This is a genomic window from Rahnella sp. R3(2024) (assembly GCF_042920125.1).
Taxonomy (GTDB): domain Bacteria; phylum Pseudomonadota; class Gammaproteobacteria; order Enterobacterales; family Enterobacteriaceae; genus Rahnella; species Rahnella rivi.
Genome location: NZ_JBHGBU010000001.1, coordinates 2,363,018 through 2,478,360 on the forward strand (window position 1 = coordinate 2,363,018; position 115,343 = coordinate 2,478,360).

Annotated in this window: 91 protein-coding genes, 6 tRNA genes, 6 rRNA genes, 1 pseudogene and 1 riboswitch (2 of these 105 running past the window's edge); of the genes and pseudogenes, 77 read left to right on the forward strand and 27 right to left on the reverse strand. The window is 52.7% G+C overall.

Annotated features, from left to right (window positions below; translation table 11 throughout):
• Window positions 1-629, forward strand: the 3' portion of a protein-coding gene (locus tag ABSH60_RS10725) for a LysR family transcriptional regulator (protein ID WP_390973886.1). It extends 289 nt beyond the left edge of the window; 629 of the gene's 918 nt are visible here — the last part of the coding sequence; its start codon lies beyond the left edge, outside the window; its stop codon occupies window positions 627-629.
• Between the two features lie 44 nt (window positions 630-673).
• Here ABSH60_RS10725 and panM read toward each other — a convergent pair whose 3' ends face one another.
• Window positions 674-1,075 (reverse strand): aspartate 1-decarboxylase autocleavage activator PanM, encoded by a 402-nt coding sequence (gene panM / locus ABSH60_RS10730; RefSeq protein ID WP_390973888.1) that lies wholly within the window; start codon window positions 1,073-1,075, stop codon window positions 674-676.
• 404 nt (window positions 1,076-1,479) lie between these two features.
• Here panM and ABSH60_RS10735 point away from each other — a divergent pair, with 404 nt between their 5' ends.
• From ABSH60_RS10735 to ugpQ, 14 genes and pseudogenes are all read left to right on the forward strand, one after another.
• Window positions 1,480-2,592, forward strand: a complete 1,113-nt coding sequence (locus tag ABSH60_RS10735; protein ID WP_056772160.1) for a branched-chain amino acid ABC transporter substrate-binding protein — start codon at window positions 1,480-1,482, stop codon at window positions 2,590-2,592.
• Between the two features lie 240 nt (window positions 2,593-2,832).
• Window positions 2,833-3,759 carry a high-affinity branched-chain amino acid ABC transporter permease LivH gene (livH, locus tag ABSH60_RS10740; protein ID WP_056772157.1) on the forward strand — a complete coding sequence of 309 codons (927 nt, stop codon included), beginning with the start codon at window positions 2,833-2,835 and terminating at the stop codon, window positions 3,757-3,759.
• A complete protein-coding gene (locus ABSH60_RS10745; RefSeq protein ID WP_056772153.1) occupies window positions 3,756-5,045 on the forward strand; it encodes a high-affinity branched-chain amino acid ABC transporter permease LivM in 1,290 nt (429 codons plus the stop codon). Before livH ends, ABSH60_RS10745 begins: the two co-directional genes overlap by 4 nt.
• Complete coding sequence (gene livG / locus ABSH60_RS10750; RefSeq protein ID WP_013577465.1) at window positions 5,042-5,812, forward strand: high-affinity branched-chain amino acid ABC transporter ATP-binding protein LivG; 771 nt, start codon at window positions 5,042-5,044, stop codon at window positions 5,810-5,812. Before ABSH60_RS10745 ends, livG begins: the two co-directional genes overlap by 4 nt.
• A gap of 13 nt (window positions 5,813-5,825) precedes the next feature.
• The gene (gene livF, locus ABSH60_RS10755) at window positions 5,826-6,527 is read left to right on the forward strand and encodes a high-affinity branched-chain amino acid ABC transporter ATP-binding protein LivF (RefSeq protein WP_136376388.1); all 702 of its coding nucleotides are present in this window, start codon (window positions 5,826-5,828) and stop codon (window positions 6,525-6,527) included.
• Between the two features lie 131 nt (window positions 6,528-6,658).
• Complete coding sequence (locus ABSH60_RS10760) at window positions 6,659-7,846, forward strand: PLP-dependent aminotransferase family protein (protein WP_122096541.1); 1,188 nt, start codon at window positions 6,659-6,661, stop codon at window positions 7,844-7,846.
• A gap of 339 nt (window positions 7,847-8,185) precedes the next feature.
• Window positions 8,186-8,800, forward strand: a complete 615-nt coding sequence (locus ABSH60_RS10765; RefSeq protein ID WP_390975736.1) for a hypothetical protein — start codon at window positions 8,186-8,188, stop codon at window positions 8,798-8,800.
• The gene (locus ABSH60_RS10770) at window positions 8,787-9,044 is read left to right on the forward strand and encodes a hypothetical protein (protein ID WP_390973892.1); all 258 of its coding nucleotides are present in this window, start codon (window positions 8,787-8,789) and stop codon (window positions 9,042-9,044) included. The genes ABSH60_RS10765 and ABSH60_RS10770 overlap by 14 nt, the downstream gene beginning before the upstream one ends.
• A 3-nt stretch (window positions 9,045-9,047) precedes the next feature.
• Window positions 9,048-9,517: pseudogene (locus ABSH60_RS10775) on the forward strand (Hcp family type VI secretion system effector).
• A 202-nt stretch (window positions 9,518-9,719) separates the two neighbouring features.
• Window positions 9,720-11,033 carry a sn-glycerol-3-phosphate ABC transporter substrate-binding protein UgpB gene (gene ugpB / locus ABSH60_RS10780; protein ID WP_183850407.1) on the forward strand — a complete coding sequence of 438 codons (1,314 nt, stop codon included), beginning with the start codon at window positions 9,720-9,722 and terminating at the stop codon, window positions 11,031-11,033.
• Window positions 11,034-11,199: 166 nt separating this feature from the next.
• Entirely contained in the window at window positions 11,200-12,087 is an 888-nt protein-coding gene (gene ugpA, locus ABSH60_RS10785) for a sn-glycerol-3-phosphate ABC transporter permease UgpA (protein ID WP_056772129.1), read from the forward strand.
• On the forward strand, window positions 12,084-12,929 hold the full coding sequence (gene ugpE, locus ABSH60_RS10790) for a sn-glycerol-3-phosphate ABC transporter permease UgpE (protein WP_122096543.1): 846 nt from the start codon (window positions 12,084-12,086) through the stop codon (window positions 12,927-12,929). Before ugpA ends, ugpE begins: the two co-directional genes overlap by 4 nt.
• 6 nt (window positions 12,930-12,935) lie before the next feature.
• Window positions 12,936-14,009 carry a sn-glycerol-3-phosphate import ATP-binding protein UgpC gene (locus tag ABSH60_RS10795; RefSeq protein ID WP_056772125.1) on the forward strand — a complete coding sequence of 358 codons (1,074 nt, stop codon included), beginning with the start codon at window positions 12,936-12,938 and terminating at the stop codon, window positions 14,007-14,009.
• A 2-nt stretch (window positions 14,010-14,011) separates the two neighbouring features.
• Entirely contained in the window at window positions 14,012-14,752 is a 741-nt protein-coding gene (gene ugpQ, locus ABSH60_RS10800) for a glycerophosphodiester phosphodiesterase (RefSeq protein ID WP_390973895.1), read from the forward strand.
• 54 nt (window positions 14,753-14,806) lie between these two features.
• Here ugpQ and ABSH60_RS10805 read toward each other — a convergent pair whose 3' ends face one another.
• Window positions 14,807-15,481 carry a hypothetical protein gene (locus ABSH60_RS10805; protein ID WP_136375142.1) on the reverse strand — a complete coding sequence of 225 codons (675 nt, stop codon included), beginning with the start codon at window positions 15,479-15,481 and terminating at the stop codon, window positions 14,807-14,809.
• 246 nt (window positions 15,482-15,727) lie between these two features.
• Window positions 15,728-16,030 carry a DUF2756 domain-containing protein gene (locus ABSH60_RS10810; RefSeq protein ID WP_390973897.1) on the reverse strand — a complete coding sequence of 101 codons (303 nt, stop codon included), beginning with the start codon at window positions 16,028-16,030 and terminating at the stop codon, window positions 15,728-15,730.
• 202 nt (window positions 16,031-16,232) lie between these two features.
• On the opposite strand from ABSH60_RS10810, the gene ABSH60_RS10815 reads away from it, so the two are divergent.
• Window positions 16,233-17,132 carry a carboxylate/amino acid/amine transporter gene (locus tag ABSH60_RS10815; protein WP_136375144.1) on the forward strand — a complete coding sequence of 300 codons (900 nt, stop codon included), beginning with the start codon at window positions 16,233-16,235 and terminating at the stop codon, window positions 17,130-17,132.
• Here the strand turns inward: ABSH60_RS10815 and metR are convergent.
• Window positions 17,038-17,973, reverse strand: coding sequence for an HTH-type transcriptional regulator MetR (metR, locus tag ABSH60_RS10820; RefSeq protein ID WP_056772115.1), 936 nt, complete (start codon window positions 17,971-17,973; stop codon window positions 17,038-17,040). The two genes, ABSH60_RS10815 and metR, sit on opposite strands and share 95 nt — an antisense overlap.
• A gap of 104 nt (window positions 17,974-18,077) precedes the next feature.
• On the opposite strand from metR, the gene metE reads away from it, so the two are divergent.
• The 3 genes from metE (at window position 18,078) to ABSH60_RS10835 (ending at window position 22,367) form a co-directional block, all read left to right on the forward strand.
• Window positions 18,078-20,357, forward strand: a complete 2,280-nt coding sequence (metE, locus tag ABSH60_RS10825; protein WP_390973900.1) for a 5-methyltetrahydropteroyltriglutamate--homocysteine S-methyltransferase — start codon at window positions 18,078-18,080, stop codon at window positions 20,355-20,357.
• Window positions 20,358-20,580: 223 nt separating this feature from the next.
• Window positions 20,581-21,345, forward strand: coding sequence for a glucose 1-dehydrogenase (locus ABSH60_RS10830; RefSeq protein WP_390973901.1), 765 nt, complete (start codon window positions 20,581-20,583; stop codon window positions 21,343-21,345).
• Window positions 21,346-21,503: 158 nt separating this feature from the next.
• Entirely contained in the window at window positions 21,504-22,367 is an 864-nt protein-coding gene (locus ABSH60_RS10835; protein WP_390973903.1) for a helix-turn-helix domain-containing protein, read from the forward strand.
• Window positions 22,368-22,406: 39 nt separating this feature from the next.
• Here the strand turns inward: ABSH60_RS10835 and ABSH60_RS10840 are convergent, their stop codons facing one another.
• Genes ABSH60_RS10840 through ABSH60_RS10860 form a run of 5 tightly spaced genes read right to left on the reverse strand, consistent with a single transcriptional unit; the run spans window position 22,407 to window position 27,367 of the window.
• Window positions 22,407-22,751 (reverse strand): PTS fructose-like transporter subunit IIB, encoded by a 345-nt coding sequence (locus ABSH60_RS10840; RefSeq protein WP_390973905.1) that lies wholly within the window; start codon window positions 22,749-22,751, stop codon window positions 22,407-22,409.
• Window positions 22,752-22,774: 23 nt separating this feature from the next.
• A complete protein-coding gene (locus ABSH60_RS10845) occupies window positions 22,775-23,662 on the reverse strand; it encodes a [formate-C-acetyltransferase]-activating enzyme (RefSeq protein WP_390973907.1) in 888 nt (295 codons plus the stop codon).
• Entirely contained in the window at window positions 23,628-25,925 is a 2,298-nt protein-coding gene (locus ABSH60_RS10850) for a formate C-acetyltransferase (protein WP_390975738.1), read from the reverse strand. Before ABSH60_RS10850 ends, ABSH60_RS10845 begins: the two co-directional genes overlap by 35 nt.
• A gap of 16 nt (window positions 25,926-25,941) precedes the next feature.
• Window positions 25,942-26,271: a PTS fructose-like transporter subunit IIB gene (locus tag ABSH60_RS10855; RefSeq protein WP_122096552.1), complete on the reverse strand. Its 330-nt coding sequence runs from the start codon at window positions 26,269-26,271 to the stop codon at window positions 25,942-25,944.
• Between the two features lie 16 nt (window positions 26,272-26,287).
• Window positions 26,288-27,367, reverse strand: a complete 1,080-nt coding sequence (locus ABSH60_RS10860; RefSeq protein ID WP_390973908.1) for a PTS fructose transporter subunit EIIC — start codon at window positions 27,365-27,367, stop codon at window positions 26,288-26,290.
• 369 nt (window positions 27,368-27,736) lie between these two features.
• On the opposite strand from ABSH60_RS10860, the gene ptsP reads away from it, so the two are divergent.
• Window positions 27,737-30,241, forward strand: coding sequence for a phosphoenolpyruvate--protein phosphotransferase (gene ptsP, locus ABSH60_RS10865; protein WP_390973910.1), 2,505 nt, complete (start codon window positions 27,737-27,739; stop codon window positions 30,239-30,241).
• Between the two features lie 11 nt (window positions 30,242-30,252).
• Window positions 30,253-30,918: a fructose-6-phosphate aldolase gene (gene fsa, locus ABSH60_RS10870; RefSeq protein ID WP_390973912.1), complete on the forward strand. Its 666-nt coding sequence runs from the start codon at window positions 30,253-30,255 to the stop codon at window positions 30,916-30,918.
• A gap of 105 nt (window positions 30,919-31,023) precedes the next feature.
• On the opposite strand, the gene ABSH60_RS10875 is transcribed toward fsa, so the two are convergent.
• The gene (locus ABSH60_RS10875; RefSeq protein ID WP_390973914.1) at window positions 31,024-31,851 is read right to left on the reverse strand and encodes a dienelactone hydrolase family protein; all 828 of its coding nucleotides are present in this window, start codon (window positions 31,849-31,851) and stop codon (window positions 31,024-31,026) included.
• A 159-nt stretch (window positions 31,852-32,010) separates the two neighbouring features.
• Here ABSH60_RS10875 and katE point away from each other — a divergent pair, with 159 nt between their 5' ends.
• The 11 genes from katE to tatD all read left to right on the forward strand — a co-directional run bounded on the left by katE (window position 32,011) and on the right by tatD (window position 43,468).
• Window positions 32,011-34,293 carry a catalase HPII gene (gene katE / locus ABSH60_RS10880; RefSeq protein WP_390973916.1) on the forward strand — a complete coding sequence of 761 codons (2,283 nt, stop codon included), beginning with the start codon at window positions 32,011-32,013 and terminating at the stop codon, window positions 34,291-34,293.
• A gap of 256 nt (window positions 34,294-34,549) precedes the next feature.
• Complete coding sequence (udp, locus tag ABSH60_RS10885; RefSeq protein ID WP_056772087.1) at window positions 34,550-35,311, forward strand: uridine phosphorylase; 762 nt, start codon at window positions 34,550-34,552, stop codon at window positions 35,309-35,311.
• Between the two features lie 136 nt (window positions 35,312-35,447).
• Window positions 35,448-35,996: a VTT domain-containing protein gene (locus tag ABSH60_RS10890; RefSeq protein ID WP_390973918.1), complete on the forward strand. Its 549-nt coding sequence runs from the start codon at window positions 35,448-35,450 to the stop codon at window positions 35,994-35,996.
• Window positions 35,997-36,153: 157 nt separating this feature from the next.
• Complete coding sequence (gene rmuC, locus ABSH60_RS10895) at window positions 36,154-37,674, forward strand: DNA recombination protein RmuC (RefSeq protein WP_122096556.1); 1,521 nt, start codon at window positions 36,154-36,156, stop codon at window positions 37,672-37,674.
• A 153-nt stretch (window positions 37,675-37,827) separates the two neighbouring features.
• Window positions 37,828-38,583, forward strand: coding sequence for a bifunctional demethylmenaquinone methyltransferase/2-methoxy-6-polyprenyl-1,4-benzoquinol methylase UbiE (gene ubiE / locus ABSH60_RS10900; protein ID WP_056772081.1), 756 nt, complete (start codon window positions 37,828-37,830; stop codon window positions 38,581-38,583).
• A 13-nt stretch (window positions 38,584-38,596) separates the two neighbouring features.
• On the forward strand, window positions 38,597-39,205 hold the full coding sequence (locus tag ABSH60_RS10905; RefSeq protein WP_056772390.1) for an SCP2 domain-containing protein: 609 nt from the start codon (window positions 38,597-38,599) through the stop codon (window positions 39,203-39,205).
• Entirely contained in the window at window positions 39,202-40,833 is a 1,632-nt protein-coding gene (gene ubiB / locus ABSH60_RS10910; protein WP_056772077.1) for a ubiquinone biosynthesis regulatory protein kinase UbiB, read from the forward strand. The genes ABSH60_RS10905 and ubiB overlap by 4 nt, the downstream gene beginning before the upstream one ends.
• Before the next feature lie 72 nt (window positions 40,834-40,905).
• Window positions 40,906-41,175 carry a twin-arginine translocase TatA/TatE family subunit gene (tatA, locus tag ABSH60_RS10915; RefSeq protein ID WP_056772075.1) on the forward strand — a complete coding sequence of 90 codons (270 nt, stop codon included), beginning with the start codon at window positions 40,906-40,908 and terminating at the stop codon, window positions 41,173-41,175.
• A 3-nt stretch (window positions 41,176-41,178) separates the two neighbouring features.
• Window positions 41,179-41,841, forward strand: coding sequence for a Sec-independent protein translocase protein TatB (tatB, locus tag ABSH60_RS10920; protein ID WP_390973921.1), 663 nt, complete (start codon window positions 41,179-41,181; stop codon window positions 41,839-41,841).
• A 2-nt stretch (window positions 41,842-41,843) separates the two neighbouring features.
• Window positions 41,844-42,611, forward strand: coding sequence for a Sec-independent protein translocase subunit TatC (tatC, locus tag ABSH60_RS10925; RefSeq protein ID WP_056772070.1), 768 nt, complete (start codon window positions 41,844-41,846; stop codon window positions 42,609-42,611).
• Window positions 42,612-42,679: 68 nt separating this feature from the next.
• Window positions 42,680-43,468, forward strand: coding sequence for a 3'-5' ssDNA/RNA exonuclease TatD (gene tatD / locus ABSH60_RS10930; protein WP_390973923.1), 789 nt, complete (start codon window positions 42,680-42,682; stop codon window positions 43,466-43,468).
• Between the two features lie 66 nt (window positions 43,469-43,534).
• Here tatD and rfaH read toward each other — a convergent pair whose 3' ends face one another.
• A complete protein-coding gene (rfaH, locus tag ABSH60_RS10935) occupies window positions 43,535-44,023 on the reverse strand; it encodes a transcription/translation regulatory transformer protein RfaH (RefSeq protein ID WP_122096578.1) in 489 nt (162 codons plus the stop codon).
• Window positions 44,024-44,197: 174 nt separating this feature from the next.
• On the opposite strand from rfaH, the gene pepE reads away from it, so the two are divergent.
• The 3 genes from pepE (at window position 44,198) to fre (ending at window position 47,331) form a co-directional block, all read left to right on the forward strand.
• On the forward strand, window positions 44,198-44,923 hold the full coding sequence (gene pepE, locus ABSH60_RS10940) for a dipeptidase PepE (RefSeq protein ID WP_390973925.1): 726 nt from the start codon (window positions 44,198-44,200) through the stop codon (window positions 44,921-44,923).
• 167 nt (window positions 44,924-45,090) lie between these two features.
• A complete protein-coding gene (gene ubiD, locus ABSH60_RS10945; protein WP_056772062.1) occupies window positions 45,091-46,581 on the forward strand; it encodes a 4-hydroxy-3-polyprenylbenzoate decarboxylase in 1,491 nt (496 codons plus the stop codon).
• A 48-nt stretch (window positions 46,582-46,629) separates the two neighbouring features.
• The gene (gene fre, locus ABSH60_RS10950) at window positions 46,630-47,331 is read left to right on the forward strand and encodes an NAD(P)H-flavin reductase (protein ID WP_217202709.1); all 702 of its coding nucleotides are present in this window, start codon (window positions 46,630-46,632) and stop codon (window positions 47,329-47,331) included.
• 126 nt (window positions 47,332-47,457) lie between these two features.
• Here fre and fadA read toward each other — a convergent pair whose 3' ends face one another.
• On the reverse strand, window positions 47,458-48,621 hold the full coding sequence (gene fadA / locus ABSH60_RS10955; RefSeq protein ID WP_056772057.1) for an acetyl-CoA C-acyltransferase FadA: 1,164 nt from the start codon (window positions 48,619-48,621) through the stop codon (window positions 47,458-47,460).
• 11 nt (window positions 48,622-48,632) lie between these two features.
• Complete coding sequence (gene fadB, locus ABSH60_RS10960; RefSeq protein ID WP_390973928.1) at window positions 48,633-50,825, reverse strand: fatty acid oxidation complex subunit alpha FadB; 2,193 nt, start codon at window positions 50,823-50,825, stop codon at window positions 48,633-48,635.
• Between the two features lie 189 nt (window positions 50,826-51,014).
• Between fadB and pepQ the strand changes: the two genes are divergently transcribed.
• From pepQ to birA, 10 genes are all read left to right on the forward strand, one after another.
• Window positions 51,015-52,346: a Xaa-Pro dipeptidase gene (gene pepQ, locus ABSH60_RS10965; RefSeq protein WP_390973930.1), complete on the forward strand. Its 1,332-nt coding sequence runs from the start codon at window positions 51,015-51,017 to the stop codon at window positions 52,344-52,346.
• The gene (locus ABSH60_RS10970; protein WP_390973932.1) at window positions 52,346-52,957 is read left to right on the forward strand and encodes an IMPACT family protein; all 612 of its coding nucleotides are present in this window, start codon (window positions 52,346-52,348) and stop codon (window positions 52,955-52,957) included. Before pepQ ends, ABSH60_RS10970 begins: the two co-directional genes overlap by 1 nt.
• A gap of 37 nt (window positions 52,958-52,994) precedes the next feature.
• The gene (gene trkH / locus ABSH60_RS10975) at window positions 52,995-54,446 is read left to right on the forward strand and encodes a Trk system potassium transporter TrkH (protein WP_056772045.1); all 1,452 of its coding nucleotides are present in this window, start codon (window positions 52,995-52,997) and stop codon (window positions 54,444-54,446) included.
• Between the two features lie 21 nt (window positions 54,447-54,467).
• On the forward strand, window positions 54,468-55,007 hold the full coding sequence (hemG, locus tag ABSH60_RS10980) for a menaquinone-dependent protoporphyrinogen IX dehydrogenase (protein WP_056772043.1): 540 nt from the start codon (window positions 54,468-54,470) through the stop codon (window positions 55,005-55,007).
• Between the two features lie 435 nt (window positions 55,008-55,442).
• A 16S ribosomal RNA gene (locus ABSH60_RS10985) occupies window positions 55,443-56,985 on the forward strand.
• A gap of 142 nt (window positions 56,986-57,127) precedes the next feature.
• A tRNA-Glu gene (locus ABSH60_RS10990) sits at window positions 57,128-57,203 on the forward strand.
• A gap of 224 nt (window positions 57,204-57,427) precedes the next feature.
• Window positions 57,428-60,336: ribosomal RNA gene (locus ABSH60_RS10995) — 23S ribosomal RNA — on the forward strand.
• A 116-nt stretch (window positions 60,337-60,452) separates the two neighbouring features.
• Window positions 60,453-60,568 (forward strand): 5S ribosomal RNA (rrf, locus tag ABSH60_RS11000).
• The 16S, 23S and 5S rRNA genes sit together here with 1 tRNA gene alongside, the layout of an rRNA operon.
• A gap of 185 nt (window positions 60,569-60,753) precedes the next feature.
• The gene (gene murB, locus ABSH60_RS11005) at window positions 60,754-61,791 is read left to right on the forward strand and encodes a UDP-N-acetylmuramate dehydrogenase (protein ID WP_390973935.1); all 1,038 of its coding nucleotides are present in this window, start codon (window positions 60,754-60,756) and stop codon (window positions 61,789-61,791) included.
• The gene (gene birA / locus ABSH60_RS11010; protein ID WP_217202589.1) at window positions 61,788-62,747 is read left to right on the forward strand and encodes a bifunctional biotin--[acetyl-CoA-carboxylase] ligase/biotin operon repressor BirA; all 960 of its coding nucleotides are present in this window, start codon (window positions 61,788-61,790) and stop codon (window positions 62,745-62,747) included. The genes murB and birA overlap by 4 nt, the downstream gene beginning before the upstream one ends.
• Window positions 62,748-62,790: 43 nt before the next feature.
• On the opposite strand, the gene coaA is transcribed toward birA, so the two are convergent.
• Together coaA and ABSH60_RS11020 are read right to left on the reverse strand one after the other, a co-directional pair.
• Complete coding sequence (gene coaA / locus ABSH60_RS11015; RefSeq protein WP_056780224.1) at window positions 62,791-63,741, reverse strand: type I pantothenate kinase; 951 nt, start codon at window positions 63,739-63,741, stop codon at window positions 62,791-62,793.
• A gap of 236 nt (window positions 63,742-63,977) precedes the next feature.
• Window positions 63,978-64,484 (reverse strand): GNAT family N-acetyltransferase, encoded by a 507-nt coding sequence (locus tag ABSH60_RS11020; protein ID WP_390973937.1) that lies wholly within the window; start codon window positions 64,482-64,484, stop codon window positions 63,978-63,980.
• A 384-nt stretch (window positions 64,485-64,868) separates the two neighbouring features.
• Here ABSH60_RS11020 and ABSH60_RS11025 point away from each other — a divergent pair.
• The 13 genes from ABSH60_RS11025 (at window position 64,869) to rpoC (ending at window position 79,056) form a co-directional block, all read left to right on the forward strand.
• Window positions 64,869-64,944, forward strand: a tRNA-Thr gene (locus tag ABSH60_RS11025).
• A 19-nt stretch (window positions 64,945-64,963) separates the two neighbouring features.
• Window positions 64,964-65,048: transfer RNA gene (locus ABSH60_RS11030), tRNA-Tyr, on the forward strand.
• Between the two features lie 130 nt (window positions 65,049-65,178).
• A tRNA-Gly gene (locus ABSH60_RS11035) sits at window positions 65,179-65,253 on the forward strand.
• A 7-nt stretch (window positions 65,254-65,260) separates the two neighbouring features.
• Window positions 65,261-65,336 (forward strand) — tRNA-Thr (locus ABSH60_RS11040).
• A gap of 108 nt (window positions 65,337-65,444) precedes the next feature.
• Window positions 65,445-66,629: an elongation factor Tu gene (gene tuf / locus ABSH60_RS11045; protein WP_122097336.1), complete on the forward strand. Its 1,185-nt coding sequence runs from the start codon at window positions 65,445-65,447 to the stop codon at window positions 66,627-66,629.
• Between the two features lie 255 nt (window positions 66,630-66,884).
• Entirely contained in the window at window positions 66,885-67,268 is a 384-nt protein-coding gene (gene secE, locus ABSH60_RS11050; RefSeq protein ID WP_034794996.1) for a preprotein translocase subunit SecE, read from the forward strand.
• Window positions 67,269-67,814 (forward strand): transcription termination/antitermination protein NusG, encoded by a 546-nt coding sequence (nusG, locus tag ABSH60_RS11055; protein ID WP_056777953.1) that lies wholly within the window; start codon window positions 67,269-67,271, stop codon window positions 67,812-67,814. It begins immediately after the preceding gene.
• A 170-nt stretch (window positions 67,815-67,984) separates the two neighbouring features.
• Window positions 67,985-68,413 carry a 50S ribosomal protein L11 gene (gene rplK, locus ABSH60_RS11060; RefSeq protein WP_013577413.1) on the forward strand — a complete coding sequence of 143 codons (429 nt, stop codon included), beginning with the start codon at window positions 67,985-67,987 and terminating at the stop codon, window positions 68,411-68,413.
• A gap of 3 nt (window positions 68,414-68,416) precedes the next feature.
• Complete coding sequence (rplA, locus tag ABSH60_RS11065) at window positions 68,417-69,121, forward strand: 50S ribosomal protein L1 (RefSeq protein WP_122097337.1); 705 nt, start codon at window positions 68,417-68,419, stop codon at window positions 69,119-69,121.
• Between the two features lie 331 nt (window positions 69,122-69,452).
• Window positions 69,453-69,950 carry a 50S ribosomal protein L10 gene (gene rplJ / locus ABSH60_RS11070; RefSeq protein ID WP_390973940.1) on the forward strand — a complete coding sequence of 166 codons (498 nt, stop codon included), beginning with the start codon at window positions 69,453-69,455 and terminating at the stop codon, window positions 69,948-69,950.
• 66 nt (window positions 69,951-70,016) lie between these two features.
• Window positions 70,017-70,382: a 50S ribosomal protein L7/L12 gene (rplL, locus tag ABSH60_RS11075; protein WP_013577410.1), complete on the forward strand. Its 366-nt coding sequence runs from the start codon at window positions 70,017-70,019 to the stop codon at window positions 70,380-70,382.
• Between the two features lie 330 nt (window positions 70,383-70,712).
• On the forward strand, window positions 70,713-74,741 hold the full coding sequence (rpoB, locus tag ABSH60_RS11080; RefSeq protein ID WP_056777959.1) for a DNA-directed RNA polymerase subunit beta: 4,029 nt from the start codon (window positions 70,713-70,715) through the stop codon (window positions 74,739-74,741).
• Between the two features lie 91 nt (window positions 74,742-74,832).
• Window positions 74,833-79,056, forward strand: coding sequence for a DNA-directed RNA polymerase subunit beta' (gene rpoC, locus ABSH60_RS11085; protein WP_056777962.1), 4,224 nt, complete (start codon window positions 74,833-74,835; stop codon window positions 79,054-79,056).
• A 237-nt stretch (window positions 79,057-79,293) separates the two neighbouring features.
• Here the strand turns inward: rpoC and thiH are convergent, their stop codons facing one another.
• The 7 genes from thiH to ABSH60_RS11120 all read right to left on the reverse strand — a co-directional run bounded on the left by thiH (window position 79,294) and on the right by ABSH60_RS11120 (window position 85,617).
• Window positions 79,294-80,472, reverse strand: coding sequence for a 2-iminoacetate synthase ThiH (thiH, locus tag ABSH60_RS11090; protein WP_390973943.1), 1,179 nt, complete (start codon window positions 80,470-80,472; stop codon window positions 79,294-79,296).
• On the reverse strand, window positions 80,469-81,248 hold the full coding sequence (locus ABSH60_RS11095) for a thiazole synthase (protein ID WP_390973945.1): 780 nt from the start codon (window positions 81,246-81,248) through the stop codon (window positions 80,469-80,471). The genes thiH and ABSH60_RS11095 overlap by 4 nt, the downstream gene beginning before the upstream one ends.
• 1 nt (window position 81,249) lies before the next feature.
• Window positions 81,250-81,450 carry a sulfur carrier protein ThiS gene (gene thiS, locus ABSH60_RS11100; RefSeq protein ID WP_390973947.1) on the reverse strand — a complete coding sequence of 67 codons (201 nt, stop codon included), beginning with the start codon at window positions 81,448-81,450 and terminating at the stop codon, window positions 81,250-81,252.
• Complete coding sequence (locus ABSH60_RS11105) at window positions 81,447-82,196, reverse strand: molybdopterin-synthase adenylyltransferase MoeB (RefSeq protein ID WP_390973949.1); 750 nt, start codon at window positions 82,194-82,196, stop codon at window positions 81,447-81,449. The genes thiS and ABSH60_RS11105 overlap by 4 nt, the downstream gene beginning before the upstream one ends.
• A complete protein-coding gene (gene thiE / locus ABSH60_RS11110; RefSeq protein ID WP_390973951.1) occupies window positions 82,189-82,842 on the reverse strand; it encodes a thiamine phosphate synthase in 654 nt (217 codons plus the stop codon). Before thiE ends, ABSH60_RS11105 begins: the two co-directional genes overlap by 8 nt.
• Window positions 82,839-84,791 carry a phosphomethylpyrimidine synthase ThiC gene (thiC, locus tag ABSH60_RS11115; RefSeq protein WP_390973953.1) on the reverse strand — a complete coding sequence of 651 codons (1,953 nt, stop codon included), beginning with the start codon at window positions 84,789-84,791 and terminating at the stop codon, window positions 82,839-82,841. The genes thiE and thiC overlap by 4 nt, the downstream gene beginning before the upstream one ends.
• A 122-nt stretch (window positions 84,792-84,913) precedes the next feature.
• Window positions 84,914-85,041, reverse strand: a riboswitch (TPP riboswitch).
• A gap of 60 nt (window positions 85,042-85,101) precedes the next feature.
• Window positions 85,102-85,617: an Rsd/AlgQ family anti-sigma factor gene (locus ABSH60_RS11120; protein WP_056777988.1), complete on the reverse strand. Its 516-nt coding sequence runs from the start codon at window positions 85,615-85,617 to the stop codon at window positions 85,102-85,104.
• Window positions 85,618-85,721: 104 nt separating this feature from the next.
• Between ABSH60_RS11120 and nudC the strand changes: the two genes are divergently transcribed.
• The 6 genes from nudC to ABSH60_RS11150 all read left to right on the forward strand — a co-directional run bounded on the left by nudC (window position 85,722) and on the right by ABSH60_RS11150 (window position 90,161).
• Window positions 85,722-86,507 carry an NAD(+) diphosphatase gene (gene nudC, locus ABSH60_RS11125; RefSeq protein ID WP_056777993.1) on the forward strand — a complete coding sequence of 262 codons (786 nt, stop codon included), beginning with the start codon at window positions 85,722-85,724 and terminating at the stop codon, window positions 86,505-86,507.
• Between the two features lie 71 nt (window positions 86,508-86,578).
• Window positions 86,579-87,643: a uroporphyrinogen decarboxylase gene (gene hemE, locus ABSH60_RS11130; RefSeq protein WP_122096977.1), complete on the forward strand. Its 1,065-nt coding sequence runs from the start codon at window positions 86,579-86,581 to the stop codon at window positions 87,641-87,643.
• A gap of 8 nt (window positions 87,644-87,651) precedes the next feature.
• Window positions 87,652-88,332, forward strand: coding sequence for a deoxyribonuclease V (gene nfi / locus ABSH60_RS11135; RefSeq protein WP_056777999.1), 681 nt, complete (start codon window positions 87,652-87,654; stop codon window positions 88,330-88,332).
• 70 nt (window positions 88,333-88,402) lie between these two features.
• A complete protein-coding gene (locus ABSH60_RS11140) occupies window positions 88,403-88,993 on the forward strand; it encodes a YjaG family protein (protein WP_056778003.1) in 591 nt (196 codons plus the stop codon).
• 190 nt (window positions 88,994-89,183) lie between these two features.
• The gene (hupA, locus tag ABSH60_RS11145) at window positions 89,184-89,456 is read left to right on the forward strand and encodes a nucleoid-associated protein HU-alpha (RefSeq protein ID WP_013577396.1); all 273 of its coding nucleotides are present in this window, start codon (window positions 89,184-89,186) and stop codon (window positions 89,454-89,456) included.
• 18 nt (window positions 89,457-89,474) lie between these two features.
• Entirely contained in the window at window positions 89,475-90,161 is a 687-nt protein-coding gene (locus tag ABSH60_RS11150) for a DUF1481 domain-containing protein (protein ID WP_390975741.1), read from the forward strand.
• A 69-nt stretch (window positions 90,162-90,230) separates the two neighbouring features.
• Here the strand turns inward: ABSH60_RS11150 and purD are convergent, their stop codons facing one another.
• Entirely contained in the window at window positions 90,231-91,520 is a 1,290-nt protein-coding gene (gene purD, locus ABSH60_RS11155) for a phosphoribosylamine--glycine ligase (RefSeq protein ID WP_390973957.1), read from the reverse strand.
• A gap of 46 nt (window positions 91,521-91,566) precedes the next feature.
• The gene (gene purH, locus ABSH60_RS11160) at window positions 91,567-93,156 is read right to left on the reverse strand and encodes a bifunctional phosphoribosylaminoimidazolecarboxamide formyltransferase/IMP cyclohydrolase (protein ID WP_390973959.1); all 1,590 of its coding nucleotides are present in this window, start codon (window positions 93,154-93,156) and stop codon (window positions 91,567-91,569) included.
• 683 nt (window positions 93,157-93,839) lie between these two features.
• Between purH and ABSH60_RS11165 the strand changes: the two genes are divergently transcribed.
• The 8 genes from ABSH60_RS11165 (at window position 93,840) to aceK (ending at window position 105,294) form a co-directional block, all read left to right on the forward strand.
• Window positions 93,840-95,382: ribosomal RNA gene (locus tag ABSH60_RS11165) — 16S ribosomal RNA — on the forward strand.
• 142 nt (window positions 95,383-95,524) lie between these two features.
• A tRNA-Glu gene (locus tag ABSH60_RS11170) sits at window positions 95,525-95,600 on the forward strand.
• Window positions 95,601-95,823: 223 nt separating this feature from the next.
• Window positions 95,824-98,732 (forward strand): 23S ribosomal RNA (locus ABSH60_RS11175).
• 116 nt (window positions 98,733-98,848) lie between these two features.
• Window positions 98,849-98,964, forward strand: a 5S ribosomal RNA gene (gene rrf / locus ABSH60_RS11180).
• A gap of 292 nt (window positions 98,965-99,256) precedes the next feature.
• Window positions 99,257-100,186 (forward strand): homoserine O-succinyltransferase, encoded by a 930-nt coding sequence (gene metA, locus ABSH60_RS11185; RefSeq protein ID WP_056775984.1) that lies wholly within the window; start codon window positions 99,257-99,259, stop codon window positions 100,184-100,186.
• A 372-nt stretch (window positions 100,187-100,558) separates the two neighbouring features.
• Complete coding sequence (gene aceB, locus ABSH60_RS11190; RefSeq protein ID WP_390973962.1) at window positions 100,559-102,157, forward strand: malate synthase A; 1,599 nt, start codon at window positions 100,559-100,561, stop codon at window positions 102,155-102,157.
• Between the two features lie 40 nt (window positions 102,158-102,197).
• Complete coding sequence (aceA, locus tag ABSH60_RS11195; protein ID WP_217204522.1) at window positions 102,198-103,520, forward strand: isocitrate lyase; 1,323 nt, start codon at window positions 102,198-102,200, stop codon at window positions 103,518-103,520.
• A 52-nt stretch (window positions 103,521-103,572) separates the two neighbouring features.
• Window positions 103,573-105,294 carry a bifunctional isocitrate dehydrogenase kinase/phosphatase gene (gene aceK, locus ABSH60_RS11200; protein ID WP_390973964.1) on the forward strand — a complete coding sequence of 574 codons (1,722 nt, stop codon included), beginning with the start codon at window positions 103,573-103,575 and terminating at the stop codon, window positions 105,292-105,294.
• 35 nt (window positions 105,295-105,329) lie between these two features.
• Here the strand turns inward: aceK and ABSH60_RS11205 are convergent, their stop codons facing one another.
• Together ABSH60_RS11205 and iclR are read right to left on the reverse strand one after the other, a co-directional pair.
• Window positions 105,330-106,079: a hypothetical protein gene (locus ABSH60_RS11205; protein ID WP_217204520.1), complete on the reverse strand. Its 750-nt coding sequence runs from the start codon at window positions 106,077-106,079 to the stop codon at window positions 105,330-105,332.
• A gap of 117 nt (window positions 106,080-106,196) precedes the next feature.
• Window positions 106,197-107,039, reverse strand: coding sequence for a glyoxylate bypass operon transcriptional repressor IclR (gene iclR, locus ABSH60_RS11210; protein ID WP_056775992.1), 843 nt, complete (start codon window positions 107,037-107,039; stop codon window positions 106,197-106,199).
• A 248-nt stretch (window positions 107,040-107,287) separates the two neighbouring features.
• Here iclR and metH point away from each other — a divergent pair, with 248 nt between their 5' ends.
• Window positions 107,288-110,989, forward strand: coding sequence for a methionine synthase (gene metH / locus ABSH60_RS11215; protein WP_390973967.1), 3,702 nt, complete (start codon window positions 107,288-107,290; stop codon window positions 110,987-110,989).
• A 149-nt stretch (window positions 110,990-111,138) separates the two neighbouring features.
• Here metH and ABSH60_RS11220 read toward each other — a convergent pair whose 3' ends face one another.
• Window positions 111,139-111,849 carry a UTRA domain-containing protein gene (locus ABSH60_RS11220; protein ID WP_056775995.1) on the reverse strand — a complete coding sequence of 237 codons (711 nt, stop codon included), beginning with the start codon at window positions 111,847-111,849 and terminating at the stop codon, window positions 111,139-111,141.
• Window positions 111,850-112,051: 202 nt separating this feature from the next.
• On the opposite strand from ABSH60_RS11220, the gene ABSH60_RS11225 reads away from it, so the two are divergent.
• From ABSH60_RS11225 to ABSH60_RS11240, 4 genes are all read left to right on the forward strand, one after another.
• Complete coding sequence (locus tag ABSH60_RS11225; RefSeq protein WP_390973969.1) at window positions 112,052-113,110, forward strand: ABC transporter substrate-binding protein; 1,059 nt, start codon at window positions 112,052-112,054, stop codon at window positions 113,108-113,110.
• 78 nt (window positions 113,111-113,188) lie between these two features.
• Window positions 113,189-113,986: an alkaline phosphatase family protein gene (locus ABSH60_RS11230; RefSeq protein ID WP_183848295.1), complete on the forward strand. Its 798-nt coding sequence runs from the start codon at window positions 113,189-113,191 to the stop codon at window positions 113,984-113,986.
• Window positions 113,987-114,012: 26 nt separating this feature from the next.
• Window positions 114,013-114,855 (forward strand): ABC transporter permease subunit, encoded by an 843-nt coding sequence (locus ABSH60_RS11235; protein WP_056776004.1) that lies wholly within the window; start codon window positions 114,013-114,015, stop codon window positions 114,853-114,855.
• 22 nt (window positions 114,856-114,877) lie between these two features.
• Window positions 114,878-115,343 carry the 5' portion of an ABC transporter permease gene (locus ABSH60_RS11240; RefSeq protein ID WP_056776006.1) on the forward strand. The gene runs 320 nt beyond the window's last position, so 466 of the gene's 786 nt are visible here — the first part of the coding sequence; the start codon lies at window positions 114,878-114,880; its stop codon lies off the right edge, out of view.

Here is a 115,343-nt window from a genome sequence, read left to right on the forward strand (position 1 = left end):
CCAACGCTATAAAGAAACTGGTGATCCGCTGTTCAGATTATCTTTGTGTCAGATTATTTTCCGATATCTCAGACGTGGTGATGTCGCAACACCCTAAATATCAGGTCATTCACGATTCGGCCTTTGAGAGGCCAGAGTCTACAATGTCTTTTTCTGGCATGACTGAAATCATTCTTGGTTTCACACCCTGTCAGGACAGTTCTTACGAAAATGTAAAAATAATGGATGAAGAGCTGTGTTACATCTGCTCAGATAATCATCCACGCGTGAAAGATGTGCTGACAGAGGAGAACTTTCAGAATGAAGAATATATTGTATTTTACCGGATGAAGAATAAAGAAGATGAAATTGAAGGGTTCATTCCTAAGTCGAGATTCTTCAGTCTGCTGGAATATAATTCATTTATCACCTTGCTGAAAACGGTAGAAAACAGCGAATGTATTTGCATCATACCAAAATGGGTTTTAGACCATTTTAAAGAGATATTCAGTATTAAATGTATTGATTCCGTCCAAAAACTCCTGCCTTTACCCGTCTATCTGAGTTATCAGAAATCGATGGCGTCAGACCAAACGATTAAAGATATTCTCCGGCATTTTTCAACGCAGGCATTTGCAGGCGTGCTCTGACCCACCTTTCATTCCCTTACCAGGGAAAGTGCCTGTACCGGGCTTCAGTGTTTGCTGGGCCCCTGCAGGTTTTTTATCCAGCGGCCATTTTCATGGTGAAAACCACACGCCGTCATAAAGGCATCCAGCACGGGTTCCGGCTCGGCTTTCATTGTCCAGCTTTTCACCTGCGGCAATTGCGCCTGCAAATCTTCCATCAGATATAACCCGACACCGCGACGTCGCGTCACTTCGCGCACCAGCAGATCGCTGAGTTCACCCTGACTGCCGTTGAGCCGGATTTTCACGGCACCCAGAATGCGTTCATTAAACACCGCCGCAAACAGCGCACGATCATTTTGCAGGCTGGCTTGCCAGTCGTTTTGCGTTTGCTCAGGCCAGATTTTTGCCAGATCGATCAGGTCTTGTGCGCTGAGGGAGGTGAGTCTTTGAATCGTTAATTTCATGATGCGGAAGGTCTGAAAAAAGGAGGCGTGTAGTGTAGCGGATCCTGCTAAAAACCGGGCGTAACTTTTTTTGTACAGTAACAGCGCGAAAACTTTTTTGGCGATCCCTGTATAAGCGATAAATGTTGGCTTTAATCAATAATGCCAGCGTTTACCACTGATTGTCTGACAGGGAACCGATTTAATGCCCAGATAAAATTCTGTTTACACCTCATATTTCTGATTGTGCTATTTGATTTGCAGAAGAAAATTCCTGTTTAATGATATGAATTATAAAGTCTTATTCGAAAATAAGACGAAATAAGCCGGTAACTCGTTATTACTTATACTAAATTTCTTAAGTGATGACGTTTTGAACAGGCAAAGAAAGCGCAAACCACAACACACATCAACGGGGTAATCGGATGAAAGTAACAAAGGGTAAGATCTGGCTGGCAGGGTGTATTGCATTGGCAATGAGTCAGGCCGCGTTTGCAAAAGATATTAAAGTCGCCATCGTGGGCGCGATGTCCGGTCCGGTTGCCCAGTATGGCGATATGGAATTTACTGGCGCGAAACAAGCCATCGCTGACATCAACGCCAAAGGCGGCGTAAAAGGCGACAAACTGGTTGGCGTCGAATATGACGATGCCTGTGACCCGAAACAAGCGGTCGCCGTGGCTAACAAAGTGATCAACGACGGTATCCGTTACGTGATCGGCCACCTGTGTTCCTCTTCCACTCAGCCCGCTTCCGACATCTATGAAGATGAAGGCGTGTTAATGATCACACCGGCTGCGACCAACGCAGACCTGACCACCCGTGGTTACAAAATGGTGATGCGCACCACCGGCCTGGATTCCGATCAGGGCCCGACCGCTGCGAAATACATCCTCGACACCATCAAACCAAAACGTATCGCCGTGGTGCATGACAAACAGCAATACGGCGAAGGCCTGGCCCGTTCCGTACAGGACGCGCTGAAAAAAGGCGGCGGCAACGTGGTGCTGTTTGAAGGCGTCACCGCAGGCGATAAAGACTTCTCCACCCTGGTGGCGCGTCTGAAGAAAGAAAACGTCGATTTCGTTTATTTCGGCGGTTACTACCCGGAAATGGGCCAGATCCTGCGTCAGTCAAAACAGGCCGGTCTGAACGCGAAATTCATGGGTCCGGAAGGCGTGGGCAACTCCTCACTGTCTAACATTGCCGGTGATGCTTCTGAAGGCATGCTGGTGACGCTGCCAAAACGTTATGACCAGGTTCCGGCGAACCAGCCAATCGTTGACGAACTGAAAGCCAAAAAACTGGATCCAACCGGTCCGTTCGTCTGGACGACTTACGCCGCATTGCAGGCGCTGACCACCGGTATGGAACGCAGCGGCAGCATGGAACCGGCTGATATTGCTAAAAACCTGAAATCAGCGTCAGTGGATACCGTCATGGGCCCGCTGAGCTGGGATGATAAAGGTGACCTGAAAGGATTCGAATTCGGTATTTTCGAATGGCATAAAGACGGCACGTCTACCCCAATCAAATAAATGCCCGGCATCCTTCAGGTTGCAGGGGGGTTGGCTGCACTCGCTCACCCGAATCACTGACTCATGTCAGCGCATCGGGATCCGTTCGATTGCCGCCTGCCTGCAACCAGAATGATTTTGGCATTGCTATGCAGTAGTAGCAGAACAGCGCATTACTCTGCCCGGCGTCTGGTGTTATATGAGGCGCCGGGTTGCAGTCTCAGCACAAGTTTTCAAACCCTTGATTAATAAGGATAGGGTATGTCAGAGCAGTTCCTCTATTTCACTCAGCAAATGTTCAACGGCGTCACGTTGGGCAGCACCTATGCGCTGATCGCCATTGGTTACACCATGGTTTACGGCATTATCGGCATGATCAACTTCGCCCACGGCGAGGTGTATATGATCGGCAGTTATGTCTCCTTTATCGTAATCGCCGCCCTGATGATGATGGGTATCGACGCCAGCTGGTTGCTGATCGGTGCCGGTTTTATCGCCGCGATTGTGATTTCCAGTGCCTACGGCTGGAGTATTGAACGCGTGGCGTATAAGCCGGTGCGTAACTCCAAGCGTCTTATTGCACTGATTTCTGCCATCGGGATGTCTATTTTTCTGCAAAACTACGTCAGCCTGACCCAGGGCTCGCGTGATCTCGCCTTACCGAGTCTGGTGACCGGCCAGTGGACACTGGGCGAAGCTAACGGCTTTGCGGCGACCATCAGCACCATGCAGCTGATCATCTGGATAGTGACTTTTGTTGCCATGCTGGCGCTGACGCTGTTCATCCGTTATTCACGCATGGGCCGCGCCTGTCGCGCCTGCGCGGAAGATCTCAAAATGGCCAGCCTGCTGGGGATCAGCACTGACCGCGTGATCTCACTGACTTTCGTCATCGGCGCATTAATGGCGGCGGTGGCGGGCGTTCTCCTCGGTCAGTTCTACGGCGTCATCAACCCGTACATCGGCTTTATGGCCGGGATGAAAGCCTTCACCGCGGCGGTTCTCGGCGGTATCGGCAGCATTCCGGGGGCGATGATCGGCGGCCTGATTTTAGGCGTGGCCGAAGCGCTGACCTCGGCGTATCTGAGCACCGAATACAAAGACGTGGTCTCCTTCGCGCTGCTGATCGTGGTGCTGCTGGTACTGCCGACCGGTATTCTAGGACGTCCGGAGGTTGAGAAAGTATGAAGCGCCTGAATCTGTTAAATGCGCTGGTTTCCGCTTTCGTCCTGCTGGTGCTGGCCGCATTCATCATGGGATTACAGCTGAGCCTCGATGGCACAAAACTGGTGGTCAACGGGGCCGGTGAAGTGCGCTGGACGTGGATTGCCATCGGTTGTGCGATTGTTTTTGTGTTCCAGCTGTTCCGCCCGATGGTCAGCAGCAGCCTGAAAAAAATCTCCGGGCCGGGCTGGGTGTTGCCGAGCTTTGACGGCTCGACGCCGAAACAAAAACTGCTGGCGCTGGTGCTGATTATCGCCGCCATCGCCTGGCCGTTTATCGTCTCACGCGGCACGGTGGATATCGCCACGCTGACGCTCATCTACATCATGCTCGGCCTCGGCCTGAACGTGGTGGTCGGGCTGTCCGGCCTGCTGGTGCTGGGTTACGGCGGCTTTTACGCCATCGGCGCTTACACCTACGCGCTGCTCAATCACTATTACGGCATCGGGTTCTGGGAAGCGTTACCGCTGGCTGGTCTGGTGTCGGCGGCATTTGGTTTCCTGCTCGGATTCCCGGTTCTGCGATTGCGGGGCGACTATCTGGCGATTGTGACGCTCGGCTTCGGTGAAATCGTTCGTATCCTGCTGCTCAACAATACCGAACTGACCGGCGGGCCGAACGGCATCAGCCAGATCCCCAAACCGACGCTGTTCGGGCTGGAATTCAGCCGCACGCCGCGCGACGGCGGCTGGGACACCTTCAGCAACTTCTTTGGCGTGGCCTACGACCCGAGCGACCGCATCATCTTCCTGTACATGGTGGCGCTGCTGCTGGTGATCGCCACCTTGTTCATCATCAACCGTTTGCTGCGTATGCCGCTGGGCCGTGCGTGGGAAGCGTTGCGTGAAGATGAAATTGCCTGCCGGTCACTCGGGCTGAACCCGACCCGCATCAAACTGACCGCGTTTACCATCAGCGCCGCGTTTGCCGGTTTTGCCGGTACGCTGTTCGCCGCGCGTCAGGGCTTTGTCAGCCCGGAATCCTTCACCTTTGCGGAATCCGCTTTCGTGCTGGCTATCGTGGTGCTCGGCGGCATGGGCTCGCAGTTCGCGGTGATTCTGGCGGCGATTCTGCTGGTGGTTTCCCGTGAGCTGATGCGCGACCTGAACGAATACAGCATGTTACTGCTCGGTGCGTTAATGGTGCTGATGATGATCTGGCGTCCGCAGGGCTTGCTGCCGATGAAACGTGTCCATCTCAAACTGAAGCTTTCTAAGAAACAAATCGCGGATCAGGGGGAACAGGCATGAGCACGCAACCTCTGTTAGCGGTTGAAGGTCTGATGATGCGTTTTGGCGGCCTGCTGGCGGTCAACAACGTGGCGCTGAACCTCAACCAGGGCGAAATTGTTTCGCTGATCGGCCCGAACGGCGCCGGTAAAACCACGGTGTTTAACTGCCTGACCGGTTTCTACAAGCCGAGCGGCGGCACCATTAAACTGCGCGACCAGCATCTTGAAGGGTTACCGGGGCAGAAAATCGCCCGCATGGGCGTGGTGCGGACTTTCCAGCACGTGCGTCTGTTCCGCGAAATGACCGTGATTGAAAACCTGCTGGTTGCCCAGCATCAGCACCTGAAAAGCGGCGTGCTGGCGGGCTTGTTCAAAACGCCGGGATTCCGTCGCGCTGAAGCGGATGCGCTGGACCGCGCTGCCGACTGGCTGGAACGTGTCGGGCTGCTCGAACTGGCCAACCGTCAGGCGGGGAATCTGGCGTACGGCCAGCAACGCCGTCTCGAGATTGTGCGCTGCATGGTGACGCGTCCGGAAATCCTGATGCTCGACGAACCGGCAGCCGGCCTGAACCCGCGGGAAACCGAAGAGCTGAACCAGCTGATTGCCGAGCTGCGTAACCAGCACAACGTGTCGGTGCTGCTGATTGAGCACGACATGAAACTGGTGATGGGCATTTCTGACCGCATCTACGTGGTGAATCAGGGCACGCCGCTGGCGCAGGGCACACCGGCTGAAATTCGAAACAATCCGGATGTGATCCGTGCGTATCTTGGCGAAGGGTAAGGGACAGAACACGATGTTGTCATTCAATCAGGTATCCGCCCATTACGGCAAAATTCAGGCGCTGCATGAAGTCAGTCTGAGTATTAATAAAGGGGAAATCGTCACGCTGATCGGCGCGAACGGTGCGGGTAAAACCACGCTGCTCGGCAGTTTGTGTGGCGAACCGCGTGCGACGAACGGCTCGATCATTTTCGAAGGGCAGGACATCACCCGGTGGCAGACCGCCAAAATCATGCGTGGCGATATCGCGATTGTGCCGGAAGGCCGCCGCGTGTTCTCCCGCATGACGGTGGAAGAGAATCTGGCGATGGGCGGTTTCTTTGCCACACGTGACCAGTTTCATGCCCGTCTGGAGCGCGTATTTACGCTGTTTCCGCGCCTGAAAGAGCGCCGTGTGCAGCGCTCCGGCACCATGTCCGGCGGTGAACAACAGATGCTGGCGATTGGCCGTGCGCTGATGAGCCAGCCGCGTTTGCTGCTGCTCGATGAACCGTCGCTGGGGCTGGCGCCGATCATCATCCAGCAGATTTTTGACACCATCCAGCAACTGCGCGAAGAGGGGATGACCATCTTCCTGGTCGAGCAAAACGCCAATCAGGCGCTCAAACTCGCCGACCGCGGTTATGTGCTGGAGAACGGCCATGTGGTACTGGAAGATACCGGTGCGGCATTGCTGGCGAACGAAGCGGTGCGTGCGGCCTATCTCGGCGCATAAATTGGCTTCGGATTTCAAAAATCTGTGATAAATCTATAAAACCGCACGGCTGGCGCTTTGCGGTTTTTATTTTGTCGATAAATTAACAACTCTTACATTCTTATAACTTGGCTACTCATCAGGAACATTTCATGAACACAGAAGGTTTACTCGCCGCCCGCATGGTCAGGCTCAAAAGCTCAGCCATCCGGGAACTGCTTAAACACAGCAAAATGGAAGGCGTTATTTCACTGGCGGGCGGTATTCCTTCTTCGGCGCTGTTCGATTTCGACGGCCTGCGCGAAGCCACGCAGCAGGCGATCACTGAACAGCCTGAGCACGCTTTCCAGTACGGTCTGACGGAAGGCAGCCATACGCTGCGTGAGCGTATTGCTGAGCTTTGTGAAGAGCGTGGTGTGGTTGCCGGTGCCGACGACATCGTGGTCACCGCCGGTTCCCAGCAGGCGCTGGATCTGGTGATGCGTGCGGTGGTGAACCCGGATGATATTTTCGTGGTGGAACGGCCGACCTATCTGGCGGCGTTACAGACGCTGGAACTGGCCGAAGCGCAGATCCTCTCCGTCGGCTCCGACGGCGACGGCATGATTGTCGATGAACTGGCTGAACTGCTGAAAACCCGCAAAATTAAAGGCGTCTATCTGGTGCCGACATTCGGCAACCCGAGCGGTGTAACCCTGAGCCGCGCCCGTCGTGAACAACTGGTGAAACTGGCGGCACAGCACGAATTCCTGATTGTAGAAGATGACCCGTATGGCGAACTGCGTTTCACCGATGAACGCCAGCCGACGTTGTTTGAGCTGTCAAAAGCGTTGTTCGGCCACGCCGAGAACATCATCTATACCTCGACCTTCTCTAAAATTCTGGCGCCGGGTCTGCGTCTGGGCTGGGTGATCATGCCAGACTGGTTGCTGCACAAAGTTGCCATCATTAAACAAGCGGCGGATCTGCACGCCAGCGCGCTGTCACAGTCAATTGCCGAATGCTATCTCGGCCTGGGGCGTTTGCCTGCACAAATCGAAACCATCCGTGCGGCGTACAAAAAGAAATGTCAGGTCATGGCTGAGCTGCTCGAGCGTGAACTGGGCGACGTGCTGACCTTCGAATATCCGAAAGGCGGTATGTTCCTGTGGGCGCGTTTCCGCGAGCCGCGCAACTGCGCTGAATGGATGAAAAAGACGCTGGAGCAGGGCGTGGTGTTTGTGCCGGGCGAATTCTTCTATGCCGATAATCCGGATCACTCGACCTTCCGCCTGTCGTTCGCAACGGCGACCGAAGAACAAATGCACGAAGCGGTGGCCCGCCTGAAACGCGCGCTGTAATTTCTCTTTATCGTATTCCCTGAGGCGCATCAGTAACCTGATGCGCCTTATTTTTTTGCTTCATCGCGTGGGTGTCCGGAAAAGTGGGATAATCTAAGGGTAACCCCCCATCGGCATAGACTGCCAAAGTCAGTGGCTACTGGTTCATATCTCTCCCTAATATTCAGCGATATAACACACGTTTAATGAAGAAAGTTGGAATTTAGAATATCTTGTCATTAAACCATTTATGTATTAAGGTTTTTTTTCAACACGAAATCAGGGAAGTATATCGTGGCAGACACCGATAATATTTCAAGTGATATAGAAGATATTGCGTGTAGAATTTCAGACATCATCATGTCCCCCGCCACAATTACCGGATTAATTAATGGCGCGCTTACCGTTCCTTTGGATATAGGGTATCTGGCCCTGGGGTATTTTGATACAGACTCCCGCTTTGCACATCAGACACAGCGTTTCCGAATGGCTGAAGCAATACATAATGACATATTGAATTACAAACATATAACACATGCGGTAGGGATTATATTTAACGAATTCGATAAATATACCTCAGTAAACAAACAAAATAATGCCTATCGTGGTGTCGTATCTTCAGTGGCAGGGCGTTTAATTACCGCGAAACTGATTGCGGTAATCGGTGCTGCTGTGCTTGCGAGAGTGTCATTTATCGGCGCCCAAAGTGCCAAAAACTGGATTGGCAGGGTGACGATGATTTTACTGATAGGGGGAATGAGTGAGCGCTCAATAAGAAAGTCAGAAAGCCTTGCCATCGAAGCCCCGGAGATTTACAGACTCCTTCGTCCACAGGATTATGACCTTACTTACTTTCTTTTTGAACCTGCGGTTAAACCGTTCATTGATGCGGTGCACATAGGTGCGACGCGCGGGCAGCCTGAATTTGACAGGATAATCGATGCTGTGGGGCGAAAACTGCATGTCACACAATAAACCGCTTCTTGTTGTCGCAAAAGGCGCCGCGAAAGGGGTGATATTTGCCGTCGTCAAAGTATGGGATTTTTTTGAATCTGTGCTTTTTGTTGGCGGGTTAATCGGATGCCTGATGCTGCCAGTTGTATGGCCTATGAAATTTGTTTATGTCGCAGGATGGCTGGTTTTTTTCTTCTGTGTATCAAAGTACATCGGAAAAATAGAAGGCCATAGGAAAAAAAGAAACGTTAAATTAAGGAAATAAAAAATGTCTAATCCTGCTTATTTGTGGTTAACGGATGAAAATGGTTCTCCTATTATCGGAAGCTGTAATGTTCACGGGCGTATTGGCTCTATTGAAGTGAAATCACTTTCACATCATCTGACAGTTCCGACGGACAGGAATACAGGAAAATTAACAGGCACGCGTATTCATACGCCGATCCTATTCCAAAAGGAATTTGATCGCACAACACCCATACTTTACCGTGCGATTAGTCAGGGACATCCGCTGAATTAAAAATGTATCACACAGCAGATGCTGGTGTAGAAGCGGAGTATTTCAACATTCGCATGGAAAATGTGAAAATCACCGGCATTACTCCGAGCCTTCATCCCGATTCGGGAACAGGAACGCATCTGGAAAATATTGAAATTCGCTATGAGTCAATTCAATGGAAATATGTCGACGGAAACATAATATTTAAAGACAGCTGGAATGAACGCACCGTTGCATAACGCTAATAAGATAAGCCGTCCTGAGGACGGTTTATCATTACGCTTAACCGCCATGAACCTCATTTTTTGCCATCTGCCTGTCATCACCGCTTAACTTCATCGTAACCTTATTGTCATTTTTCCGTGTCATTTTACCTCCCGACTCTACCCGGCATATTTCAGGCTGCACTTGCAGCACACCAGCAGAATTCAGGAGACAGGCATGTTCATCAACCTCAAAAAAACGGTTATCGGCACCGCGCTGGCGCTGGCTTTCAGCGCCAATGCTTTCGCTGTGACAGAAATTCCTTTCTGGCATTCAATGGATGGCGAGTTAGGCAAAGAAGTGAACTCACTGGCTGACCGTTTTAACCAGACGCACCCTGATGTCAAAATCGTGCCTGTTTACAAAGGCAAATATGACGAAAGCCTGGCTGCGGGTATCGCCGCGTACCGTACCGGTAATGCACCGGCGATTTTGCAGGTGTACGAAGTGGGTACCGCGACCATGATGGCCAGCAAAGCCATCAAGCCAGTCTACGAAGTGTTCAGCGATGCCGGTCTTAAGCAGGATGTGTCTCAGTTCGTGCCGACCGTTTCCGGTTACTACTCCGATTCCAAAGGCCGCCTGCTGTCCCAGCCTTTCAACAGCTCCACGCCGGTGCTGTATTACAACAAAGATGCGTTCAAGAAAGCCGGTCTGAACCCGGATCAGCCACCAAAAACCTGGCAGGACATGGCCGCCTACACCGAGAAATTGCGTGAAGCGGGCATGAAATGCGGATATGCCAGCGGCTGGCAGGGTTGGATCCAGATTGAAAACTTCAGCGCCTGGCACGGCCTGCCGATCGCCACCAAAAACAACGGTTTCGATGGCACTGATGCAGTTCTGGAATTCAACAAACCTGAACAAATCAAACATATCCAGATGCTGGAAGACATGAACAAAAAAGGTGATTTCACCTATTTTGGTCGTAAAGATGAATCCACCGCCAAGTTCTACAACGGCGATTGTGCGATGACCACCGCGTCTTCCGGTTCACTGGCTGACATCCGTCAGTATTCTAAATTCAACTACGGCGTAGGCATGATGCCTTACGACGCAGACATCAAAGGCGCACCACAAAACGCCATCATCGGCGGCGCAAGCCTGTGGGTGATGAACGGCAAAGACAAAGACACCTACAAAGGCGTCGCCGAATTCCTGCAATTCCTGACCACGCCGGCCATCGCTGCCGAATGGCATCAGAAAACCGGTTATCTGCCGGTGACCACCGCCGCGTATGAGCTGACCAAAAAAGAAGGCTTCTACGAGAAGAATCCAGGTTCTGACGTCGCTACCCGCCAGATGCTGAACAAACCACCGTTACCGTTCACCAAAGGCCTGCGTCTGGGCAACATGCCGCAGATCCGTACCATTGTGGATGAAGAACTGGAAAGCGTGTGGAGCGGTAAGAAAACGGCGAAAGAAGCACTGGATACCGCAGTACAGCGCGGGAACTTACTGCTGCGTCGCTTCGAAGCTTCTACTAAGTAAGTCGGCTACTGTGCATTGCCCGTCTGGATTGGGCAGTGCCTGCTCTCGTCATGGACGTTGTGTCCGCGCCGGGAGCTGTGCGCTGTCCGCACCCGGTCTGGCTTCGCTCGCTACGCCTCCTCCGGCGTAGCCTGCCTTTTGTCATCGCATTAACGAGTAAACCATCATGAGTTCACACCGTCCCGGTTTTGGTTGCAGCTGGTTGCCTTACGCACTGGTGCTGCCGCAGCTGTTAATCACCGCGATATTCTTCCTGTGGCCTGCCGGTCAGGCGCTGTGGTATTCGGTGCAGACGCTGGATCCTTTCGGCTTATCCAGTACCTTCGCCGGTCTGACAAACTTCACGCAGCTTTTTCAGGATCCGTACTATCTCGAATCTTTCTACACCACGCTGAAATTCAGCTTTATGGTGGCCTTTATCGGACTGGCCGTTTCGCTGTTTTTCGCGGCGCTGGTCGATCACGTGGTGCGCGGCAGCCGGATTTATCAGACGCTGATGATCCTGCCTTACGCCGTGGCGCCTGCCGTGGCCGCCGTCTTGTGGATGTTTTTGTTCAGCCCCGGTCTGGGCCTGATCACCCATTTTTTAGGCTCGATTGGCTACAACTGGAACCACGCACAAAACAGCGGTCAGGCGATGTTCCTGGTGGTGCTGGCGTCGGTCTGGAAGCAAATCAGCTACAACTTCCTGTTCTTCCTGGCGGCGTTGCAGTCGATCCCTAAATCGCTGGTGGAAGCGGCGGCGATCGACGGCGCAGGCCCGGTAAGACGTTTCTTCAATCTGGTGCTGCCGCTGATTTCGCCGGTGAGTTTCTTCCTGCTGGTGGTCAATCTGGTGTACGCCTTCTTCGATACCTTCCCGGTCATTGATGCCGCGACGGCCGGTGGCCCGGTGCAGGCGACCACCACGCTGATTTATAAAGTCTATCGCGAAGGTTTCTCCGGCCTGGATCTGTCCAGCTCTGCCGCGCAGTCCGTGATTCTGATGCTGCTGGTTTGCGGCCTGACGTTCATTCAGTTCCGCTTTGTCGAGCGTAAGGTGCGTTACCAATGATTGAAAACCGCAGAGGGCTGGATATCTTCAGCCACATCATGCTGCTGCTCGGCGTGCTGGTGATTTTGTTTCCGCTGTATGTCGCCTTTGTGGCGGCGTCGCTGGATAACAAACAGATTTTTGAGGTGCCGATGACGCTGATCCCAGGCAGTCATTTATGGGAAAACATCAGCACCATCTGGACGCAGGGCGTCGGCAATAACAGTCCGGCGTTTGGCCGTTTGCTGGTCAACAGTTTTGTGATGGCAATCGTTATCACCGTCGGCAAGATTTCCGTCTCGATGCTGTCGGCGTTCGCCATTGTCTACTTCCGTTTTCCACTGCGTAACCTGTTCTTCTGGCTGATTTTCATGACGCTGATGCTGCCGGTGGAAGTGCGTATTTTCCCGACCGTGCAGGTGATCGCCAATCTGCATATGCTCGACAGCTACACCGGCCTGACACTGCCGCTGATGGCGTCGGCGACCGCCACCTTCCTGTTCCGTCAGTTCTTTATGACCTTGCCGGATGAGCTGCTGGAAGCCGCGCGCATCGACGGCGCAGGCGCCATGCGCTTTTTCTGGGACATCGTTTTGCCGCTGTCGAAAACCAATCTCGCGGCGCTGTTCGTTATCACCTTCATTTATGGCTGGAACCAGTATCTGTGGCCGATCCTGATCACCAGCGATGCCTCGATGGGCACGGCGGTGGCGGGGATCAAAAGCATGATCTCCTCCGGCGACGGCTCGACCCAATGGAATCAGGTGATGGCGGCCATGATCCTGACCTTATTACCACCGCTGGCGGTGGTGCTCCTGATGCAGCGCTGGTTTGTGCGCGGCCTGGTAGACAGTGAGAAGTAAACCGAAATGGCAAATTTGAAATTACAGGCAGTGACCAAGTCTTACGACGGCAAAAACCAGATCATCCAGAGTATCGATCTGGACGTCGCCGACGGCGAATTTATCGTGATGGTCGGCCCTTCCGGCTGCGGAAAATCGACGCTGCTGCGTATGGTGGCGGGACTTGAGCGCACGACGTCCGGCGATATCTACATTAACGACCAGCGCGTCACCGAGCTGGAACCGAAAGATCGCGGTATCGCGATGGTGTTCCAGAACTACGCGTTGTATCCGCACATGACCGTGTTCGACAACATGGCGTATGGCCTGAAAATTCGCGGATTCGGCAAAGCGCAGATCCTTGCCCGCGTTGAAGAAGCCGCACGCATCCTCGAGCTCGGCCCGCTGCTTAAACGCAAGCCGCGTGAGCTTTCCGGCGGCCAGCGTCAGCGTGTGGCGATGGGGCGCGCTATCGTGCGCGAACCGGCAGTATTCCTGTTCGACGAACCCCTCTCCAACCTCGACGCCAAACTGCGCGTGCAGATGCGCCTTGAACTACAACAGCTTCACCGCCGTCTGCGCACCACCAGTTTGTACGTCACCCACGATCAGGTCGAAGCCATGACGCTGGCGGAACGCGTGATCGTGATGAACAAAGGCATTGCGGAACAAATCGGTACGCCGTCGGAAGTGTATCGCCGTCCGGCCAGCCTGTTTGTCGCCAGCTTTATCGGCTCACCGGCCATGAATCTGCTGCCCGGCCAGCTGACCAGCGACGGCACGTCGCTGGTGATGGAAGACGGTTTTGAGTTACCGCTGCCGGTTCCGCGCCCGGAATGGGGTGGCCGGGAGCTGACCGTTGGTGTTCGTCCAGAACACATTCAGCTGACCGACGATCAGCAAAAAGGGATCCCGATGGTGCTTAACACGCTGGAACTGCTGGGCGCCGATAATCTGGCGCACGGCAAACTGGCGGGCAGCGGCGTTGTGGTGCGTTTATCGCATGAAGTGTTTCCGACGGCAGGCTCGCTGTTGCGCTTGGATTTCCCGGCGAAAGCGTTACACTTTTTCGATACTCAAACCGGATTACGGATGGAATGAACATGAAAGCCTGGCCTTACCCTCGCATTGTGGCGCACCGTGGCGGCGGCGCACTGGCACCGGAAAATACGCTGGCAGCCATCGACGTTGGCGCAAAATACGGCCACACCATGATCGAGTTTGACGCCAAACTGGCGCAGGGCGGGGAAATCTTCCTGCTGCACGACGATACGCTCAACCGCACCAGCAACGGCTGGGGCGTGGCGGGGGAACTGCCGTGGGAAAAACTGCAACAGCTCGACGCGGGCGACTGGTACGGTGCCGCGTTTAAAGGCGAGAAATTGCCGTTGCTGGCCGAGGTGGCCGAACGCTGTGCGCGCCACAATATGATGGTGAATATCGAGATCAAACCGACCACCGGAACCGATGAGAAAACCGGTACCGGGGTGGCGCTGGCCGCCCGCGAACTGTGGAAAGATCAGGCCGTTGCGCCGCTGCTTTCTTCGTTCGAATTCGACGCGCTGGTCGCGGCCAAAAAAGCCGCACCGGAATTGCCGCGGGGTTTGCTGATTGATGAATGGCACGAAAACTGGAAAGCGCTGACCGATGAACTGGAATGCGTTTCCCTGCATCTCAACCATAAATTGCTTAACGAAGAGCGGGTCAGGGCGATCAAAGACGCCGGGCTGCATATTCTGGTTTACACCGTGAATAACCCGGAGCGCGCCCGCGAATTATTGCGCTGGGGCGTGGATTGCATCTGCACGGATAAGATTGATGTGATCGGGCCGGATTTTGTCTGATAACAAAAAATAAGGCGCGGTCATCGCGCCTTATTCATTTCACCGCAATAATCCTCAGTGCTTCAGCAGGCGTGGAAGTTGGTTATCCAGTTCCAGCAGGCAGGAATCCATATATTTTTCGGTGGTTTTGGTGACCAGCGCATAGTTATTTGCCTGCCAGTCTGTGAGCGGAGCGGTCACGACAGTCGGCGTACATTCTGCAATAACCCAGGCGGAGAACATATTCGCATCTTCAGGTTTCTTGTAGAACTTAATGGTATAGCGCAGTTCATAATCAGAGTTAGCGCTGGAGAGATCTTTATAAACCAGCAACCACTGTGCAGCCACAATATTCAGATTGTTTTTATACTGATAGCCGTTGCCGTTTTTTTCCAGCCAGTTTGCGATGAGAGGCTTGGCTCTTGGCGTGAGGTAGTTTTTCGTGGGTTCTGGCAGGGCTTTGATCTCCGATCCTTTCAGGTTTTCCTTACTGAAGGAATTTACGGCAATTCCTCCGGCAAGCACGGATGTCAGAACATTCAGCCCCACGCCTGCCGCCGTGTAAGAGGGCGTCACTTCACGTAAATAGATATCAGGCGAGCGGTTGTTATTCATATCTGCTGAAGCAAAACCAGAGTACAAGCCAACACTGCTGCCATTAGCGGCAGTGATTTTTTCAGATTGAGTCGTGGCACACGCGGATAATAATAAGCTTGCAGCGACGACGACAATCCCTGTTGAAACTTTCATGCAACAATTTCCCTTTTAGCTTTATAAAAATCTATCAATGCGTCTTCAGGTATTAACCCTGTTTTATTCATTGTGTTGTTTCTGGGGCAGAACGACGTTATTCCTGTCGGCCAGGAAGATTAAAGCATTAATAAAAATATTAGGGAAGGCGTGATTTATTTAGTGCGAAATATTACCGGAGGTAAATAGTCGGGGAAGGAGAACGGCTTTTAAAAAACCAAGAGGCACTGAGTGCCTCCGGTCATATTACGGTGTCTGATTTAACTTCTGGTTTAACGTCTGGTTATTCTGCTGGATCTGCAACCGTTGCTGATTGCTCTGGATTTGCGATTTCAGCTTAAGCTGTTGCTGCTGCTGACTGTTGCGTAAATCCTGCTCCTGCTGGCGTTTCTGCATTTGCTGATTGTTCTGCTGCTGTTGTTGCATACGCTGTTGCGACGGGTTGGTCAGCAGGGGATCGTTAGCGTTGGGCACTTTGTCGGCGGCGCCCGCAGTGTGAACGGCAAGCAGCAATGGCAGTACGGCAATAATTCCATATAAGCGTTTCATCGGTTCATCCTCCATTTCCAGTCATCCGTTAAGTGTATGCCATCACACCCGACAGCGTGTCATTTGAGGGCACGTTTCCCTCAAAGCGTGGCATGCGTCTCGTTTGCTCTATAATTGAACAGACGTCAACCACCTTCACGCTTCGCGGTTTCCTTCATTCCGCTACAATCATCCATCTTTATCATTTTAGGGCTCAACTGCCGTGCCTTTACTCATTATCACCACCATTTTGTGGGCCTTTTCCTTCAGCCTGATTGGCGTCTATCTCGCCGGACAGGTCGACAGCGTATTCGCCGTGCTGGTCCGTTTAGGGCTGGCGGCGCTGGTTTTCCTGCCGTTTTTACGCTGGAAAGGCCATCAGCTCACCACCATCTTGCTGTACATGGCCGTGGGCGCGATGCAGCTTGGCATCATGTATCTCATCAGCTTTGAGGCGTATCTGTACCTTTCGGTGCCGGAATTCCTGCTGTTTACCGTGATGACGCCGCTGTACGTCACGCTGATTTATGACCTCATCAGCGGGCGCAAAATCCGCATCGGCTATGCGCTCAGCGCGCTGCTGGCGGTGGCGGGTGCAGCGATCATCCGTTACGACCACATCAGTGAACATTTCATCATCGGCCTGCTGCTGGTGCAGGCGGCGAACATTTGTTTTGCCATCGGGCAGGTAGGCTATAAACGTCTGATGGAAACCCGCCCGGTGCCGCAGCACACGGCGTTTTCCTGGTTCTATATCGGTGCGCTGTTGTGCGCCGTTGTGGCATGGTTCCTGTGGGGCAATCCGCAAAAACTGCCGACCACGGATCTGCAATGGGGCATTCTGGTGTGGCTGGGGATCGGCGCATCGGGGCTTGGGTATTTCATGTGGAACTACGGTGCGACGCAGGTTGATGCGGGAACACTTGGGATTATGAACAACTTTCACGTCCCGGCCGGGCTGCTGGTTAATCTGGCGATCTGGCAGCAGCAGCCGCACTGGCCGAGCTTTATCGTGGGAGCCGCAGTGATTATGTCCTCACTGTGGGTACACCGGCGTTGGGTCGTGCCGCGTCGCGAACAAACGGCAGATGATCGCACGCGTGCTGCCGCGCCGAACGAATAAAGGCTTCGGTCACCGGCTGGCGCTGTTCGCCGTCACGCACGGCAGCGTACAGCCGGCTCCATAAGCCATCGCCCAGGGTTTTGGTCACGACCAGACCCTGGCGCTCAAAACTTTCCACCACCCAGTGGGGCAGCGCCGCAATCCCCATTCTCGCCGACACCATCTGAATCAATAACAATGTGTTATCGACATTTTTCAGCGCCGGACTGACGCCCGCCGGTTGCAGGAAATGCCGCCAGATATCCAGACGCTGCCGCTGCACGGGATAAATCATCAGCGTTTCACTGCTGAGGTCTTCCGGTGTGATGACCGGTTTCGCCGCCAGCGGATGATCCGGTGCCAGCACCAGACGCACTTCAAAATCAAACATCGGGGAATAATGCAGACCGCTGCGCGGCAGGATGTCGGAGGTTAAGACGATATCCAGCTCGCCCTGTTGCAGCGCGGGCTGCGGGTCGAATGTCACACCGGATTTGAAATCCATCATCACCTGCGGCCAGTTCTGATGGAAGTTATCCAGCGCGGGAGTCAGCCACTGAATACAGCTGTGACACTCAATCGCAATGCGTAACGACGCCTGATGCGGTTCATTGCATGCCTGCAACGCCTGCTGGATTTGCGGCAGCACCTGTTCCGCCAGATTCAGCATGATTTCGCCCTGCGGCGTGAACCGTAAAGGCTGACTTTTTCGCACGAACAACCTGAAACCGAGACGTTGCTCAAGGTCACTGAACTGGTGCGACAGGGCCGATTGGGTCTGATGAAGCTGTGAGGCGGCGGCGGCCAGTGACCCGGTGTTGCGCAGTGCTTGCAACGTTCGCAGGTGTTTCAGTTCGATCATGAGAGTCCTTCACTGTGTCATGAATAATTTGCGCTTGTGGAATATACACTACCTGCGGATTATGGATGTGTAAACATCTGGATGGCTAAACAGGAATTAAAAAGATGACGATACTGAATCACACTCTGGGTTTTCCACGCGTTGGTCTGCGTCGTGAACTTAAAAAAGCACAAGAAAGCTACTGGGCAGGCAATTCCACTCAGGAAGAACTGCTGGCCACCGGCCGCGAACTGCGCGCCCGTCACTGGAAACAACAAACTGAAGCTGGCGTGGATGTGGTGCCGGTGGGCGATTTCGCCTGGTACGATCACGTTCTGACCACCAGCCTGCTGCTGGGTAACGTGCCGGCACGTCACCAGAACGCCGACGGCTCTGTTGACCTCGATACTTTATTCCGTCTTGGCCGTGGCCGCGCACCGACCGGTAAACCGGCTGCCGCTGCGGAAATGACCAAATGGTTTAACACCAACTATCACTACATGGTGCCGGAGTTTGTGAAAGGGCAGAAATTCAAACTGACCTGGACACAACTGCTGGAAGAAGTGGACGAAGCGCTGGCGCTCGGCCACAAAGTGAAACCTGTTCTGCTGGGGCCGCTGACCTATCTGTGGCTCGGCAAAGTGAAGGGCGAACAGTTCGACCGCCTTTCCCTGCTCAACGACATTCTGCCGGTGTACCAGAAGGTGCTGGCGGAGCTGGCAAAACGCGATATCGAATGGGTGCAGATCGACGAACCGGCGCTGGTGCTGGAACTGCCGCAGGAATGGCTGGATGCCTGCAAACCGGCCTACACCGCGCTGGAACAGAGCAAAATCAAACTGCTGCTGACCACTTATTTCGACAGCGTCGGGCATAACCTCGACACCATCCGCCAGTTGCCGGTACAGGGTCTGCACATTGACGCCGTTGCCGGTCGCGATGACCTGCACACTGTGTTCAACGCGCTGCCTGAAGACTGGCTGATTTCTCTGGGGGTGATCAATGGCCGTAACGTCTGGCGTGCGGATCTGAGCACCTGGTTTGACCGTCTGAAACCGCTGGTGGCAGGCCGTAATGTCTGGATCGGCAGCTCCTGTTCACTGCTGCACAGCCCGATCGATTTAAGTGTCGAAAGCCGTCTGGATGAGGAAGTGAAAAGCTGGTTCGCGTTTGCCCTGCAAAAATGTGCCGAGCTGGCGTTGCTGACCTCCGCGCTGAACAATCCCACTGAGGAAGCGCAGCAGAAACTGGCTCAATACAGCGCACCCATCCGCGCCCGCCGTGAGTCCGCCCGTGTGAACAATGCGGCAGTCACTCAGCGCGTGGCCGCGATCACCGGCGCCGATATTGAGCGGCAGAACGTTTATACCCAACGTGCCAAAGCCCAGCGTGCCCGTTTCAATTTGCCTGCATGGCCGACCACCACCATCGGTTCTTTCCCGCAAACCACCGAAATCCGCGGCCTGCGTCTGGACTTCAAACAAGGCCGTCTGGATAACACCAAATACCGCACCGGCATCAGCGAGCACATTAAGCAGGCCATCAAAGAGCAGGAGCGTCTGGATATCGACGTGCTGGTTCACGGTGAAGCTGAACGTAATGACATGGTTGAATACTTCGGTGAGCATCTGGACGGCTTTGTGTTCACGCAAAACGGCTGGGTACAGAGCTACGGTTCCCGCTGCGTGAAACCGCCGGTGATTATCGGCGATGTCAGCCGTCCCGAAGCCATCACCGTTGAGTGGGCGAAGTACGCCCAGTCCCTGACCGAAAAACCGGTCAAAGGCATGCTCACCGGCCCGCTCACTATTCTCTGCTGGTCCTTCCCGCGTGAAGATATCAGCCGTGAAACCATCGCCAAACAAATCGCGCTGGCGCTGCGTGACGAAGTGGAAGATTTGGAAAAAGCCGGTATCGGCATCATTCAGATTGATGAACCGGCGCTGCGCGAAGGCCTGCCATTGCGTCAGTCCGAGTGGAAGGCGTACCTGCGCTGGGCGGTGGATGCGTTCAAACTCAATGCCGCGGTTGCCCGTGATGACACCCAGATCCACACCCACATGTGTTACTGCGAATTCAACGACATCATGGATTCCATCGCTGCGCTGGATGCTGACGTGATCACTATCGAAACCTCGCGTTCTGATATGGATTTGCTGGAATCATTCAAAGACTTCGAATACCCGAACGAAATCGGGCCGGGCGTCTATGACATTCACTCGCCGAATGTCCCAAGCGTGGAATGGATTGAAGATCTGCTGCGAAAAGCTGCGGACCGCATTCCGGCAGAGCGTCTGTGGGTCAACCCGGATTGCGGGCTGAAAACCCGGGGCTGGCCTGAAACCCGCGAATCGCTGGAAAACATGGTCAAAGCCGCCAAACGTCTGCGCGCTGAGAAAGCCTGAAATTAAGAGTTGTTGTGTTGTTGCTGAAACATTTGGGGCACTCCGGTGCCCCTTTTTTTTGGCGCTCATTCGTACTTTGTTACGACTCTCTAAGGCGGCGTCATACGGTGGCTGCGGGCTGATTAGCGGCCATTTTGGCGGCTCGTTTCCGCACGAGGTGGCGTTGTCCGCTAGGCTTAATGGACGTTTCATTCATTTCAAACATTTCAAACAGGGAGAGAACATGAACCGATTTACAGACAAAGTGGTTGTCGTGACCGGCGCGGGTTCAGGTATGGGGGCGGCAACGGCCCGGCGTTTTGCTGATGAAGGCGCGATAGTCGTGCTGGTTGGCCGAACCAAAGAGAAACTGGAGAAAGTCGCGAGCACGCTGAGCAGCACGCAATATTATATTCATCTGGCAGATGTTTCTTCGGCACAGGACGTCGAGCGAATGGCGGCGGTCATCGGGGATAAATTTGGCCGCGTGGATGTGCTGGTGAATGGCGCAGGCGTGGTCGTCCAGGGGAAAGTGACCGAGGCAAGTCTCGAGGACTGGCAAAAAATTCTGGCCATCGACCTGAGCGGTGTTTTCTACTGCACGCGTTTCTTTATGCCCGCGCTGATAAAAAGCAAAGGCAACATCGTGAACATCTCATCCGTGTCTGGCATGGGCGGCGACTGGGGCATGAGCTTCTACAACGCGGCCAAAGGCGGCGTGACCAACTTCTCCCGTTCGGTTGCTATGGATCACGGCAAAGACGGTGTGCGTGTCAACGCGGTTTGCCCATCGCTGACCTTTACCGAGATGGCGGCAGGGATAAAAGACAATCAGCCTCTGCTGGATAAATTTGCAGAACGCATCCCGCTTGGCCGTGGCGCTGAGCCGGAAGAAATCGCTGACGTGATCGCGTTTCTCGCCAGCCACGATGCCCGGTTTGTGACCGGCGTAAATCTGCCGGTGGATGGCGGGCTCAGTGCCTCTAACGGCCAGCCTCCGCAGGCATAACCGGCTGTGTCCGGTTCACCGGCGTGCGTCGACAGCCGCCGGTGAACCCTTTTCCCGTCAATGTTTTCCCGTCATTGTTCGCAAATCTGTGACTTCTTTTTCTTCCTTCCACGCAGGTTGGTTATCATGGTGTGATTCTGCAAACAGGTAGCACGACCATGACTCATCCTCTTTTTTCTGTTTTATCTCCAGTACTTGAAGCCACCAATGGCATCCGCCAGGTTTATTATGCGGGCAACCAGCATCCGGTTCCTGCGCTGGCCTATCAGGTCGATTTTCCGCGTCTCGAGCTGATTCTGGACGGTGAACAGGTAATGGAATGGGAGGACGAACAGGGGATGACACAGGCGACGCTCCTGCAGGCGGGCGATGTGTTATATGTTCCGGCGAAAGGCTGGAACAGCCCCCGGTGGCAGATGCCGGTGCGCACGCTGAGTATTTTATTTGGCAAACAGCAACTGGGTTTTAGCCTGCTCCACTGGAACGGCGCAGGTTTTGATTCCAGCGAAAAGGGCAATATCGGCAGACGCGGCCCGCGCGTCGGGGCATTTATGTTGCAGGCGCTGAACGAGCTGGCGTGGCACAGAAGCGATCAGCAAACCGCGAAATTTTTAGTGAAAGGGCTGCTGAGCCATGCGTTAGATCTGTTCAGCTCTTCGGTACAAACGGCATCGCGCAGCCAGGCTCTGTTCAGTGCCATCCGCCAGCATATCGAAGTCTATTTTCGCGAGCCGCTGACCCGCGATTCTGTCGCTAAATCTTTCTACATCTCGCCCAATTATTTATCGCACTTATTCCAAAAAAGCGGCGGCATCGGGCTGAATGAATATCTGAATTATGTCCGGCTGGAACAGGCGAAAAATCTGCTGAAAGGCTACGACATGAAGGTGAAAGAAGTGGCGCATGCCTGCGGATTTACCGACAGTAACTACTTTTGCCGTCAGTTTAAGAAAAGCACCGAACGTTCCCCGTCGGAATACCGTCGGCAATATCGCAGCCAGTTTGAGCAGGAACAGGCGTGAGGTGTTTTGCAGTTTGCGGGCACCCTGGCGAAGGCAAGGTTACGGCAGGATGATGTGTGTACCCTGTGGCGAGGTGGCAATTTTCTTTACGGCAGTCATCACTTTTTCGGGCGTGCGTAAAAAGGTATGCATGCCTGTCTGAACGCAGCGGCTGTGGGCAAAGCGCTCGCGGTTTTCCAGTTGGATCTCGGTGATTAACAGAACAATATCGGCCTGAGCGATATCATTTTCTGACAGCATATTTTCAATGCCCAGTGCGCCCTGTGTTTCCACTTTCACCTGCCATTTTTCCTGTGCGCTGAGCTTTTCAAGACGCTCTGCCGCCATATAAGTGTGCGCCACACCGCTGATACAAGCGGTTACTGCAACCAGTTTGAGCGACATCGTATTTCCTCTGATCAAAAGTTTTACCCACCGAGCGTCACGTTATAACCGTATTTTTCGGCCATCGCATAAAACGGCGCAATAGTTGCGGCATCCGGCACCTTTGTTTGATGCATTGAATAGGGTTTATCCAGTAAGGGATATTTCGCTTCACCGTATTTGTGGAAGGGTAAAAGGTGGATTTCAGTTAATTTAAAAGGCTTCAGGAAATCCAATATGTGTCGCATATTTTCAGGCGTTAACGTGAAGCCTGGGATCAGCGGAATCCGTGGAAGCAGCTTCACGCCGCGTTGTGTCAGCGCGGTGAAATTCTGCAACACTCTTGGCTGGTTCATATTGAGCACTGATCTTGCCAGCGCGGGATCCATCATTTTGAAATCATACAACACCTGATCGCAGTGATCGGTAAGCGCAAGCAGATGATCCAGCGGCGCATCGCCCGCCGTTTCGATCGCCGTCGAAATGCCCAAAGCCTGCAACTGCCGGAGTAACTGGCCGGCAAAAGCATATTGCATCAACACCTCGCCACCTGACAGCGTGACACCGCCGCCCGACGAACGGAAAAAAATCTCATCTTTGAGCAGGCGCGTCATTAACGCCGGCAGCGTAATGTCTTCGCCGACATATTCCATTGCGCCACTCGGGCATTCGTTCGGATCCTGCAAACAGGTGCGGCAGTTCAGGCATTTCGCCTGCCGTTTGATGACCTGAATACGTGGCGACATCGATTCAGGGTTGGCGCACCACGGGCAGCGGTGCGGGCAGCCTTTGAAGAAAACCAGGGTACGAATACCCTGGCCGTCATTGAGCGAAAAGCGCTGAATATTGAAAATGCGCCCGCGCCTTTCCGGCTCATTCAACACAGGGATCTGCATATCATAACTGGTGTGCGGTACGGCCGATAATGTCATCCTGAATCTCCCTCGACAGTTCGACAAAGAACGCGCTGTAACCCGCCACCCTGACGACCAGCCCGGCAAAATCCTGCGGACGCTTTTGCGCTTCACGCAGTTGTTCAGCGTTCACTACGTTGAACTGTATATGCTGTAGTTTCAGTCGGGTAAAGGCGCCGAGGAAATCCGCCAGTTTGTTCAGCCCCTGCTGGCCTTCCAGCGTGGATGGCGTGAATTTCACATTCAGCAACGTCCCGTTAGACAGCAGAGTATTGTCGAGTTTACTGACCGATTTCAGGACGGCGGTCGGCCCTTGGTGATCTTGTCCCAGCATCGGGGAAAGGCCGCCGTCGGCAAGCTGCTCACCGGCGAACCGTCCATCGGGCGTTGCACCGACCACGGCGCCCAGCGGCACATGTGCTGACACCGTGTAAGAACCCGGAGTGAACTGGCCGCCACGCGGGTTGCGGTATTGTTCGACCTCTTTGCAGTAATAACGCAGTAAGTCGGCACTGATTAAATCCACTTCATCAACGTCGTTGCCATATTTCTCGAAGCGGTTGATGAGCCGGGCGCGGATGGCGCGGCCCTCTTCACTGGCAAAGTTCTCTTTCAGCGAAGCCAGTAGCTCATCAAACGTCAGACGTTGCTGGTCAAACACCATGCCTTTGAGCGCGTGCAGGGAATCGCTGAGATTCGCGATACCAATGCCCTGAACCCCCGAGAAGTTGTAGCGCGCACCGCCCTCAGTAATGTCTTTGCCGCTGTTCAGACAGCCTTCGATAAACGAAGACAGCAGGGGAACCGGTGCCCAGTCACGGTGGCCGATGTCACAGATATTGCTGCCCTGCGCCATCAGCCTGACGTAATGGCTGATTTTCTGGCGGATCTGCTCCACCAGTTCGGGATAAGTCATTGCCGCGTTGCCTTCATTTTCGTGCAGCGTCAGTTCCATGACTTTCAGCAGGTTAAACATCGCGATGTCATGCAGGCCGTATGTTTTTCCCGGAATCGATAATTCGACGCAGCCCACCACGGCGTAATCCCGCGCGTCTTCAAGCGAAACACCGCGGTTAAGGAAGGCAGGCACCACGACTTCATCATTAAAAATTTGCGGAATACCGGTCCCCATTCGGATGGTTTCGGCGGTTTTCAGCAGGAACGGGCGGTCAATCAGTTCATTGACCCGCACCCCGAGATTCGGCTGTGGCAGGCAAACATTCTGGTAGGCATCCAGACAGAGGAACGACAATACATTGACGGCGCTGCGACCGGTTTCTGTCAGGCCGCCCAGTAAAATGGTGTAACCGGTCGGGAAACCGGCGAAGTAACGGGCGCTGGAGGCGGAGCGTAACAGCACGATGTCATTGCATTTCACCCACAGACTTTCCAGCAACTCTTTAAGAAACGCCGGGGATTCGCCGTGTGAAAGGGAATGCTGGTAGAACGGCAGCATGTACTGATCGAAGCGGCCAAGTGACAATGAACTGGCGTTGGATTCGTACTGCAAAATGATATTCATGTACCAGAACAGCTGGCAGGCCTGATAGAAATCCTGCGGCTTATTGCCGGAAATATGGCGCGAGACGTGAGCGATACGTACCAGTTCCTGTTTTCTTGTGTCGTCCTGACAGCTTTGCGCCATTTTTTCAGCCAGTGCGGCGTAGCGCAAAATATGCCGTTGTGCGGCCTTAAGCAGAATCAGCGCCGCCTGATAAAAAGCGTTATCCGGCGCCTGTTCATTCAGTTGCACAAGTTCAGCCACTAAATTGTCCAGACCCAAATTAAGCAGGCGCGGGTAATCAATAATGATGTGCCCCTGGCCTTTATCGGTCTGATTAATACTGAAAATCTGGGTCCGGGTGGCCGCCGTGACCTCTTCCGGCATCTGGCTGTTGATGAAGTCTTTCATTGAGCGCGATTCCCAGTAAGGGAAAAGCTGCCCGCGATAGATCTGTTTATCTTCCCCGGAAATCGTGAAACGGTCCTGCGGACGGGTGGAAAACGCGTCCAGCTCTTTGAGCAGCCAGTAAGGGTCCATTTCAGGAGAGATGATCCCCGCACGCGGTTTGACCGTTCGGTTACCGGCAATCAGCTCGTCTTCACGCAGGGCAATCTCAACGTTATCCATAATGTATGCCGTGGCTTTAGCACGGCGCACAAGAGTCAGTTCGCCCTCCGTGCTGCGGTGGCTTTCGGTATACAGCAGGGCACGTTCCAGCGAGATTTCACGCGGGCTGGCGAACAGTGCGGCTTTCAGTCGTTCGGTGCGGGACGTCATCATATTCTCCTTGTGATCAATCCGTGACGGCAGCTTTAGTCAGGTGTGCTGCGATTTTTTCCATAATGGCGTCAGCGCGTTTTACTGCGTCACTGATACCTACGCGAACGGTGACTTTGCCTTTGAAGCGCTCTTCAAATTTGATGCCAATATCTTTGGTCAGGATCACGATGTCGGCGGCAGCGACGTCTTCGGCGGTCAGTTCGTTCTCCAGACCGATTGAGCCCTGAGTTTCCACTTTGCATTCCCAGCCTTTGGCTTTCGCTGCGCGTTCGATGGCCTCTGCTGCCATGTAGGTATGGGCAACGCCGGAAGGGCAGGCGGTAACAGCAATAATTTTGGTCATAGTTAATTCCCTGATGTCAGTTAATTTCGAAGTCTAAGTCCAGGTCAGATTCCTGATGTGTCTTGTTGGATTGCTTTTTGGCCGCCAGATATTTCAGCAGATTGAGACAAAGGGCGGTGACGACCATGCCGACCAGCAGCGCGCCGATGTAAGCAAATTTGCCCTGAACGACAGGCAGCACGATCAGCCCGCCCCATCCCGCGTAGCACTCTGCGCCGAGCAGGGCGGCAGTCACCGCGGCACAGGCAGAACCGAACATGATGGAAGGAATAACGCGCAGCGGGTCGGCAGCGGCGAAAGGGATCGCGCCTTCAGTGATGCCGACGCAACCCATCAGCATGGCCGCTTTGCCGGCTTCACGCTCCTCGGTGGAGTAATATTTACGGCCAATCAGCGTTGCGAAACCTACACCGAGCGGAGGTGTGGCGATGGCAACCGCCGCAATGGCAACTACCGTATACACACCCTGCGCCACGCAAATCAGCATAAAGGCGTAGGCAACTTTGTTGACCGGCCCGCCCATATCCAAAGCCAGCATCAGGCCCATAATGATGGCGAGTACCACAATGCTGCCCTGCTGCATGCCTTGCAGCCAGTGGGTGAGCGAGGTGGTCAGCAGCCCGACAGGTTCGCCCAGCCCCCACATCATGATCCCCGCCGTCAGCAACGTACCGACGATCGGGATCACGAAGATCGGCATCACTGAGCGCAGGATCTTAGGAACCGGGATCTTCTTGAGATAGAAAACAATGATGCCGCCCAGCAGGCCCGCAATGATCGCGCCGAAAAAACCGGCACCAAAAGAGGCGCCAACCCAGGCACCGATGGCGGCAGGAGCCAGTGCAGAGCGATCGGCAATGGAATACCCGATGTAGGCAGCCAGAAAGGGCACCATCAGGGTTAAACCAGCGACGCCAATATCAAACAGCTTTTTGAGATTGGGATCGGTCAGAGGGTCCGGAACGGCGCCTTTACCGTACAGCATGACGGAGATGGCCAGTAAAATGCCCCCCGCGACAACAAAGGGGATCATGTGGGAGACGCCAGTCATCAGGTGCTGACGGGTATTTTTTAGAATATTGAGCAAGTCTTTCATGATTGGCTCCGGGAACGGCTGGTGTCGGGCTTAACGATCGCAAATATCAGGGCTGATTAACGAAAAAAGCCCAGATACTGAAAGGGTATCGACGACAACAATAGGCTGACGACCGTGGCGCTAATAGTGGACAAAATTGTGTTTTACTGGACTTTTGTAATGTTCGATTGAAAATGCGAGCAGGTTCAAATAACCCGAATAAACCGCAGAATCCTCAACCCCTGTTCACTGTGAGCTGCCTCGCAAAAAAGCTCATACATTACATTTATCCAGTGTTTGCCATTTTTGTCTGGTAGCCAGCGGGCGCTTGCGGCTCTTATTCTGCAACAGCCGGTAAATTTCACCGGAATCTGGGATGAGGATTCAGAAATGACCAAGAAGTTGAGCTTCACCTGTGTACTGGTAAATGGGGTTCACGCCCGTCCGGCGAGCCATATAGAAACGTTGTGCAATGGATTTACCGCAGCGTTTCAGTGGCATAACACCCGTACCGGCCGCACCGCTGACGGTAAAAGCGTGCTGTCGTTGATCGGCGCAGATATTTTGCTCGGTGATGAATGCCACATCACGGTCGAGGGAGCGGATGAAGACGCCGCCCTGGCCGCTCTCACGCATTTTATTGAACACACATTTCCACTGTGCGATGAAGCCCTTCCTGAACACCCAGAAAATGCAGAGCTCGAACCGCTTCCTGAATCCTTAGCGCATCTCTCGCCGGTGGTTTACCGCGCCCGTTCGGTCAGTGAAGGCTGTGCATCGGGCAGGCTGATTACCCTCTCAAACGTGAATCTGACGGCGCTTACCGATTTGCCTGAGTCACAGGGCAAGGATAAAGAACAAAGTCTGCTTTCCGCCGGGCTGGCGCAGCTTGAAAAATCCATTGAATTACAGCTGATGGAAGGCAGCGGCACCCTCACCGCCGTGCTGGAGGCTCACCGCTCTCTGCTGCGTGATAACAGCCTGCGTGATGCGCTGCTGGGCCACGTCATGGAAGGGAAGAGCTGCGCGCAAAGTATTGTGGATACCGCCGCACACTTCAGTGCGCAACTGGCACAATCTTCCAGCGCCTACTTACGTGAGCGCGAACTGGATATTCGTGATGTCAGTTTCCAGTTGCTGCAACACATTTACGGAGAAGCGCGTTTCGCTCCCCAGCAAACCCTCAGCGAAGCCAGCATTTGTCTGGCCGACGAACTGACGCCAAGTCAGTTTCTCGAACTGGATAAAAAATATCTCAAAGGCCTGCTGCTCGGCAGCGGCGGCAGCACGTCTCACACCGTCATTCTGGCGCGGTCGTTCAATATCCCTGCGCTGGTGGGCGTCGATCCCGAGCCTTTGCAGGCGTATCTGGGACAGGAAGTGCAGATCGACGGCGATCTGGGGTTGATCGCCTGTGCGCTGACGGAACCGGTGCAGCGCTACTATCGTCAGGAGCGGGCGGTGCATCAGGCACTGCGCCAGCAGCAGAGTGAGTATCTCGATAAGCCGGGTTACACCGCTGACGGCGTTCGTCTGGAAGTGGCGGCAAATATTGCGCACTCGGTTGAAGCCAGCGCGGCCTTTGGCAACGGCGCCGAAGCCGTCGGGCTGTTCCGTACAGAAATGCTGTATATGGATCGCGCCAGTGCGCCCTCTGAAGATGAGTTGTACAACATATACTGTCAGGCGACGGAAGCGGCTAACGGCAAAACCATTATCGTGCGTACGATGGATATCGGCGGTGATAAGCCGGTTAATTACCTGAACATTCCCGCTGAAAACAACCCCTTCCTTGGCTATCGCGCCGTGCGTATCTATCAGGAATTTTTACCGCTGTTTCACACGCAACTGCGCTCGATCCTGCGTGCTTCGGCGCACGGATCGTTGAAAATCATGATCCCGATGATCTCATCAATGGAAGAGATTTTGTGGATCAAAGATCGTCTGGCGGAAGCCAAACAGTCGCTGCGCAGCGAGCAAATCCCGTTTGATGAAAAAATTCAGCTGGGGATCATGCTGGAAGTCCCTTCGGTGATGTTCATCATCGATCAGTGCTGCGAAGAGATTGATTTCTTTAGTATCGGCAGTAACGACCTGACGCAATATCTGCTGGCGGTTGACCGCGACAATGCCAAAGTGACCCGCCATTACAACAGTCTGAATCCGGCGTTCCTGCGTGGCCTTGATCATGTGGTGCGTGAAGTCCATCGCCACGGTAAATGGATTGGCCTGTGCGGTGAACTGGGCGCAAAAGGCTCTGTGCTGCCGTTACTGGTCGGCCTGGGGCTGGATGAAATCAGTATGAACGCGCCGTCAGTTCCGGTGACCAAAGCGCGGCTGGCAAAACTCGACAGCCGCGAATGCCGCCTGCTGCTTAACCGCGCCATGCAGTGCCGCACCTCGCTGGAGGTTGAACACCTGCTGGCGCAGTTCCGCATGACCGCGAACGACGCGCCGCTTATCACGACAGAATGTGTGGCGCTGAACAGCGACTGGCGCAGCAAGGAAGAAGTGATCAAAGGCATGGTTGATAACCTGATGCTGGCAGGCCGGTGCCGCTACCCGCGCAAGCTTGCCGCAGACGTCTGGGCCCGTGAAGCGGTATTTTCGACAGGACTCGGTTTTGGTTTTGCTATCCCGCACACCAAATCTGAGCACATCGAACAGTCGACCATCAGCGTGGCAAAACTTAAGGCACCGGTGCAGTGGGGCGATGAAGAAGCGCAGTTTGTGATCATGCTGACGCTGAATAAACACGCTGCCGGTGACCAGCACATGCGGATTTTCTCTAAACTGGCGCGCCGGATTATGCATGACAGTTTCCGGGATGCGTTGATGCATTCGACCACGGCCGCGCACATTGAAGCGTTGCTCAAACAAGAGCTTGAACTCTGACAGGAGATGGCATGGAACTCTATCTGGATACCGCGGATATAAGCGCAGTCAAACGTTTATCCCGTATTTTACCGCTGCAGGGCGTCACCACTAACCCGAGCATAATCGCTAAAGCGCGCACCTCCTTGTGGGAGGTCTTACCGGCGCTGCGTGACGCGCTCGGTGGCGAAGGAAAACTGTTCGCTCAGGTACTGTCGAATCAGGCCGACCGAATGGTGGAAGAGGCGGAGTTACTGCATTCCCGCGTGCCGGGGCTGATTGTGAAGGTGCCGGTCACTGCCGAAGGGCTGGCGGCGATTAAAATTCTGCGCACCCGTAAAATCCCGACGCTGGGAACGGCCGTGTACGGCGCAGGGCAGGGGCTGCTTTCCGCCCTCGCCGGTGCAGAATATGTCGCCCCCTATGTCAACCGGCTGGACGCTCAGGGCGGTGATGGCATTGCGATGGTGAAGGAGTTGCAGCAATTACTGACGCTTCATGCGCCGCAGGCCAAAGTGCTGGCGGCCAGCTTCAAAACGCCGCGTCAGGCGCTGGCGTGTCTGCTGGCGGGCTGCCAGTCGATCACCCTTCCGGTGGATGTGGCGGAGCAGTTTATCAGCGCACCGGCGGTTCAGGCGGCAGTTGTGGCGTTTGAAGAAGACTGGCAGGGCGCGTTCGGTGTGAAAACGTTAAGCTGAGTTGCTCAGCATCTGAGACAGCATTTCGCGTAAAAAAGCCCGACAGGTCAACCTGCCGGGCTTTTTATCATTTTTAACGGCTGAGAATTCTACTTCACACCGGTCTTATTTCACGCCGTACTGTGCAAAGAAATCCAGCATCCGCTTCCAGCCATCGGCGGCGGCTTCAGCGTTGTAGCTCGGGCGGTAATCGGCGTTAAACGCGTGTCCGGCGTCCGGATAGACAACGATTTCCGCATTGGCATTGGCTGCGCGGATGGCCTGACGCATGGTTTCAATCGTCTCCAGAGGAATGCTGGAGTCTTCCCCGCCATATAACCCCAGAACCGGTGCATCCAGCGCCGCAGCGCGATCTACCGGCTGCATCGGGCTGGTCAGCGTTTTGTCACCGACCAGTTTGCCGTACCACGCCACACCCGCTTTCAGCTGCGGATTATGCGCCGCGTACAACCAGGTAATACGGCCGCCCCAGCAGAAACCGGTAATGCCTAATTTTGTGATATCTCCGCCGTGCTGAGAGGCCCAGTGTGCCGCGTGGTCGAGATCGGAAAGCACTTGCTGATCAGGCACTTTGCTCACCAGTTTGGCAAACAACTCGCTGATTTCAGTGTAATCACGCGGATCGCCCTGGCGGAAATAGAGCTCCGGCGCGATAGCCAGATAGCCCTGTTTCGCCAGCCGGCGGCAGACATCCTGAATATGCTCGTGCACACCAAAAATCTCCTGCACCACCAGAACGATAGGCAGCTTACCGGTGAAATGTTCCGGACGGGCGAGATAGGCGGGCAGGTCTTCTCCCTGCGAGGGAATGGTGGTCTGGCCGGCGTGCAGGCCATCGGTATCAGTGTGAAGGGTGGTTTCAGCCACCGGCGTTACGGCCGGTGCAAAGCTGGTCGGAGCCTGTTTCAGGGGGAGGATTTCGTCGTTTTTCATTGGAGTCTCCATACAGAAAATGTGCGCGATGGATTAAAACTATAGCCGGAAAGCCGCAACAGCAAGGCAGATGAGATGTTCTATAGTTAAAAGTTAGTGAGGAAAAATGTCACGGAAGACCTAAAGAACGCCTTAAACGTCTAGCTGGAGTCTTGTTCAATGTCGAAATTACCTTCAAAAGTGTCCAAAAAGAGTGAGTCAAAACCGGTAAGCCGCGCCCCCGCCACGGGCATTAAATCCACACAACCCGGCCTGGGTGATCTGGCACCTGCCGACAGTGCTTATCAGCCATCGCCACAACCGACGCCGCCGGGCAAAGAGCCCACGGCCTCCGGTAGCGCGAAAAGCCCGCAAAACACCAATGCCAAACTCGATGCGCTGGAGCGGCATCGTAAAAATGGTGAGAAGCAGCCGCTGACCACCAATCAGGGGACGAAAATCTCTGATGATCAAAACTCGCTGAAAGCCGGAAGCCGTGGTCCGACGCTGCTGGAAGATTTTATTCTTCGCGAGAAAATCACGCATTTTGACCACGAGCGCATTCCCGAACGTATCGTTCATGCCCGTGGCGCTGCGGCACATGGCTATTTTCAGCCGTACCGCAGTATGAAATCTGTCACCAAAGCCAGTTTCCTGTCTGATCCGAAAAAACAAACCCCCGTGTTTGTGCGTTTTTCTACCGTGCAGGGATCACGCGGCTCTGCGGATTCTGTCCGCGATATTCGCGGCTGGGCCACCAAGTTTTATACCGATGAAGGCATTTACGATCTGGTCGGCAATAACACGCCGGTATTCTTCATTCAGGATGCCCACAAGTTTCCGGACTTTGTGCATGCGGTGAAACCTGAACCCCACAACGAAATCCCGCAGGGGGCCAGCGCGCACGATTCCTTCTGGGATTACGTCTCGCTGCAACCTGAAACGCTGCATAACGTATTCTGGGCAATGTCCGATCGGGGGATCCCGCGCAGCTATCGCACGATGGAAGGCTTCGGGATCCACACTTTCCGTTTTGTGAATGCGAAGGGAAAATCCACGTTTGTCCGTTTCCACTGGAAGCCACTGGCAGGTAAAGCGTCGTTGCTGTGGGATGAAGCGCAGAAACTGGCCGGTAAAGATGCGGATTTCCATCGCCGTGACTTATGGGAAGCCATTGAAGCCGGTGATTATCCTGAGTATGAGTTGGGTGTTCAGCTGATCCCGGAAGAAGACGAATTCAAATATGATTTTGATTTGCTCGACCCGACCAAACTGATCCCGGAAAAACTGGTGCCGGTGCAGCTTATTGGCAAGATGGTGCTAAACCGTAACCCGGACAATTACTTTGCCGAAACCGAGCAGGTCGCCTTCCACCCCGGCCACGTCGTACCGGGCATTGATTTCACTAATGATCCGTTGTTGCAAGGGCGGCTTTTCTCGTATACCGATACGCAAATCAGCCGTCTGGGCGGGCCAAATTTCCACGAAATTCCGATTAACCGGCCAACCTGCCCGTACCACAATTTCCAGCGTGACGGCATGCACCGCCAGGATGTTGATACCAATCCGGCGAACTATGAGCCGAATTCCATTAACAATAACTGGCCGAGAGAAACCCCTCCGGCAGCATCGGGCGGCGGGTTTGAAAGCTATCCTGAACGCATTGATGCGGAAAAAGTCCGCCAGCGCAGTGAATCGTTTGCCGAGTTTTATGCGCAGCCGCGCCTGTTCTGGCTAAGTCAGACGCCGGTGGAGCAGGAGCATATCGCAGGCGCTTTCTCGTTTGAGTTATCCAAAGTTGTGCGGCCTTACATCCGCGAACGTGTTGTTGATTTGCTGGCCCGCGTCGATCAGTCTCTGGCCCAACAAGTGGCGAAAAATGTCGGCATTACGCTTTCGCCGGACACGCTGAAAATCAAACCGCCAAAACCGGTAAATGGTCTGGAAAGCGATCCTTCTCTCAGCCTGTATGCCAGTGGCAAAGGCGTGATTAAAGGGCGTCAGGTTGCGCTGTTATTAGGTGACGGTGTCAATGCAGCGGATGTGCTGGAAACCTTGCAGGCGCTTCAGGCCGTTGGCGTTCACCCTAAACTGCTGGCCAGCCATTTAGGCACGGTCACGGCCGATGATGGTTCGACATTGCCGATTGATGCCACGTTTGCCGGTTCGCCGTCCATCACGGTTGACGCAGTGATTGTGCCGCACGGGCATATCGACGCATTGTTGATGAGCGGAGATGCGCGGCATTACGTCCTTGAAGCCTATAAACATCTGAAAGTTATTGGCCTGAGCGGTGATGCGCGACGCTTCAAATCATTGCTGGGGCTTAAAGATGATGTGGCGGAAGAGGGGGTCATCGAAGGCGAAAAAGCGGAAGGTGCCTTGCTGAAAGCCTTTGTGAAAATCTTAGCGAAACACCGGATCTGGTCACGCAGCGCTGCGGCAGATGCTGTTCCTGCCTGACAGGTTAACCCGCACCCGGCAGGCAGAGACTTGTTATAAGGCAATGCCTGCTTTTTTATGCCTGCCACGAAAACAGACCGTTTAAAAATTCGTCTTTTGCGCTGTTATTTGTGATTGGCATCACAAATTAAATGTATGCGTTATTCTTGTTGTTACATCATAGTGACGGCCATCACGAAATAACGTCACAATGTTCAGTACAGTTGCCGGGTGTTCCTCCTGCCAATTTATGACCTTACACACAGAGGAGTTTGTTATGTCTCAGCCTGAAGTTTTCCATCTTGGCCTGGCCAAAAAAGATTTAAACGGCGCGACGCTGGCGATTGTACCCGGCGACCCAGAGCGCGTTGAGAAGATTGCCAAACTGATGGAGAACCCGGTTCGCCTGGCTTCCCACCGCGAATTTACCTCATGGCGCGCTGAGCTTGACGGCAAATCTGTGATTGTATGCTCAACCGGTATCGGGGGTCCTTCCACCTCTATCGCGGTTGAGGAGCTGGCACAGCTCGGCATCCGTACCTTCCTGCGCGTCGGTACTACCGGTGCCATCCAGCCACACATCAGTGTGGGCGATGTGCTGGTCACCACCGCCGCCGTTCGCCTTGATGGCGCGAGCCTGCACTTTGCACCGATGGAATTCCCGGCAGTGGCCGATTTCGCCTGTACCACTGCGCTGGTTGCTGCGGCTGAATCCGTGGGTGCACAAACTCACATCGGCGTGACCGCGTCTTCTGACACCTTCTACCCAGGCCAGGAGCGTTATGATACTTACTCTGGCCGCGTGGTTCGTCGCTTTAAAGAATCGATGAAAGAGTGGCAGGAAATGGGCGTCATGAACTATGAAATGGAATCTGCCACCCTGCTGACCATGTGTGCAAGCCAGGGCCTGCGTGCAGGTATGGTTGCCGGTGTCATTGTGAACCGTACGCAGCAGGAAATTCCTGATGCAGAAACCATGAAAAAGACAGAAAGCCACGCGGTTAAGATCGTGGTAGAAGCCGCCCGCCGCCTGGTCTGATTTTACCGTTCTCAAACAAGATATCACCCCGATGGGCTGCCTCTGGCGGCCCATTTTTTTGCCCATTGCCGGTGATCTGTTAAGGTCATGTTAATAGTGAATCTGGAATACTGTCTTTCATTCCGCCTCCGCTTTCATGAAAAAAGGAACTGCATTTTTGACTGTTAACGACATTCTTGATTACACCACCACGTTCATCCGCGCTCATCAGGTATGGGCTGCGCCGATTGTTTTCTTTCTCGCGTTCGGTGAGTCGCTCGCTTTCCTGTCATTGCTGCTTCCGGCAACCTTCATTTTGCTCGGGCTCGGCGCACTGATTGGCGAAACCGGCATTCCTTTCTGGCCCATTTGGGCGGCAGCGGCAGCCGGGGCGTTCTTCGGCGACTGGCTCTCCTATTGGGTCGGTGCCCATTACCAGGATCGCGTTGGTAATTTCTGGCCATTCTCCCGCCATCCGCAAATGTTAGTTCGCGGCCATGCCTTTTTTGATAAATGGGGCATGCCGGGTGCATTCATCGGCCGTTTCTTTGGCCCGCTTCGCGCCGTGGTTCCACTGGTCGCCGGAATTTGCGGTATGCCACAAAAGTATTTCCAGATTGCCAACGTCAGCTCGGCGTTGATCTGGGCCTTCGGCATTCTTGCGCCGGGTGCGTTTGGTATCCAATGGCTGAGCCGCTGGTTGTGAATCCTGCGCTCTGCCTTTGGCCGTCGCAAGGAGGGAAATGCAGAGAAATTCCATTCTGGAAGGCATCCCGCAAAGGCACGATGCAACAGAAAATAGACTGGACATCCATACAGCCTGCTATTACCGTGACCGCAGGTGATTTGAAGAGGGAAAACGTGTGGATATCAGCATTCTGACTGCCCTGGGCGCGGGGTTAATCGGCTTAGTTGTGGGCTGGCTGGTGGCCAGTTTACGTCAGCAACAACAGCAAACTGAGTTCGAGACTCAGCGCCGTCTTCTGGAGCAATCGCTGGAACAGGTGAGAGCAGAAAACGAAACGGTTAAAAGTGACCGGCAGTTCTCATTGCAGCAAATCCGGGAAGCAGAGCTGGAACTGCGCAAGCTTCATAGCCTGCAGGCGGCCAGTCAGGAAAAATTGCAGTTGCTGGCGCACTGGCAAAACGAGTGCGAGCAATTGAATCAGGAGCTGCGCGCGCAGCGTGAAATCAACAGCGCGCAGGAAGCCGAGTTGCGTGAGGTTTCCACCCGTCTGGATGAAACCCGCATGGCCGCCGAAGATAAACAGCGCCTGCTGATCAACAGCGAGCAGCGTCTGAGCAGCCAGTTCGAAAATCTCGCGAACCGCATCTTCGAGCAGAACGGCCGCCGCGCTGATGAACAGAACAAACAGAGCCTCGATAAACTTTTGCTGCCGTTGCGCGAGCAGCTGGATGGTTTCCGCCGTCAGGTGCAGGACAGCTTTGGTCAGGAAGCGCGAGAACGGCATACGCTGGCGCACGAAATCCGTAATCTGCAGCAGCTGAATGTTGAGATGGCGCGTGAGGCCGTCAACCTGACCAAAGCGTTGAAAGGCGATAACAAAACCCAGGGCAACTGGGGCGAAGTGGTACTCAGCCGTGTGCTTGAAGCTTCCGGGTTGCGTGAGGGGCATGAATATCAGACGCAGGTCAGCGTGCAGGTAGACAGTAACAGCCGGATGCAACCTGACGTTGTGGTGCGTTTGCCGCAGAACAAAGACGTCGTGATTGACGCCAAAATGACGCTGGTGGCTTATGAGCGTTACTTCAACAGTGAAGATGATGGCGAACGGGAAGTGGCGCTTAACGAGCATATCGCGTCGGTTCGCGGGCATATCCGTTTGCTGGGGCGCAAAGATTATCAGCAGCTTCCCGGCTTGCGCAGCCTCGATTATGTCCTGATGTTTATCCCCGTCGAACCTGCGTTTCTGCTGGCCATCGACAGGGAGCCCGAATTGATCAGCGAAGCACTCCGGCACAACATTATGCTTGTCAGCCCGACGACGCTGCTGGTGGCATTACGTACCATCAGCAATTTGTGGCGCTACGAGCATCAAAGCCAGAACGCAAAACGTATCGCCGATCGCGCGGCGCGCCTGTATGACAAACTGCGCCTTTTCGTCGACGATATGGAATCGATGGGGCAAAGTCTGGACAAAGCGCAGGGCAGTTATCGCTCTGCGATGAATAAACTCTCGCAAGGGCGTGGTAATCTCATCGGGCAGGTGGAAAGTTTTCGCGCGCTGGGCGTTGAAGTTAAACGGCCTATTAGCCCCTCTCTGGCTGAGATAGCCAGAGCGGAAAACGAGCCTGAGGATACCGCATCTCTGCCCGAGACTTCTGATGCGCAAGAAGAACAGACGTTGAACCCGCATGAGTGATCATGCTTAGCCACCGGGCACTCGTTTTGACCGATTTTATGATTCAAATGATGAATCTTTGCAATATGTTGAATCAGCATCGGTGATGGGGCTTTCTAACGGGTTCTGATACACTTCTCCCCAAGAGTTCGACTGAAAAAGCAGGCAAATAAAATGGAAAAGCAGACGCAGGAAACTACGCATTTCGGTTTTCGCACGGTAGCTAAAGATGACAAGCAGGGAATGGTGGCAGATGTCTTCCATTCCGTTGCGGCAAAATATGACCTGATGAATGACCTGATGTCTTTCGGTATTCATCGTATCTGGAAACGCTTCACCATTGATTGCAGCGGTGTCCGCCGTGGTCAGCGCGTACTGGATCTGGCGGGCGGTACCGGTGATCTGACCGCGAAGTTCTCCCGGCTGGTCGGCGAGACGGGCGAAGTTGTTCTGGCGGATATCAACGATTCCATGCTGAAAATGGGACGCGAAAAACTGCGTAACCTCGGCATTGTGGGTAACGTCAGCTACGTTCAGGCTAACGCCGAAGCGCTGCCTTTCCCTGATAATTACTTCGATTGCATCACCATTTCTTTCGGTTTGCGTAACGTGACCGAAAAAGAGAAAGCGTTGCGTTCGATGTTCCGCGTGCTTAAGCCGGGTGGCCGTTTACTGGTGCTGGAATTCTCCAAACCCCAGCTGAAACCGCTGAGCAAAGCCTATGACACCTATTCCTTCCACATTTTGCCGCGCATTGGCGAACTGGTTGCACAAGATGCCGAAAGCTATCGTTATCTCGCTGAATCTATCCGCATGCATCCCGATCAGGAAACGCTGAAGGGCATGATGGGCGACGCCGGTTTTGAGAATGTGATTTATCACAATCTCACCGGGGGCATTGTGGCGCTGCACCGGGGTTTCAAATTCTGATATGAGTATGCCGATGTTGTTAACGCCGCTACTGACTGCCGCTATCGAGACGCCGCTTAATTACCTGCTTTTCAGAGACCGCAGCATGAAGGCGGCGCGGACGCGTCTGGCAGGTAAAGTTCTGCGTGTTGAATTGCAGGAACTGAGTACCCCGCTGACGTTTGTCTTCAGTGAGCAAAAAATTGATGTCCTCGGGCAATGGGATGGCGTGGCAGATTGCACCGTCACCTCAACACTCTCCGTGTTGCATAAGCTGCGCGATCGCCAGCAGTTATCGCCGCTCATGCGCAGCGGTGAGCTGGTGGTTGAAGGCGATATTTCTGTGGTGCAGCAACTGGTTGCGTTGCTGGATATGGCCGAGTGGGAACCAGCGGAATTCCTGGCACCTTATATCGGTGATATTGCTGCTCAGGGAGTGAGCCAGGCGGTGCAGGGCGGTTTCCGTTTCCTGCAAAAAGGGCTTAAACATCAGCAAAACTACGTCGCGCAGACGCTGACTGAAGAGTGGAAAATGGCTCCCGGTCCGCTGGAAGTGGTGTGGTTTAGTGATGAAGTCTCCGCATTGGCAGGCGAGCTGGATACACTGGAGAAACGTATCGAAAAACTGGAGGGCAAACCGTGACGCCAAGGGAAATGCGACGTTTATATCTGATTATCCGCATGTTTCTCATCTACGGCCTTGACGAACTCATCCCTAAAATCCGTTTGACGTTGCCGCTGCGCATGGGCCGTTATCTGTTTTTCTGGTTACCAAATCGTCATAAAGAAAAGCCGCTGGGTGAGCGTATGCGTCTTGCGCTGGAAGAATTAGGTCCGGTTTGGATCAAGTTCGGCCAGATGATGTCTACACGTCGCGATCTTTTCCCGCCTCATATTGCCGACCAGCTTGCTCTGCTTCAGGATCACGTTCCTCCTTTTGATGGCGCGCTGGCACGTAAGCAAATTGATACCGCGTTGGGCGGCCCGCTGGAAAACTGGTTCGATGAATTTGACCAGACGCCGCTGGCTTCCGCCTCGATTGCTCAGGTGCATACCGCGGTGCTCAAAGAGAATGGCAAACCTGTCGTTCTGAAGGTGATCCGCCCGGATATTTTACCGACCATCAAAGCAGATATCCGTCTGATGTCGCGCCTTGCCGGTTGGGTGCCGCTTCTGCTGCCGGATGGTCGCCGTTTGCGTCCGCGTGAAGTGGTTCGCGAATATGAAAAAACGTTGCTTGATGAGCTGAACCTGCTGCGTGAAGCGGCCAATGCCATTCAGCTGCGTCGTAATTTTGAAGGCAGCCCGATGCTGTATGTGCCGGAAGTGTATCCGGACTACTGCAGCGAGCGTCTGATGGTGATGGAACGCATCTACGGTATTCCTGTTTCGGATGTTGAGGCGCTGAAAAAACAGGGCACCAACATGAAATTACTGGCGGAGCGTGGTGTTCAGGTCTTCTTTACCCAGGTTTTTCGCGACAGTTTCTTCCATGCTGACATGCATCCCGGTAACATTTTCGTCAGCTACGAAACGCCTGAAGATCCTTGCTACATAGGTATCGATTGCGGCATAGTTGGTTCGTTGAACAAAGAAGATAAGCGCTATCTGGCTGAAAATTTCATCGCTTTCTTCAATCGCGATTATCGCAAAGTGGCTGAACTGCATGTTGATTCCGGTTGGGTTCCGCGCGATACCAATGTTGAAGACTTTGAATTTGCTATCCGGACAGTATGCGAGCCGATTTTTGAAAAGCCGCTTGCAGAGATTTCCTTCGGTAACGTGTTGTTAAATCTGTTTAATACCGCGCGCCGCTTTAATATGGAAGTCCAGCCTCAACTGGTGTTGCTGCAAAAAACACTGTTGTATGTAGAAGGTCTGGGGCGTCAGCTTTATCCGCAGCTGGATTTGTGGACAACGGCGAAACCTTTCCTGGAAAGCTGGGTACGTGATCAGGTAGGTCTGCCGGCAATGATCCGCGCACTGAAAGAGCGCGCGCCATTCTGGGTTGAGAAACTGCCTGAATTACCCGATCTGGTTTATCAGAGCCTGCAACAGCACAAGCTGTTGCAGTACAACATCGAAAAGCTTTCCTCCCAAATGCACAACCAGAACTCCCGTCAGGGTCAGTCTCGTTATCTTTTGGGGATAGGGGCGACGTTGTTATTAAGCGGCACCCTTTTGCTGTTAGGCAACGTCGAGATTTATCCGGCTTGCCTGATGACCGCGGGCGCGGTTTCCTGGCTGATTGGCTGGCGACGCGCCAGCTAAAACATGTTTTAAAATTGAATGCCGTTTGCGGACGGCAATGAATGTCGTTCCTTCCTATTTGAGGTGAAAATAATGGGTGGTATTAGTATTACTAAGATCCTGATTCTCGTTGTGATTGTGGTACTGCTGTTCGGTACTAAGAAACTGCGTGGTCTGGGTGCTGATCTGGGGGCTTCCATCAAAGGCTTCAAAAAAGCCATGAGTGAAGATGATAGCCAGTCAAAAGCAAATAAAGACGCTGACATTACGCCAACTGATGCTGATTTCGCTGCCAGGTCTATCGAGGGCAAGCCGGACGCTAAAGCAGAAGACACCAAGAGCCAAAACAAAGAGCAGGTATAAACCGTGTTCGATATTGGATTTAGTGAACTGCTGCTGGTATTGGTGATTGGCCTGGTTGTTCTCGGGCCGGAGCGTTTACCTGTAGCAGTCAGAACAGTAGCAGGCTGGATCCGTACGCTTCGGGCGATGGCCGCGTCAGTACAAAGCGAGCTGTCGCAGGAGCTGAAACTTCAGGAATTGCAGGATAGCCTGAAGAAAGCCGAAGAGGCGGGTCTGAAGAATCTCACGCCGGAAATCAAAGCCTCCATGGATGAGCTGAAAGAAGCGGCTGAATCCATGAAGCAATCTATCAATTCAGGGCTCAATCCTGCCGATAAAGCGATGGAAGAAGCGAAAGCGGAAGGTAACACCATCCACAATCCTGTGATCGATGATGCCGAAGCCCACCATGATGCCGGTATTTCGCCGGCCACGGCTGACAACGTGGCCTCTGCACCGGCTGCTGCGCCACTCAGTGCAGTGGATGCGGCACTGGCTTCAAATAAGACGGCCCATGCTGCGGCAGCACAGGCTGAATTGCAGGCAGCGGCGGCACAATCGCCTGTCGCTGACTCTTCCGTTGCCTCTGCGCCCGTGACCAAACCGGTTGCCGTTGACGCACCGGTGGCTGAACCTTCTGCGCCGGAAACACCGGTTTCACTCACTAAACCGACAGGCGAGCGCTAAACATGGCTGTTGAAGATACTCAACCGCTTATCAGCCATCTGATTGAGCTGCGTAAGCGTCTACTGAACGCCATTGTCTGTATTTTAGTGGTGTTTTTATGTCTGGTTTATTTTGCCAATGACATCTATCAGCTGGTGGCTTCACCGTTGATTGAGCAAATGCCTTTGGGTGCGAGCATGATTGCTACTGACGTAGCATCACCGTTCTTTACGCCAATCAAGCTGACCATGATTGTCTCGGTATTTGTTTCCGCGCCGTTCATTTTGTATCAGGTGTGGGCATTCGTTGCTCCCGCGCTGTACAAGCATGAACGCCGCCTGATGATGCCGTTGTTGTTCTCCAGTTCTGCATTATTTTACCTCGGCGTGGCTTTTGCTTACTTCGTGGTGTTTCCGCTGGCGTTTGCTTTTTTTGCGAAAACCGCACCGGCTGGCGTGCAGATTGCTACTGACATCAACAACTATCTCGATTTCGTGATGGCGTTGTTCATGGCGTTTGGCGTCTCATTTGAAGTGCCGATTGCCATCGTTTTACTGTGCTGGAGTGGTGTGACGACACCGGAAGACCTGAAAAAGAAACGTCCGTATGTGCTGGTCGGGGCGTTTGTGGTCGGGATGTTGTTAACGCCGCCGGATGTCTTCTCTCAGACGCTGCTGGCCATCCCGATGTATCTGCTGTTTGAAATCGGCGTATTCTTTGCCCGTTTCTACGTAGGTGGACGTCGTCGCGCTGATGTCGATAAAGAGAACGATCCGGATCAGGCTGAGTAAGTCTCTTTGATTATTTCGATATAAAACAGAAACCGCCCAGCAGGGCGGTTTCTGTTTCAGGACAATGTATGTTTGAAATTGGCATAAACCTCACCAGTAATCAGTTTGATAAAGATCGCCCGCAGGTGGTGGAAAGAGCACGAGCGGCCGGTCTGAGCGGTATGTTGATCACAGGTACATCTGCGCAGGAAAGTGGTGAGGCGCAGAAAATGGCGGCTGAATACCCTGATTTTTGCTGGTCTACGGCGGGTGTGCATCCACATCAGGCCAGTGAATGGAATGCGCAGGTGGAAGCTGACATCCGTGCGCTGGCCGGATTAACGAATGTTGTGGCGGTCGGTGAATGCGGACTGGATTTCAATCGCAATTTTTCGCCTGCCTTGCAGCAGGAATCGGCGTTTACCGCACAGCTTGCGCTGGCATCAGAACTACAGTTACCGGTGTTTTTACATTGTCGTGATGCCGGGGAACGTTTCGCTGCATTACTCAAGCCCTGGCTTGCAGATTTACCGGGCGGTGTCGTTCACTGCTTTACCGGTACGCGGCATGAGCTTGAACTGTATTTGTCTCTCGGCCTGTCGATAGGAATTACGGGCTGGGTCTGCGATGAGCGGCGCGGGCTGGAGTTGCGTGAAATGCTGCCGCTGATCCCGGCTGAACGCTTAATGCTGGAAACCGATGCGCCCTATTTATTACCAAGAGATATGGAAAACAAACCGAAGAACCGACGCAATGAACCGGCGTTTTTACCGCACATTGTTCATCAGGTCGCGCAGTGGCGCGGGGAAGACCCGCAGTGGCTGGCGGATATCACCGATGATAACGCGCGCAAAATGTTTGCCCTGCCAGCGCGCTGAATGTTTCACATAAAAAAGCACCGTTTAACGGTGCTTTTTTGCAGGACACAGACAGAGAAAATGCGCTCAGAGTTTCTGGAAATGCGTGTTGTCTATGCTCTGGCGGACAGGCTGATTAATCAGATTCAACATCAGCAGCGAACGGGCTTCGCCGTCAGGCTCGGTATAAATGGCCTCGATGCCCTCGAAAATCCCTTCAGTGATCAAAACGATATCGCCTTCATACGGCGTTTCAGGATCGCGAATGTCAATCGTCGGCGGTTCCATCAGTTGTTTGATCACCTGAGGTTGCACGGTCGCCAGTTTTGGCCCGAAGCGGATGAAATGGCTGACACCACGCGTTGCGCTGATCGTCGTCGTGTGGATCCGTTCAGGGTCAAACTCGATGAACATGTAGTTCGGGAACATGGGTTCGCTGACAGGCGTGCGGCGTCCGCGCACCATCTTTTCCAGGGTGATCATGGGCGTCAGGCAGTTTACTTGCTGGCGCTCAAGATGTTCTTTGGCGCGGAGCAACTGGCCGCGTTTGCAATAGAGTAAGTACCAGGATTCCATAGTTTCCCACATTAAAACGTTGATTCCGGCAGCATAACAAAAGCTGCCCCTGAGATACAGGCAGTGAGATTCTGTGCAGACGTTTGCTGATTGTCGGTCTGTTATCTTTTATTATCGAAGAAAAGTGCACACTTATCCCTTTATCTTCCTCTTATTACAGTCAGGAGAAGCGTCATGGAGCTGTTCTTACTGAGCAACGGTAAGCTTTCCGGTGAATCTGAATTACTGGGCTATGCAAAAGATCGTATCCAGGCGGTGCTGAAATCCCGCGGGATTACCTCCGCCGTGCTGATCCCCTACGCACTGATCCGCAGCGATTATGATGAGCGCGCCGGTGCGCTGGCCGATGTGCTGGGCATTGATGTCACCAGCATTCATCACGCAGATAATCCGGCACACGCTATTGCCAGTGCGCAATGTATTTTGGTCAGCGGCGGCAATACCTGGATGCTCAACCAGATGCTGCATGAGAAGGGGCTGATCGTTCCTGTTCAGCGCGCTGTGCGTGAACGCAATGTGCCGTATATCGGCTGGAGCGCGGGTTGTAACGTGGCAACTCCAAGTATTCGTACCACCAATGATATGCCAGTCCGCAATTCAGTGGTGCTGCCCTCTCTTGGTCTGTTCCCGGTACAAATAAATCCGCATTACATCGATGCACACCTGAGTGGCCACATGGGTGAAACCCGTGACGAGCGCATTGCTGAATTTTGCGCGGTGAATCCGTCTGAGGCGGTCATTGCGCTGCGTGAAGGCAGTTTGTTGCAGGTGTCCGGCAATGAGCTGAGCTATTTCAGCGCCAGAAATCAGGGCTTCAAAGTGTTCCGGCATGGTCATGAGATTCAGGAATATCATGACACCCAGGCGTTAAGCGCGTGGGTACCCTTTACCTGTTTGTGATCGGATCATCGGCAGACGATTTGCGCACCGTCAGACCAACAGCGTTGGTTTCTGGCGGTTACACTGGTTTTTCATTATCGGCGTTTACCTGCTGATAACAAAAAGGCAGCAACAACCTCGGAGAGGCTCTATAATGCTCTCCTTCAACCCGGCGACTCAGAATCAGCATGAAATACCGTGATTTACGTGACTTCCTCTCGTTACTCGAAAAGAGAGGCCAACTGAAACGCATTACTCAGTCTGTCGATCCCTACCTGGAAATGACCGAAATTGCTGACCGTACCCTGCGTGCGGGCGGCCCGGCGTTGTTGTTTGAAAATCCAAAAGGGTACGACATGCCGGTGCTGTGTAATTTATTCGGCACACCTGAGCGTGTGGCGATGGGCATGGGCAAAGAGGACGTCAGTGCGTTACGTGAAGTCGGTGAGTTGCTGGCGTTTCTGAAAGAGCCTGAGCCGCCACGCGGTTTGCGTGATTTATACGATAAGGCGCCGAAGTTTAAGCAGGTGCTGAACATGCCGACGAAAGTGCTGCATTCCGCACCTTGTCAGCAGGAGATTTGGGAAGGCGACGAGGTGGATATCACCCGCATTCCGGTGATGCAGTGCTGGCCGGAAGATGCCGCGCCGTTGATCACCTGGGGTCTGACTGTCACCCGTGGGCCGGAAAAACCCCGTCAGAATCTGGGGATTTATCGCCAGCAGGTTCTCGGGAAAAACAAAGTCATCATGCGCTGGTTATCCCATCGCGGCGGTGCGCTTGATTTCCAGGAGTGGTGCCAGAAGAATCCCGGCCAGCGTTTCCCGGTTTCTGTGGCATTGGGTGCAGATCCCGCCACCATTCTGGGCGCCGTGACGCCGGTGCCGGATTCGTTGTCTGAATACGCGTTCGCCGGTTTGCTGCGCGGTAATAAAACCGAAGTGGTGAAGTGTATTTCCAACGATCTCGAAGTCCCTGCCAGTGCGGAAATCGTGCTCGAAGGGTATATCGAGCCGGGCGAGATGGCGCCGGAAGGCCCGTATGGTGACCATACCGGCTACTATAATGAAGTAGACAGCTTCCCGGTCTTCACGATCACGCATATGACGCAGCGGAAAGATCCCATCTATCATTCGACCTACACCGGCCGTCCGCCGGATGAGCCCGCGGTGCTGGGCGTGGCGCTGAATGAAGTCTTTGTGCCGATTCTGAAGAAACAATTCCCGGAAATTGTTGATTTTTATCTGCCGCCGGAGGGTTGCTCCTACCGTATGGCTGTCGTTACCATGAAGAAACAGTACCCTGGTCATGCAAAGCGCGTGATGATGGGTGTCTGGTCATTCCTGCGTCAGTTCATGTACACCAAGTTTGTGATTGTGTGCGATGACGATGTGAATGCCCGTGACTGGAACGACGTGATTTGGGCGATTACCACCAGAATGGATCCCGCACGGGATACGGTTTTGGTCGAAAATACGCCGATCGATTATCTCGATTTTGCCTCGCCTGTATCGGGCCTCGGTTCGAAAATGGGGATGGATGCGACCAACAAATGGCCGGGTGAAACACAGCGTGAGTGGGGGCGTCCGATAGTGAAGGATCCTGCCGTCACCGCCCGTATCGATGCCATCTGGGATGAGCTCGCTATTTTTAATGATAAAGACGATGCGAAAAAATAATCGACTCTTTGTCCCACGCTTTGCTTTGATGACCCACAGAGGGAACGCATGACAACTTTGAGCTGTAAAGTGACCTCCGTTGAGGCGATTACCGATACGGTGTATCGGGTCCGGTTGTTGCCGGAAGCGCCTTTTTCTTTCCGCGCGGGTCAGTATCTGATGGTCGTGATGGATGAGCGCGATAAGCGTCCGTTCTCTCTGGCCTCCACGCCTGCTGAACACAACGTGATTGAGTTGCACATCGGCGCCTCCGAACTGAATCTGTACGCGATGGCGGTGATGGATCGCATTCTGAAAGAACAGGCGATTACCGTGGATATTCCTCACGGCGATGCCTGGCTGCGCGAAGAAGGCCAGCGTCCGCTGGTGCTGATTGCGGGCGGCACCGGTTTTTCTTATGTGCGTTCCATTCTGGTCACCGCGCTTGAGCAACAGCCTCATCGCGATATTTCCATTTACTGGGGCGGGCGCGAGCTGAAGCATCTGTACGATTTGGGCGAGCTGGAAGCACTGAGCATTCATCACCCGAATCTGAAAGTGATCCCGGTGGTGGAACAGCCTGAAGACGGCTGGCAGGGCAGAAGCGGTACCGTTCTGAGCGCGGTGTTGCAGGATTTCACCTCGCTGGCGGAGCACGATATTTATATCGCAGGGCGTTTTGAGATGGCAAAAATCGCCCGCGAGCGCTTTGTTGCAGAGCGCGGCGCGCTGGAAGATCGACTGTTTGGTGATGCGTTCTCTTTCATTTGATGTGACGCCACCGTCGTGAAAAAGCCCGCCCCTGACAGGCGGGAAAACGGCAACTAAAACGGGCAGATAAGATTCATAAAAGCGGACAATCTGTCCGCTTTTTGTTTATGCAGAAAAGAGTAAAACTCAGACGCGTTCGAAAACGGTCGCGATGCCCTGACCCAAACCGATGCACATGGTCGCAACGCCAAACTGTACGTCGCGGCGTTCCATCAGGTTCAGCAGCGTCGTAGAGATACGTGAACCGGAGCAGCCAAGCGGATGACCGAGTGCAATCGCGCCGCCGTTCAGGTTGACGCGCTCTTCCATGGTTTCCAGCAGCCCCAAATCTTTCACGCACGGTAAGGCTTGTGCCGCGAAGGCTTCGTTCAGTTCGAACAGGCCGATATCCTGCACGCTCAGTCCGGCGCGTTTCAGAGCCAGGCGCGTCGCCGGGACCGGGCCGTAACCCATAATCGACGGATCGCAGCCGACCACCGCCATTGCACGAATTCGCGCGCGGGCTTTCAGGCCCAGAGATTTGGCATGAGATTCACTCATCAGCAACATCGCCGATGCGCCGTCGGAGAGGGCAGAGGACGTGCCTGCAGTGACGGTGCCGTTGACCGGGTCAAACGCCGGACGCAGCGCCGCCAGCGTTGCGACGGTAGTTTCCGGGCGGATCACCTCGTCAAAATCATAACGGGTCAGCACGCCTTCTGCGTTATGGCCTTCAGTCGGGACGATTTCATTGGCAAAGTGTCCGGCGAGCGTGGCCGCGTGGGCGCGATGATGCGAACGCGCTGCAAACTCATCCTGCATTTCACGGCTGATCTGGTGCATTTTCGCCAGCATTTCAGCGGTCAGCCCCATCATTCCCGCGGCTTTTGCCACGGTTTTGCTCAGCCCCGGATGGAAATCCACGCCGTGATTCATCGGCACGTGACCCATATGTTCCACACCGCCAATCAGGCTGACCTGTGCGTCGCCGACCATAATGGCGCGGGCGGCGTCGTGCAGTGCCTGCATGGAAGAACCGCACAGACGGTTAACCGTGGTCGCCGGGACGCTGTGTGGGATTTCCGCCAGCAGCGCCGCATTGCGGGCAATGTTGAATCCCTGTTCCAGCGTCTGCTGCACGCAGCCCCAGTAAATATCATCAATATCTTTGGCGTTCAGCGCCGGATTTCGGGCCAGCACGGCGCGCATCAGATGCGCGGAGAGATCTTCAGCCCTGACGTGGCGAAATGCGCCGCCCTTTGAACGGCCCATCGGCGTGCGGACTGCGTCAACAATGACTACGTTTTCCATGATTTCGGTCCTTATGCCTGATTGCCGGTGCTGATGTTTTCCAGCGCTGCCGCAACCGGGTAGTAACTTTCATTGGTTTGCGCTTTGGCGCGAAGCCCGTCCGGTGCCTGATACATTGGCCCCAGGTGCGCGTAATGTTCGGTCATTTTCAGATACTCAGCCGTGCCAAGCGTGTCCAGATAACGGAACGGGCCGCCGTGGAACGGAGGGAAACCGATGCCGTATACCAGCGCCATATCGGCTTCGGCCGGGCTGGCAATAATGCCTTCTTCGAAGCAGCGCACCACTTCGTTAATCATCGGGATCATCATGCGTGCAATGATGTCCTGTGGTGAGAATTCTGCATGTGCCGGTTTCAGATTATCGGCCAACAGGCTGACAGCCTGTTCGTCGACGTCTTTACGTGGCTTGCCTTTGCTGTCTTCACTGTAGCGGTAGAAGCCCAGCTGATTTTTCTGGCCGAAACGGCGGTTATCGAACAGCACGTCGATGGCGTCACGGTAGTTTCGCGCCATACGCTGCGGGAATCCGGCGGCCATCACGGCCTGCGCGTGATGCGCGGTGTCGATGCCCACGACGTCCAGCAGATATGCCGGGCCCATCGGCCATCCGAACTGTTTTTCCATCACTTTGTCGATCTGGCGGAAATCGGCCCCGTCACGCAGCAGTAAACTGAAACCGGAGAAATACGGGAACAGCACGCGGTTGACGAAGAAGCCCGGGCAGTCGTTCACCACGATCGGCGTTTTACCCATTGCCAGCGCGTAAGAGACAATACGTGAAAGGGTTTTGTCTGAGGTTTTCGCGCCACGCACAATTTCAACCAGCGGCATACGATGCACCGGATTGAAGAAGTGCATGCCGCAGAAGTTTTCCGGGCGTTTCAGTGAAGAAGCCAGCTGGTCGATCGGAATGGTTGAGGTGTTGGAAGCCAGTACGGTATCGGCGTCGAGCAGCGATTCCGCTTCCGCCAGCACCGCCGCTTTCACTTTCGGGTTCTCCACGACGGCTTCGACCACGACGCTGGCGCGTTCGATTCCGCTGTAATCCAGCGTCGGATGAATGGTCGACAGCACGTTGGCCATTTTCAGACCGTCGAGTTTGCCGCGCTCCAGCTGTTTGTTCAGCAACTTGGCCGCTTCGTTCATGCCGAGCGTCAGGGACTGGTCGCTGATGTCTTTCATCACAACCGGTACGCCTTTCAGGGCAGACTGATACGCAATCCCGCCACCCATAATGCCCGCTCCCAGCACCGCAGCCTGCTTTGGTTTTTCGCTGCCGTGCGCCAGTTTTTTGGCTTTCGCTTTAACGAACTGATCGTTGAGGAAAATGCTGACCAGCGCGCGGGCTTCTTTAGATTGCGCGAGGGGAACAAAACTGGCTGTTTCCAGTTTCAGCGCATCGTCACGGCCCAGGCGTGCGGCGGCTTCAATGGTTTTCACCGCGGTCATCGGCGCAGGGTAATGTTTCCCCGCGTTCTGCATGACCATGCTTTTGGCGACACTGAAACTCATCGTCGCTTCAATCTGGCTGAGTTTCAGCGGCAGACGTTTGGGTTCGCGACGGCTTTGCCATTCCAGTTTACCGGCCACGGCATTTTTTAGCATGGTGATCCCGGCGTCGCGCAGTGTGTCGGCGTCGACCACCGCATCCACCAGCCCGATTTTCAGGGCTTCTTTCCCGCTGATATTTTTACCGGCGGCGATAATTTCCAGTGCGCTGTCAGTGCCAATCAGGCGCGGCAGACGCACGGAACCGCCAAAACCCGGCATGATCCCTAAGCTGGTTTCCGGCAGGCCAATGCGCGCATCGGCGGTACTGATACGCAAATCCGTCGCCAGCACGCATTCACAGCCGCCGCCCAGGGCATATCCGCTGATGGCGGAAAGTGTGGGTACCGGTAAATCTTCCAGCCGGTTAAAAATGCTGTTGGCGAAATTCAGCCACTCATGCAGTTTCTCCGCGGGCGCGTTGAACAGGGATAAAAATTCGGTGATATCTGCCCCGACAATAAATGCCGGTTTTGCTGAGCTCAGCAGTAAACCTTTCAGGCCCGGCTGTTTCTCGAGCACTGCGATCGCCTCGCCCAGGCTGGCAACCGTTTGGGTATCGAGCTTGTTTACGGAGCCCGGAGCATCGAAGACCAGCTCGGCGATCCCGTCGTCGAGCCAGTGCAGGTGTAATGTTTCGCCTTGGTAAAGCATGTGTCTCTCCTGAATCATCTGTGATGATCTGGTATGACCAGATGCTTTCGAGTGTGGTTATTATGTTAATAATTTGCAAATGAGATGTGTTTTATTTGCAGGCAAGATCACAAACCTTCCGGGACTATGGCAGCCGTAAGGCTGTGGTAAGATGCTGCATCGTCTTTCCGGTGAAATAAGGACAGTTGGATGGAATCGCTTACTACGCTTTATAAAGAACATATCGCCACGTTGCAGTCGCGTGCCCGCGAAATTCTGCAACGTTCTCAGCTTGATGCGTTACTGATTCACTCCGGTGAACTGATAACGACCTTCCTTGATGATCACAGTTATCCGTTCAAAGTGAACCCGCAATTCAAAGCCTGGGTGCCGGTCACCAAAGTGCCAAATTGCTGGTTATGGGTGGATGGCGTGAATGCGCCTAAGTTGTGGTTCTATTCGCCGGTTGACTACTGGCACAGCCACGAGCCGCTGCCGGATTCATTCTGGACCAAAGAAATCGCGATTACGCCGCTGGCCAATGCCGACGAGATCAAAGGCCAGTTGCCGGTGGATCTTAAGCGCGTGGGTTACATCGGTTCGAGCCAGGATCGTGCTATCAGCCTGGGTGTGCCTGCTGCCAACGTGAACCCGAAAGCGGTGCTGGATTTCCTGCATTATCATCGCTCGTATAAAACCGGCTATGAACTGGCCTGTATGCGTGAAGCGCAGAAAGTGGCTGTCAGCGGGCATCGTGCGGCGAAAGAAGCGTTCCTTTCCGGCATGAGTGAGTTCGACATCAACCTGGCGTATCTCACCGCCACCGGCCACCGTGATACCGATGTGCCGTACGACAATATTGTTGCGCTCAATGAACATGCGTCGGTACTTCACTACACCACGCTTGATAACCAGCCGCCTGCCGACATGCGCAGCTTCCTGCTGGATGCCGGTGCGGAATATAACGGTTACGCCGCTGATCTGACCCGTACCTACGCCGGGAAACCGGACAGCGACTTCGCCGCACTGGTGAAAGACCTCAATACGGAGGAACTGGCTTTAATTGACACGATCAAGGCCGGTGTGCGCTACACCGACTATCATGTTCAGATGCATCACCGTATCGCCAAATTGCTGAAAGCGCACAAGCTGGTGGTTGATATCAGCGAAGACGGCATGGTGGAACAGAACCTGACCGGGCCTTTCCTGCCACATGGTCTTGGGCATCCGCTGGGGTTACAGGTGCATGACGTTGCCGGTTTCATGCAGGATGATAAGGGCACCCATCAGGCCGCCCCTTCGCAATATCCTTTCCTGCGTTGTACCCGTGTGATTGAGCCGGGTATGGTGCTGACCATTGAACCGGGCCTGTATTTCATCGATTCGCTGCTGGCACCGTTGCGCGAGGGGCAATTCAGTAAGCACTTCGCCTGGGAGCGCATTGAAGCGCTGAAGCCTTTTGGCGGGATCCGTATCGAGGACAACATTGTTATCCACGATAATCGCATCGAAAACATGACCCGTGACCTGAAGCTGGCCTGATGCAGCCGTATCGGGTTCCCGCTGAGTCAGTCAGTTTCAGCGAGGAAATAAAGAAAAGCCGCTTCATTACCTTACTGGAAAGAACAGAGGGCGTTGAAGCGGCCAAAGCGTTTATTCAGGATATCCGCCATCAGCATCCGGCAGCGCGTCATCATTGCTGGGCGTTTGTGGCTGGCGCGCCGGATGATTCTCAGCAACTGGGATTTTCTGATGACGGCGAACCTGCAGGTACAGCGGGTAAACCGATCCTCAGTCAACTGATGGGAAGCGGTGTCGGGGAGATCACCGCCGTCGTCGTGCGCTATTATGGCGGTATTATGCTGGGCACCGGCGGGCTGGTGAAAGCCTATGGCGGCGGCGTTCAGCAAGCTTTAAAACAACTTACCGTGCAACAAAAAGTTCCGCTGGCAGAATACGCGGTGCAGTGTGATTACAGCCAGTTACAGCTGGTGGAAACGCTGCTCTCGCAAGTCGGCGGACATATCTTACGCAGTGAGTATGGCGCTGCTGTCGATCTCGTTCTGGCGCTGCCTGCTGCCGAGGCAACAGCAACCGTCAGTCACTTATTCGATATCAGCCGTGGCACGCTCATTCTGCGTCCGGTTTCATAATTTTTTCTATGGTTAATTCGCTGAGGAACGCACCAGCATGCATTTTCGTGCCATAACACGCATCGTCGGGGTGCTCGTCATCCTGTTCTCCGGAACGATGATTATTCCCGGCCTGGTCGCTCTGATTTACCGCGACGGCGCAGGACGTGCGTTCAGCCAGACGTTTTTTGTCGCCCTGACGATTGGTTTATTCCTCTGGCTTCCCAACCGAAAGCAGAAAAGTGAGCTGAAGCCGCGCGAAGGTTTCCTGATCGTGGTGCTGTTCTGGACGGTGCTGGGCAGCGTCGGGGCATTGCCCTTTCTGTTTTCCGAGCGGCCGAATCTGTCGCTGACCGACGCTTTCTTTGAATCCTTCTCTGGCCTGACAACGACGGGCGCGACCACGCTGGTGGGGCTGGACTCATTACCCAAAGCCATTTTGTTCTACCGACAAATGCTGCAATGGTTTGGCGGTATGGGGATCATTGTGCTCGCGGTGGCGATTCTGCCGATATTGGGCGTCGGCGGGATGCAGCTGTACCGTGCTGAAATGCCGGGACCGCTGAAAGATAACAAGATGCGGCCACGTATTGCTGAAACGGCGAAAACCCTTTGGCTGATTTACGTACTCCTGACTATTGCCTGTGCATTATCGCTGTGGGGCGCGGGGATGTCCGCGTTTGATGCTATCGGGCATAGCTTCTCGACGATCGCCATCGGCGGCTTTTCAACCCATGACGCCAGTATTGGATATTTTCACAGCGGCACCATCAACAGCATTATCGCTGTGTTCCTGCTGATATCCGGTTGTAACTACGGCCTGCATTTTGCGGTACTCAGCGGACGTAATCTCAAGGTCTACTGGCGTGACCCGGAATTCCGGATGTTCATCGGGGTGCAATTTACGCTGGTGGTCATCTGTACGCTGGTTCTGTGGATCCACAATGTTTACGGCTCAGGTCTGGAAACCATTAATCAGGCCTTCTTCCAGGTGGTTTCCATGGCAACCACTGCGGGGTACACCACCGACAGTATTTCGAAATGGCCGCTGTTTTTGCCTCTTCTATTATTGTGCTCTGCGTTTATCGGAGGTTGTGCTGGTTCAACCGGTGGCGGACTGAAGGTTATCCGTATCCTGCTGCTTTACTTACAGGGGACGCGCGAGCTGAAAAGGTTGGTCCACCCCAATGCGGTTTACACCATCAAGCTGGGTAACCGTGCGCTGCCTGAACGCATCATCGAAGCCGTGTGGGGATTCTTTTCCGCTTACGCGCTGGTATTTATAGTCAGCATGCTGGCGATTGTCGCGACGGGGGTCGATAACTTCTCGGCGTTTGCTGCGGTCACGGCCACGCTCAATAATCTTGGGCCGGGTCTGGGCGTTGTCGCCGATAATTTTGCATCCATGAACTCTGTGGCGAAGTGGATCCTGATCGTCACCATGTTGTTTGGCCGTCTCGAGGTCTTCACACTATTAGTCCTGTTCACGCCGACGTTCTGGCGCGAATAAGTTTATGAAAGGGAAACAAGAATGAAAGCGTTGATACTTTACTCAAGTCGTGACGGGCAGACCCATGCCATCTCTTCTTATATAGCCAGTGTGCTTAAAGAGAAGTGCAACTGTGATGTCATCGACCTGGCACACGCTGAGCATGTGGATTTGAAAAGCTACGACCAGGTGATGATTGGCGCTTCTATACGTTACGGCCACTTCAATCCGGTGCTGGATAAATTCGTTAAAAAACATGCCGACACCTTGAATCAAATGCCGTCTGCATTCTTTGGCGTGAATCTCACCGCCCGTAAGCCCGAGAAGCGCAGCCCGCAGACCAATGCCTATGTGCGTAAGTTTCTGCTGGCCTCTCCGTGGGAACCGGCGATTTGTGGCGTATTCGCCGGGGCATTACGTTATCCACGATATCGCTGGTTCGATAAGGTCATGATCCAACTTATTATGCGTATGACCGGTGGAGAAACGGATACCCGTAAAGAAGTGGAGTACACCGACTGGCAGCAGGTTGCCAAATTCGCTGAGGATTTTGGGCAAATATCGTATAAAAAATCGCTGTAATGCGGTCTTTATCAACGTTTAGACCAAAAAAAAAGCACTCAGAAAGTTTTTTGAAATTAGGGGTTGCGGCCTTCTGAGAACTCCCTATAATGCGCCTCCACTGACCGGGAACAACGACTGAGAAGTCGCTCGGACAGGAAGAGAAAAAGATGAAAGTTCGAATGAATAATCTCTTGACTCTTCAGCGGGAAAACGTAATATACGCCTCCCGCGCCGCATAAGATTCCTTGCGAACCGCGGCATGCTCTTTAACAATTTATCAGACAATCTGTGTGGGCACTCACAAGACGATATCAGCCACCTCGGTGGCAAAAAAATATCAAGTCTTAAAGAGTGACCAAGCAGTAATTCATTTAGGTGACTTGTTCACTTATAAGAGTACTACGAAAGTTAATTTTTGAGCATCGCTTAACTTGTTTAAGCAAATCGAACTTTTAATTGAAGAGTTTGATCATGGCTCAGATTGAACGCTGGCGGCAGGCCTAACACATGCAAGTCGAGCGGTAGCACAGGAGAGCTTGCTCTCCGGGTGACGAGCGGCGGACGGGTGAGTAATGTCTGGGAAACTGCCTGATGGAGGGGGATAACTACTGGAAACGGTAGCTAATACCGCATGACCTCGCAAGAGCAAAGTGGGGGACCTTCGGGCCTCACGCCATCGGATGTGCCCAGATGGGATTAGCTAGTAGGTGGGGTAATGGCTCACCTAGGCGACGATCCCTAGCTGGTCTGAGAGGATGACCAGCCACACTGGAACTGAGACACGGTCCAGACTCCTACGGGAGGCAGCAGTGGGGAATATTGCACAATGGGCGCAAGCCTGATGCAGCCATGCCGCGTGTGTGAAGAAGGCCTTAGGGTTGTAAAGCACTTTCAGCGAGGAGGAAGGGTTCAGTGTTAATAGCACTGTACATTGACGTTACTCGCAGAAGAAGCACCGGCTAACTCCGTGCCAGCAGCCGCGGTAATACGGAGGGTGCAAGCGTTAATCGGAATTACTGGGCGTAAAGCGCACGCAGGCGGTTTGTTAAGTCAGATGTGAAATCCCCGAGCTTAACTTGGGAACTGCATTTGAAACTGGCAAGCTAGAGTCTTGTAGAGGGGGGTAGAATTCCAGGTGTAGCGGTGAAATGCGTAGAGATCTGGAGGAATACCGGTGGCGAAGGCGGCCCCCTGGACAAAGACTGACGCTCAGGTGCGAAAGCGTGGGGAGCAAACAGGATTAGATACCCTGGTAGTCCACGCTGTAAACGATGTCGACTTGGAGGTTGTGCCCTTGAGGCGTGGCTTCCGGAGCTAACGCGTTAAGTCGACCGCCTGGGGAGTACGGCCGCAAGGTTAAAACTCAAATGAATTGACGGGGGCCCGCACAAGCGGTGGAGCATGTGGTTTAATTCGATGCAACGCGAAGAACCTTACCTACTCTTGACATCCAGAGAATTCGCTAGAGATAGCTTAGTGCCTTCGGGAACTCTGAGACAGGTGCTGCATGGCTGTCGTCAGCTCGTGTTGTGAAATGTTGGGTTAAGTCCCGCAACGAGCGCAACCCTTATCCTTTGTTGCCAGCGAGTAATGTCGGGAACTCAAAGGAGACTGCCGGTGATAAACCGGAGGAAGGTGGGGATGACGTCAAGTCATCATGGCCCTTACGAGTAGGGCTACACACGTGCTACAATGGCATATACAAAGAGAAGCAAACTCGCGAGAGCAAGCGGACCTCATAAAGTATGTCGTAGTCCGGATTGGAGTCTGCAACTCGACTCCATGAAGTCGGAATCGCTAGTAATCGTAGATCAGAATGCTACGGTGAATACGTTCCCGGGCCTTGTACACACCGCCCGTCACACCATGGGAGTGGGTTGCAAAAGAAGTAGGTAGCTTAACCTTCGGGAGGGCGCTTACCACTTTGTGATTCATGACTGGGGTGAAGTCGTAACAAGGTAACCGTAGGGGAACCTGCGGTTGGATCACCTCCTTACCTAAAGATACGCATTGTGCAGTGTCCACACAGATTGTCTGATGAAATTAATGAGCAAGAGCACCTGTTGATGCGGTAAGGGCAACCTTACGCTGATGCGAAAAGTGCCAAACCACGGTGTGGTCTGGTGCGGATTTTTCGTGTCCCCATCGTCTAGAGGCCTAGGACACTGCCCTTTCACGGCTGTAACAGGGGTTCGAATCCCCTTGGGGACGCCACTCCGATAATGTGTGAAAGACATTATCACCGAATATCTTAAAGATGACTTTAACGAGTCGTGTTTAAGATATTGCTCTTTAACAATCTGGAACAAGCTGAAAATTGAAAGTTTACAGCTGAACATCACTCTCCGTAGAAGTACTGAGTGGTGGATTAGTCTGTAACAGAGTCTCTCAAATAATCGCAGCGCGATGATGTCTTTTAAGACACCTTCGGGTTGTGAGGTTAAGCGACTAAGCGTACACGGTGGATGCCTAGGCAGTCAGAGGCGATGAAGGGCGTGCTAATCTGCGAAAAGCGTCGGTAAGGTGATATGAACCGTTATAACCGACGATACCCGAATGGGGAAACCCAGTGTGTTTCGACACACTATTGCATGGTGAATACATAGCCATGCAAGGCGAACCGGGGGAACTGAAACATCTAAGTACCCCGAGGAAAAGAAATCAACCGAGATTCCCCCAGTAGCGGCGAGCGAACGGGGAAGAGCCCAGAACCAACATCAGCGTATGTGTTAGTGGAAGCGTCTGGAAAGTCGCACAGTATAGGGTGATAGTCCCGTACACAAAAATGCATAGGTTGTGAGTTCGATGAGTAGGGCGGGACACGTGACATCCTGTCTGAATATGGGGGGACCATCCTCCAAGGCTAAATACTCCTGACTGACCGATAGTGAACCAGTACCGTGAGGGAAAGGCGAAAAGAACCCCGGCGAGGGGAGTGAAATAGAACCTGAAACCGTGTACGTACAAGCAGTGGGAGCCTACTTTGTTGGGTGACTGCGTACCTTTTGTATAATGGGTCAGCGACTTATATTTTGTAGCAAGGTTAACCGAATAGGGGAGCCGTAGGGAAACCGAGTCTTAACTGGGCGTCAAGTTGCAAGGTATAGACCCGAAACCCGGTGATCTAGCCATGGGCAGGTTGAAGGTTGGGTAACACTAACTGGAGGACCGAACCGACTAATGTTGAAAAATTAGCGGATGACTTGTGGCTGGGGGTGAAAGGCCAATCAAACCGGGAGATAGCTGGTTCTCCCCGAAAGCTATTTAGGTAGCGCCTCGTGAACTCATCTTCGGGGGTAGAGCACTGTTTCGACTAGGGGGCCATCCCGGCTTACCAACTCGATGCAAACTACGAATACCGAAGAATGTTATCACGGGAGACACACGGCGGGTGCTAACGTCCGTCGTGAAGAGGGAAACAACCCAGACCGCCAGCTAAGGTCCCAAAGTCATGGTTAAGTGGGAAACGATGTGGGAAGGCATAGACAGCCAGGATGTTGGCTTAGAAGCAGCCATCATTTAAAGAAAGCGTAATAGCTCACTGGTCGAGTCGGCCTGCGCGGAAGATGTAACGGGGCTAAACCATGCACCGAAGCTGCGGCAGCGACGCTTAGGCGTTGTTGGGTAGGGGAGCGTTCTGTAAGCCGTCGAAGGTGACCTGTGAGGGTTGCTGGAGGTATCAGAAGTGCGAATGCTGACATAAGTAACGATAATGCGGGTGAAAAACCCGCACGCCGGAAGACCAAGGGTTCCTGTCCAACGTTAATCGGGGCAGGGTGAGTCGACCCCTAAGGCGAGGCTGAAAAGCGTAGTCGATGGGAAGCTGGTTAATATTCCAGCACTTGGTGTTACTGCGAAGGGGGGACGGAGAAGGCTAGGCTAGCCGGGCGACGGTTGTCCCGGTTCAAGCGTGTAGGGGGTGTGACTTGGTAAATCCGGTTACATATTAACCCTGAGGCGTGATAACGAGCCACTACGGTGGTGAAGTAGTTGATGCCATGCTTCCAGGAAAAGCCTCTAAGCTCCAGGTAACACGAAATCGTACCCCAAACCGACACAGGTGGTCAGGTAGAGAATACTCAGGCGCTTGAGAGAACTCGGGTGAAGGAACTAGGCAAAATGGTGCCGTAACTTCGGGAGAAGGCACGCTGGCGCGTAGGTGAAGGGACTTGCTCCCGGAGCTGAAGCCAGTCGCAGATACCAGCTGGCTGCAACTGTTTAATAAAAACACAGCACTGTGCAAACACGAAAGTGGACGTATACGGTGTGACGCCTGCCCGGTGCCGGAAGGTTAATTGATGGGGTTAGCAGCAATGCGAAGCTCTTGATCGAAGCCCCGGTAAACGGCGGCCGTAACTATAACGGTCCTAAGGTAGCGAAATTCCTTGTCGGGTAAGTTCCGACCTGCACGAATGGCGTAATGATGGCCAGGCTGTCTCCACCCGAGACTCAGTGAAATTGAACTCGCTGTGAAGATGCAGTGTACCCGCGGCAAGACGGAAAGACCCCGTGAACCTTTACTATAGCTTGACACTGAACATTGAGCCTTGATGTGTAGGATAGGTGGGAGGCTTTGAAGCGTGGACGCCAGTCTGCGTGGAGCCAACCTTGAAATACCACCCTTTAATGTTTGATGTTCTAACTCGGCCCCGTGATCCGGGGTGAGGACAGTGTCTGGTGGGTAGTTTGACTGGGGCGGTCTCCTCCTAAAGAGTAACGGAGGAGCACGAAGGTTAGCTAATCACGGTCGGACATCGTGAGGTTAGTGCAATGGCATAAGCTAGCTTGACTGCGAGAGTGACGGCTCGAGCAGGTACGAAAGTAGGTCATAGTGATCCGGTGGTTCTGAATGGAAGGGCCATCGCTCAACGGATAAAAGGTACTCCGGGGATAACAGGCTGATACCGCCCAAGAGTTCATATCGACGGCGGTGTTTGGCACCTCGATGTCGGCTCATCACATCCTGGGGCTGAAGTAGGTCCCAAGGGTACGGCTGTTCGCCGTTTAAAGTGGTACGCGAGCTGGGTTTAGAACGTCGTGAGACAGTTCGGTCCCTATCTGCCGTGGGCGTTGGAAGATTGAGAGGGGCTGCTCCTAGTACGAGAGGACCGGAGTGGACGCATCACTGGTGTTCGGGTTGTCATGCCAATGGCATTGCCCGGTAGCTAAATGCGGAAAAGATAAGCGCTGAAAGCATCTAAGCGCGAAACTTGCCTCGAGATGAGTCTTCCCTGTGGCTTTAAGCCACCTGAAGGGACGTTTAAGACTAAGACGTTGATAGGCTGGGTGTGTAAGTGCAGCGATGCATTGAGCTAACCAGTACTAATGACCCGAGAGGCTTAACCTTACAACACCAAAGGTGTTTTAGAGTGGCTCTGAAGTAGATTTTCAGCTGAATGTTCCGAGATTGGTTCATAGTGCAAGCCTGATTTAAGGTGCGCGGTATGGATAAAACAGAATTTGCCTGGCGGCAGTAGCGCGGTGGTCCCACCTGACCCCATGCCGAACTCAGAAGTGAAACGCCGTAGCGCCGATGGTAGTGTGGGGTCTCCCCATGCGAGAGTAGGGAACTGCCAGGCATCAAATAAGTGGAAAGCCCTGTACTGACGTACAGGGCTTTTTGCTGTGTGAAATTTAGGGAACGCGGCGCCTGTTTATTCGACATCCTGTATTTTATGCTTCTCTTCTCACCACAAAACGCTGCGCCGCTGATGAACGAATACGTTAAACTATGCGCAATTAGGTCACTGACGAGTAATATGTTATGTCGAATGACGGCACCTCACTTCAATCCCTCAATACTTTTTCCATAGCAGCTCATGCTGCGGCAATAACGTATATCAATAGCACTGCCCAGTTAGTTGAAACGTGGAAAAAGGCAAAAGAAAAGAATCAGCCATTTCTACTTTTAGGTGAGGGAAGCAACGTTCTTTTTCTTGAAGACTTTTCCGGTTCTGTGGCATTGAACAGAATAAAAGGTATCGAAGTAACGGAAAACTCAGAGGAATGGTTGTTACACGTTGGCTCAGGTGAAAACTGGCACGAACTGGTGTGCTACGCACTTGAACATAATATTCCCGGACTGGAAAATCTTGCCTTAATACCTGGTTGCGTTGGCTCTGCGCCCATACAAAATATTGGAGCGTATGGGATTGAACTGCAAAATGTCTGTCAATATGTTGATGTATTGAACATGAATAGCGGCGAGATTAAGCAACTTAAGGCGGAAGAATGTCAGTTTGGATACCGTGAGAGCATTTTTAAACATGCTTATAAAGACGGTTATGCCATTGTCGCTGTAGGGTTCAGGCTAACTAAGCATTGGCAACCCAAGCTTACTTATGGTGATCTGACGCGCTTAGATCCGCACAGCGTTACTCCCCGTGAGATTTTTGATTCAGTATGCGCAATGCGCATGAGTAAACTGCCTGATCCCGCTATTACTGGAAACGCTGGTAGCTTTTATAAAAATCCCACTGTTGATTCCGTGGTAGCGGAAAAGATCCAACGAGACTACCCATCAATGCCCTCTTACCCGCAGGCTAATGGGCAGGTAAAACTGGCTGCGGGCTGGCTGGTCGAACAGGCGAATCTTAAAGGATTCTGTATTGGCGGTGCCGCTGTTCATCAGAATCAGGCACTTGTCTTGATTAATAAGGATCACGCAAGCAGTGCGGATGTTCGTGCGTTGGCAAAACACGTGAGAGATTCTGTTGCTGCAAAGTTTGGTATATGGCTGGAACCTGAAGTTCGATTTATCGCCGCCAGTGGTGAAGTAAATGCCGTGGAGGCTCTGTCATGAAAGATATTACCGTTCCGCTGCACTTGATCTCAATTTTAGCTGATGGGGAATTCCATTCCGGTGAACAACTGGGCACTGCGATGGGGATGAGCCGGGCCGCAATCAATAAGCATATCCAGACGGTACGCGATTGGGGCGTAGATATTTTCACTGTTCCCGGTAAGGGCTACAGTCTCCCGCATCCTATTCAGTTGCTGGATGAAGCAACGATTATTTCAATGCTTCCTGCTGGCCGTGTAAGTGTGCTGCCCGTAATCGACTCAACAAATCAATATCTTCTCGACCGGATTTCAGAACTGAGTTCCGGTGATGCCTGTGTCGCTGAATACCAGCAGGCAGGGCGTGGGCGTCGTGGAAGAAAATGGTTTTCCCCATTTGGCAGTAATCTTTATCTGTCGATGTACTGGAAGCTTGATCAAGGACCAGCAGCAGCAATGGGGCTGAGTCTGGTTATTGGCATCGTAATGGCAGAAGTGCTTCAGCGTCTGGGAGCTGAAGATGTACGCGTAAAATGGCCAAATGATCTTTATCTGAAAGACAGAAAGTTAGCCGGGATCCTGGTTGAACTAACAGGTAAAACCGGAGATGCGGCACAGTTGGTTATTGGCGCTGGTATAAACCTTAAAATGCGCGAGCCGGCTGCCGATACTATTAATCAGGGCTGGATAAACTTGCAGGAAGCGGGCGTTAATATAGACCGAAATGAGCTCACGGCAACTCTGCTGAAAGAATTACGCGCGGCATTATTGCATTTCGAAAAGGAAGGCTTAGCTCCATTTATTACACGCTGGCGTGGACTGGATAATTTTCTCGACCGACCGGTAAAATTGCTGATTGGAGATCAGGAGATTCACGGTATTGAACGTGGCATTGATCAGCAAGGAGCATTGCTTTTAGAGCAAGAGGGTATAATTAAGCCTTATATAGGTGGTGAGATATCTCTGCGCGGCGTGTGAAATCAAAAGGAGAGCCTGAGCTCTCCTTTTAATGTCTATTATACTATTTTCTGAGTCTTACATGTTCAACGGCATGGTTAGCGCTTTTCGTCAGAATCAGACTGGCCCGCTCTCTTGTTGGAAGAATATTTTCTTTTAAATTCAGCCCGTTAATCTCATTCCATAACTGCGTGGCGATGTTTACCGCTTCTTCTTCCGGCAGTTTTGCATAATGATGAAAATAAGAATCTGGATCAGAGAACGCACCCTGACGAAATTTCAAGAAACGATTGATATACCAGCCCTGCAATAAATCCTCAGGCGCATCGACGTATATTGAAAAATCGACAAAATCAGAGACAAATACATGATGCGGATCATGAGGATAATCCATGCCGCTCTGTAAAACATTTAAGCCTTCGAGAATTAAAATGTCAGGCTGTTCGATGACTTTATTTCCTTCAGGGATCACATCATAAATTAAATGTGAATAGACCGGCGCAGTGACGCTCTTCGCTCCGGATTTAACCTCAGAAACAAAATTGACCAACTGATGCATATCGTAAGACTGTGGGAATCCCTTCTTCTTCATGATCCCACGCTCTTGCAGCGTTTTATTGGGATAGAGAAAACCATCCGTAGTGATAAGTTCAACGGAACGATGCTCAGGCCAACGACTCAGTAACGCCTGAAGCACACGGGCTGTAGTGCTTTTCCCTACTGCTACACTGCCAGCAATACCGATGACATAAGGTATCTTCTGGCCATCGGTTCCCAGGAATTGCTCAAGCACAGCCTGACGGCGAAGATTTGAACTGATATAGAAATTAAGAAGACGCGAAAGCGGCAAATAAATTTGTGCGACTTCCTCGAGAGATAAATCCTCGTTGATACCTTTAAGGTTCACCACTTCCGCTTCTTTGAGCGTTAATGGAACTGAATCGCGTAGAGCAGCCCACTGTGCACGATCGAACTGCAGGTAAGGCGTTGCCAAAGATGGGGCACTTTTTTTCATAAGTTAAAGTCTGCCTGTTAGCGCAGGTCAGGAAAGGCGTTCACGCCAACTCCAGACAGTAAACCAGCAGCATATTATAGACAGCTTCGTTTTCAGGGGAGATCTTTTTCTTATAACTTAACGATTTCTTTGATTGAGTTAAAAATTTTTTGAGAAAGTCATGTAAACCCACTAGAACAATGACGAACCATGCGGCCATGCTCCCCGCAGGGATTCAAAGAAAAAACAGGAGCAAGTTACGGTTGAAGTTGTTTGTAATAGACCACTTCATTCTTTCTGCGATAATCCGTCGAGGACTTACATTGCGCACAGCGATAACCCTGTGAACGATAAAAGGCTTCTGCAGCGGTGCCCGATTGCATGTCCGAAGAGAGCATTGTATACCGTAAAACTTGCGCCTTAATTTCTGATTCGCGCAACAATAGACGACCTACACCACTCCTTCTTACTCTCGAGCAGACCAACAAAGCACTGACTTCAGCATGATGCGAAGATTCTTGCGAACGGATCAGGTTAAGAAGCACAGTGCCCGTTACGCCTTGCTCATCCCGGGCAATCCAAAGTAACAATTCGTTGTGTGAGATCGCAGGGCGTAAATCGTGAAAAACATTTTCCGCTTCTTGCTGCTCGAAAGTAGGGGGCAAGCCTGCAGTGATCCCCTGTTTACTGGCTTCTATAAGCAAGCGGGCGAGCTCATCGCGGTAGACAGGTAATGTAGCGGCATTAAGCATCACAATTTTCATTGCTTACCTCTTAAATGGCAATTCAGCAGATTCAAATGAATGATGCAAAAGACACGCCATCTAAGAAATCCATTGATACGCGGCGAAAGGGGACTGCAGAGATTCTTTGATGCTCACCCATGAAGCAAAAGTTCAAATCTGGTGCATGTGGTTGATAATTTGTTTAGTGAGTAAGATTTTTACATCGCAGAGGGATATTGAAACCAGTAAGGATCGTCATTTCTGTGCCGGCCTGGGAGGCGTATTGGGTCTTTATTTGGCTCTTGTTAAGCGTAAAACTTAGAAAAACCCTATTTTTTGAATAAAACATGAGCGAAGAAGCAAATCATGCAATTTTTTAGTTGCATACCCCTTAAAGTCTCCATAGAATGCGCAGCACTTGATGCCGGCATAGCTCAGTTGGTAGAGCAACTGACTTGTAATCAGTAGGTCCCGAGTTCGACTCTTGGTGCCGGCACCATTCAAGTACTTAACAATTAGGTGGGGTTCCCGAGCGGCCAAAGGGAGCAGACTGTAAATCTGCCGTCATCGACTTCGAAGGTTCGAATCCTTCCCCCACCACCATACAGGCCTTAGCAATGAGGCAACTTAGAGTGACCTGGTCTCTTTAAGAGAAGGTGAGGAATTAAGTGTCTCACGTCCTTTTCCCCGTCTTCGAGTTCTTCAGAAAAATTAGGTAGCCGAGTTCCAGGACGCGGGCATCGTATAATGGCTATTACCTCAGCCTTCCAAGCTGATGATGTGGGTTCGATTCCCACTGCCCGCTCCAAGTATGTGCTGATATAGCTCAGTTGGTAGAGCGCACCCTTGGTAAGGGTGAGGTCGGCAGTTCGAATCTGCCTATCAGCACCACTTCCAAATCCTCCCTCCTGATTTTCTTTCTGTAAACTAATTCGTCAAGCAAATGCTTGGTTGATGTGGTGATACCACCGATTTAACCGTGTCTTAGAGGGACAATCGATGTCTAAAGAAAAATTTGAACGTAACAAACCGCACGTTAACGTTGGTACTATCGGCCACGTCGACCACGGTAAAACTACCCTGACTGCAGCAATCACCACCGTTCTGGCTAAAACCTACGGCGGTTCTGCACGCGCATTCGACCAGATCGATAACGCACCAGAAGAAAAAGCTCGTGGTATCACCATCAACACTTCACACGTTGAATATGACACCCCGACTCGTCACTACGCGCACGTTGACTGCCCAGGGCACGCCGACTACGTGAAAAACATGATCACCGGTGCTGCTCAGATGGACGGCGCTATCCTGGTTGTTGCTGCAACTGATGGCCCTATGCCTCAGACCCGTGAGCACATCCTGCTGGGTCGCCAGGTTGGCGTTCCATTCATGATCGTGTTCATGAACAAATGCGACATGGTTGATGATGAAGAGCTGCTGGAACTGGTAGAAATGGAAGTTCGTGAACTTCTTTCTGCTTACGAATTCCCAGGCGACGACATCCCGGTCATCAAAGGTTCAGCGCTGAAAGCACTGGAAGGCGATGCAACTTGGGAAGCGAAAATCATCGAACTGGCAGAAGCACTGGACAGCTACATTCCACTGCCAGAGCGTGCTATCGATAAGCCATTCCTGCTGCCAATCGAAGACGTATTCTCCATCTCCGGCCGTGGTACAGTTGTTACCGGTCGTGTAGAGCGCGGTATCGTTAAAGTGGGCGAAGAAGTTGAAATCGTGGGTATCAAGGACACTGTTAAGTCTACTTGTACCGGCGTTGAAATGTTCCGCAAACTGCTGGACGAAGGCCGTGCTGGTGAGAACGTTGGTGTTCTGCTGCGTGGTATCAAACGTGAAGACATCGAACGTGGTCAGGTTCTGGCTAAACCAGGTTCAATCAAACCACACACTAAGTTTGATTCCGAAGTGTACATCCTGAGCAAAGAAGAAGGTGGTCGTCATACTCCATTCTTCAAAGGCTACCGTCCACAGTTCTACTTCCGTACAACTGACGTGACCGGTACTATCGAACTGCCAGAAGGCGTTGAGATGGTAATGCCTGGTGACAACGTGAACATGGTTGTTACCCTGATCCACCCAATCGCGATGGATGACGGTCTGCGTTTCGCAATCCGTGAAGGCGGCCGTACTGTAGGCGCTGGTGTTGTTGCTAAAGTTATCGCTTAATTGCCGATAGACTTTTTTGTCACTATACGTTGACGCAATACACACTAAAAGGGCATCATTCGATGCCCTTTTTTCTACGCTGTGGCGCGAGAACCTATCTCATCAGCGATTTATACGTCATAATCATTGGTGAGATAGGCTCTGAGATATAGCGTAAAACACCGAATTGCGCTCAAGTAGAGCATCGATCGGTTTGGTTTGCCTCGCAATGCGAGGCAAAGTTGTTTGTTCTGAATCATTGCGACGGGTTGGTTTATGAGTGCGAATACCGAGGCTCAAGGGAGCGGGCGCGGCCTGGAAGCGGTAAAGTGGCTGGTTGTTGCCGTTTTGTTGGTTGTAGCAATTGTAGGTAACTATTATTACCGTGCATACAGCCTGCCGTTACGCGCGTTAGCTGTAGTTGTTATTATCGCAATTGCAGGCGCAGTGGCATTATTGACCACTAAAGGCAAAGCGACGGTTGCGTTTGCTCGTGAAGCGCGCACCGAAGTACGTAAAGTCATTTGGCCAACGCGCCAGGAAACATTGCATACCACACTGATCGTTGCTGCGGTGACTGCCGTTATGTCTCTGATTCTGTGGGGGCTGGATGGAATTTTAGTCCGCCTGGTATCTTTCATTACTGGTCTGAGGTTCTAAATGTCTGAAGCACCTAAAAAACGTTGGTACGTCGTTCAGGCGTTTTCCGGCTTTGAAGGCCGCGTAGCGCAATCGCTGCGTGAGCACATCAAGTTACATGACATGGAAGAGCTGTTTGGCGAAGTCATGGTTCCAACTGAAGAAGTGGTTGAGATCCGTGGTGGCCAGCGTCGCAAGAGCGAGCGCAAGTTCTTCCCTGGCTATGTGCTGGTTCAGATGGTGATGAATGACGCCAGCTGGCACTTAGTTCGCAGTGTTCCTCGCGTGATGGGCTTCATTGGTGGGACATCTGACCGTCCTGCTCCAATCAGCGATAAAGAAGTTGATGCGATCATGAACCGCCTGCAACAAGTCGGTGATAAACCACGTCCTAAAACATTGTTTGAACCAGGTGAACTGGTACGTGTTAGTGACGGGCCGTTTGCAGACTTTAATGGTGTGGTTGAAGAAGTCGATTACGAAAAAAGCCGCCTGAAAGTGTCTGTTTCCATCTTTGGCCGTGCAACACCGGTTGAACTGGACTTCGGTCAGGTTGAAAAAGGCTAACAACAGCGTTCTATAATCATTAGAACAGATGTTGTACAGGGCGCGAAATTGAACTATAATTTCGCGCCTTTTGTTTTTATGTGCAGCCTCTGCGCGTAAAACTGTAAAGTACTACAAATAACGGGGAGCCTCTTCAAACAGGCGATATCACCCAAACGAGGATATTTACCATGGCCAAGAAAGTACAAGCCTACGTTAAGCTGCAAGTTGCAGCTGGTATGGCAAACCCAAGTCCGCCAGTTGGTCCAGCTCTGGGTCAACAAGGCGTGAACATCATGGAATTCTGTAAGGCGTTCAATGCTAAGACTGATAGCATGGAAAAAGGCCTGCCAATTCCTGTTGTTATTACTGTTTATTCTGACCGTTCTTTCACTTTTGTTACCAAAACCCCTCCTGCAGCAGTACTGCTGAAGAAAGCGGCTGGTATCAAGTCTGGTTCCGGCAAGCCGAACAAAGACAAAGTGGGTAAAGTAACGAGTGCTCAGGTTCGTGAAATCGCAGAAACCAAAGCTGCGGACATGACTGGTTCTGACGTTGAAGCGATGACTCGCTCCATCGAAGGTACTGCTCGTTCCATGGGCCTGGTAGTGGAGGATTAATAGATGGCTAAGCTGACCAAGCGCATGCGCGTGATCCGTGACAAAGTTGATGCTACTAAACAGTATGACATCACCGAAGCCGTTGCTCTGCTCAAAGAGCTGGCCACTGCTAAATTCGTAGAAAGCGTGGACGTTGCCGTTAACCTCGGCATCGACGCACGTAAATCTGATCAAAACGTTCGCGGTGCAACCGTTCTGCCACACGGCACCGGTCGTTCTGTTCGCGTTGCCGTCTTCGCTCAAGGTGCTAACGCTGAAGCTGCTAAAGCTGCAGGCGCTGAACTGGTAGGCATGGAAGATCTGGCTGATCAGATCAAAAAAGGCGAAATGAACTTCGACGTTGTTATCGCATCTCCAGATGCAATGCGCGTTGTTGGCCAATTAGGTCAGGTACTGGGTCCACGCGGCCTGATGCCTAACCCGAAAGTTGGTACTGTAACTCCTAACGTTGCTGAAGCGGTTAAGAACGCTAAAGCAGGTCAGGTTCGTTATCGTAACGACAAAAACGGCATCATCCATACCACTATCGGTAAGGTTGATTTCGAGTCAGACAAGCTGAAAGAAAACCTTGAAGCTCTGCTGATCGCGCTGAAAAAAGCGAAGCCTTCCCAGGCTAAAGGCGTTTTCATCAAGAAAGTAAGCCTGTCCACTACAATGGGCGCAGGTGTTGCTGTTGATCAAAGCGGCCTGAGCGCAGTAGTTAACTAATTAACTACCTGTGTTTATCGCTTTACGCGGGTGGTGGATTTGTATAGAATCTATCGCCCGTTGTTTCGTTAATGCGAAACCAAGAATTTTTCGGTTGGAGCCTGGCCTATCCAGGCCTCCGTCCAAGACCGCAGGTGTCCCGTAAGGGACTTAATCCTTCCTGCGTAGACGGTGACAGAGCCTGAAGAAAGTATTTCTTTTTTATTATTAATTAAGATTTGTCTTTGCTGGATTCTCTGCTCACCGTGTTTGAACGCTTGATATCGATCTCGATAACAAGTGATGTGAGTTCCGGGGATTTTCCCCGGCTAAATCCAGGAGCAAAAAGCTAATGGCATTAAATCTTCAAGACAAACAAGCGATTGTTGCTGAAGTCATCGAAGTAGCCAAAGGCGCGCTGTCTGCGGTTGTTGCGGATTCCCGTGGCGTAACTGTAGATAAAATGACTGAACTGCGTAAAGCAGGTCGTGAAGCTGGCGTTTACATGCGTGTTGTTCGTAACACCTTGATGCGTCGCGTCGTAGAAGGTACTCAGTTTGAGTGCCTGAAAGACACGTTTGTCGGTCCAACCTTGATTGCATTCTCTACTGAACACCCAGGCGCTGCTGCCCGTCTGTTCAAAGATTTCGCTAAAGCGAATGCAAGATTTGAGGTTAAAGCTGCGGCCTTTGAAGGTGAGTTTATCTCTGCGGCTCAAATCGACCGCTTGGCAACTCTGCCTACTTACGAAGAAGCAATCGCACGCCTGATGGCAACCATGAAAGAAGCCTCTGCAGGCAAATTGGTTCGCACTCTGGCTGCTGTACGCGATCAGAAAGAAGCTGCTTAATCAGCCTTTTTTATCTCGTTCATTTGCTTACGTATAAACTATTTCTGAATTCTAGGAACACTTGAAATGTCAATCACTAAAGAACAAATCATTGAAGGCGTTGCAGCTCTGTCTGTAATGGAAATCGTTGAACTGATCTCCGCTATGGAAGAAAAATTCGGCGTTTCTGCTGCTGCTGCTGTTGCAGGTCCTGCTGCTGCTGCTGAAGCTGTTGAAGAAAAAACTGAGTTCGACGTTGTTCTGGCTGCTGTTGGCGCGAACAAAGTTGCAGTTATCAAAGCTGTTCGTACCGCGACTGGCCTGGGTCTGAAAGAAGCAAAAGACCTGGTTGAGTCTGCTCCAGCAGCTCTGAAAGAAGGCATCAGCAAAGACGACGCTGAAGCTCTGAAAAAATCTCTGGAAGAAGCTGGTGCTTCTGTTGAAGTTAAGTAAGTTTAACTTCCCGGAGTGCAGTCTGTCCTAACAGACTGATGGCTGGTGACTTTTTAGTCACCAGCCTTTTTGCGCTATAGAGTGTCAGTGGTGTTTCACACTGTTTGAGCACTGAACTACTCTAATATCTCTTCTTGAGACGCCTTAATATATTGATGCCGCTTGCTATGGCTCATCCATAGATAATGCACAACGAAATGATTTAAGAGTGATAGAAACAGATATTGCGGAAAGCGTTTCTGCTTTCCGATCGACATAAACGGTGTTGCATGAACTGTCCTTCTCAGGGCAGACAAGATTGGGTCACTGATCAGCGAGCTGAGGAACCCTATGGTTTACTCCTATACCGAGAAAAAACGCATTCGTAAGGATTTTGGTAAGCGTCCACAAGTTTTGGACATTCCCTTTCTCCTTTCTATCCAGCTTGACTCGTTCCAGAAGTTTATCGAGCAAGATCCGGAAGGCCAGCACGGTTTGGAAGCTGCATTCCGTTCTGTATTTCCTATCAAAAGCTACAGCGGCAATTCTGAGCTGCAATACGTTAGCTACCGTCTTGGTGAGCCAGTATTCGACGTTAAAGAATGCCAGATCCGTGGTGTAACTTTCTCCGCGCCATTGCGTGTGAAACTGCGTCTGGTTATCTACGAGCGTGAGGCACCAGAAGGTACGGTCAAAGACATCAAGGAACAAGAAGTCTATATGGGCGAAATTCCGCTCATGACCGAAAATGGTACCTTTGTGATTAACGGTACTGAGAGGGTTATCGTATCTCAGCTTCACCGTAGTCCAGGTGTATTCTTCGACAGTGATAAGGGTAAAACCCACTCCTCGGGTAAAGTGCTGTACAACGCACGTATCATCCCTTATCGCGGTTCATGGTTAGATTTCGAGTTTGACCCGAAAGATAACCTGTTTGTACGTATTGACCGTCGCCGTAAATTGCCAGCGACCATCATTCTGCGTGCATTAAGCTATACCACAGAGCAGATCCTTGACCTGTTCTTTGAAAAGGTGACTTACCAGATCCGCGACAACAAGTTGCAGATGGAGCTGGTACCTGAGCGCCTGCGTGGTGAAACAGCCTCGTTTGATATCGAAGCTGACGGCAAAGTCTATATCGAGAAAGGCCGCCGTATCACTGCCCGCCATATTCGTCAGCTTGAAAAAGACGACATTCAGCGCATCGAAGTTCCTGTTGAGTACATCGCAGGGAAAGTAGTTGCTAAAGACTACATCGACACCAATACCGGTGAGCTGATTGTTCCTGCGAATATGGAATTGTCTCTGGATTTACTGGCTAAACTGAGCCAGGCCGGACACAAAACCATTGAAACGTTGTTCACCAACGATCTCGACCATGGCGCGTACATGTCCGAGACAATCCGCGTCGACCCAACCAGCGATCGCCTGAGCGCGCTGGTTGAGATCTATCGCATGATGCGTCCTGGTGAACCACCAACGCGTGAAGCAGCTGAAACTCTGTTCGAGAACCTGTTCTTCTCCGAAGATCGTTACGACCTGTCTGCTGTAGGTCGTATGAAGTTCAACCGTTCTCTGCTGCGTGATGAAATCGAAGGTTCAGGTATCCTGAGCAAAGACGACATCATCCAGGTCATGAGAAAGCTGATCGGCATTCGTAACGGCCAGGGCGAAGTGGATGATATTGACCACTTGGGCAACCGTCGTATTCGTTCTGTCGGCGAAATGGCTGAAAACCAATTCCGTGTAGGTTTGGTTCGTGTTGAGCGTGCTGTTAAAGAGCGTCTGTCTCTTGGTGACCTCGATACCCTGATGCCTCAGGACATGATCAACGCGAAGCCAATTTCGGCTGCGGTGAAAGAGTTCTTCGGTTCAAGCCAGCTGTCACAATTTATGGATCAGAACAACCCGTTGTCTGAGATTACGCACAAACGTCGTATCTCTGCATTGGGCCCGGGCGGTTTGACCCGTGAACGTGCTGGCTTTGAAGTTCGAGACGTACACCCGACGCACTACGGTCGCGTATGTCCAATCGAAACGCCAGAAGGTCCAAACATCGGTCTGATCAACTCCTTGTCTGTGTATGCACAGACCAATGAGTATGGTTTCCTGGAAACCCCTTACCGCCGTGTGCGTGAAGGTATGGTTACCGATGAAATTAACTACCTGTCTGCCATCGAAGAAGGCAACTTTGTTATCGCTCAGGCGAACTCCAACCTGGATGACGAAGGCCACTTCCTGGAAGATTTAGTCACTTGTCGTAGCAAAGGCGAATCAAGCCTGTTTAGCCGCGATCAGGTTGACTACATGGACGTTTCCACCCAGCAGATCGTCTCCGTTGGTGCTTCTCTGATTCCATTCCTGGAACACGATGACGCCAACCGTGCATTGATGGGTGCGAACATGCAACGTCAGGCAGTTCCAACTCTGCGTGCTGATAAGCCGCTGGTGGGTACTGGTATGGAACGTGCTGTTGCGGTTGACTCCGGTGTTACTGCCGTAGCTAAACGCGGTGGTACAGTTCAGTACGTGGATGCATCCCGTATCGTTATTCGTGTAAACGAAGATGAGATGAATCCAGGCGAAGCAGGTATCGACATTTATAACCTGACTAAGTACACCCGTTCTAACCAGAACACCTGCATCAATCAGATGCCGTGTGTGAATCTGGGCGAACCTATCGAGCGCGGCGACGTGCTGGCAGATGGTCCGTCAACAGATCTGGGCGAACTGGCACTGGGTCAGAACATGCGTGTCGCGTTCATGCCTTGGAACGGTTACAACTTCGAAGACTCCATCTTGGTCTCCGAACGTGTAGTGCAGGAAGACCGCTTCACCACTATCCATATCCAGGAACTGGCATGTGTGTCCCGCGACACCAAGTTAGGGCCTGAAGAGATCACTGCTGACATCCCTAACGTGGGTGAAGCTGCACTCTCTAAACTGGATGAATCCGGTATCGTTTATATCGGTGCTGAAGTGACCGGTGGTGACATTCTGGTTGGTAAGGTGACGCCTAAAGGTGAAACCCAGCTGACGCCAGAAGAGAAACTGCTGCGTGCGATCTTCGGTGAGAAAGCGTCTGACGTTAAAGACTCTTCTCTGCGTGTACCAAACGGCGTTTCCGGTACGATTATTGACGTTCAGGTCTTCACCCGCGATGGCGTGGAAAAAGACAAACGTGCGTTAGAAATCGAAGAAATGCAGCTGAAACAGGCTAAGAAAGACCTGACTGAAGAGCTGCAAATTCTGGAAGCCGGTCTGTTTGCACGTATCCAGTCTGCGCTGGTTGCTGGCGGTGTTGAAGCTGACAAGCTGGGCAAATTGCCTCGCGATCGTTGGTTAGAACTGTCACTGACTGACGAAGACAAACAGAATCAGTTGGAACAGCTTGCTGAACAGTACGACGAACTGAAATCCGAGTTTGAGAAAAAACTCGAAGCTAAGCGTCGTAAGATCACTCAGGGCGATGACCTGGCACCAGGTGTGCTGAAAATCGTTAAAGTGTATCTGGCCGTTAAACGTCAGATCCAACCTGGTGACAAAATGGCAGGCCGCCACGGTAACAAAGGTGTTATCTCCAAGATCAACCCGATCGAAGATATGCCTTACGATGAAAACGGAACTCCTGTTGATATCGTACTGAACCCGTTGGGCGTTCCATCACGTATGAACATTGGTCAGATTTTAGAAACCCACCTGGGTATGGCCGCGAAAGGTATTGGTGAAAAAATCAATGCCATGCTGAAGAAACATGAAGAAGTTTCTAAGCTGCGCGAGTTCATCCAGCGTGCCTATGATCTGGGCGACGACGTACGTCAGAAAGTGGATCTGACCACCTTTACCGATGACGAAGTATTGCGTCTGGCTGAGAACCTGAAAAAAGGTATGCCAATCGCAACACCAGTCTTCGACGGTGCGAAAGAGACAGAGATCAAGCAATTGCTTGAAATGGGCGGAATCCCAACCTCTGGCCAGATCACACTGTTTGACGGCCGTACCGGCGAGCAATTCGAGCGCCAGGTTACCGTCGGCTACATGTACATGCTGAAACTGAACCACCTGGTTGACGATAAAATGCACGCGCGTTCTACCGGTTCTTACAGCCTCGTCACTCAGCAGCCGCTGGGTGGTAAAGCTCAGTTCGGTGGTCAGCGCTTCGGTGAGATGGAAGTATGGGCACTGGAAGCATACGGTGCCGCGTATACCCTGCAGGAAATGCTGACTGTTAAGTCCGATGACGTGAACGGCCGTACCAAGATGTATAAAAACATCGTGGATGGCGATCACCGGATGGAACCAGGCATGCCGGAATCCTTCAACGTATTGTTGAAAGAAATCCGCTCTCTGGGTATCAACATCGAGCTGGAAGACGAGTAAGTACTCGAATTCGCATTGATCACAGGGGCACCTGCCTGTTTAGCAATAGACAGCAGGTGCCTAACAGGTCTAACCCGACGGGAGCCAATCCGTGAAAGACTTACTAAAGTTTCTGAAAGCGCAAACTAAGACCGAAGAGTTTGATGCGATCAAAATTGCTCTGGCATCGCCAGACATGATCCGTTCTTGGTCTTTTGGTGAAGTTAAGAAGCCAGAAACCATTAACTACCGTACGTTCAAACCAGAACGTGACGGCCTTTTCTGTGCCCGTATCTTCGGACCAGTAAAAGACTACGAATGCCTGTGCGGTAAGTACAAGCGTTTAAAACATCGCGGCGTGATCTGCGAGAAGTGCGGCGTTGAAGTGACCCAGACTAAAGTACGCCGTGAGCGTATGGGCCACATCGAACTGGCTTCCCCGACTGCACACATCTGGTTCCTGAAATCGCTGCCATCGCGCATCGGTTTGCTGTTGGATATGCCACTGCGTGACATCGAACGTGTTCTGTACTTCGAATCCTATGTGGTTATCGAAGGCGGCATGACTAACCTCGAAAAACGCCAGATCCTGACTGAAGAGCAGTATCTGGATGCGTTGGAAGAGTTTGGTGATGAGTTCGACGCGAAGATGGGTGCGGAAGCTATTCAGGCCCTGTTGAAAAACATGGATCTGGAAGCAGAGTGCGAGCAACTGCGTGAAGAGTTGAACGAAACTAACTCCGAAACCAAACGTAAAAAGCTGACTAAGCGTATCAAGCTGCTGGAAGCGTTCGTTCAGTCTGGTAACAAACCAGAGTGGATGATCCTGACCGTGCTGCCGGTACTGCCGCCAGACTTGCGTCCATTGGTTCCGTTGGACGGCGGCCGTTTCGCTACGTCGGATCTGAACGATCTGTATCGTCGCGTTATCAACCGTAATAACCGTCTGAAACGCCTGCTGGATCTGGCTGCGCCAGACATCATCGTACGTAACGAAAAACGTATGCTGCAAGAAGCGGTAGATGCTTTGCTGGATAACGGCCGTCGCGGTCGTGCAATCACCGGCTCTAACAAGCGTCCGCTGAAATCTCTGGCAGACATGATTAAAGGTAAACAGGGTCGTTTCCGTCAGAACTTGCTGGGTAAACGTGTCGACTACTCTGGTCGTTCCGTTATCACCGTAGGTCCATACCTGCGTCTGCACCAGTGTGGTCTGCCGAAGAAAATGGCACTGGAACTGTTCAAACCGTTCATTTACGGCAAGCTGGAACTGCGTGGCCTGGCCACCACCATCAAAGCCGCGAAGAAAATGGTTGAGCGCGAAGAAGCTGTCGTTTGGGATATCCTGGACGAAGTTATCCGCGAACACCCGGTACTGCTGAACCGTGCACCAACCCTGCACCGTTTGGGTATCCAGGCGTTTGAACCGGTTCTGATCGAAGGTAAAGCAATTCAGCTGCACCCGCTGGTTTGTGCGGCATATAACGCCGACTTCGATGGTGACCAGATGGCTGTTCACGTACCGTTGACGCTGGAAGCTCAGCTGGAAGCGCGTGCGTTGATGATGTCTACCAACAACATCCTGTCACCTGCGAACGGCGAGCCAATCATCGTTCCTTCTCAGGACGTTGTATTGGGTCTGTACTACATGACCCGTGACTGTGTTAACGCCAAAGGCGAAGGCATGGTTCTGACCGGTCCTAAAGAAGCTGAGCGTATTTACCGCGCCGGTTTGGCCTCTCTGCATGCGCGTGTCAAAGTGCGTATCACTGAAGAGATCAAAAATACCGAAGGCGAAGTTACGCACAAGACGTCGATTATCGACACGACTGTAGGTCGCGCCATCCTTTGGATGATCGTACCTAAAGGTCTGCCGTTCTCCATCGTCAACCAGCCTCTGGGCAAAAAAGCTATCTCCAAAATGCTGAACACCTGTTACCGCATTTTGGGCCTGAAGCCGACCGTTATTTTTGCTGACCAGATCATGTACACCGGTTTTGCTTACGCTGCCCGTTCAGGCGCGTCAGTCGGTATCGATGACATGGTAATCCCTGCGAAGAAAGCAGAGATCATCGAAGAAGCAGAAACCGAAGTTGCTGAAATCCAGGAACAGTTCCAGTCTGGTCTGGTAACTGCTGGCGAACGCTATAACAAAGTGATCGACATCTGGGCTGCGGCCAACGAACGTGTTGCTAAGGCAATGATGGAAAACTTGTCTGTTGAAGACGTCGTCAACCGTGACGGTGTTGTTGAACAGCAGGTTTCCTTCAACAGTATCTTTATGATGGCCGACTCCGGTGCGCGTGGTTCTGCTGCACAGATTCGTCAGCTGGCCGGTATGCGTGGCCTGATGGCGAAACCAGATGGTTCCATCATTGAAACGCCAATCACCGCGAACTTCCGTGAAGGTCTGAACGTACTCCAGTACTTCATCTCTACTCACGGTGCGCGTAAAGGCTTGGCGGATACCGCACTGAAAACGGCTAACTCCGGTTATCTGACCCGTCGTCTGGTTGACGTGGCGCAGGATCTGGTTGTGACCGAAGACGACTGTGGAACTCACGAAGGCATCATGATGACTCCGGTCATCGAAGGTGGCGACGTTAAAGAACCACTGCGTGAACGTGTACTGGGTCGTGTGACTGCAGAAGATATCCTCAAGCCGGGTACGGCGGATATCCTGGTTCCACGTAACACCCTGCTTCACGAGAAGACGTGTGATCTGTTAGAAGAGAACTCCGTCGACAGCGTGAAAGTACGTTCAGTCGTAAGTTGCGAAACTGACTTTGGTGTGTGTGCAAACTGCTACGGTCGCGACCTGGCACGTGGTCACATCATCAACAAAGGTGAAGCGATCGGTGTTATTGCAGCACAGTCCATCGGTGAGCCGGGTACCCAGCTGACGATGCGTACGTTCCACATCGGTGGTGCGGCATCTCGTGCGGCAGCAGAATCCAGCATTCAGGTTAAGAACACCGGTACCATTAAACTGAGCAACCACAAGCACGTTAGCAACTCTAACGGCAAACTGGTTATCACTTCCCGTAACACTGAGCTGAAATTGATCGACGAATTCGGTCGTACCAAAGAAAGCTATAAAGTGCCTTACGGTTCCGTGATGGGCAAAGGTGATGGCGCATCTGTTAACGGCGGCGAAACCGTTGCTAACTGGGATCCGCACACCATGCCAGTTATCAGTGAAGTGAGTGGTTTCATTCGCTTTGCCGATATGGTTGATACTCAGACCATTACACGTCAGACAGATGACCTGACCGGTTTGTCTTCTCTGGTAGTTCTGGATTCTGCAGAGCGTACCGGTAGCGGTAAAGACCTGCGTCCGGCACTGAAAATCGTTGATGCTAAAGGCGACGACGTATTGATCCCAGGTACAGATATGCCTGCTCAATACTTCCTGCCAGGTAAAGCGATTGTTCAGCTGGAAGATGGTACGCAGATCCACTCTGGTGACACCCTGGCGCGTATTCCTCAGGAATCCGGCGGTACCAAGGACATCACCGGTGGTCTGCCACGCGTTGCTGACCTGTTCGAAGCACGTCGTCCGAAAGAGCCTGCAATCCTTGCTGAAATCAGCGGGATCATCTCCTTCGGTAAAGAAACCAAAGGCAAACGTCGTCTGGTAATTTCTCCGTTGGATGGCAGCGATGCTTACGAAGAAATGATCCCGAAATGGCGCCAGCTGAACGTGTTCGAAGGCGAAATTGTGGAACGTGGTGACGTCGTATCCGATGGCCCTGAGTCTCCGCACGACATTCTGCGTCTTCGTGGTGTTCACGCGGTTACCCGCTACATCACCAACGAAGTGCAGGAAGTTTACCGTCTGCAAGGCGTTAAGATTAACGATAAACACATCGAAGTTATCGTTCGTCAGATGTTGCGTAAAGGCACCATCGTTAGCGCTGGTGGCACAGACTTCCTGGAAGGCGAGCAGGCAGAAATGTCTCGCGTTAAAATCGCTAACCGTAAGCTGGAAGCTGAAGGCAAAATCACGGCAACATTCAGCCGTGACCTGCTCGGTATCACCAAAGCATCTTTGGCGACCGAATCCTTCATCTCCGCTGCGTCGTTCCAGGAAACCACGCGCGTTCTTACCGAAGCGGCAGTTGCCGGTAAGCGTGATGAACTGCGTGGCCTGAAAGAGAACGTTATCGTGGGTCGTCTGATCCCAGCCGGTACCGGTTACTCTTACCATCAGGAACGTGCTCGTCGTAAAGCACAGGGTGAAGTGCCAGTTGTACCGCAGGTAAGCGCGGATGAAGCAACGGCTAACCTGGCTGAACTTCTGAACGCAGGTTTCGGTAACAGCAACGACGAGTAATCGTCTTCTGTCGAAACGCATAAAGCCGCTCCTTAGGGAGCGGTTTTTTTTTGCCTGAAATCAGTGAAGATGATGTTGAGGGAGTCAAAGAGGTGCCGGAACAGGGTACTGGACAGATACTCTGTTCCGGCTGTTTTGGAAGCAGCGCCGGGATGAATGGCGCCGGCCGGTTGCGAATGTGCAGCGGCAAACGCACAGTAATACTCCCGCCAGAGATGCGCGAGAGGCAAAAACGGTTTATGGAATTCGCATTCCTGAGAGATTACCGGTTTGCTTTCTACCGACATTTTCCTGCGAGGCGCGCCCCAAAAAACTGTCCCAGTCTTTCCACACCGGCTGAAGCCCTGCCAGAGTTAATGCGGCAGCCACACTTTGCGGCGAGCGATTGTCATGAGGCGCGAATTGTTCCAGTTCAGGATGATCGTCAGCATACCCGCCTGGCTGAGTTTTCGATCCGGCGCTGACGGTGTTGATCGCCAGTGGAATGACGTGATCGCGAAAGTAGGGCGATTCACGTGTCGACAAGGAAAGCTCGACGTCGGGAGCAAGCATCCTGAATGCGCAAATCAGTTGTACCAGTTGACTTTCTTCCAGCAGCGAGGCCGGTTCGATTCCGCCGGTACATGGGCGCAATCTCGGAAACGCCACCGAATAGCGGCTTTGCCAGTAAGTTTGTTGCAGATACAACAAATGCTCCGCCACCATATAACTGTCTGTCCGCCAGTTTCCTGAAAGCCCGAACAGCGCGCCCAGCCCGATTTTATCGATTCCCGCCTGACCGAGCCGGTCCGGTGTTTCGAGCCGCCAGAAGAAATCCTGCTTCTGCCCGCGCAGATGATGCAAGGCATACGTTGGCGCGTGATAGGTTTCCTGATAAACCAGCACGCCGTCCAGCCCCAGCGTTTTCAGCTCGGCATATTCCTCCTGTTGCAGCGGCTGAACCTCGATCATCAGCGAATCAAAATGACTTCTGATCGTGGGGAAATGACGGCGAAAATAGTCCATGCCGACTTTCCCTTTATGTTCGCCAGTGACCAGCAACAGATGTTTGAAGCCCAGCGCGTTCAGCGCTTCACATTCCCGCCTGATTTCATCTTCATCCAGGGTTTTGCGTTTGATTTTATTGCTCATCGAAAAGCCGCAATACGTACATTCGTTGGCGCAAAGATTGGATAAATAGAGCGGTGCGAAGAAATTCACCGTATTGCCGAACCGCTGGCGCGTGAGCTGTTGCGCGCGTTGCGCCATAGGTTCGAGATAAGGCAGCGCTGCCGGAGAAATCAGCGCCATAAAATCTTCCCGGTCGATCTTATTCCGGCTGAGCGCCCGTTCGACATCACGGGAGGTTTTACTGTTGATACGCAGGGAAAGGTCATCCCAGTCGAGCGTTGACCAGACATCCGTAAAGTTGCTCATGACGCCGCCTGCGCGGTTGTGAGGAAGCCGGTCAGCGGGCTGGATGCGCTGGCGTGTCGCTGTCTGCCACCTAAACCGCTTTGTCTGGCGATCACGCCTGCCTCAACCGCCAGCCGGAAGGCTTTTGCCATCGCGACCGGATCGCCAGCGACGGCAATCGCGGTATTGACCAGTACCGCATCAGCCCCGATTTCCAGCGCTTCGGCGGCCTGGCTCGGCGCCCCAATTCCTGCATCGACGACCACCGGAACCCGCGACTGCTCAATGATAATGTGCAGAAACTCGCGGGTTTGCAGCCCCTGATTGGAACCGATCGGCGCGCCGAGTGGCATAACGGCGGCGCAACCCGCTTCCTCCAGACGCTTGCACAGCACCGGGTCCGCGCTGCAATACGGCAATACCACGAATCCCTGTTTCACCAACGTCTCTGCGGCTTTCAGCGTTTCAACGGCATCGGGCAGCAGATATTTTACATCGGGATGAATTTCCAGTTTTATCCAGTTCGTCCCCAGGGCTTCTCTTGCCAGTTGCGCGGCAAATATGGCTTCCTCTGCCGTTTTGGCCCCGGAAGTATTGGGCAGCAAACGGACACCAAGCTGTTGCAGCGGCGCAAGGATGTCATCTCCGCCACGGCGAAGGTCCACGCGTTTCATCGCCATCGTCACCAGCTGAGAACCGGACGCTGCCAGTGCCTGTTGCATCAGCGTGGCGCTGGCAAATTTTCCTGTTCCCGTGAACAGGTGCGAGGTGAAGGTGGTATCAGCAATTTTTAACATGTCATCCTCCGGCAATGGCCTGAAAGAGCAATATTTCATCGCCGTCTTCCAGTAAGTGAGACGACCAGCTTTCCCGCGGAACAATGACCTGATTAACCGCCAGCGCGCAGCCGGCCGGATTTAACGTCAGTTCACTGAGCAGGGTGAGCAGGGTAAGCGGCTGACTGAACGGGTGTGATTCATCATTGACGAAAATGTTCACGCGTTGCCTCCGCAGACGGCACAGCCGGATGACCGTGTAAGTTGCAGCGAACGCCAGTTTTGCGTTTTACCGTCGAACAGCCGCAGCTTCCCGTTCAATGTGCTGGGCAACCCCGCCAGTATTTTCAGAGCTTCCAGCGCCTGTAACGTGCCGATGGTGCCAACGACCGGGCCAAGCACGCCGGAAGTGCGGCAGTTACGCTGCACGGTTTCCCGATCCGGATAGAGACAGGCATAACAGCCATGCGCGTAGGGTGTCTGAATGACCAGTAACTGCCCGCTGAATCCGACGGCACTGCCGCTGATTAACGTTTTGCCGGTATCCACGCAGGCTTTGTTGACCGCATGTCGGGTTTCCATGTTGTCGCTGCAATCCAAAACGACATCGGCACCCGCTACGGCCTGCTGCAATGCCTCCCCGGTCAGCCTTTGAGTGAGAGCAATGATTTCACATAACGGATTAAGGCGTAGCAATTCGCGCTTTGCCACTGTGGCTTTGGGCTGATCCAGATCTGCCGTACGGTAAAGAATTTGTCTTTGCAGATTAGTGAGATGGACCTGATCGTCATCGGCCAGAAACAGCGTGCCCACGCCCGCCGCCGCCAGATACAAGGCGGCGGGAGAGCCCAAACCGCCAAGCCCGACAATCAGCACTTTAGCGGCCTGCAATTTTTCCTGCGCCTGCGGGCCGAATTCCTCCAGCATCAGCTGGCGGCTGTAGCGCATAAAGGCCGCATCGTTAAGCATCTTCCGGCACCTTGCTGGCGCATAAGGCCAGCAGTTCGGCGGTGGCGGCTCGCCAGTCTGACGCCTGGGTAATCGCGCTGACCACTGCGATGCTGCCGACACCGCAATCGAGAACCGACGGCGCGCGTTCAATGCTGATACCGCCGATGGCTACCGTCGGAAAACTGCCGTCGAGTTGCTTAATGTGTCGGGTCAGTTCTGCCAGACCCTGCGGGGCAGACGGCATATCTTTGGTTTGTGTCGGGAAGATATGCCCGAGAGCGATGTAAGAAGGGTTGACCGCCACGGCACGCGCCAGTTCTGCGTCGTCATGCGTCGAAACGCCCAGGCGCAGACCGGCCTGATAAATGGCCTGCAAATCGGCAGTGTCCAGATCCTCCTGCCCGAGATGCACGCCGTATGCCTGATGTTTTACTGCCAGTCGCCAGTAATCATTGATGAATAACCGCGCCTGATATTTTTTCCCCAGCGCGATGGCCTCGATAACCGCCGGTTCAACTTCCTCATCGGGTAAGTCTTTCACCCGCAGTTGCAGCGTTTTAACGCCCGCCTCCAGCAGGCGGGCAATCCATTCCACGGTATCCACGACCGGGTATAAACCGAGATGGAAGGGAACGGCTGGAAAAGACTGAGCGGACGGATTCATTTGTTGATCTCCGTGGCAGGGTGGTAAAGCTCACTGCCTCGTGAACGGAATTCAGCAGACATCTGTGCCATTCCTGATTCCACGATCTCAACCGGCTGCGCCTGAGCTTCCAGTGCGGCGGCGTAATCGCGCACTTCCTGCGTGATTTTCATGGAGCAGAATTTCGGGCCGCACATTGAGCAGAAGTGTGCGACTTTGCCGGATTCCTGCGGCAATGTTTCATCGTGATAGGCACGCGCCGTTGCCGGATCGAGCGCGAGGTTAAACTGATCTTCCCAGCGGAATTCGAACCGCGCCTTCGACATGGCATTATCACGAATTTGCGCGCCCGGATGACCTTTAGCTAAATCGGCGGCGTGCGCTGCGATTTTGTAGGTAATCAGACCCTGCTTAACGTCTTCTTTGTTCGGCAGACCGAGATGTTCTTTCGGCGTGACATAACACAGCATGGCGCAGCCGAACCAGCCAATCATTGCCGCACCAATCCCGGAGGTGAAATGGTCATAACCCGGTGCGATATCGGTGGTCAGAGGCCCAAGCGTATAGAAAGGTGCTTCGTGGCAGTGCTCAAGTTCTTCGGTCATATTGCGGCGGATCATCTGCATGGGGACATGCCCCGGCCCTTCGATCATCACCTGCACGTCATATTCCCAGGCAATTTTGGTCAGCTCGCCCAGCGTGCGTAATTCAGCGAATTGCGCTTCGTCATTCGCATCCTGAATTGAACCCGGACGCAGGCCATCGCCCAAGGAAAGAGAAACATCATAGGCTGCGCAGATTTCGCAGATTTCGCGGAAATGTTCAAACAGGAAACTTTCGCGATGATGGGAAAGGCACCATTTCGCCATAATCGAACCGCCGCGCGACACAATACCTGTCAGCCGTTTGGCGGTCATCGGCACATAACGCAGTAATACGCCTGCATGGATAGTGAAGTAATCGACGCCTTGTTCGGCCTGCTCCAGGAGCGTATCGCGGAACATTTCCCAGTTGAGGTCTTCGGCAACGCCGTTCACTTTCTCCAGCGCCTGATAAATCGGCACTGTACCAATGGGCACCGGGCTGTTACGCAGGATCCACTCACGGGTTTCGTGGATGTAGCGACCGGTGGAGAGATCCATCACCGTGTCTGCGCCCCAGCGTGTCGACCACACCAGCTTCTCGACTTCTTCTTCGATAGATGACGTCACTGCGGAGTTGCCGATATTGGCGTTAACCTTCACCAGGAAGTTTCGGCCAATGATCATTGGCTCTGATTCGGGATGATTGATATTGGCGGGAATAATCGCGCGACCGGCGGCGACTTCCTGACGTACAAACTCCGGCGTGATATTGGCAGGAAGATGCGCACCGAAACTTTCACCCGGATGTTGCTGCCGCAATACTTCGCCGCGGATCCGCTCGCGGCCCATATTTTCGCGAAGAGCGATGAATTCCATTTCAGGGGTAATGATGCCTTTTCGCGCGTAATGCAGCTGCGTAACATTTTTACCGGACATGGCTTTTCGCGGGCGCGGCAGAAGTTCGAAGCGCAGGTGATCCAATCCGTCATCGGCCAGACGTTGCTGGGTAAAGCCGGAGCTGACCTGCGGAAGTTCTTCGGTATCAGCCCGGTCGGCGATCCAGCTGGCGCGGCATTTTGCCAGCCCGGCATGAACGTCGATGGACGCTTCCGGGTCGCCATAAGGCCCGGCCGTTTCATACACCGGGATGGCTTCGTTCTCTTCGTATTTTGGATTGTCTTTGCCGCCGCCTGTCAGCGTCGGACTGAGCTGTATTTCACGCATCGGCACGCGGAGATCTGCGCGAGAGCCTTGCAGATAAATACGTCGGGAATTAGGAAAGGCTTCGCCCTGCAGGCTGTCGATAAACGACTGAGCCTGCGCACGTTGTTCACGGCGACCAGAGGGTTTCTTTTCAGAAATAACGGGTTTTTGGGTACTCGACATAGCAAATTCCTCGCAAAAAAACGTGATGGAAAATTGCTTGTCTGGAGGTTTACGGCAGGAGTAAAAATGGGCGGTTTAGCGCAGGCGACCTGATACAGGCTGATGCCAAATCGCGCAAAACGCATAACATTACTCTTGTTCCCTTCGCGGGTACTAACCCGATCAGGTTCCGCGGATCCCGAATTAACGGTCTCAGCCTGGCGTAATCTCCGTGAGGAAAATTATGCGCTAGGCACTCCGACAAGAAGCCTCAATATAGGAGGCCGATGATAAAACTACAACCCTTCGCAGGGTCTAAACTTCAAACGGCTTAAGCCGGTCTGGCGAGATGATCGTCGTTGGCAGGCGGTAAAGGTGTGCCATCGACCGGATCAAATGCCAGGATAATTAATTGATCTTCAAGCTGAAAACGCGCATCCAACGCTTCACCAATATCGGATAATGCATAATGGAAGGCGAAAGCATTGTCATCATCAATATCATTTTCTGTGTAACTGTCATGGAAAGCCATGATAGTTTCAGTGTTCAGCTCCAGCGCAGGGTATATTTTGGCAGCTTGTGATTTAACTGAGCTGCCTGCGCTGGCGACTTCATCGATTATCCGCTGATAAAGATGGAAATGGCCGGCAGAGAGATAGTCCACCAGGTTATGACAAAAGTTATCCAGCGCTTTTTCATTCAGTGGGGTATGTTTTTCTTTATTGGGTTTCAGACCGACCAGTGTGCAGTATGCAACCAGCAGTTCTTTGCGCGCGTGCAGCCATTGGTCTACTAACTCATTACTGCCACCAACGCGTTGGGTCAGTCTTTCCAGACGATTTAGCATGGTTGACTCCGTGAGCGATAAAAAAGTAACCAAAATGTGAAGGTTACTAATGTTAAATTTCTGTCTCAGATTGTCAGTCTCGTCGAGGTTATGCAACAACAATTATGGAATTACAGATCACAGAGCAACATAACGGCTGGTGGGTCATCAGCCATGAAGGCAAGCTATGGCTGCCTGAAGGTGAACTGCCGTTTGGCAGTGCAACGCAATTCTCTCTGACCGGCAAAACGGCACGTCAGATTGGCGAGTGGCAGGGCGAGCCGGTCTGGCTGGTGCGTCAGGCGATGCACAACCACATGGTGTCGGCCCGCCAGTTGCTCGATCAGGATCGAGGATTATTCCAGCTGGTCGGGCGCGGTGTGCAACTGGCTGAATTTTATCGATCTCATAAATTCTGCGGTTACTGCGGCCACGAAATGCAGGTCAGTAAAACCGAGTGGGCTGCGCTCTGTAGCCACTGTCGTGAACGCTATTATCCGCAAATTGCGCCGTGCATTATCGTGGCTATCCGCCGGGGTGATGAAATTCTGCTGGCGCAGCATGTCCGCCACCGTAACGGAATTCACACGGTGCTGGCCGGTTTTGTTGAAGTCGGCGAAACGCTGGAAGAAACCGTGGCGCGCGAAGTCATGGAAGAGAGTCACGTTCGCGTGAAAAACGTGCGCTACGTCAGCTCGCAGCCATGGCCTTTCCCGAATTCGCTGATGATGGCTTTTATGGCTGACTATGACAGCGGTGATATTCAGCACGATCCGAAAGAGCTGCTGAATGCGGGCTGGTATCGTTATGACGCCCTGCCGTTATTGCCGCCGCCGGGCACCATCGCGCGTCGACTGATCGAAGACACTGTGGCGCTATGCCGCGCCGCGAGCGATGAAGACGACGTGTAGCGTAAGTGTTGCGTGTTAGAATGCCGCCAGATGAATGCCGTGCCGCCCGAATACTGAAGGAAAGAACCAGAATGAATGAGTTGAAAAATGACCGTTACCTGCGCGCCCTGTTACGTCAACCGGTGGACATCACGCCGGTATGGATGATGCGTCAGGCAGGCCGCTATTTGCCAGAATATAAAGAAACCCGTGCCGTGGCCGGTGATTTTATGTCGCTGTGCAAGAATGCGGAGCTGGCTTGTGAAGTGACCTTGCAGCCGCTGCGCCGCTATCCGCTGGATGCGGCCATTCTGTTCTCCGACATCCTGACCATTCCTGATGCGATGGGGTTAGGGTTGTATTTCGAAGCCGGTGAAGGCCCGCGTTTTTCTTCTCCGCTGACCAACCGTGCCGATGTCGAAAAGCTGCCGGTCCCCGATCCTGAAATGGAACTGGGCTACGTGATGAACGCCGTGCGCACCATCCGTAAAAACCTTAAAGGTGAAGTCCCGCTTATCGGTTTCTCCGGCAGTCCGTGGACGCTGGCGACATATATGGTTGAAGGTGGCAGCAGCAAAGCTTTCACTAAAATCAAAAAGATGATGTATGCCGATCCGGCGACCATGCATTTGCTGCTGGATAAAGTTGCCGACAGCGTCATCCTTTACCTCAACGCCCAGATTAAAGCGGGCGCGCAGTCGGTGATGATCTTTGACACCTGGGGCGGTGTGCTGACGCCACGCGATTACCGTGAATTCTCCCTTAACTATATGCATAAAATCGTTGATGGTTTGATCCGTGAAAACGAAGGTCGTCGCGTGCCCGTGACGCTGTTCACCAAAGGCGGCGGTCAGTGGCTGGAAGCGATGGCCGCAACAGGTTGTGATGCGCTGGGTCTGGACTGGACAACGGATATTGCCGATGCACGCCGCCGTGTGGGCGATAAAGTGGCGATTCAGGGCAATATGGATCCTTCCATGCTGTATGCCTCACCAGTGCGCATCGAGCAGGAAGTGGAGACTATTCTGGCAGGCTTCGGCAAAGGTAATGGTCACGTGTTTAATCTGGGTCACGGCATCCATCAGGATGTGCCGCCGGAAAATGCCGGCGCTTTCGTGGAAGCGGTACACAGCTTGTCCCGTCAGTATCACGAGTAAGATCCCGGATGATCGATACCCGCGCATTACGTGAAGAGCAACGGATCCTCGCAGATCAGATCGAACTGCAGGATCCTCCTGGTTTCACCACACCGGCGCTGATCGCCGGTGTAGACGTCGGCTTCGAACAGGGCGGTGAAGTCACCCGCGCTGCGGTGGCGGTTCTGAGTTACCCAACGCTTGAGCTGGTGGAATATCAGATTGCCCGCATCCCGACGGTCATGCCGTATATCCCTGGTTTCCTCTCCTTCCGTGAACTTCCCGCATTACTCCAGGCCTGGCAGCAAATCAGCTCACGCCCCGATTTGGTGATGGTGGATGGTCAGGGGATCGCACATCCTCGCCGTCTGGGCGTGGCCAGTCATTTTGGCCTGATGATCGACGTGCCGACGATTGGTGTCGCGAAAAGCCGGTTATGCGGTAAGTCTCTGCCCCTCGGTGAGGCATTGCACAGCCATCAGGCGTTGTACGACGGGGATGAACAGATTGGCTGGGTCTGGCGCAGTAAGCTACGCTGTAATCCATTGTTCATCTCTCCGGGTCATCGCATCAGCATGGAATCGGCGCGTTATTGGGTCGAGCATTGCATGCGGCAATATCGTTTGCCGGAGCCTACGCGTTGGGCGGATGCCGTGGCGTCAAATCGTGCAGCGTTTCAACGCTGGCAACGGTTGAGTGATGATCTTTAGGAATCAAGGAATAGGGATATTGATTAATTTCAGGTAAACTCCCGCGCAGAAAAGTTAACGAGATCAACTCATGTTACGTAATCCAATTCATTTACGTCTCGAAAAGCTGGAAAGCTGGCAACACGTGACGTTTATGGCGAGCTTGTGTGAGCGCATGTACCCGAACTATCAGGCATTTTGCCTGGAAACCGGGTTTGGTGAGCCGCAGGTTTACCGCCGCATCCTGGATTTAATCTGGGAAACGCTGGTGGTGAAAGACGCCAAGGTCAATTTTGACTCACAGCTCGAAAAACTGGAGGAGGCCGTGCCTTCTTCCGACGATTACGACATCTATGGGGTGTATCCGGCCATTGATGCGTGTATCGCTCTGGGCGAGTTAATTCATTCGCGTCTGAGTGGCGAAACGCTGTCTCACGCGGTTGCCGTCAGTGAGACGTCAATTCGTACTGTCGCGATGCTGGAAATGACTCAGGCCGGTAAAGAAATGACCGATGAAGAGCTTAAAGTCATTCCTGCTGTTGAAGAAGAATGGGACATCCAATGGGAGATTTTTCGCCTGTTGGCTGACTGTGAGGAGCGTGACCTGGAATTAATAAAAGGGTTACGTTCTGACCTGCGTGAAGCCGCTGTCAGTAACATTGGCATAAATTTAGCGCAATAAGGCAAGAAAACGTGATTTAACGCCTGATTTGTCGTGCCTTAAGGCTTCACATCCGCACCCTGTCTGGTCTACATTTGGGGTGCGTAAAAAAAGTGGCTATCGGTGCGTGTATGCAGGAGGGTGCTGTCAATCGGCATATCCGTCGCACTCGATGCTTTGCAAACGATAAACACACTGTAAAGGATAACTTATGAACAAGACTCAACTGATTGATGTAATTGCGGACAAAGCTGATCTTTCCAAAGCACAGGCCAAAGTTGCTCTTGAATCTACTCTGTCTGCTATTACCGAGTCTCTGAAAGAAGGTGATGCTGTACAATTGGTTGGTTTCGGGACTTTCAAGGTAAATCATCGTAACGAGCGTACTGGTCGTAACCCACAGACTGGTAAAGAAATCAAAATCGCAGCTGCCAACGTGCCTGCGTTCGTTTCTGGTAAAGCTCTGAAAGACGCTGTTAAGTAATTGCTTGCAGTGAAAAGAATAAGCGGAGGGGCTCTGAAGCCCCTTCAGTTTATCACCCCCAGGCTGGTAGCAGGTTTACTGGTTCTTAGTCTGGTGGGTTGCAGTTCAAAAGACACGACCCCGCAGTTCTTCGCCAGTGGCTATGTTGCCGATCAGGGTATTAACCGTGTATGGCGCGAAAACAATGCCCAGAACCAGCCCCAAACCATTCTCAATGTCTACAGCCCCTATTTTGGCGGCGATACGATCATCACACGGTATGAATTTCAGGAGGGGCAAGTTCACCTTGTGAAAGAAACGCATGCGACCAAAACTGATTTGGGCGTGATGCTTCGTTTCGATGAGGGCGGCAATGTCAGCTTTATGCAGCGTCAACTTCCTGAGCGACGTGAAAAATTATCCTCAGATGACATCGAACGCTATAAATACGAAGCGGCTAAAATTCTCGATGTGAGTAGCGCACTGCAGGCCGGGAATGTCCGGCTGGTGCAGGCCCGCTGGCGTCAGGGTGTAATAACCACCTGCGCGGGCGAGAAGGTGACACCGACACTGACGGTTCGCTCGCAGGTCTGGCTGGCAAAACGTGCCAGTCGCAGTAACGATCAACTCGGGTTAGCCTGGCTGACTGCGCCGGAAGGAAATGAATTGCTGTTAGTGGCCAATGAAGATTTCTGCAGCTGGGAGCCGAAAGAGTCTGATCTCTGATTTCCCTGGCAATAAAAGAGAAGGCACGCCGAAGCGTGCCTTTTTTGATCATCTTGCTGCGACAGAGGTTTACTGATTACGCTCGCGGTCAATCGCGCGATAACCAATATCTTTACGGCAGAAGCTGCCTTCCCATTGGATACCTTTCGCTAGGTCATACGCACGCTGCTGAGCGGCTTCCACGGTTTTACCCAAAGCCGTGACACACAGCACGCGGCCACCGCTGGTCACTACGCGCTCATCCTGCAACCGGGTTCCCGCATGGAAGACTTTGCCGTCCGGCACTTCTTCCAGTGGCAGACCGTGGATCACTTCGCCATTCTGATAGTCACCCGGATAACCGCCGGCGGCCAGTACAACCCCGAGAGAAGGACGCGGGTCCCACTCGGAGGTTTTATCGCCCAGACGACCTTCTGCACCCGCCAGACAAAGATCCACCAGATCCGAGCGCAGACGTAACATGATCGGTTGTGTTTCCGGATCGCCGAAACGGCAGTTGAATTCGATCACTTTCGGCTGGCCGTCAGCGGAGATCATCAGACCTGCATACAGAAAACCGGTGTACGTGTTGTTTTCCGCCGCCATACCGCGAACCGTTGGCCAGATCACCTGATCCATGACACGCTGATGGATTTCGTCCGTCACGACGGGCGCCGGAGAATAGGCCCCCATTCCGCCGGTGTTCGGGCCGCTGTCGCCATCACCCACGCGTTTGTGATCCTGACTGGTAGCCATCGGCAATACATTGGAACCGTCGACCATGACGATGAAACTGGCCTCTTCGCCGTCGAGGAATTCCTCAATAACGATGCGATGGCCTGCATCACCGAAAGCATTTCCTGCCAGCATGTCGTGAACGGCGTCTTCGGCTTCTTTCAGTGTCATTGCCACAATGACACCTTTACCTGCGGCCAGACCGTCGGCTTTGATAACAATCGGCGCGCCTTTGCTGCGCAGGTAAGCCAGCGCAGGTTCGATGTCGGTGAAGTTCTGATAATCAGCGCTTGGAATGTTGTGGCGAGCCAGGAAATCTTTGGTGAAAGCTTTAGAGCCTTCAAGCTGCGCAGCTTCCTGCGTCGGGCCAAAGATTTTCAGACCCGCGGCGCGGAAAGCATCCACGACACCGATGACCAGCGGCGCTTCAGGGCCGACAATGGTCAGGCCGACATCATTGCTTTGAGCGAAGGCCAGTAATCCTGCGATATCCGTAGCGGCAATATCAACATTTTCCAGCAACGGTTCCAGTGCGGTACCGGCGTTACCAGGTGCCACAAAGACTTTATCAGCCAGAGGTGACTGCGATGCCTTCCATGCCAGTGCATGTTCACGCCCGCCGTTACCGATAATTAAAATATTCATTCGAAGACTCCGGATGAGCGGGCGCATCGCACCCGCTAAAAGAAAATTAATGACGGAAGTGGCGCATATCGGTAAACAGCATCGTAATGCCGTGTTCGTTAGCCGCAGCGATCACTTCATCGTCACGGATAGAACCACCTGGCTGGATAACGCAGGTAATGCCGACGGCTGCTGCGGCATCGATCCCGTCGCGGAACGGGAAGAAAGCGTCGGAGGCCATTACGGAACCGGCAACTTCCAGACCTTCATCGGCGGCTTTAATACCGGCAATTTTGGCGGAGTAAACGCGGCTCATCTGCCCAGCGCCGATACCGATGGTCATTTTGTCACGCGCATAAACAATGGCGTTGGATTTGACGAATTTTGCCACCTTCCAGCAAAACAGCGCATCTGTCAGTTCCTGCTCAGTCGGCTGGCGCTCAGATACCACGCGCAGATCGGCCGCTTCAACCATACCCAAATCACGATCCTGAACCAGCAGGCCGCCGTTAACACGTTTGAAGTCGAGCGCATTCTGGCGATCTTGCCACTGGCCGCAGGTCAGCACGCGGACGTTTTGTTTCGCGGCGGTCAAAGCGAGTGCGTCGGCACTGACGGATGGCGCGATGATCACTTCCACAAACTGACGGCTGATGATGGCTTTTGCCGTTTCAGCATCCAGTTCGCGGTTAAAGGCAATAATGCCGCCGAAAGCCGATGTCGGGTCAGTCTGATAGGCGCGCTCGTAAGCGGCCAGAATGTTGTTGCCGACAGCCACGCCGCAAGGGTTGGCATGTTTAACGATAACGCAGGCGGGCTCCGAAAATTCTTTCACGCATTCCAGAGCTGCGTCGGTATCCGCAATGTTGTTATAGGAAAGCGCCTTGCCCTGAAGCTGAGTCGAGGTAGCAACCGACGCTTCACTGACGTTCTCTTCTATATAGAAGGCAGCGTTCTGGTGGCTGTTCTCGCCATAACGCATATCTTGTTTCTTTATATAGCTAAGATTCAGCGTGCGCGGGAACTGGCCGGAAGCTGATTCAGTATCGCCGTGATAAGCCGGGACCATTGTGCCGAAGTAGTTCGCAATCATGCCGTCGTAAGAAGCCGTATGCTCGAAGGCTTTAATCGCCAGATTGAAACGGGTCGCCAGCGTCAGCGAGCTGCCATTGGCATCCATCTCGGCAATGACAGCATCGTAGTCACTGCTTTTTACTACGATCGCCACATCTTTATGGTTCTTTGCTGCTGAGCGAACCATGGTCGGGCCGCCGATATCAATGTTTTCTACGGCATCTTCCAGTGAACAGTCCGGGCGCGCGACGGTTTGTGCGAACGGATAAAGATTAACGACCACCATGTCGATTGGCGCAATAGAATGCTGCGCCATAATTTCATCATCTTTCCCGCGACGACCGAGGATCCCACCGTGTACTTTCGGGTGCAGGGTTTTGACGCGTCCATCCATCATTTCCGGGAAACCCGTGTAGTCAGACACTTCAGTGACTGGCAGACCGGCTTTAGCCAACAGGCTGGCGGTACCGCCAGTGGAAAGCAATTCAACACCACGCGAAGACAGGGCCTGGGCGAATTCTACGATACCGGCTTTGTCAGAAACACTGAGCAGGGCGCGGCGGATTGGACGAGATTGTTGCATGGTGGTTATATCCTTGGCTTTGGAGTCGCAGTAAAGAGCGTTATCTGAATGCAATGATGCTTTTCTTCTCTCTATATAGAGCAATTCGCAGAAAAACGCGGGATTGAACTCAGATAACTTCCCTTCGGCGACTGACTTTTCATTTATCACCCGTAAAGGGCAATGAAAACTGACGCGCGAAATTGTAGCGAAAACGATTGCGCGACGCTCGCAAAATTTGAGATTCCTGTGCCTCTGTGGATAAATCTGTGCAAAAGACGGTATAAGCAGTGTGTTTGCTGTGTAATGCAGCAAACGGTGTTTTTTCTTAAAATTACCTCTTGCGGCCTGCTCAGAACTCCCTATAATGCCGCTCCATCGACAGGGAACAACGTGAACAACATCACGAAGTAACCGGGTCGGAAATATTAAAAGCAGTGATGACCGGATGAAATAAACGGTTGACACTGAATGAGGAAAGCGTAATATACGCCACCTCGAGTTAGCAAGCGAAAGCGCGTAACTCACTGCTCTTTAACAATTTATCAGACAATCTGTGTGGGCACTCACAAGACGATATCAGCCACCTCGGTGGCAAAAAATATCAAGTCTTAAAGAGTGACCAAGCAGTAATTCATTTTAGTGAATTATTACGAAAGTTAATTTTTGAGCACCGCTTAACGTGTTTAAGCAAATCGAACTTTTAATTGAAGAGTTTGATCATGGCTCAGATTGAACGCTGGCGGCAGGCCTAACACATGCAAGTCGAGCGGTAGCACAGGAGAGCTTGCTCTCTGGGTGACGAGCGGCGGACGGGTGAGTAATGTCTGGGAAACTGCCTGATGGAGGGGGATAACTACTGGAAACGGTAGCTAATACCGCATGACCTCGCAAGAGCAAAGTGGGGGACCTTCGGGCCTCACGCCATCGGATGTGCCCAGATGGGATTAGCTAGTAGGTGGGGTAATGGCTCACCTAGGCGACGATCCCTAGCTGGTCTGAGAGGATGACCAGCCACACTGGAACTGAGACACGGTCCAGACTCCTACGGGAGGCAGCAGTGGGGAATATTGCACAATGGGCGCAAGCCTGATGCAGCCATGCCGCGTGTGTGAAGAAGGCCTTAGGGTTGTAAAGCACTTTCAGCGAGGAGGAAGGGTTCAGTGTTAATAGCACTGTACATTGACGTTACTCGCAGAAGAAGCACCGGCTAACTCCGTGCCAGCAGCCGCGGTAATACGGAGGGTGCAAGCGTTAATCGGAATTACTGGGCGTAAAGCGCACGCAGGCGGTTTGTTAAGTCAGATGTGAAATCCCCGAGCTTAACTTGGGAACTGCATTTGAAACTGGCAAGCTAGAGTCTTGTAGAGGGGGGTAGAATTCCAGGTGTAGCGGTGAAATGCGTAGAGATCTGGAGGAATACCGGTGGCGAAGGCGGCCCCCTGGACAAAGACTGACGCTCAGGTGCGAAAGCGTGGGGAGCAAACAGGATTAGATACCCTGGTAGTCCACGCTGTAAACGATGTCGACTTGGAGGTTGTGCCCTTGAGGCGTGGCTTCCGGAGCTAACGCGTTAAGTCGACCGCCTGGGGAGTACGGCCGCAAGGTTAAAACTCAAATGAATTGACGGGGGCCCGCACAAGCGGTGGAGCATGTGGTTTAATTCGATGCAACGCGAAGAACCTTACCTACTCTTGACATCCAGAGAATTCGCTAGAGATAGCTTAGTGCCTTCGGGAACTCTGAGACAGGTGCTGCATGGCTGTCGTCAGCTCGTGTTGTGAAATGTTGGGTTAAGTCCCGCAACGAGCGCAACCCTTATCCTTTGTTGCCAGCACATAATGGTGGGAACTCAAAGGAGACTGCCGGTGATAAACCGGAGGAAGGTGGGGATGACGTCAAGTCATCATGGCCCTTACGAGTAGGGCTACACACGTGCTACAATGGCATATACAAAGAGAAGCAAACTCGCGAGAGCAAGCGGACCTCATAAAGTATGTCGTAGTCCGGATTGGAGTCTGCAACTCGACTCCATGAAGTCGGAATCGCTAGTAATCGTAGATCAGAATGCTACGGTGAATACGTTCCCGGGCCTTGTACACACCGCCCGTCACACCATGGGAGTGGGTTGCAAAAGAAGTAGGTAGCTTAACCTTCGGGAGGGCGCTTACCACTTTGTGATTCATGACTGGGGTGAAGTCGTAACAAGGTAACCGTAGGGGAACCTGCGGTTGGATCACCTCCTTACCTAAAGATACGCATTGTGCAGTGTCCACACAGATTGTCTGATGAAATTAATGAGCAAGAGCACCTGTTGATGCGGTAAGGGCAACCTTACGCTGATGCGAAAAGTGCCAAACCACGGCGTGGTCTGGTGCGGATTTTTCGTGTCCCCATCGTCTAGAGGCCTAGGACACTGCCCTTTCACGGCTGTAACAGGGGTTCGAATCCCCTTGGGGACGCCACTCCGATAATGTGTGAAAGACATTATCACCGAATATCTTAAAGATGACTTTAACGAGTCGTGTTTAAGATATTGCTCTTTAACAATCTGGAACAAGCTGAAAATTGAAAGTTTACAGCTGAACATCACTCTCCGTAGAAGTACTGAGTGGTGGATTAGTCTGTAACAGAGTCTCTCAAATAATCGCAGCGCGACGATGTCTTTAAGACACCTTCGGGTTGTGAGGTTAAGCGACTAAGCGTACACGGTGGATGCCTAGGCAGTCAGAGGCGATGAAGGGCGTGCTAATCTGCGAAAAGCGTCGGTAAGGTGATATGAACCGTTATAACCGACGATACCCGAATGGGGAAACCCAGTGTGTTTCGACACACTATTGCATGGTGAATACATAGCCATGCAAGGCGAACCGGGGGAACTGAAACATCTAAGTACCCCGAGGAAAAGAAATCAACCGAGATTCCCCCAGTAGCGGCGAGCGAACGGGGAAGAGCCCAGAACCAACATCAGCGTATGTGTTAGTGGAAGCGTCTGGAAAGTCGCACAGTATAGGGTGATAGTCCCGTACACAAAAATGCATGCATTGTGAGTTCGATGAGTAGGGCGGGACACGTGACATCCTGTCTGAATATGGGGGGACCATCCTCCAAGGCTAAATACTCCTGACTGACCGATAGTGAACCAGTACCGTGAGGGAAAGGCGAAAAGAACCCCGGCGAGGGGAGTGAAATAGAACCTGAAACCGTGTACGTACAAGCAGTGGGAGCCTACTTTGTTGGGTGACTGCGTACCTTTTGTATAATGGGTCAGCGACTTATATTTTGTAGCAAGGTTAACCGTATAGGGGAGCCGTAGGGAAACCGAGTCTTAACTGGGCGTCAAGTTGCAAGGTATAGACCCGAAACCCGGTGATCTAGCCATGGGCAGGTTGAAGGTTGGGTAACACTAACTGGAGGACCGAACCGACTAATGTTGAAAAATTAGCGGATGACTTGTGGCTGGGGGTGAAAGGCCAATCAAACCGGGAGATAGCTGGTTCTCCCCGAAAGCTATTTAGGTAGCGCCTCGTGAACTCATCTTCGGGGGTAGAGCACTGTTTCGACTAGGGGGCCATCCCGGCTTACCAACTCGATGCAAACTACGAATACCGAAGAATGTTATCACGGGAGACACACGGCGGGTGCTAACGTCCGTCGTGAAGAGGGAAACAACCCAGACCGCCAGCTAAGGTCCCAAAGTCATGGTTAAGTGGGAAACGATGTGGGAAGGCATAGACAGCCAGGATGTTGGCTTAGAAGCAGCCATCATTTAAAGAAAGCGTAATAGCTCACTGGTCGAGTCGGCCTGCGCGGAAGATGTAACGGGGCTAAACCATGCACCGAAGCTGCGGCAGCGACGCTTAGGCGTTGTTGGGTAGGGGAGCGTTCTGTAAGCCGTCGAAGGTGACCTGTGAGGGTTGCTGGAGGTATCAGAAGTGCGAATGCTGACATAAGTAACGATAATGCGGGTGAAAAACCCGCACGCCGGAAGACCAAGGGTTCCTGTCCAACGTTAATCGGGGCAGGGTGAGTCGACCCCTAAGGCGAGGCTGAAAAGCGTAGTCGATGGGAAGCTGGTTAATATTCCAGCACTTGGTGTTACTGCGAAGGGGGGACGGAGAAGGCTAGGCTAGCCGGGCGACGGTTGTCCCGGTTCAAGCGTGTAGGGGGTGTGACTTGGTAAATCCGGTTACATACTAACCCTGAGGCGTGATAACGAGCCACTACGGTGGTGAAGTAGTTGATGCCATGCTTCCAGGAAAAGCCTCTAAGCTCCAGGTAACACGAAATCGTACCCCAAACCGACACAGGTGGTCAGGTAGAGAATACTCAGGCGCTTGAGAGAACTCGGGTGAAGGAACTAGGCAAAATGGTGCCGTAACTTCGGGAGAAGGCACGCTGGCGCGTAGGTGAAGGGACTTGCTCCCGGAGCTGAAGCCAGTCGCAGATACCAGCTGGCTGCAACTGTTTAATAAAAACACAGCACTGTGCAAACACGAAAGTGGACGTATACGGTGTGACGCCTGCCCGGTGCCGGAAGGTTAATTGATGGGGTTAGCAGCAATGCGAAGCTCTTGATCGAAGCCCCGGTAAACGGCGGCCGTAACTATAACGGTCCTAAGGTAGCGAAATTCCTTGTCGGGTAAGTTCCGACCTGCACGAATGGCGTAATGATGGCCAGGCTGTCTCCACCCGAGACTCAGTGAAATTGAACTCGCTGTGAAGATGCAGTGTACCCGCGGCAAGACGGAAAGACCCCGTGAACCTTTACTATAGCTTGACACTGAACATTGAGCCTTGATGTGTAGGATAGGTGGGAGGCTTTGAAGCGTGGACGCCAGTCTGCGTGGAGCCAACCTTGAAATACCACCCTTTAATGTTTGATGTTCTAACTCGGCCCCGTAATCCGGGGTGAGGACAGTGTCTGGTGGGTAGTTTGACTGGGGCGGTCTCCTCCTAAAGAGTAACGGAGGAGCACGAAGGTTAGCTAATCACGGTCGGACATCGTGAGGTTAGTGCAATGGCATAAGCTAGCTTGACTGCGAGAGTGACGGCTCGAGCAGGTACGAAAGTAGGTCATAGTGATCCGGTGGTTCTGAATGGAAGGGCCATCGCTCAACGGATAAAAGGTACTCCGGGGATAACAGGCTGATACCGCCCAAGAGTTCATATCGACGGCGGTGTTTGGCACCTCGATGTCGGCTCATCACATCCTGGGGCTGAAGTAGGTCCCAAGGGTACGGCTGTTCGCCGTTTAAAGTGGTACGCGAGCTGGGTTTAGAACGTCGTGAGACAGTTCGGTCCCTATCTGCCGTGGGCGTTGGAAGATTGAGAGGGGCTGCTCCTAGTACGAGAGGACCGGAGTGGACGCATCACTGGTGTTCGGGTTGTCATGCCAATGGCATTGCCCGGTAGCTAAATGCGGAAAAGATAAGCGCTGAAAGCATCTAAGCGCGAAACTTGCCTCGAGATGAGTCTTCCCTGTGGCTTTAAGCCACCTGAAGGGACGTTTAAGACTAAGACGTTGATAGGCTGGGTGTGTAAGTGCAGCGATGCATTGAGCTAACCAGTACTAATGACCCGAGAGGCTTAACCTTACAACACCAAAGGTGTTTTAGAGTGGCTCTGAAGTAGATTTTCAGCTGAATGTTCCGAGATTGGTTCGTAGTGCAAGCCTGACTTAAGGTGCGCGTTATGGATGAAACAGAATTTGCCTGGCGGCACTAGCGCGGTGGTCCCACCTGACCCCATGCCGAACTCAGAAGTGAAACGCCGTAGCGCCGATGGTAGTGTGGGGTCTCCCCATGCGAGAGTAGGGAACTGCCAGGCATCAAACAAGTGGAAAGCCCTGTACTGACGTACAGGGCTTTTTGCTGTGTGGAATTTGAGTAATCGTGTTCATTAATTGTTCAATTACCCGCATAAATTGACATCCTGAAGCATTCTTTTTATCTCTCTCCGCCCCTTATTTTCCTTTCTTTATAACCAGATCCTCTAAATTAATAACCTAAGCTGAAACATTTTCACTTACCGGATGCAGGCTCGACATTGATTCAAAAAACCGTTATCTTCGGCTGTCTAGAAGTCTAAACGTATAAATGGATGCAGTGAGGAAGTTGTTATGCCGATCCGGGTTCCAGATGATTTACCAGCCGTTAATTTCCTGCGCAATGAGAATGTCTTTGTCATGACCTCTTCACGTGCGAAAACCCAGGAAATCCGTCCTCTTAAGGTGCTGGTTCTCAACCTGATGCCGAAAAAAATTGAGACTGAAAATCAGTTTTTGCGGCTGCTTTCCAACTCTCCATTGCAGATAGATGTGCAGCTGCTGCGTATCGACAGCCGCGAGTCAAAAAATACACCCGCCGAGCATTTGAATAATTTCTACTGTGATTTCGAAGATATCCAGCATGACAATTATGATGGTCTGATCGTCACGGGCGCACCTCTTGGTCTGGTCGATTTTTGTGATGTAGCTTACTGGCCTGAGATTGAACGGGTTATTCATTGGGCAAAAGAACATGTCACGTCAACGCTGTTTGTCTGCTGGGCCGTTCAGGCTGCTTTAAATGTGTTGTACGACATACCCAAGATGACCCGTGAAACCAAGCTCTCGGGCGTATATCCGCACCAGACGTTGCAATCTGTCGCACTGCTCACCCGCGGGTTTGATGAAACCTTCCTGGCTCCACATTCACGCTATGCTGATTTTCCGGCAGATGTGCTGCGTCAGTACACAGATCTCGACATACTGGCGGAGTCAGAGGAAGCGGGTGCTTACCTTTTCGCGACGAAAGATAAGCGTATGGCGTTCGTTACAGGCCATCCTGAATATGATGCAGGCACGCTGGCCGGTGAATATCTGCGAGATGTCGCGGCCGGTCTTTCTCCCGATATGCCCTATAACTATTTCCCGCAGGATAATGTAGAGCTCTCTCCTAAAGCGACCTGGCGTAGCCACGGGCATTTGCTCTTCACTAACTGGTTGAATTACTACGTTTATCAAATCACACCGTTTGATCTTCGCCAGATGAACCCTACCCTCGAGTAATACTTTGCACGTTCTGACAGACGATCCCCGCGATCGTCTGTTCCATTTCAACGTCTGCCAGATTTATCCCTTCTAAGAAATCCCCCTTCGTCATATTCCATATGCAATTACGAAATTCATTATCATTTTTTGAAAATTAATTTTCTTCATATCTTATTGATCATAAATACAAATTATTTATATTTAAAATAAAATGGAAATCGTTTTTGATTTTGTGGAAATCCTGATTACGCTTAAATCTATCGGGCAATAAATAACCAGAGCCAAATCGTCAAACGTTGCATCTGACGACGCTGGATTGTTTTCTACCCTAAAAGTATCTGCTAAGTGAGGCGGTCTGGCAGATTAAGCAGATAAATCAGGAGAATAGCGATGTCAGAGCAAATTATCCGCAGTCAGCTTGGCTTCACACGCCGTTTTGGTGAGCACGAAACACATATTCTGACAGAGGAAGCCGTCGATTTTCTTGCGGAACTGGTCATGCGTTTCACGCCACAGCGTAATCGCCTGCTGGCCGAACGCATCGCTGTACAGCAGAGAATTGATCAGGGAGAGCTGCCTGATTTTATTTCGGAAACTGATTCCATTAAAAAATCCGAATGGAAAATCCGTAGTATCCCTGCTGATTTACAGGACCGGCGTGTTGAAATCACTGGCCCTGTTGAACGCAAAATGGTCATTAACGCGCTCAATGCCAATGTAAAAGTATTCATGGCGGATTTCGAAGATTCACTGGCTCCGGACTGGCAGAAAGTCATCGAGGGGCAGATTAACTTGCGTGACGCCGTTAATGGCACGATCAGCTACACCAATGAGTCGGGCAAGATTTATCAGCTCAGGCCAGACCCTGCCGTGCTGATTTGCCGCGTTCGGGGTCTGCATCTGCCGGAAAAGCATGTCACCTGGCAGGGCGAAGCCATTCCCGGTTCGCTGTTTGATTTTGCTTTGTACTTTTTCCACAACCATCGCGCCTTGTTATCAAAAGGCAGCGGTCCTTATTTTTATCTGCCGAAAATGCAGTCTTATCAGGAAGCTGACTGGTGGAGCAAGGTCTTCAGCTTTGCCGAAGATTATGCGGGATTGTCACGCGGCACGATCAAAGCGACGGTGCTGATTGAAACCCTGCCCGCCGTTTTTCAGATGGACGAAATTCTTTACCACCTGCGTGATCACATCGTTGGCCTGAATTGTGGCCGCTGGGATTACATCTTCAGCTATATCAAGACGCTGAAAAATCACGGCGATCGCGTTCTTCCCGATCGCCAGTCAGTCACCATGACGCAGCCCTTCCTCAACGCTTACTCACGATTACTGATCAAAACCTGCCATCGACGCGGCGCCTTCGCGATGGGGGGAATGGCGGCATTTATTCCCAGCAAAGATGCCGGGCGTAACGAATGGGTATTGAACAAAGTCAGAACGGACAAAGAGCTGGAGGCAAAAAACGGGCATGACGGTACCTGGATAGCGCATCCGGGGCTGGCTGACACCGTGCTTGAAGTGTTCGATAAAGTGCTGGGTAATCGCTCAAATCAGCTTGAGGTATTACGTGAGGAAGATGCTGGTATCACCGCAGAGCAGTTGCTGGAGCCTTGTTCCGGCGAGCGGACTGAAGAGGGAATGCGCGCCAATATCCGCGTGGCCGTGCAGTACATCGAAGCCTGGATTTCCGGCAACGGCTGCGTGCCGATTTACGGGCTGATGGAAGATGCGGCGACCGCAGAAATTTCCCGCACCTCGATCTGGCAGTGGATCCACCACGGTAAAACGCTCAGCGATGGCCAGCTTGTTACCAAGCCGATGTTCCGGCGCATGCTGAATGAGGAAATGCTGGTGATCCAACAGGAGCTGGGGGAACAGCGTTTCAGCGCCGGTCGCTTCACACAGGCCGCTGCATTGATGGAAAAAATCACCACACAGGACGAACTCATCGATTTCCTGACTCTGCCGGGCTATCAGCTGCTGGCCTGATCTTTCTTACCCTACTTATAAAAAGACCGGAGCACTCGCCATGAAAACAACACGTAATCAGCAAATTCAGCAGCTTGAAGAAACATGGAAACAACCCCGCTGGGCAGGGATCACCCGCCCCTACACTGCAGCACAAGTGATCAGTCTGCGCGGTTCTGTCAATCCGGAATGTACTCTGGCTCAGCACGGAGCCTCCCGTCTGTGGAATTTATTGCACGGCTCGTCACGCAAAGGTTATGTGAACTGCCTCGGCGCGTTGACTGGCGGTCAGGCTTTACAGCAGGCAAAAGCCGGTATTGAAGCCATTTATCTCTCCGGCTGGCAGGTTGCCGCCGACGCCAATACTGCTTCCAGCATGTATCCGGATCAGTCGTTATATCCGGTGAATTCAGTGCCTGAAGTGGTGGCGCGGATCAATAACACCTTCCGCCGTGCAGATCAGATCCAATGGTCGAATAACATTGAACCGGGTCAGCCGGGCTATACCGACTATTTCCTGCCGATTGTGGCCGATGCTGAAGCCGGTTTTGGCGGCGTACTCAATGCCTTTGAACTGATGAAATCCATGATTGAAGCGGGTGCGGCGGCGGTCCATTTTGAAGACCAGCTTGCTGCGGTGAAAAAGTGCGGTCATATGGGCGGCAAGGTGTTAGTGCCGACTCAGGAAGCGGTGCAGAAACTGGTGTCTGCGCGTCTGGCTGCGGATGTGCTTGGCGTGCCGACGCTACTGGTTGCCCGAACCGATGCCGACGCTGCGGATCTGCTGACGTCTGACTGCGACCCGTATGACAATCAGTTTATTACCGGTGAGAGAACACACGAAGGTTTTTACCGCACGAATGCCGGTATCGAGCAGGCGATCAGCCGCGGACTGGCGTATGCGCCTTATGCGGACATCGTCTGGTGCGAAACCTCTACGCCAGATCTGGCGCTGGCCCGGCGTTTTGCGGACGCCATTCACGCCAGATTCCCCGGAAAATTACTGGCTTATAACTGTTCGCCATCCTTTAACTGGAAGAAAAATCTCGACGACAAGACCATTGCCAGCTTCCAGGATCAGCTTGCTGCGATGGGCTATCAGTACCAGTTCATCACGCTGGCGGGTATCCATAGCATGTGGTTCAACATGTTTGATCTGGCACATGCCTACGCGCAGGGTGAGGGCATGAAGCATTATGTCGAAAAAGTTCAGGAACCGGAGTTTGCGGCGATAGGGCGCGGCTATACCTTTGCCTCGCATCAGCAGGAAGTGGGGACCGGTTACTTTGATAAGGTCACCAACATCATTCAGGGCGGACATTCTTCAGTCACTGCGTTAACCGGTTCGACGGAGGAACAGCAGTTTTCCCCAACGCCTCACTGATTTCTCTTCAGCCCGGTGTCAGCCGGGCATTTCGCCTTCAGGAACCCAGACTATGCGCATAGAGTTGTTGATTGCTCAGACGATTTTGCAGGGATTCGATGCACAGTATGGCCGTTTTCTGGAAGTCACTGCGGGGGCTCAGCAGCGTTTCGAGCAGGCAGACTGGTCAGCTGTACAGGCGGCGATGAAACAGCGGATCCACCTTTATGATCATCATGTCGGGCTGGTGGTCGCGCAGCTGAAATGCATTACCGGTCCGCATTTTTATGATGCGGCATTCCTTATCCGCGTTAAGCGCTGTTATTCCGGTTTACTGCCAGACTATCCGCGGGCAGAAATTGCCGAAAGTTTCTTTAATTCCGTCTACTGCCGGATCTTTAAACATCGGGATCTGACCGCAGACAAACTCTTTATTTTCAGCGAACAGCCGGTTCACCGTCCGCAACATTGCGCGCGTCCGTTAGCCAGACAGTATCCGGTACAGGGTCATCTCGCCGATCGCCTCGGGAAAGTGCTTGATGATTTGCCGATACGTTTACCCTGGGAAGACGCCCGGCGTGATGTCGGATTAATCATCACTGTGCTGAAGCAGCGTTTTGACGTGGCAGAACTCTCAGATGCGGTTCTTGAAATGGCGACTGAAATTTTCTACCGCAACAAAGCGGCGTGGGTCATTGGAAAAATCCGCGTTAATCAGCAGACTTTTCCGCTGTTGCTGCCGGTACATCTGAGCCATAAAAATGAATTATTTGTCGATGCCTGCCTGACGGGCAGCGATGACGCCAGCATCGTGTTTGGTTTTGCCCGTTCCTATTTTATGGTGTATGCCCCTCAGCCGGGCACGCTGGTGGAATGGTTGCGCGAGATTTTACCCGCTAAAACCACCGCTGAACTTTACAGCGCGATCGGCTGCCAGAAGCACGCCAAAACCGAATGTTACCGTGAGCATTTACGCTTTATGGCGCAGACAAATGAATCGTTCATTATTGCACCGGGCGTAAAAGGAATGGTGATGCTGGTGTTTACCCTGCCGGGCAGTGACCGGGTGTTTAAGGTGATTAAAGACCGTTTTTCACCTCAAAAAGAGGTCACCGAAGCGCAGGTTATGGCGTGCTATCAGCTGGTGAAAGAACACGACCGCGTGGGGCGAATGGCGGATACCCAGGAGTTCGAGCATTTTATTCTGGAGAAGAAAAATATCAGCCCTGAACTCATGGCAGAATTACTACGCGAAGTGCCGGCCAAAATAGAAGATCTGGGAAACAGCATTGCGCTTCGACATCTCTACATTGAAAGACGCATGACACCGCTGAATATCTATCTGGAACAGGCGAGCGATCAGCAACTGTATGATATGATTGAAGAATATGGCAACGCGATAAAACAACTGGCAGCGGCTAATGTTTTTCCGGGTGACATGTTGTTTAAAAATTTCGGTGTCACCCGCCACGGACGGGTAGTGTTCTATGATTACGACGAAATTTGTTATATGACAGAAGTGAATTTCCGCAATATCCCTGCACCGCGTTATCCCGAAGATGAACTCGCCAGCGAACCCTGGTACAGCATCGCGCCACAAGATGTTTTCCCGGAAGAGTTTCGGTATTTCCTGTGTACTGATCCGCGCATTCGGCATGTGCTGGAAAATCTACACGGCGATATCTTTAAAACAGATTACTGGCAAAGACTCCAGCAGAGGATCCTGAGCGGTCATGTGGAAGATGTTTATGCCTACAGACAAAAGCAGCGTCTGAAAAATATATCAGGGCATTGAATACCCTGATATATAATTAAAAATTCTGAGATTATTTAGCTGTTATATCCATCACTCATATTGGATGCTCTGCTGCAATGAGAGCCAAAGGAGGAAAAACTTGAAATATCGGACATGCCCCGCGAACTTGCAGAACCTGCCGAGCTAAATTGTCTGTCAGCGCCCGTACTCAGGCATTCAAAGTCATACGCACTAAAAAGGCTCTCCGGAAGGATTTTCTTAATATTAGGATAGAGATTCGTATGACGGCGATCCGGTGCAGGTTGATAATGCCCGCTCGCGTTACTCCATGATACTAAAGTACGATGATTGAAAAGCATGTCTCCGGCAAAAAGCACGTCCTGGCATTGTGTCAGTGAAGTATGCCCTTCAACTTCGCACCGGGTGGTCGAATTAAATACGTTACCCATTGCATCAGCGCCTCTGTCAGATTTATTACTGCCAGAACTTTCGAAGGCTAAAAACTGATTAATGGAGTCGTAAGCTAATCCGCAATAAATTTGTGCAGGGTTGCTGGAAAGAATAACAAACAAGAAGCGACCATTTAAAGGCGGATTAAATATAGAGGATCCTTCAATAGGCGTAATAGAATAACCTTCGGCCAGGCTATGTTGCAAAGTGAAAATCTTATCTCTTCTTGCCGGCGTTTGCGGGGTGTTCAACACAACCTCCATTGGCATTAAAGGATACTTTAGCGAATTGGCTTTTTTTATCCTTTCTAAATGTTTTTCCTTAAGTCCGAAAGAAAAATAGGTTTCCAGCAATTTTAATTCTCTGTGATTCAATGTGAAATATCCTTATAAAACACGGGTGCTATTTTTCAAAAACAGAGGTTATCCTGACTGTCCTTGAAAATCCGTAGCCTGCCTTTCGGCCCATTTGCTACCCCGCTATTTTCTCTTTTAATGCTTACCACCGCCATAGGCTTGCGTAATTTCTTTCGCTGCATGGATAACTAATGCACCTAACTCGGTCACACGATCGTCGGTGATGCGCGAGATCGGGCCTGAAATCGAAATAGCGGCATACGCATCATTATGCTCATCGTAAATGCAGGTCGCCACGCAGCGCAGGCCAAGTGCATGTTCCTCATCATCAAAGGCATACCCACGTTTACGGGTGTCGGCCAGCTCCTGTTTCAGGTTTACCGGAGACGTTTTGGTCAGCGGCGTATAGCTGTGCAATCCGATTTTATGCAGCAACTTCACCAGCCGCTCTTCCGGCAGCGTGGAAAGAAAAGCTTTCCCCGCGCCCGAAGCATGCATCGGTAATTTTCCGCCGATGGGGGCGGACATGCGCATCAGCGCATTGCATTGCACCTGATCGATGATGATCGCCTGATAATCACTGTGATCCAGTACCGCCAGATTCACCGTTTCTCCAGATTCCTCCATCAGACGGCGCAGCATCGGGTGCACCATCGCCAGTAAATTACGACTTTGCAGGAAGCTGCTGCCCACCACAAAGGCATGTGAACCTATGGTCCACAAACCCAAATCGCCGACCTGACGAACAAACCCCTGCTGTTGCATGGTGGTCAGCAAACGGTGGGTGGTGGAATTCGGTAAACCGGCCTGCTGTGCCAGATCAGTCAGCGCCACGCTGCCCTGAGCTTCGGCAATGTATTCCAGCAATTTCAGTCCACGTGTCAGGGATTGCACCTGCCCGGTGGCGGCGCTGCCTGTCGCGGCAGCGGCTTTAGGTTTTTTAACACGTTTGGCCGGAGTGGATGCGGAAGTTGCCATGAGTCTGTTCCTTATAAGATGCGCCAAAGACTGGCAAAGAAAAAATCGTTTTTGGAATTGGTTTTCGTTTTTACAGTATGGATCGCAACCTGCCTTTGCGCTCATCCGATGTGTTGCACGCTATTTGCGGGATGTCTTCCCGAATTGAAAAAGTCTCACGTCGGCACGGCCTTTTGGCCGGGGAAGGTATGCTAGGATGTTGACCATAATTTCCGGCGCAGAAATGAACAATTTGCCGGGTGTGCGTGATGGGTGATGAGGTGAAAGTGACTAATCGAGTAGAGGCGCTACATAAGCAGCTGGCACAGCGCATTTTGGTTCTGGACGGTGGCATGGGCACCATGATCCAAAGCTATCGTCTGGAAGAAGAGGGCTACCGTGGCGAACGTTTTGCTGACTGGGAAAGCGATCTTAAAGGCAATAACGATCTTCTGGTGCTCTCCAAACCTGAAGTGATCGTCGAGATCCACAATGGCTACCTGGCTGCTGGCGCCGATATCCTCGAAACCAATACCTTTAACTCCACCACCATCGCGATGGCTGACTACCATATGGAATCGCTGTCAGCTGAAATTAACTACGAAGCGGCCCGGCTGGCGCGCCAGTGCGCCGATGAGTGGACCGCCCGCACGCCGGACAAACCGCGTTATGTGGCCGGTGTGTTAGGGCCGACTAACCGTACCGCCTCGATTTCCCCGGATGTGAACGATCCGGCGTATCGCAACGTCTCTTTTGATCAACTGGTCGAAGCCTACCGGGAATCTACCCGCGCGCTGGTTAAAGGTGGCGCGGATTTGATCATGATCGAAACCGTTTTCGACACGCTTAACGCCAAAGCTGCCACCTTTGCGGTTGAAACTGAATTTGAAGCACTGGGCATCGTGCTGCCGGTGATGGTTTCCGGCACCATCACCGACGCCTCCGGACGAACCTTATCAGGCCAGACCACCGAAGCCTTCTACAACTCACTGCGTCACGTTAAGCCGCTGACCTTTGGTCTTAACTGCGCGCTGGGGCCGGATGAACTGCGCGAATATGTCGCCGAACTATCACGTATTGCGGAATGCTACGTCACCGCCCACCCGAACGCCGGTCTGCCGAACGCCTTTGGTGAGTACGATCTGGAAGCCAAAGAAATGGCGGAGCACATCGGTGAGTGGGCCCGTTCGGGCTTTCTGAACATCGTCGGTGGCTGTTGTGGCACCACGCCCGCGCATATCGCGGCGATGGTGAAAGCCGTTGAAGGCGTGCCGCCGCGCGTTCTGCCTGACATTCCGGTTGCCTGTCGTCTGGCCGGGCTTGAACCGCTGACCATCGATGCGAAAACGCTGTTTGTGAACGTCGGCGAACGAACTAACGTGACCGGTTCCGCCCGTTTTAAGCGGCTGATCAAAGAAGAAAAATACGCAGAAGCGCTCGCCGTCGCCCGCCAGCAGGTGGAAAGTGGTGCGCAAATCATTGATATTAATATGGATGAGGGAATGCTCGACGCGGAAGCGGCGATGGTGCGTTTCCTCAATCTGATTGCCGGTGAACCGGATATTGCCCGTGTGCCGATCATGATCGATTCCTCCAAATGGAACGTCATAGAACAGGGCCTGAAATGCATTCAGGGAAAAGGCATTGTTAACTCGATCTCCATGAAAGAGGGCGAGGAAGCTTTCCTGCATCATGCACGCATGGTTCGCCGCTACGGTGCCGCCGTGGTGGTGATGGCCTTCGATGAAACCGGGCAGGCGGATACCCGCAAACGCAAAATAGAAATCTGCCGTCGTGCCTATAAATTGCTGACAGAGAAAGTCGGCTTTCCGCCGGAAGATATCATTTTCGATCCGAACATTTTTGCGGTCGCCACCGGCATCGAAGAGCACAACAACTATGCTGTCGATTTCATTGAGGCCTGCGCAGATATCAAAGCGCAGCTGCCGCACGCACTGATTTCCGGCGGTGTTTCCAACGTCTCATTCTCGTTTCGTGGTAATGACCACGTTCGCGAAGCCATTCACGCCGTTTTCCTCTATCACGCCATCCAGAACGGTATGGATATGGGGATTGTTAACGCCGGTCAGTTAGCCATTTATGATGATCTCCCGGCTGAACTGCGCGATGCCGTTGAAGACGTGATCCTTAACCGGCGCGACGACGGTACTGAGCGCCTGCTCGATCTGGCGGAGAAATATCGCGGCAATAAAGATGATGGGGAGGCCAATAAGCAGCAGGCCGAATGGCGCGGATGGGATGTAAAAAAACGTCTCGAATACTCGCTGATTAAAGGCATTACCGAGTTTATCGAACTGGATACGGAAGAGTGCCGCCAGCAGGCTGCGCGCCCGATTGAAGTGATCGAAGGGCCGCTGATGGACGGCATGAACGTGGTGGGCGATTTATTCGGCGCCGGTAAAATGTTTCTGCCGCAGGTGGTGAAATCCGCCCGCGTGATGAAGCAGGCCGTGGCTTACCTCGAGCCATACATTGAAGCCAGCAAAGAGAAAGGCAAAACCAACGGCAAAATCCTGCTGGCTACGGTCAAAGGCGATGTGCATGACATCGGCAAAAATATCGTCGGTGTGGTGTTGCAGTGCAATAACTACGAGATTATCGATCTTGGCGTGATGGTCGCGACTGACAAAATTCTGAAAACGGCCATCGAAGAAAAGGTCGATATCATCGGGCTTTCCGGCCTGATCACACCTTCGCTGGATGAAATGGTGAACGTGGCCAAAGAGATGGAGCGACGTGGCTTCACAATGCCGCTGCTGATCGGCGGCGCAACGACCTCCAAAGCGCACACCGCCGTTAAAATCGAGCAAAACTACAGCGGCCCGACGGTCTATGTACAAAACGCCTCGCGTTCGGTGGGCGTGGTGTCTGCGCTGCTGTCCGATGAACAGCGCGACCCTTTCATAGAGCGTACGCGCAAAGAATACGACACTGTGCGTATTCAGCATGGCCGTAAAAAGCCACGCACGCAGCCGGTCAGTCTGGAGGTCGCGCGTGATAACGCCACCACCATTGACTGGGAAAGCTACACGCCGCCGGTGGCGCACCGTCTGGGCGTACAGAAAGTGGAAGCCAGCATTGAAACGCTGCGCAATTACATCGACTGGACGCCGTTCTTTATGACCTGGTCGCTGGCCGGAAAATATCCGCGCATTCTTGAAGACGAAGTGGTCGGCGAAGAGGCGAAACGCCTGTTTAAAGATGCCAATGACCTGCTCGATAAACTCTCCGCAGAGAAATTACTCAACCCGCGTGGCGTTGTCGGCCTGTTCCCGGCAAACCGCAGGGGCGATGATATTGAGATCTACAGCGATGAGCGTCGTCAGGATGTGCTGGTTGTCAGCCATCATCTGCGCCAGCAAACGGAAAAAACCGATTTCGCCAACTACTGCCTGGCTGACTTTGTCGCCCCGAAATCCAGCGGTAAGAAAGATTACATGGGCGCATTCGCCGTGACCGGCGGGCTGGAGGAAGACGCGCTGGCCGAGGCCTATGACAGGCAGCACGACGACTACAACAAAATCATGATCAAAGCGCTGGCTGACCGTCTGGCGGAGGCCTTTGCGGAATATTTGCATGAGAAAGTGCGTAAGGTGTACTGGGGCTTTGCGGCCAACGAGAACCTGAGCAATGAAGAGCTGATCCGCGAGAATTATCAGGGAATACGCCCGGCGCCGGGTTATCCGGCCTGTCCGGAACATACGGAAAAAGGTCAGATCTGGACGTTGCTGAATGTGGAAGCTAACACAGGCATGCAACTGACCGAATCTTTTGCGATGTGGCCGGGAGCGGCAGTTTCTGGCTGGTATTTCAGCCACCCGGACAGCAAATATTTCGCCGTGGCGCAGATCCAGCGCGATCAGGTCGAAGACTACGCCGCGCGTAAAAATATGCCGGTCGCCGAAGTTGAACGCTGGCTGGCGCCAAATCTGGGTTACGACGCCGACTAATACCCGTCATCCTTCAGGCTGACTCTGCGTTGGCTGCCATCACGAACCCCAGTCACTTTCTAAAGTCAGTGACTGGGGTTTATTCAGTTGCCGCCTTGATTCATCCCGAATGATCCAGGGTATCCCGGCAGTGTTTTTGCCCACTGAAATCAATTCACTTCTACATCAATGTGCAGCGCGTCATAGCGCCAGTATTCCAGATCGCAGTCGATGACCCGATCGTGCTGGTCGCGGTTGGTGCGCGTAATAAACAGCGCCGGACTGCCGGAGGCGACTCTCAGCGCGCGTGAAGCTTGCTCGGACAGCAGCGTGGGCACCATATCAAAACGGACGCGTCCGTAATGAATATCATAACGGGCAGCGTATAAATCTGTCAGAGATGTCGTGAGATCGGCGTCGAGAATACCCTGAAAATACAGCGGATTAAGGTAGTGCTCGACATACAAAACGGGGCGCTTGTCGATATAACGTAACCGGCGGATACAAATCACCTCACTCCCTGATGGCAAGAGGAGCTTCTGGCAGACCGTCTCACTGGCTACGCAATATTTGGCATCAATGACTTCGGTTTGCGCATCGCGCCCCTGATCTTTCGCCATCGCGTGAAAATGACTTCTTTGCAACGGGTTATAAACAATGCGCGGCGGTGACACAAACCAGCCGCGCCGGACTTCGCGATAAATCAGCCCCTGCGCTTCGAGCTGGCCCAATGCTTCCCGCAGCGTGATGCGGGTTGTGGAAAAGTGGTCACTCAGCGCGCGCTCAGAAGGCAGCCTTCCCTCGGCTGAAAATGCCCCCGTTGCGATACTTTCACTTAACGCCTTACAAATCACGGCAACGGTCGTCTGCGATTCACCCATCGGTCAGCAAGCCTCATTTCAGTGCGTTTTTGCACCAATCCGACCCTTTACTGTGTAAATAATGTGCGCCCGTTAACAGCTGCAAGCTTAAAACTGCTGCTTTTTCACGCTGACATATAATTATCACAATTGATCGTTAGATTGGCTTGGTTCTTGCTGGACTAGACCAGCACTTCACACACTACCATCTGGAGCATCCGTTATGAAACAGTTGTTCGCTTCTGTGTTAACCAGCGCGCTCGTATTGTCCACCTCTGCCGCTTTTGCCGCTGAGCCTCCTGCTGAACTCGTGAAAGCGGCGCAAGCTGAAGGAACGGTAAACAGCGTCGGTATGCCTGATGACTGGGCGAACTGGAAGGGAACCTGGAGTGATTTGAGCACCAAATATGGCCTCAAACACAGCGATACTGACATGAGCTCGGCGCAGGAAATCGCCAAATTCCTCGCGGAAAAAGACAACGCCAGCGCAGATATTGGCGACGTAGGAGCCGCGTTCGGGCCGGTAGCGGTGCAGAAGGGCGTCACCCAGCCTTACAAACCGACCACCTGGGATCAGGTGCCGGACTGGGCGAAAGATAAAGAAGGTATGTGGGCACTCGCTTACACCGGCACCATTGCTTTCATCATTGATAAATCTCAGGTGAAAGATGAGCCGCACAGCTGGGCCGATCTGCTGAACAGTAAATACAAAGTCACTATCGGCGATGTGAGCACCGCAGCGCAGGCCGCCAACGGCGTGCTGGCGGCCACTTACGCCATGGGCGGTAACGAAACTAACCTGAAACCGGGGCTGGAATACTTTGGCAAGCTGGCGAAAGCAGGGCGTCTGAGCCTCACTAACCCGGTGATTGCCTCTCTGGAAAAAGGTGAAGTGCAGGTCGGTGTGGTCTGGGACTTCAACGGTCTGAGCTATCGCGACAAAATCGACAAAACCCGCTTCGACGTGGTGATCCCATCTGATGGTTCCATCACTTCCGGCTATACCACCATCATCAACAAATTCGCCAAACACCCGAACGCCGCCAAACTGGCGCGCGAATACATCTTCTCTGATGCAGGCCAGATCAACTTAGCGCAGGGTTATGCCCGTCCGATCCGTGCCGACCACATCACCCTGCCTGATGATGTGAAAGCCAAACTGCTGCCATCGAGCGAGTACAAAAATGCGCGTCCGATTGCGGATACGGCTGCCTGGGATAAGAGCGCTAAAACCTTGCCTCGCCTGTGGCAGGAAAACGTCATGATCAATATGCAGCAGTAAGCGTGGGATCAATAAAATAAAAGCGAACAGCGAAAGCATTGTTTTCATTACAACACCTGCACCAAAGGCAAACGTGTCATGAAGAGCATTCTGGTAGTACTGGACGGCCTGAATTATCAGGTCGGCCACGACGCAATGGGGTATTTACAGGCGCAGTGTGCCGCAGGACGCGGCCGCTTGTATCCGCTGGAATGTGCACTGCCTTCGCTGTCCCGGCCACTGTATGAGTGCATCCTCACCGGCATCACGCCGGTGATGAGCGGCATTGTGAATAATCAGGTTGACCGGTTATCCACACAGCGCAGTATTTTTCATTATGCCCGCGACGCCGGTCTGACGACGGCGGCTGCGGCCTATCACTGGGTCAGCGAGTTGTATAACCGCACGCCGTTCGACCCGCCGAGAGACCGTCATACCAGCGATGACACGCTGGCTATTCAGCACGGTCATTTTTATTACGACGACGTCTACCCGGATTCGCACTTGTTCGACGATGCCGAGAGTCTGCGCCGCCGCCACGATCCTGATTTCCTGCTGATCCACCCGATGAACATTGATGACGCCGGGCATAAATTTGGTCTGTCGACGCCTCAGTACCGCAACAAAGCGCGGACGGCAGACGGCATCCTGTCACGCTATCTGGGTGACTGGCTCGATGCGGGTTATCAGGTCATTGTCACCGCAGACCACGGCATGAACGACGATCGCAGCCACGGCGGCATTTTGCCGGAAGAGCGCCAGGTGCCGTTATTTGTTTTCGGCAGTGCGTTCAGCTTGCAAGACGCCGCGCCTTTGCAAACTGAGCTGTGCGGAACCCTCTGTCAGATCCTCAATATTGCCCACGATAAGCCACACTGCGCGGCATTACTGGCCTGAATCCCGTCACTTTTAAAGGATACCCGATGAAAGCTAAGTGGATTGCAGCGCTGTTTATGCTGCCGTTTCTGGTGTTCTTCATTGCCTTTCAGCTGGCGCCGCTGGCCTGGATTGCGGTCAGCAGCTTTTACAGTGAAACCTATGAAGCCTGGGGGCTGGGAAATTACACCGACATCCTGACCTCGCCGTTCTATCTGCAGGCCATGCGTTTTTCGCTGGATATTTCGATCTGGTCAAGCGTCTACGGTTTGCTGATTGCGTTAGTGGGCAGTTACTCACTTCGCCAGCTCGGCCCGACAAAGCTGCATGACTTCGTGATGTCGTTTACCAACATGACCAGTAACTTTGCGGGTGTCCCGCTGGCCTTTGCCTTTGTGATACTGCTCGGTCTTAACGGCTGCCTGACCCTGCTGCTGCAAAAATACGGGCTGATGGAAAACTTCAATCTGTATTCAAAAAGCGGACTGATCGTTCTCTATACCTATTTTCAGATCCCGCTGGGCGTATTGCTGATGTACCCGGCATTCGATGCGCTGCGTGAAGACTGGCGGGAGTCTGCCGCTTTGCTGGGGGCCGGCCGCTGGAGTTACTGGCGCTACATCGGTATGCCGGTACTGTTTCCGGCGCTGATGGGGACGTTCGTGATTTTGCTCGCCAATGCACTCGGCGCCTACGCCACGGTGTATGCCCTGACCACCGGCAATTTTAACGTTGTACCGGTGCGTATTGCCGCGCTGGTGTCCGGCGATATTTCCCTCGACCCCAATATGGGCAGTGCGCTGGCGATGTTACTGGTGGTGCTGATGGCCTTTATCACGCTGATCCATCAGTGGTTATTGCGTAAAAGTTATCTCAGTCAGCGCAGCTGATTGCCGGAAAAAGGAACGTAACATGTCGCGGTCTGAAGCAATTTACCACCGTGTGGTGATCTGGGTTTTACTGATTTTACTGATGTTGCCGCTGCTGGCGACGCTGGTGTATGCGCTGGTGCAGGAGTGGGGCGCGACGATTTTGCCAAGCGGTTTTACGCTGAAATGGCTGGTGGCGTTATGGAGTGATCCGCGATTTCTTATCGCGCTCTGGCACTCGCTGCTGGTGTGTTTCGGCACCCTTTTCCTCTCGCTGGTGCTGATCCTGCCACTGATGTTTGTAATCGCTTACTATTTCCCTAAGCTCGATGCGCTGATGAATATCCTGATCCTGCTGCCGTTTGCGGTGCCGCCGGTGGTGTCCTCCGTCGGCCTGATGCAGCTCTACTCCGGCGACCCTTTTCCCCTCACCGGGACGCCGTGGATCCTGATTGGCTGTTACTTCACTATCGCGCTGCCGTTTATCTATCGCGCCATCTCCAACAACA

What these genes read in the sequence shown, in the direction of transcription:
- panM (WP_390973888.1), bottom strand. Translation starts at nt 1,075, where the DNA reads ATGAAATTAACGATTCAAAGACTCACCTCCCTCAGCGCACAAGACCTG.
- ABSH60_RS10735 (WP_056772160.1), top strand. Translation starts at nt 1,480, where the DNA reads ATGAAAGTAACAAAGGGTAAGATCTGGCTGGCAGGGTGTATTGCATTG.
- livH (WP_056772157.1), top strand. Translation starts at nt 2,833, where the DNA reads ATGTCAGAGCAGTTCCTCTATTTCACTCAGCAAATGTTCAACGGCGTC.
- ABSH60_RS10745 (WP_056772153.1), top strand. Translation starts at nt 3,756, where the DNA reads ATGAAGCGCCTGAATCTGTTAAATGCGCTGGTTTCCGCTTTCGTCCTG.
- livG (WP_013577465.1), top strand. Translation starts at nt 5,042, where the DNA reads ATGAGCACGCAACCTCTGTTAGCGGTTGAAGGTCTGATGATGCGTTTT.
- livF (WP_136376388.1), top strand. Translation starts at nt 5,826, where the DNA reads ATGTTGTCATTCAATCAGGTATCCGCCCATTACGGCAAAATTCAGGCG.
- ABSH60_RS10760 (WP_122096541.1), top strand. Translation starts at nt 6,659, where the DNA reads ATGAACACAGAAGGTTTACTCGCCGCCCGCATGGTCAGGCTCAAAAGC.
- ABSH60_RS10765 (WP_390975736.1), top strand. Translation starts at nt 8,186, where the DNA reads ATGTCCCCCGCCACAATTACCGGATTAATTAATGGCGCGCTTACCGTT.
- ABSH60_RS10770 (WP_390973892.1), top strand. Translation starts at nt 8,787, where the DNA reads ATGTCACACAATAAACCGCTTCTTGTTGTCGCAAAAGGCGCCGCGAAA.
- ugpB (WP_183850407.1), top strand. Translation starts at nt 9,720, where the DNA reads ATGTTCATCAACCTCAAAAAAACGGTTATCGGCACCGCGCTGGCGCTG.
- ugpA (WP_056772129.1), top strand. Translation starts at nt 11,200, where the DNA reads ATGAGTTCACACCGTCCCGGTTTTGGTTGCAGCTGGTTGCCTTACGCA.
- ugpE (WP_122096543.1), top strand. Translation starts at nt 12,084, where the DNA reads ATGATTGAAAACCGCAGAGGGCTGGATATCTTCAGCCACATCATGCTG.
- ABSH60_RS10795 (WP_056772125.1), top strand. Translation starts at nt 12,936, where the DNA reads ATGGCAAATTTGAAATTACAGGCAGTGACCAAGTCTTACGACGGCAAA.
- ugpQ (WP_390973895.1), top strand. Translation starts at nt 14,012, where the DNA reads ATGAAAGCCTGGCCTTACCCTCGCATTGTGGCGCACCGTGGCGGCGGC.
- ABSH60_RS10805 (WP_136375142.1), bottom strand. Translation starts at nt 15,481, where the DNA reads ATGAAAGTTTCAACAGGGATTGTCGTCGTCGCTGCAAGCTTATTATTA.
- ABSH60_RS10810 (WP_390973897.1), bottom strand. Translation starts at nt 16,030, where the DNA reads ATGAAACGCTTATATGGAATTATTGCCGTACTGCCATTGCTGCTTGCC.
- metR (WP_056772115.1), bottom strand. Translation starts at nt 17,973, where the DNA reads ATGATCGAACTGAAACACCTGCGAACGTTGCAAGCACTGCGCAACACC.
- metE (WP_390973900.1), top strand. Translation starts at nt 18,078, where the DNA reads ATGACGATACTGAATCACACTCTGGGTTTTCCACGCGTTGGTCTGCGT.
- ABSH60_RS10830 (WP_390973901.1), top strand. Translation starts at nt 20,581, where the DNA reads ATGAACCGATTTACAGACAAAGTGGTTGTCGTGACCGGCGCGGGTTCA.
- ABSH60_RS10835 (WP_390973903.1), top strand. Translation starts at nt 21,504, where the DNA reads ATGACTCATCCTCTTTTTTCTGTTTTATCTCCAGTACTTGAAGCCACC.
- ABSH60_RS10840 (WP_390973905.1), bottom strand. Translation starts at nt 22,751, where the DNA reads ATGTCGCTCAAACTGGTTGCAGTAACCGCTTGTATCAGCGGTGTGGCG.
- ABSH60_RS10845 (WP_390973907.1), bottom strand. Translation starts at nt 23,662, where the DNA reads ATGACATTATCGGCCGTACCGCACACCAGTTATGATATGCAGATCCCT.
- ABSH60_RS10850 (WP_390975738.1), bottom strand. Translation starts at nt 25,925, where the DNA reads ATGACGTCCCGCACCGAACGACTGAAAGCCGCACTGTTCGCCAGCCCG.
- ABSH60_RS10855 (WP_122096552.1), bottom strand. Translation starts at nt 26,271, where the DNA reads ATGACCAAAATTATTGCTGTTACCGCCTGCCCTTCCGGCGTTGCCCAT.
- ABSH60_RS10860 (WP_390973908.1), bottom strand. Translation starts at nt 27,367, where the DNA reads ATGAAAGACTTGCTCAATATTCTAAAAAATACCCGTCAGCACCTGATG.
- ptsP (WP_390973910.1), top strand. Translation starts at nt 27,737, where the DNA reads ATGACCAAGAAGTTGAGCTTCACCTGTGTACTGGTAAATGGGGTTCAC.
- fsa (WP_390973912.1), top strand. Translation starts at nt 30,253, where the DNA reads ATGGAACTCTATCTGGATACCGCGGATATAAGCGCAGTCAAACGTTTA.
- ABSH60_RS10875 (WP_390973914.1), bottom strand. Translation starts at nt 31,851, where the DNA reads ATGAAAAACGACGAAATCCTCCCCCTGAAACAGGCTCCGACCAGCTTT.
- katE (WP_390973916.1), top strand. Translation starts at nt 32,011, where the DNA reads ATGTCGAAATTACCTTCAAAAGTGTCCAAAAAGAGTGAGTCAAAACCG.
- udp (WP_056772087.1), top strand. Translation starts at nt 34,550, where the DNA reads ATGTCTCAGCCTGAAGTTTTCCATCTTGGCCTGGCCAAAAAAGATTTA.
- ABSH60_RS10890 (WP_390973918.1), top strand. Translation starts at nt 35,448, where the DNA reads ATGAAAAAAGGAACTGCATTTTTGACTGTTAACGACATTCTTGATTAC.
- ubiE (WP_056772081.1), top strand. Translation starts at nt 37,828, where the DNA reads ATGGAAAAGCAGACGCAGGAAACTACGCATTTCGGTTTTCGCACGGTA.
- ABSH60_RS10905 (WP_056772390.1), top strand. Translation starts at nt 38,597, where the DNA reads ATGTTGTTAACGCCGCTACTGACTGCCGCTATCGAGACGCCGCTTAAT.
- tatA (WP_056772075.1), top strand. Translation starts at nt 40,906, where the DNA reads ATGGGTGGTATTAGTATTACTAAGATCCTGATTCTCGTTGTGATTGTG.
- tatC (WP_056772070.1), top strand. Translation starts at nt 41,844, where the DNA reads ATGGCTGTTGAAGATACTCAACCGCTTATCAGCCATCTGATTGAGCTG.
- tatD (WP_390973923.1), top strand. Translation starts at nt 42,680, where the DNA reads ATGTTTGAAATTGGCATAAACCTCACCAGTAATCAGTTTGATAAAGAT.
- rfaH (WP_122096578.1), bottom strand. Translation starts at nt 44,023, where the DNA reads ATGGAATCCTGGTACTTACTCTATTGCAAACGCGGCCAGTTGCTCCGC.
- pepE (WP_390973925.1), top strand. Translation starts at nt 44,198, where the DNA reads ATGGAGCTGTTCTTACTGAGCAACGGTAAGCTTTCCGGTGAATCTGAA.
- ubiD (WP_056772062.1), top strand. Translation starts at nt 45,091, where the DNA reads ATGAAATACCGTGATTTACGTGACTTCCTCTCGTTACTCGAAAAGAGA.
- fre (WP_217202709.1), top strand. Translation starts at nt 46,630, where the DNA reads ATGACAACTTTGAGCTGTAAAGTGACCTCCGTTGAGGCGATTACCGAT.
- fadA (WP_056772057.1), bottom strand. Translation starts at nt 48,621, where the DNA reads ATGGAAAACGTAGTCATTGTTGACGCAGTCCGCACGCCGATGGGCCGT.
- fadB (WP_390973928.1), bottom strand. Translation starts at nt 50,825, where the DNA reads ATGCTTTACCAAGGCGAAACATTACACCTGCACTGGCTCGACGACGGG.
- pepQ (WP_390973930.1), top strand. Translation starts at nt 51,015, where the DNA reads ATGGAATCGCTTACTACGCTTTATAAAGAACATATCGCCACGTTGCAG.
- ABSH60_RS10970 (WP_390973932.1), top strand. Translation starts at nt 52,346, where the DNA reads ATGCAGCCGTATCGGGTTCCCGCTGAGTCAGTCAGTTTCAGCGAGGAA.
- trkH (WP_056772045.1), top strand. Translation starts at nt 52,995, where the DNA reads ATGCATTTTCGTGCCATAACACGCATCGTCGGGGTGCTCGTCATCCTG.
- hemG (WP_056772043.1), top strand. Translation starts at nt 54,468, where the DNA reads ATGAAAGCGTTGATACTTTACTCAAGTCGTGACGGGCAGACCCATGCC.
- murB (WP_390973935.1), top strand. Translation starts at nt 60,754, where the DNA reads ATGTCGAATGACGGCACCTCACTTCAATCCCTCAATACTTTTTCCATA.
- birA (WP_217202589.1), top strand. Translation starts at nt 61,788, where the DNA reads ATGAAAGATATTACCGTTCCGCTGCACTTGATCTCAATTTTAGCTGAT.
- coaA (WP_056780224.1), bottom strand. Translation starts at nt 63,741, where the DNA reads ATGAAAAAAAGTGCCCCATCTTTGGCAACGCCTTACCTGCAGTTCGAT.
- ABSH60_RS11020 (WP_390973937.1), bottom strand. Translation starts at nt 64,484, where the DNA reads ATGAAAATTGTGATGCTTAATGCCGCTACATTACCTGTCTACCGCGAT.
- tuf (WP_122097336.1), top strand. Translation starts at nt 65,445, where the DNA reads ATGTCTAAAGAAAAATTTGAACGTAACAAACCGCACGTTAACGTTGGT.
- secE (WP_034794996.1), top strand. Translation starts at nt 66,885, where the DNA reads ATGAGTGCGAATACCGAGGCTCAAGGGAGCGGGCGCGGCCTGGAAGCG.
- nusG (WP_056777953.1), top strand. Translation starts at nt 67,269, where the DNA reads ATGTCTGAAGCACCTAAAAAACGTTGGTACGTCGTTCAGGCGTTTTCC.
- rplK (WP_013577413.1), top strand. Translation starts at nt 67,985, where the DNA reads ATGGCCAAGAAAGTACAAGCCTACGTTAAGCTGCAAGTTGCAGCTGGT.
- rplA (WP_122097337.1), top strand. Translation starts at nt 68,417, where the DNA reads ATGGCTAAGCTGACCAAGCGCATGCGCGTGATCCGTGACAAAGTTGAT.
- rplJ (WP_390973940.1), top strand. Translation starts at nt 69,453, where the DNA reads ATGGCATTAAATCTTCAAGACAAACAAGCGATTGTTGCTGAAGTCATC.
- rplL (WP_013577410.1), top strand. Translation starts at nt 70,017, where the DNA reads ATGTCAATCACTAAAGAACAAATCATTGAAGGCGTTGCAGCTCTGTCT.
- rpoB (WP_056777959.1), top strand. Translation starts at nt 70,713, where the DNA reads ATGGTTTACTCCTATACCGAGAAAAAACGCATTCGTAAGGATTTTGGT.
- thiH (WP_390973943.1), bottom strand. Translation starts at nt 80,472, where the DNA reads ATGAGCAACTTTACGGATGTCTGGTCAACGCTCGACTGGGATGACCTT.
- ABSH60_RS11095 (WP_390973945.1), bottom strand. Translation starts at nt 81,248, where the DNA reads ATGTTAAAAATTGCTGATACCACCTTCACCTCGCACCTGTTCACGGGA.
- ABSH60_RS11105 (WP_390973949.1), bottom strand. Translation starts at nt 82,196, where the DNA reads ATGCTTAACGATGCGGCCTTTATGCGCTACAGCCGCCAGCTGATGCTG.
- thiE (WP_390973951.1), bottom strand. Translation starts at nt 82,842, where the DNA reads ATGAATCCGTCCGCTCAGTCTTTTCCAGCCGTTCCCTTCCATCTCGGT.
- thiC (WP_390973953.1), bottom strand. Translation starts at nt 84,791, where the DNA reads ATGTCGAGTACCCAAAAACCCGTTATTTCTGAAAAGAAACCCTCTGGT.
- ABSH60_RS11120 (WP_056777988.1), bottom strand. Translation starts at nt 85,617, where the DNA reads ATGCTAAATCGTCTGGAAAGACTGACCCAACGCGTTGGTGGCAGTAAT.
- nudC (WP_056777993.1), top strand. Translation starts at nt 85,722, where the DNA reads ATGGAATTACAGATCACAGAGCAACATAACGGCTGGTGGGTCATCAGC.
- hemE (WP_122096977.1), top strand. Translation starts at nt 86,579, where the DNA reads ATGAATGAGTTGAAAAATGACCGTTACCTGCGCGCCCTGTTACGTCAA.
- nfi (WP_056777999.1), top strand. Translation starts at nt 87,652, where the DNA reads ATGATCGATACCCGCGCATTACGTGAAGAGCAACGGATCCTCGCAGAT.
- ABSH60_RS11140 (WP_056778003.1), top strand. Translation starts at nt 88,403, where the DNA reads ATGTTACGTAATCCAATTCATTTACGTCTCGAAAAGCTGGAAAGCTGG.
- hupA (WP_013577396.1), top strand. Translation starts at nt 89,184, where the DNA reads ATGAACAAGACTCAACTGATTGATGTAATTGCGGACAAAGCTGATCTT.
- purD (WP_390973957.1), bottom strand. Translation starts at nt 91,520, where the DNA reads ATGAATATTTTAATTATCGGTAACGGCGGGCGTGAACATGCACTGGCA.
- purH (WP_390973959.1), bottom strand. Translation starts at nt 93,156, where the DNA reads ATGCAACAATCTCGTCCAATCCGCCGCGCCCTGCTCAGTGTTTCTGAC.
- metA (WP_056775984.1), top strand. Translation starts at nt 99,257, where the DNA reads ATGCCGATCCGGGTTCCAGATGATTTACCAGCCGTTAATTTCCTGCGC.
- aceB (WP_390973962.1), top strand. Translation starts at nt 100,559, where the DNA reads ATGTCAGAGCAAATTATCCGCAGTCAGCTTGGCTTCACACGCCGTTTT.
- aceA (WP_217204522.1), top strand. Translation starts at nt 102,198, where the DNA reads ATGAAAACAACACGTAATCAGCAAATTCAGCAGCTTGAAGAAACATGG.
- aceK (WP_390973964.1), top strand. Translation starts at nt 103,573, where the DNA reads ATGCGCATAGAGTTGTTGATTGCTCAGACGATTTTGCAGGGATTCGAT.
- iclR (WP_056775992.1), bottom strand. Translation starts at nt 107,039, where the DNA reads ATGGCAACTTCCGCATCCACTCCGGCCAAACGTGTTAAAAAACCTAAA.
- metH (WP_390973967.1), top strand. Translation starts at nt 107,288, where the DNA reads ATGGGTGATGAGGTGAAAGTGACTAATCGAGTAGAGGCGCTACATAAG.
- ABSH60_RS11220 (WP_056775995.1), bottom strand. Translation starts at nt 111,849, where the DNA reads ATGGGTGAATCGCAGACGACCGTTGCCGTGATTTGTAAGGCGTTAAGT.
- ABSH60_RS11225 (WP_390973969.1), top strand. Translation starts at nt 112,052, where the DNA reads ATGAAACAGTTGTTCGCTTCTGTGTTAACCAGCGCGCTCGTATTGTCC.
- ABSH60_RS11230 (WP_183848295.1), top strand. Translation starts at nt 113,189, where the DNA reads ATGAAGAGCATTCTGGTAGTACTGGACGGCCTGAATTATCAGGTCGGC.
- ABSH60_RS11235 (WP_056776004.1), top strand. Translation starts at nt 114,013, where the DNA reads ATGAAAGCTAAGTGGATTGCAGCGCTGTTTATGCTGCCGTTTCTGGTG.